The sequence below is a fragment of the Streptomyces sp. NPDC005752 genome, from assembly GCF_040630715.1.
Taxonomy (GTDB): Bacteria; Actinomycetota; Actinomycetes; order Streptomycetales; family Streptomycetaceae; genus Streptomyces.
This window is the reverse complement of sequence record NZ_JBEXYB010000008.1, coordinates 57,672-173,014: the sequence shown is the minus strand read 5'-3', so window position 1 is coordinate 173,014 and position 115,343 is coordinate 57,672. Positions and strand designations below refer to the sequence as shown.

57 protein-coding genes, 1 pseudogene and 1 riboswitch (2 of these 59 cut by a window edge) are annotated in these 115,343 nt (G+C 72.1%); of the genes and pseudogenes, 29 read left to right on the top strand and 29 right to left on the bottom strand.

Going from position 1 to position 115,343, the window contains the following annotated elements:
• The 19 genes and pseudogenes from ABZ441_RS09520 to ABZ441_RS09430 form a co-directional block, all read right to left on the bottom strand.
• On the bottom strand, positions 1 to 202 hold the 5' portion of the coding sequence (locus ABZ441_RS09520) for a hypothetical protein (protein WP_358970136.1). The gene continues 191 nt to the left of window position 1, outside the view; 202 of the gene's 393 nt are visible here — the first part of the coding sequence; it begins with the start codon at positions 200 to 202; its stop codon lies beyond the left edge, outside the window.
• Positions 203 to 436: 234 nt separating this feature from the next.
• Positions 437 to 835, bottom strand: a complete 399-nt coding sequence (locus ABZ441_RS09515; protein WP_358970134.1) for a hypothetical protein — start codon at positions 833 to 835, stop codon at positions 437 to 439.
• A gap of 302 nt (positions 836 to 1,137) precedes the next feature.
• Positions 1,138 to 4,413, bottom strand: a complete 3,276-nt coding sequence (gene fabD / locus ABZ441_RS09510) for an ACP S-malonyltransferase (RefSeq protein WP_358970132.1) — start codon at positions 4,411 to 4,413, stop codon at positions 1,138 to 1,140.
• A 23-nt stretch (positions 4,414 to 4,436) separates the two neighbouring features.
• Positions 4,437 to 22,487 (bottom strand): amino acid adenylation domain-containing protein, encoded by an 18,051-nt coding sequence (locus ABZ441_RS09505; RefSeq protein ID WP_358970130.1) that lies wholly within the window; start codon positions 22,485 to 22,487, stop codon positions 4,437 to 4,439.
• Positions 22,488 to 22,552: 65 nt separating this feature from the next.
• Positions 22,553 to 25,192, bottom strand: coding sequence for a beta-ketoacyl synthase N-terminal-like domain-containing protein (locus ABZ441_RS09500; RefSeq protein ID WP_358970128.1), 2,640 nt, complete (start codon positions 25,190 to 25,192; stop codon positions 22,553 to 22,555).
• Between the two features lie 23 nt (positions 25,193 to 25,215).
• On the bottom strand, positions 25,216 to 26,349 hold the full coding sequence (locus tag ABZ441_RS09495; RefSeq protein ID WP_358970127.1) for an OzmP: 1,134 nt from the start codon (positions 26,347 to 26,349) through the stop codon (positions 25,216 to 25,218).
• A 65-nt stretch (positions 26,350 to 26,414) separates the two neighbouring features.
• Positions 26,415 to 29,882 (bottom strand): amino acid adenylation domain-containing protein, encoded by a 3,468-nt coding sequence (locus ABZ441_RS09490; RefSeq protein ID WP_358970125.1) that lies wholly within the window; start codon positions 29,880 to 29,882, stop codon positions 26,415 to 26,417.
• On the bottom strand, positions 29,879 to 44,527 hold the full coding sequence (locus ABZ441_RS09485; RefSeq protein ID WP_358970124.1) for an SDR family NAD(P)-dependent oxidoreductase: 14,649 nt from the start codon (positions 44,525 to 44,527) through the stop codon (positions 29,879 to 29,881). Before ABZ441_RS09485 ends, ABZ441_RS09490 begins: the two co-directional genes overlap by 4 nt.
• Before the next feature lie 218 nt (positions 44,528 to 44,745).
• A complete protein-coding gene (locus ABZ441_RS09480) occupies positions 44,746 to 45,849 on the bottom strand; it encodes an SIS domain-containing protein (RefSeq protein WP_358970121.1) in 1,104 nt (367 codons plus the stop codon).
• 56 nt (positions 45,850 to 45,905) lie between these two features.
• On the bottom strand, positions 45,906 to 46,652 hold the full coding sequence (locus ABZ441_RS09475; protein ID WP_358970120.1) for an SDR family NAD(P)-dependent oxidoreductase: 747 nt from the start codon (positions 46,650 to 46,652) through the stop codon (positions 45,906 to 45,908).
• A gap of 255 nt (positions 46,653 to 46,907) precedes the next feature.
• Positions 46,908 to 48,587, bottom strand: a complete 1,680-nt coding sequence (locus ABZ441_RS09470) for a cytochrome P450 (protein ID WP_358970118.1) — start codon at positions 48,585 to 48,587, stop codon at positions 46,908 to 46,910.
• Positions 48,587 to 57,607: an amino acid adenylation domain-containing protein gene (locus ABZ441_RS09465; protein WP_358970117.1), complete on the bottom strand. Its 9,021-nt coding sequence runs from the start codon at positions 57,605 to 57,607 to the stop codon at positions 48,587 to 48,589. The genes ABZ441_RS09470 and ABZ441_RS09465 overlap by 1 nt, the downstream gene beginning before the upstream one ends.
• A 15-nt stretch (positions 57,608 to 57,622) precedes the next feature.
• Positions 57,623 to 66,127, bottom strand: coding sequence for an SDR family NAD(P)-dependent oxidoreductase (locus ABZ441_RS09460; RefSeq protein WP_358970116.1), 8,505 nt, complete (start codon positions 66,125 to 66,127; stop codon positions 57,623 to 57,625).
• Positions 66,124 to 66,591 (bottom strand): hypothetical protein, encoded by a 468-nt coding sequence (locus ABZ441_RS09455; RefSeq protein WP_358970114.1) that lies wholly within the window; start codon positions 66,589 to 66,591, stop codon positions 66,124 to 66,126. The genes ABZ441_RS09460 and ABZ441_RS09455 overlap by 4 nt, the downstream gene beginning before the upstream one ends.
• A 1,189-nt stretch (positions 66,592 to 67,780) precedes the next feature.
• Positions 67,781 to 68,143: a deoxyxylulose-5-phosphate synthase gene (locus ABZ441_RS09450; protein WP_358970112.1), complete on the bottom strand. Its 363-nt coding sequence runs from the start codon at positions 68,141 to 68,143 to the stop codon at positions 67,781 to 67,783.
• A 57-nt stretch (positions 68,144 to 68,200) separates the two neighbouring features.
• Positions 68,201 to 69,274 carry a hypothetical protein gene (locus ABZ441_RS09445; RefSeq protein ID WP_358970110.1) on the bottom strand — a complete coding sequence of 358 codons (1,074 nt, stop codon included), beginning with the start codon at positions 69,272 to 69,274 and terminating at the stop codon, positions 68,201 to 68,203.
• A 159-nt stretch (positions 69,275 to 69,433) separates the two neighbouring features.
• A complete protein-coding gene (locus ABZ441_RS09440; protein ID WP_358970108.1) occupies positions 69,434 to 71,074 on the bottom strand; it encodes a hypothetical protein in 1,641 nt (546 codons plus the stop codon).
• A 148-nt stretch (positions 71,075 to 71,222) separates the two neighbouring features.
• A pseudogene (locus ABZ441_RS09435) lies at positions 71,223 to 71,573 on the bottom strand (hypothetical protein); the annotation flags it as partial.
• Between the two features lie 170 nt (positions 71,574 to 71,743).
• Positions 71,744 to 72,694: a LysR family transcriptional regulator gene (locus ABZ441_RS09430; protein WP_358970106.1), complete on the bottom strand. Its 951-nt coding sequence runs from the start codon at positions 72,692 to 72,694 to the stop codon at positions 71,744 to 71,746.
• A gap of 115 nt (positions 72,695 to 72,809) precedes the next feature.
• Here ABZ441_RS09430 and ABZ441_RS09425 point away from each other — a divergent pair, with 115 nt between their 5' ends.
• Both ABZ441_RS09425 and ABZ441_RS09420 read left to right on the top strand, forming a co-directional pair.
• Positions 72,810 to 74,273, top strand: coding sequence for an MFS transporter (locus tag ABZ441_RS09425; protein WP_358970104.1), 1,464 nt, complete (start codon positions 72,810 to 72,812; stop codon positions 74,271 to 74,273).
• A gap of 19 nt (positions 74,274 to 74,292) precedes the next feature.
• Positions 74,293 to 74,835 carry a pyridoxamine 5'-phosphate oxidase family protein gene (locus ABZ441_RS09420; RefSeq protein WP_358970102.1) on the top strand — a complete coding sequence of 181 codons (543 nt, stop codon included), beginning with the start codon at positions 74,293 to 74,295 and terminating at the stop codon, positions 74,833 to 74,835.
• A 124-nt stretch (positions 74,836 to 74,959) separates the two neighbouring features.
• On the opposite strand, the gene ABZ441_RS09415 is transcribed toward ABZ441_RS09420, so the two are convergent.
• Positions 74,960 to 75,715 (bottom strand): DeoR/GlpR family DNA-binding transcription regulator, encoded by a 756-nt coding sequence (locus ABZ441_RS09415; RefSeq protein WP_358970226.1) that lies wholly within the window; start codon positions 75,713 to 75,715, stop codon positions 74,960 to 74,962.
• Between the two features lie 366 nt (positions 75,716 to 76,081).
• On the opposite strand from ABZ441_RS09415, the gene ABZ441_RS09410 reads away from it, so the two are divergent.
• The 8 genes from ABZ441_RS09410 to ABZ441_RS09375 all read left to right on the top strand — a co-directional run bounded on the left by ABZ441_RS09410 (position 76,082) and on the right by ABZ441_RS09375 (position 85,229).
• Positions 76,082 to 77,143: a sugar ABC transporter substrate-binding protein gene (locus ABZ441_RS09410; protein ID WP_358970100.1), complete on the top strand. Its 1,062-nt coding sequence runs from the start codon at positions 76,082 to 76,084 to the stop codon at positions 77,141 to 77,143.
• 109 nt (positions 77,144 to 77,252) lie between these two features.
• Positions 77,253 to 78,032, top strand: a complete 780-nt coding sequence (locus tag ABZ441_RS09405) for an ATP-binding cassette domain-containing protein (RefSeq protein ID WP_358970223.1) — start codon at positions 77,253 to 77,255, stop codon at positions 78,030 to 78,032.
• Positions 78,029 to 79,279 carry a sugar ABC transporter permease gene (locus ABZ441_RS09400; RefSeq protein WP_358970098.1) on the top strand — a complete coding sequence of 417 codons (1,251 nt, stop codon included), beginning with the start codon at positions 78,029 to 78,031 and terminating at the stop codon, positions 79,277 to 79,279. The genes ABZ441_RS09405 and ABZ441_RS09400 overlap by 4 nt, the downstream gene beginning before the upstream one ends.
• A 4-nt stretch (positions 79,280 to 79,283) precedes the next feature.
• Positions 79,284 to 80,795, top strand: a complete 1,512-nt coding sequence (locus ABZ441_RS09395; RefSeq protein WP_358970096.1) for an FGGY-family carbohydrate kinase — start codon at positions 79,284 to 79,286, stop codon at positions 80,793 to 80,795.
• Entirely contained in the window at positions 80,792 to 82,288 is a 1,497-nt protein-coding gene (locus tag ABZ441_RS09390; RefSeq protein ID WP_358970094.1) for an FGGY family carbohydrate kinase, read from the top strand. The genes ABZ441_RS09395 and ABZ441_RS09390 overlap by 4 nt, the downstream gene beginning before the upstream one ends.
• Positions 82,285 to 82,908 (top strand): histidine phosphatase family protein, encoded by a 624-nt coding sequence (locus ABZ441_RS09385; RefSeq protein ID WP_358970092.1) that lies wholly within the window; start codon positions 82,285 to 82,287, stop codon positions 82,906 to 82,908. Before ABZ441_RS09390 ends, ABZ441_RS09385 begins: the two co-directional genes overlap by 4 nt.
• Positions 82,905 to 83,939, top strand: a complete 1,035-nt coding sequence (locus ABZ441_RS09380; protein WP_358970090.1) for a 2-hydroxyacid dehydrogenase — start codon at positions 82,905 to 82,907, stop codon at positions 83,937 to 83,939. The genes ABZ441_RS09385 and ABZ441_RS09380 overlap by 4 nt, the downstream gene beginning before the upstream one ends.
• A gap of 120 nt (positions 83,940 to 84,059) precedes the next feature.
• Entirely contained in the window at positions 84,060 to 85,229 is a 1,170-nt protein-coding gene (locus ABZ441_RS09375; RefSeq protein WP_358970088.1) for a hypothetical protein, read from the top strand.
• A 98-nt stretch (positions 85,230 to 85,327) separates the two neighbouring features.
• Here ABZ441_RS09375 and aztA read toward each other — a convergent pair whose 3' ends face one another.
• Positions 85,328 to 86,029 (bottom strand): zinc ABC transporter ATP-binding protein AztA, encoded by a 702-nt coding sequence (gene aztA / locus ABZ441_RS09370; RefSeq protein WP_358970087.1) that lies wholly within the window; start codon positions 86,027 to 86,029, stop codon positions 85,328 to 85,330.
• A 66-nt stretch (positions 86,030 to 86,095) separates the two neighbouring features.
• Between aztA and aztB the strand changes: the two genes are divergently transcribed.
• From aztB to ABZ441_RS09325, 9 genes are all read left to right on the top strand, one after another.
• Complete coding sequence (gene aztB / locus ABZ441_RS09365; RefSeq protein ID WP_358970085.1) at positions 86,096 to 86,992, top strand: zinc ABC transporter permease AztB; 897 nt, start codon at positions 86,096 to 86,098, stop codon at positions 86,990 to 86,992.
• The gene (locus ABZ441_RS09360; protein ID WP_358970083.1) at positions 86,989 to 88,197 is read left to right on the top strand and encodes a hypothetical protein; all 1,209 of its coding nucleotides are present in this window, start codon (positions 86,989 to 86,991) and stop codon (positions 88,195 to 88,197) included. Before aztB ends, ABZ441_RS09360 begins: the two co-directional genes overlap by 4 nt.
• Entirely contained in the window at positions 88,194 to 89,147 is a 954-nt protein-coding gene (gene aztC / locus ABZ441_RS09355; protein WP_358970081.1) for a zinc ABC transporter substrate-binding protein AztC, read from the top strand. The genes ABZ441_RS09360 and aztC overlap by 4 nt, the downstream gene beginning before the upstream one ends.
• Positions 89,148 to 89,197: 50 nt before the next feature.
• A complete protein-coding gene (aztD, locus tag ABZ441_RS09350; protein ID WP_358970079.1) occupies positions 89,198 to 90,391 on the top strand; it encodes a zinc metallochaperone AztD in 1,194 nt (397 codons plus the stop codon).
• Between the two features lie 162 nt (positions 90,392 to 90,553).
• A riboswitch (cobalamin riboswitch) is annotated at positions 90,554 to 90,759 on the top strand.
• Between the two features lie 29 nt (positions 90,760 to 90,788).
• Positions 90,789 to 91,499 (top strand): energy-coupling factor ABC transporter permease, encoded by a 711-nt coding sequence (locus ABZ441_RS09345; RefSeq protein ID WP_358970078.1) that lies wholly within the window; start codon positions 90,789 to 90,791, stop codon positions 91,497 to 91,499.
• Positions 91,496 to 91,864, top strand: coding sequence for an energy-coupling factor ABC transporter substrate-binding protein (locus tag ABZ441_RS09340; RefSeq protein WP_358970077.1), 369 nt, complete (start codon positions 91,496 to 91,498; stop codon positions 91,862 to 91,864). Before ABZ441_RS09345 ends, ABZ441_RS09340 begins: the two co-directional genes overlap by 4 nt.
• Positions 91,865 to 91,870: 6 nt before the next feature.
• A complete protein-coding gene (gene cbiQ, locus ABZ441_RS09335) occupies positions 91,871 to 92,620 on the top strand; it encodes a cobalt ECF transporter T component CbiQ (RefSeq protein ID WP_358970075.1) in 750 nt (249 codons plus the stop codon).
• Positions 92,617 to 93,462 carry an ATP-binding cassette domain-containing protein gene (locus ABZ441_RS09330; RefSeq protein WP_358970073.1) on the top strand — a complete coding sequence of 282 codons (846 nt, stop codon included), beginning with the start codon at positions 92,617 to 92,619 and terminating at the stop codon, positions 93,460 to 93,462. The genes cbiQ and ABZ441_RS09330 overlap by 4 nt, the downstream gene beginning before the upstream one ends.
• Positions 93,463 to 94,512: 1,050 nt before the next feature.
• Positions 94,513 to 95,997: a SulP family inorganic anion transporter gene (locus tag ABZ441_RS09325; protein WP_358970071.1), complete on the top strand. Its 1,485-nt coding sequence runs from the start codon at positions 94,513 to 94,515 to the stop codon at positions 95,995 to 95,997.
• Positions 95,998 to 96,052: 55 nt separating this feature from the next.
• Here the strand turns inward: ABZ441_RS09325 and ABZ441_RS09320 are convergent, their stop codons facing one another.
• Both ABZ441_RS09320 and ABZ441_RS09315 read right to left on the bottom strand, forming a co-directional pair.
• Positions 96,053 to 97,093, bottom strand: a complete 1,041-nt coding sequence (locus ABZ441_RS09320; RefSeq protein ID WP_358970069.1) for an NAD(P)-dependent alcohol dehydrogenase — start codon at positions 97,091 to 97,093, stop codon at positions 96,053 to 96,055.
• Between the two features lie 191 nt (positions 97,094 to 97,284).
• Complete coding sequence (locus ABZ441_RS09315) at positions 97,285 to 98,226, bottom strand: oxidoreductase (protein WP_358970067.1); 942 nt, start codon at positions 98,224 to 98,226, stop codon at positions 97,285 to 97,287.
• A 256-nt stretch (positions 98,227 to 98,482) separates the two neighbouring features.
• Here ABZ441_RS09315 and ABZ441_RS09310 point away from each other — a divergent pair, with 256 nt between their 5' ends.
• Positions 98,483 to 99,097, top strand: a complete 615-nt coding sequence (locus ABZ441_RS09310; protein ID WP_358970065.1) for a TetR/AcrR family transcriptional regulator — start codon at positions 98,483 to 98,485, stop codon at positions 99,095 to 99,097.
• A gap of 262 nt (positions 99,098 to 99,359) precedes the next feature.
• Here ABZ441_RS09310 and ABZ441_RS09305 read toward each other — a convergent pair whose 3' ends face one another.
• Complete coding sequence (locus ABZ441_RS09305; RefSeq protein ID WP_358970063.1) at positions 99,360 to 101,489, bottom strand: MMPL family transporter; 2,130 nt, start codon at positions 101,487 to 101,489, stop codon at positions 99,360 to 99,362.
• 95 nt (positions 101,490 to 101,584) lie between these two features.
• Complete coding sequence (locus tag ABZ441_RS09300) at positions 101,585 to 102,028, bottom strand: helix-turn-helix domain-containing protein (protein ID WP_358970061.1); 444 nt, start codon at positions 102,026 to 102,028, stop codon at positions 101,585 to 101,587.
• Between the two features lie 207 nt (positions 102,029 to 102,235).
• Here ABZ441_RS09300 and ABZ441_RS09295 point away from each other — a divergent pair, with 207 nt between their 5' ends.
• The 4 genes from ABZ441_RS09295 to ABZ441_RS09280 all read left to right on the top strand — a co-directional run bounded on the left by ABZ441_RS09295 (position 102,236) and on the right by ABZ441_RS09280 (position 106,602).
• Positions 102,236 to 103,213 (top strand): sporulation protein, encoded by a 978-nt coding sequence (locus tag ABZ441_RS09295; RefSeq protein WP_358970220.1) that lies wholly within the window; start codon positions 102,236 to 102,238, stop codon positions 103,211 to 103,213.
• A 130-nt stretch (positions 103,214 to 103,343) separates the two neighbouring features.
• A complete protein-coding gene (locus ABZ441_RS09290) occupies positions 103,344 to 103,583 on the top strand; it encodes a twin-arginine translocase TatA/TatE family subunit (protein ID WP_358970059.1) in 240 nt (79 codons plus the stop codon).
• 131 nt (positions 103,584 to 103,714) lie between these two features.
• Entirely contained in the window at positions 103,715 to 105,226 is a 1,512-nt protein-coding gene (locus ABZ441_RS09285; RefSeq protein ID WP_358970058.1) for an SDR family oxidoreductase, read from the top strand.
• Positions 105,223 to 106,602 (top strand): deoxyribodipyrimidine photo-lyase, encoded by a 1,380-nt coding sequence (locus ABZ441_RS09280; RefSeq protein WP_358970056.1) that lies wholly within the window; start codon positions 105,223 to 105,225, stop codon positions 106,600 to 106,602. Before ABZ441_RS09285 ends, ABZ441_RS09280 begins: the two co-directional genes overlap by 4 nt.
• Positions 106,603 to 106,683: 81 nt before the next feature.
• On the opposite strand, the gene ABZ441_RS09275 is transcribed toward ABZ441_RS09280, so the two are convergent.
• Positions 106,684 to 107,526 (bottom strand): DUF1206 domain-containing protein, encoded by an 843-nt coding sequence (locus ABZ441_RS09275; RefSeq protein WP_358970054.1) that lies wholly within the window; start codon positions 107,524 to 107,526, stop codon positions 106,684 to 106,686.
• Between the two features lie 77 nt (positions 107,527 to 107,603).
• Positions 107,604 to 108,146: a DoxX family membrane protein gene (locus tag ABZ441_RS09270; protein WP_358970052.1), complete on the bottom strand. Its 543-nt coding sequence runs from the start codon at positions 108,144 to 108,146 to the stop codon at positions 107,604 to 107,606.
• Between the two features lie 219 nt (positions 108,147 to 108,365).
• Here ABZ441_RS09270 and ABZ441_RS09265 point away from each other — a divergent pair, with 219 nt between their 5' ends.
• Positions 108,366 to 110,381, top strand: coding sequence for an NADPH-dependent 2,4-dienoyl-CoA reductase (locus ABZ441_RS09265; RefSeq protein ID WP_358970217.1), 2,016 nt, complete (start codon positions 108,366 to 108,368; stop codon positions 110,379 to 110,381).
• A 33-nt stretch (positions 110,382 to 110,414) separates the two neighbouring features.
• Positions 110,415 to 110,981: a helix-turn-helix transcriptional regulator gene (locus ABZ441_RS09260; RefSeq protein WP_358970050.1), complete on the top strand. Its 567-nt coding sequence runs from the start codon at positions 110,415 to 110,417 to the stop codon at positions 110,979 to 110,981.
• Here the strand turns inward: ABZ441_RS09260 and ABZ441_RS09255 are convergent.
• Both ABZ441_RS09255 and ABZ441_RS09250 read right to left on the bottom strand, forming a co-directional pair.
• On the bottom strand, positions 110,978 to 111,946 hold the full coding sequence (locus ABZ441_RS09255) for a DMT family transporter (protein WP_358970048.1): 969 nt from the start codon (positions 111,944 to 111,946) through the stop codon (positions 110,978 to 110,980). The genes ABZ441_RS09260 and ABZ441_RS09255 overlap by 4 nt on opposite strands.
• The gene (locus tag ABZ441_RS09250; protein ID WP_358970046.1) at positions 111,943 to 112,758 is read right to left on the bottom strand and encodes a phosphatase PAP2 family protein; all 816 of its coding nucleotides are present in this window, start codon (positions 112,756 to 112,758) and stop codon (positions 111,943 to 111,945) included. Before ABZ441_RS09250 ends, ABZ441_RS09255 begins: the two co-directional genes overlap by 4 nt.
• Before the next feature lie 163 nt (positions 112,759 to 112,921).
• Between ABZ441_RS09250 and ABZ441_RS09245 the strand changes: the two genes are divergently transcribed.
• The 3 genes from ABZ441_RS09245 to ABZ441_RS09235 all read left to right on the top strand — a co-directional run.
• Positions 112,922 to 113,569, top strand: a complete 648-nt coding sequence (locus tag ABZ441_RS09245) for a TetR/AcrR family transcriptional regulator (protein WP_358970044.1) — start codon at positions 112,922 to 112,924, stop codon at positions 113,567 to 113,569.
• Between the two features lie 202 nt (positions 113,570 to 113,771).
• A complete protein-coding gene (locus ABZ441_RS09240; RefSeq protein ID WP_358970042.1) occupies positions 113,772 to 114,785 on the top strand; it encodes an SPFH domain-containing protein in 1,014 nt (337 codons plus the stop codon).
• On the top strand, positions 114,782 to 115,343 hold the 5' portion of the coding sequence (locus ABZ441_RS09235; protein WP_358970040.1) for a hypothetical protein. The gene runs 338 nt beyond the window's last position; the window shows 562 of its 900 coding nt (coding positions 1-562); it begins with the start codon at positions 114,782 to 114,784; its stop codon lies beyond the right edge, outside the window. The genes ABZ441_RS09240 and ABZ441_RS09235 overlap by 4 nt, the downstream gene beginning before the upstream one ends.

Here is a 115,343-nt window from a genome sequence, read left to right as displayed (position 1 = left end):
CCCATGCCTTGACGAACGCGTTGAGCGCCGACGCGGCGTCATCGCCGCCGGCATCGCCGTACGAGTAAGTCGTGCGGGGCTTGACGGCCGAGCTGACACCGTCCATGTCCGTTCCGGCGTCGTCGAGTTGTTGGGCCTGGCCGGTCATACCCGCCTTGATCTGGTAGCCCACCGCGCGCCTCCCCCGTATGCGTTCGATCATGAGCGCACGCAGGCTAGCACTCACCACCTATAGGAATGTCACACTTTCATCCGCCGCACACAACTCTCCGACAACACCCACCCCACGGCCCGCCTGGACGTCATCCCGGCCGGGCGATCCGCTGCGACTCGCCGTAGGATGCGGCGCGGGATCATTCCGACTCCTTGCCGACCTCGGAACCCGGCCGAGCGAGGGGTGTGGCCCCGGTGGCCGTTCTGCGCGCGGCAGGTCGCGTCAAAGACAGGCACGCGCCGACAGGATCTGCAACGCGCCCGGCTTGACCTTCTGCACGGACCGCACCTGTCCGAGTTCCAGCTCGTCCCGACCCACCGGGTTGGCGTACAAGGCGTCGGTGGGAGCGGGCAGCAGGGTTGCCTCGACGCGATAGCCGAACTCCGGGTCGTCGGGGTCCGCGCGCGGTGTGCTGTCGACCTCAGCCACTGCCGCCACCGCCGACTCCGGCAGGCTGAAGAAGAACCACAGTCGGTCGCCGGGCTCCATGCGGTTACGTCGGCTGAGCCAGAAATCGCACTTCGGGTCATCGTGGGCGAGGCGACGCATGGTCTCCTTGCGGGCCGGCTCCCCGTCGAGGGTGTCCTTGTTCATGTTGAGGACGTAGATCCAGTCCTGCACGAATTCTCCCGTCGCCGCGCTGTCCGCTGTCCGCTGTCCGCTGTCCGCTGTCCGGGAACGAGCCGGCCCTGCCGATCGTGCCGGCCACAGACGCTACCCGCACGAAGTCGCCCCGCTTCGCCGGGTGATGGGAACACCGCCTCTCGCTCCAGCAAGTGGCCTGCTCGTCTCCTCGCGCGGATGGCGGGACGGGCCTGAGCCGGTACCGCCTCATGGATCGGCGGTACCGGCAGTACCGGTTGCGGCTCCGTTCTCCCGGGGCGGCCGGGGCGCCAATGCCGGGTGCCTGGGACGAGCCGCGGTCAGCCGAAGCTGCCCAGGCGTGCGGAGAGGTGGGCAGCGGCGCCGTCCATCAGGGCATCGGCGATGGCCTCCACCTTGCGAGCTCGCCAGGGGTGGAGTTCGGTGTCCGCGACCGCCTGGTTGAAGGCGCCCATCGCGGGGCCGCAGTAGACCAGGTAGTCCACACGTGAGCGCTGGTCACCGGTGACGGCGAGGCGGAAACCGCGTGTGAAGTAGCCGCGGAACACAGCCGCCAGATGCTGCTCGGGGGCACGGCCTGCCGCCGCGGGCGCGGGCGCCTCGCCGCCCAGGTACCGGTCGAGAACCTGGCTCCTGGTCTCGTCGTCCAGCTGGTCGAGCGAGCCGTACCGGCGCCACAGCTCGTGCAGCCGGGACGCCCGGGCCGGGAAGAACAGCCCCCGCTTGAGGTAGCGGGCCTGGACGCCGAGGTCGAACAGCTCGCCCCAGGGTGCGGTGTCCACGTCGTACTCGCGGGCCTCCTGGAGGATGTCCTTCACCTCCGCGCTGGTGGCCGCCTCCACGGAGCACTGGTTGACCGAGCCGGTCAGGACGAAGTCGGCGCCGAGCAGGAACGCGGCCCCGGCGGCCTCGGGCGTGCCGATGCCGCCCGCGCACCCCACGTGCACCCGGTGGCCGCCCGTCGCGGTCGTGTCGCGGAGCCGCAGCACGGCGGGCAGCAGGGTGAGCAGGTCGGCCGTGCTGCTCAGCCAGCCGCCGTTCGCCTCCACGCACAGATCGTCCGCCATCGGCCGCCCGGCCGCCGCGCGGGCCTCCTCCGCGGTGACCTCCCCGGTCTCCAGCAGCCGGGCGACCAGCCGCTCCGGCGGCGGGGCCAGGAACTCGGCGGCCACGTCCGTGCGGGACACCTTGGCGATGATCCGGCCGCCCTTGAGGCGGAAACGGACCAGCGCAGGGGTGATCAGCGGGAAGCCGGACGCCTCGACGAGGTCGATGCCGTGCCGCAGGAGCAGGTCCACCAGTGCGGACTCCTCCTCGGGGGACCCGTGCCGGTACAGCACGTTGACGCCGAAGGAGCCGCCCAGGCCCAGTTCCCCGGTCAGGCCGCGCAGCAGGTCGTCCACCTCGTCGAGGGGCAGCCCGCCGGTCCCCAGGAAGCCGAGCAACCCGGCCTTGGCCGCAGAACTCAGCATCTCGCGGCCCGAGATGCCCCCGTACAGGGCACCGAGCAGGTAGGCGCGCCGCAGACGGTACCGCTCGCGGAAGCCGGCGGCCCCGAGGGTGTCAGCTGTCGGGGCGGCAAGGACCGCGGGTCGTACGGGGGCGGGGGACTGAACGGACGGCAGCGGCTCCTCGAGTCGTTCCGCTCCTGGAGTGGGCAGCCGCTCCTCGCGTCGTTCCCCCGCTCCGTGAGCGGGCAGCGGCTCCGCGTTCTTCCTGATCTTGGCGACCAGATTGGTGAGGACGCGGCCCGGGCCGAGCTCCACGAAATCGAATTCGCCGTAGCCCATCAGCCGACGCACCGTGTCGGTCCAGCGGACCGGGGAGGTGATCTGGGCGGTCAGGGTCGCCGTGACGGCGCCGGGGGTGTACGGCTTCGCGTCCACGTTGGCCAGCACCGGGACGGCCGGGTCCCGCAGGGTGAAACCGTCCAGGAAGCGGGCGAACTCCGCAGCGGTGTCCCGCATGTGGCGGGAGTGGAAGGGCGCGCTGACGTTGAGCCGGACGGCGCGGACACCGACCGCCTCGAAGGCGGCGCGGGCGGCGTCGACGAGTTCGGCCGGGCCGGACAGCACGAACTGGTCGGGGGCGTTGTAGTTGGCCATGTCGAGCTCGTCGATGCCGGAGTCGGCGAGAACCCGCAGCACGGTCGCCTCGTCGCAGCCGACCACCGCGGCCATCCCGCCACCTCCGGCCTCCGCCATCAGTGCGCCGCGCCGCTGCACCAGACGCAACCCGGTCTCGAAGTCGAAGACTCCGGCGGCGAACAGGGCGGCGTACTCGCCGAGGCTGTGGCCGATCAGGCAGTCGGCCGGCTCGGCGTCCTCGGCGAGCCGGTCGAGGTAGGTCAGGACGCTGACGACATAGAGCGCCGGCTGTGTGTACTCGGTACGGCCCAGGCGGCGCTCCGGGTCACGAACGCACAGTTCCTCGATCGAGTAGCCGAGCACGCGGTCGGCGGTTGCGGTCTCCCCCGGGTACCTGGCGAACAGTTCCTTGCCCATCCCGCGCTGCTGAGATCCCTGACCTGGGAAACCGTAGACCTTCATGCCATGTGCCTTCCTTGCCGTCTTCGCTGTCACCGGAGCCGGATGCGGATGAGTGAGGGGGGTGGTGGAGGGGCGGGGAGCCGGTACCGCGAGCGTCCGCGCCTGTTCCAGGTTCCGTGGGTCGTGGCCGAACGGGCTGAGAAGCGGCAGCGAACGGGAACGGTCACCCGCCGGGAGGTTGCCGCGGACGAAGTTGTGAAGGGTGCCCGAGGGGCCCAGGTCGAGGTAGAGGAAGTCGCCGCGGGCTCGCATCGCGGCCATGGACCGCTCGAACTCGATGGGTCTGCGGGCGACCTGCCAGAAGTGGTCGGGCCCGGGACGCCCGACGAGCCGTCCGTCCACGCACGACACCCAGGGGATGCGTGGTGGGGCGAAGGTCACCCCGTCGAAGGCGGCCCGGCACCCGGCGAGGGCGCCGTCCATCAGGCTGGAGTGGTACGCGTACTCGACCGGCACCCGCTGGTGCAGCACGCCGGCCGCGCGGAGGGCGGCCTCGGCCCGGTCCAGGTCCGTGTCGGTGCCCGCGACCACGATGTGGCCGGGGTAGTTGCGGGCGGCGACCTCGCAGCCGGGCAGCGCGGGGATCCGGTCCCGGCCGTCCGGTCGGGTGATGACCGCGAGCAGCCCGCCGCGCGGGCCCGCCGGCAGCGCCTCCGCCTGGCGGACGAGCAGGCCCAGGCACGTCTCGACGTCCATGCTGCCGGAGACGACCGCGGCAGCGTACTCGCCGAGGCTGGAGCCGAGCAGGTAGTCCGGCTCGATACCGACCGCTCGCAGGGTCTCGGCCAGTGCGAGTTCGATCATGACGATCGCCGGGTGGGTGAGCCGTGTGTCGATGAAGGGCTCGTTCCTGCGCCGGGCCGGGTCGAAGATCCGGGCGAGGACCGACTCGCCCAGCAGCCCGGCGGCGACGGCGTCGTACCGCTGCAGGGCCGTGCGGAACACCTCGTCGGATGCGAAGAGTTCCTCGCCCATGCGGTAGTACTGCGAGCCCTGCCCGGAGAACATGAAGACCACCGGCAGGCGCCCGGTGGGCGTGTCGGTCACCGGGGACGTCCCGTGGGACGCGGTCACCGGTACGTGTCCCAGAACAGGCCGGCCGCCGCCGGCCGGGCAGGTGCGCCGGGCGCTTCGGAGGCGGTGCTCCGGATGACGACCGTGCGTTGTGGCGAGGGCTGCGCCAGCGGTGCCCGAGCGGCGCGGTGGCCCTCCGGGGCCGGGGCGAGCAGCAGGTGCGCGTTGGTGCCGCCGTCGGCGAAGCAGTTGAGCGCGGCCCGGTCCGCGCCCGCGGGCCACGGGTGGACCTCCCTCGGGAAGTACATCGCGGAGGCGTCCAGGTCGAAGTGCGGCAGGGGCTGCTGACCGGAGAGGAACGGCACCTGCTGTCGGTGGTGCAGCATCAGGGCCACCTTGATGAACGCGGCTATGCCCTCCGCGGCCAGCGGATGACCGATGTTCGGCTTCACCGATCCGAGCGCGAGCCGCGAGGGGCGGGCCGGGCCGGCGCCGTAGACACTCTCGATCGCCTTCAGTTCGAGCAGGTCGGTGACGGTCGAGCCGGAGGCGTTGGTCTCCACCCAGCCGACGTCCTGCGGCGCGCGGCCGCTGAGCGCCAGCGCCTCGGCCATCACGTCCTTCTGGGCGCGCAGGTTGGGTGTGGCGGGGCCGGCGGTGCGGCCGTCGTTGTTGATCGCGATGCCCTCCAGTACGGCGAGCACCCGGTCACCGTCCGCCTGGGCCCGGGCCAGCGGCTTGAGGACGACGACGCCGACGCCCTCACCGAGCACCAGGCCGGCCGCCCTGCCGTCGAACGCGTGGAACTCCGCTCCCGGGTTGAGCAGTCCGCGCTGCCCGAACACCTGGTGCGCCCGGTCGTCCGCGAGCAGGCTCACACCGGCGACGACGGCCGACTCGACGGAACCGGTACGCAGTGCCTGTACTGCCATGTCCATCGCGACCAGAGCGGAGGAGCACGCCGTGTCCACCACCAGGCTCGGGCCCTGGAAGTCGAAGAACTGGGAGATGTTGGCCGCGAGATAGTTCTGGCCGGTGACCACGACCGGGTTCTTGGCCCGCTCAAGGGCCGCCGGGTCGGGGGTGTGGGTGGCACGGCCGCCGACGTACACGCCGACGCGGCGGCCCTTGAGGTCCGCCGGGTGGTAACCGGCGTGGTGTACGGCCCTGTCGACCTCTTCCAACAGCAGCAGCGCCTGCGGATCCATCGCCTCGACGTCCGGCTGTGACAGCAGGAACCGCTCGGGCGCGAACCGCAGCACTTCCGGCAGCAGCCCTGCGTGGAAACCGAGGGAGCGGCCGAAGCGGGAGTCCGGGACGGGACGCAGAGCCGTACGGCCCTCCCGCAGCAGCTCCCAGTAGGCGTCGGCGGAGTCGGCGTCGGGGAAGCGGCAGGAGAGGCCGATCACCGCGACGGCGCCGGCTCGTGGGTCAGGGGTGTGGGATGTGGTGCCTTGCCGGTCGACGGTGGCGGGTGTGTCGAAGGCCCAGGCGGATGCCGGGGCCGGGGATCCCGACGGGGCCGGGGATCCCGACGGTGCCGCGGATTCCGACGGTCCCGCGGATTCCGACGGTCCCGCGGACCCCGGCCGTGCCTCGGTCCCCGGAGCCGTGGTGCCGAACTCCCCGAGCAGCTCGGTCCGGTGCTCCTCGCCGAGGTACGCCGCGAAGTCGTCCACCGTCGGGTGTTCCAGCAGGGCCGACGGGTCGACCGAGACGTCCAGTCGCCGGGCGACGGTCTGGACGAGCTGGGAGACCATGATCGAGTCCATGCCGTAGTCATGGACCGGAACGTCCCCGGCCAGTTTGGCGCGGTCGAAGCGCAGTTCCGTCGCGAGCTGGTCGAGCAGCCAGGAGGAGACCGCCTCGACGGCAGCACCCACCTCCGCGCCCGCGTCGGCAACCGGTCGCGGTGCGGTGGCCGGTGCGGCAGGCGAGGCCTCCAGGCGCCTTGCCGTCAGCCGCTCGGCACTGAACTCGGCGCCGGAGCGCGGCAGTACGGGCATCACGACCCGGGCGCCGCTCTCCAACGCGCGGTCGAGCAGGGCCAGCCCCTGAGCGTCGGTGAGCGAGGCGAGGCCGGAGGCCTGGTAGGCGGCGCTGCGGGCCTCCCCCATACCGGTGTCCTTCCAGCTCGGCCACTGCACGCTGACCAGGGGCAAGCCGTACGGGCGGGCCTCGGCCACGGCGTCCAGGTAGGCGTTGGCCATCGCGTAGTCGCTCTGGCCGACCGCGAGGGCGGGGACGGCGGCGGCGACCGACGAGTACAGCACGAACAGGCCGAGCGGCTCGTCCCGGAAGCACTCCAGCATGGCGTCCAGCCCGAACACCTTCGGTGCGAGGACCCGTGCGATGCCGGTCTGCGGCTTGCGGACGAACGCCGGATTCCCGAAGTCGGTGAAGCCCGCACTGTGGATCACGCCGCCGATCGGGCCGAGCCGCAGCCTGACGTCGGCGAGGACCTTGGCGAGCGCCTCCTTCTCGTCCAGCGGAACGGCGACGGCCTCGAGTTCGACACCCTGGGCGGCCAGGTCGGCCAGCGGGCGCAGCTTGCGGCCCAGCGGGCCGTCCTCGGCGATGTGCGCCGCCCACTCCGCGCGTGGCGGCAACTCCTCGCGGCCGGTGAGGACCAGCTTGCGCACGCCGTGCCGGGCGACGAAGTGGCACGCGGTGAGCAGCCCGAGGCCACGCGTGCCGCCGGTCACCCACAGCACGTGGTCCGCCGGGAAGCTGAGGCCGGTGCCCGGCGTCCGCGGAGCCTCGGCGAGCGTCGCCAGGTGGCGTACTCCCCCGCGGTAGGCGACCTCGGCGGGCTCGCCGTCGGCGGACAGCTCCTCGGCGACCCAGTGGCACACCTGCTCGTCGGTCACGGCGCGGTCGATCTCCACATGGCGGGAGCGGACGTGGCGGTACTCGCTCTGCAGCATCCGGTACAGGCCCACCCGGGCCGCTCCGCCGAGGGCGGGCGCGCCGCGCGAGACGAGCAGGGCGCGCAGGTCGCGGCGGCCGAGGTCGACCAGGTGCTGGAGCCAGCGCAGCCAGGAGGGCAGCGCGGCGTGTGTGGGCGGCAGCACGGGCCCGGTGCAGCCCGCCAGGTCGACGACGGCGTCGAAGCGGTCCCAGCGGGTGCCGGTGTCGGCGAGTTCGGCGTCGATCAGGTCGGTGGTGAGCACCTCGACGGCCGGCAGCACCGCGGCGAGCCGGGCAGCCAGCGCCTCGGTACCGGGTGCGGCGAGTACGGCGGTCAGGGCGGGCGGCGCCGAACGGGGCGCGGGCGGGGCGGGGTGCCACGTCCGGGCCAGCAACAGTCCTTCGTGGTCACGTCGGGCGGCGGGGGTGTCGGGGCCGGCACCTGACGCGTCGTCGTGCTCGGCGTGCGCGCTCCGGCCGCCACCCGGCAGATCACGCCCGGCGGCGAAGGCGTCACGCCCGGCGCCGAGTGCCGCCAGCTCGGCGTCCGCCGCGGCCAGCCAGACCCGGTCGCCGTCGAAGGGGTAGCCGGGCAGCGCCACCCGGGCGGGCCTGCCGCCGGGGTGCAGGGCGGGCCAGTCCACCCGCTGTCCGCCGGTCCAGGCGGTGGCGTACGCGGCGGGGTCGGCGGGGAGCCGCTCGCCCGCGGCGGGCCGGCGCGGGTCGACCACGCCGGTCCAGCTGTCGGCCGGGGTGGCGCCTGCGGCGAACTCGTCGAGTCGGGCACAGAGTTCGGGCAGGTCGCGGAAGAGCACCGCCAGCCGGTGGGCCATCGCCTCCCGGCCCGTCTGCAGGGTCCAGGCGACCTGCGCGGGGGTCGCGGCTGCGTCCTCGGCGCGCAGGTGACCGGCGAGCCGCCGGGCCTGCGCGGCCAGTCGGGCCGCGTCCCGCGCGGAGAGGACCGCCAGCTGGGGTCCGGCCGGGGCAGCTCCGGCACCGTCACCGTCGCCGACGTACTCCTGCAGGATGATGTGGGCGTTCGTGCCGCCCGCGCCGAAGGAGCTCACGCCCGCAGTCCTCGGCCGTTCCCCGCCGTTCGCGAGGACGCGGCGGGGCCAGGGGGCATGCTCGCGCTGCACCTCGAACGGGATCGCCGTGAAGTCGATGTTCGGGTTGAGGCGGTCCGCGTGCAGGGACGGCACCAGCTCGCCGTGCCGCATCTGGAGCAGCACCTTGGTGATCGCGGCGATGCCGGCGGCCGACTCGGCGTGCCCGATGTTCGACTTGACCGAGCCGATGGGCAGCCGCTCGGGCGGCTCCTCACCGAAGGCCCTCAGCATTCCGGTGATCTCCACCGGGTCGCCGAGTGCGGTGCCGGTGCCGTGTGCCTCCAGGTAGTCGAGATCGGCGGGCGCGAGTCCGCCCCGCTCCAGCGCCGTACGCACGAGGTCGCCCTGGGCCTTGGGGTTGGGGACGCTGTAACCGGCTCCTGCCCCGCCGTGGTTGACGGCGGACGCCTTGACCACGGCGAGGATGCGGTCGCCGTCGGCGCGTGCCGCGTCCAGGCGCTTGAGCAGAACGGCGCCCGATCCCTCGGCGGGCACGTATCCGGTGCCGCCCTCACCGAAGCTGCGGCAGCGCCCGTCCTCGGCGAGGAAGCCGCGCTGGGCGAGCTGAAGGAGCTTCACCGGGTGGCTGGAGATGTTGACCCCGCCGGCCACGGCGACGTCGCAGTCGCCGTTGCGAATGGCGAGGCATGCCTGGTGGATGGTGACCAGTGAGGAGGAGCACATGGTGTCGAGGCCCATGCTGGGGCCGGTGAAGTCGAAGAAGTACGACACACGGTTGGCCACCGAGGCGTACGACGAGGAGGTCGCGAAGCCCTCACCCCGCAGCGCCTCCTGGACGCCGTACAGCTGGTAGTGCCCGTACATCATGCCGACGAACACGCCGGTGCGGGCGCCGCGCAACTGTTCGCGGGTGTATCCGGCGTCCTCCAGCAGATGCCAGACGGTCTCGAGGAACACCCGCTCCTGCGGGTCGGTGTGCTCCGCCTCGATCTGCGACATCCGGAAGAACAGCGGGTCGAAGCGGTCGGCGCCGGGTACGAAGCCGCCCCACTTGCCGTAGGTCTTTCCTGTGGCGGACTTGTCCGGGTCGTAGAACAGGCCGTGGTCCCAACGGTCGGCGGGGACCTCCTCCACGCTGTCCCGGCCGGCGCGCAGGTTGCGCCAGAACTCGGTGACGTCGTCGGCCTGGGGGTAGCGTCCCGCGACGCCGATGATGGCGATGGCGTCGTCCTGCGGGGCGGGGGCGACCGGCTCGGCCGGCGTCGCCGGAAGCACGGTCGCCGTGGGGGCGGCCGGGAACGCGCCGGGGTGGGCCCCGGCCAGGTGCCCGGCGAGGTCGCCCACCGTCACGTACTCGAAGAGCAGGGTCTTCGACAGCGGGCCGAGGTGTTCCTCCAGGCGGCGGATGAGGCTCATGGTGATGAGTGAGTCCACGCCGTACCGGTCGAAGGGCTCGGCGACGGCGATCTCCGCCTCGGGCAGCTTCAGCTCCTCGGCGAGCAGCCGCAGGACGAGTTCCTCGGCGCGCTCGTGCGCTCCGGGCACGGCACTGCCGGACTCGTCCTTGTGCGGCTCGGCTCCTTCGAGGGCCTGGAGGATGCGGTCGGGGTCGCCGGCGGCCAGGAGGAGGCGCGGCGCGGTGTGGGCGAGGGCGCGTGCCAGGGCCTGCAGGGCTGGGGCGGTGCGCAGGGGGCGCATGCCGAGCACGCGCTCCATGTAGGCCTCGGCGTCGGCGTCGACGCGCATTCCGCCGTCGGCCCAGACCGGCCAGGCGGCCGCGAGGGTGCGGCCGTGCCGGGCGCCTTCCCGGCGGCGCCGCTCTCGCTCCTCGGCGAAGTGGTCGAGGAAGGCGTTGGCGAAGGCGTAGTCGCTCTGGCCGGTGTTGCCGAAGGCCGCGGCCGCCGAGGAGAACGCGACGAAGTAGTCCAGCGGTTCGTCCGCGGTCGCCTCGTCGAGCAGCACGGTGCCGTGCACCTTGGCGGAGAGTACGGCGTCGGCGTCCACACGCTGCTTGGTGCGTATGAGCCCGTCCCTGAGAGCGCCGGCCGCGTGCACGACGCCGCTGACCGAGCCGTGCGCCCGGCGGGCCTCTGCCACCAGGTCGCGTACGGCGGCCGGGTCGGTGACGTCGGCGACGACGACCCGGGCGCCGACGGCTTCGGCGCGGGCCCTGGTCCCGGGGCCGGGGGCGGTGCGCGCGGCGAGCACGATCCCGCCGCCGGTGACACCTGCGGCCCGCCGTGCGGCGGCGATGTGCTCGGCGACGAGCAGGCCCAGAGCACCGGTGCCGCCGGTGACGATGTGCGCTCCGGTACCGGTGAACGCGGCGGCCGGCGCGGCCGGGAGGGTCACCTGCCGCCAGGCGCGGCGGGCCCGGCCGTCCGCGTCCGTGCGGACCTCGGGCCCGCCGTCCGTGCCGAGTTCGGCGACGACGGTCTCGGCGAGGGGGCGGCCCGGAGCGAGGGCCAGGACGCCGAGGGCGACCGACGGTTGCTCCAGGCGCACGGTGCGGGCGAAGGCAGCCATCGCCGGCTGGGCGGGCGACGGGGCCGGCTCGGGGTGGACGTACAGGTAGCGCAGCGCGTCGCGGCGCTCGCGCTGCCAGGTCCGCAGGAAGCTCAGGGCAGCGTGGAAGCCGTGCTCCACGGAGTCCCGGGTGGTGCGGTCCTGTCCGGCCAGGTGGACGACGTGGACGGGGCCGTCTCCGGCGGCGCGTACAGCGGCCTCGGCATCGAAGCGGTCGCGGAGCGGGACGCTGCGGACTTCGGCCCCCGTCGCCGTGAGGGCGACGGCCACGTCGGTGGCGTCGGCGGAGGGGGTGGCGAACAGCAGGACCCGTGCGGCTGCGGGGAGTTCGCCGTGCGGAGCGGGCGCGTCCTCCCAGACGGGCTCGAAGGCGTGGACGACGTCGTCGGCGGGCACGACCTGGATCCCGGGCGCGGGCGGTGTGTCCGCGTCCGTCGGGCGCAGCGACCTCAGTGTGAAGGACTCCAGCGCGGCGGCCACCTGCCCGTTCTCGTCGAGCAGGGTGACGTCGAAGGCGAGCGAGCCGCCCGGGGCGGGGCGCCGGGCCGGGGTGGCGTACGCGTAGCCCCGCTCGGGCAGCGGTGCGTACAGCCGGACCGCGCCCAGGGAGAACGGCAGGTACGGTGCCGGGCCCGCCGGGTCCCCGGCACCCTGGACCAGCCGGCCCGCGGTCTGCAGGGCGGCGTCCAGCAGCGAGGGGTGGAAGGAGTACGCACCGGCGTCCGCGCGCTGCGCCTCCGGCAGGCGCAGGGTCGCCAGCGCCTCCCCGGGGCCCTCGGCGATCTCCTCGATGACCCGGAAGGCGGGACCGTAGGCGAAACCGAGCCGGACGAACCCTTCGTAGCAGTCGGCCCCCGGCTGGACGCGGGTGCAGCGGGCGCGTACGTCTGCCAGGGCGATGGGGGCGGGCGGGGAACCGGGGTCGTCGAAGCGCAGGGTGCCGGCGGCGTGTACCGGCGCGTCCTCGGCGGTGCCGCGCACCTCGAAGCTCGCGCGGGAGCGGTCGCCTGTGACACGGACCACCAGCGGGTGCCCGGTACGGCCGGAGGCGAGCCGGACCGGCGCCGCCCACACCAGGTCGTCGACGCCGCGCACCTCGGCTCCCCCGGCGGCGAGTTCGCCCGACAGGCGGCCCATCTCCAGGTAGGCCACGCCGGGCAGCACCAGGTCGCCGCCGACGACGTGGTCGCGCAGGAAGAACTCCTCGCCCGTCAGCGTCTTGGCGAACCGCTGCTCGCCGAAGGTGGAGACGTTGGCGTCCAGGAGGGTGGGGTGCAGACGGGGGCCGGGCTCCGCAAGGCGCTCTACGGGGGCGACCCAGTGCCGGGGGCCTGCGAACGGGTAGGCCGGCAGGTGGACGCGACGCCGGGTGGCGCCCTCGTGCAGGGTCCGCCAGTCGATGTCGGTGCCGTGCAGCCAGGCGGCCGCCACGGCCTGGAGGTCGCGCCGGTCCGGGGAGGCGGGGGCGCCCGTGCGGGCGGCCGTCACCTGGGCGGTGCGTACGGCGGAGGGGCGCCCGGCCAGGTACGCGGTGAGCTCGGCGCGCAGGGCCGCGGTGCCGTCGGCTACGCAGGCGAGCCGGTGCGGCATCGGCTCCCGGCCCGTCTGCAGGGTGTGGGCGAGGTCCGCGGCCGGGACGTCCTGGCGCCCGAGGTAGTCGGCCAGCCGGGCGGCCGAGCGTCGGAGGGCGTCGCCGTCGCGGGCCGAGAGCACGAAGACCTGCTGGGCCGAGGGCTCGTCGCGGATGTCCGGCATGGGTGGTTCCTCCATCACGATGTGCGCGCCCGCCCCGCCGAAGCCGAAGGAGCTGACGCCGCCCCGGCGGGGCAGTTCGGCTCCGTGGGCGTCCCGGGCACGCTGCCAGGGCCGGGCGGTGGCGGCGACCTCGAAGGGGCCGCCGTCGAGTTCCAGGTAGGGGTTCGGCTCGCGGAAGTGCAGGCTGGCCGGGATGGTGCCGTGCCGCATCGACAGGATCACCTTGAAGAGTCCGGCGATACCGGCCGCGGCCTCCAGGTGGCCGATGTTCGTCTTGACCGAGCCGATGGCGCACGGAGCGGATCCGCCGGGTGCGTCCTCCCCCGCCCGCAGCCGCCGGAAGGCGGTGCTCAGGCCCGTGGTCTCGATCGGGTCGCCCAGGGCGGTGCCGGTGCCGTGCGCCTCGATGTAGCCGACGGTGTCCGGGTGGACACCTGCGGCCTGATAGGCCTCCACCAGCAGGTCGGCCTGGGCCTCCGGGTTGGGGGCGGTGAGCGAGGTGGTCCGGCCGCCGTGGTTGAGCGCGGCGGCCTTGATGACGGCGTGTACGGCGTCGCCGTCGTGCTCGGCCCGCTCGTGCGGCTTGAGCAGGACGACGCCTGCGCCCTCGCCGCGCACATAGCCGTCGGCGCGGCTGTCGAAGGCCTTGCAGCGGCCGTCGGGACTGAGCATCTCCCCCTGGCTGAGCGCCTCGTACACGCCCGGGGCCAGGATGAGGCTGACTCCGCCCGCGACGGCCAGGTCGCAGGTGCCGTCGCGCAGGGCGGCGCAGGCCTGGTGGACAGCGGTGAGGGAGCCGGAGCAGGCGGTGTCGACCGCGATGCTGGGGCCCCGCAGGTCGAGCAGGTACGACACCCGGTTCGGGACGATCGACAGGGCGGCGCCGGTGAGGGTGTGGCCCTCGGTGGCGCGTCCGGCGGCCCGCTGCACCTCGTGGTAGTCGGAGTTGGTGACGGCGATGAACACACCGACCCGCTTCCCGGCCAGCTCCGAGGGGCGGTAGCCGGCGTCCTCGACAGCCTGCCAGACCGTTTCGAGCAGCAGTCGCTGCTGCGGGTCCATCAGTTCGGCCTCCCGGGGAGAGATGCCGAAGAACGCGGCGTCGAACCGGTCCACGTCCGGGGCGAAGCCGCCCCAGCGGGAGCGGGAGCGGGGGTGGTCGCGCCAGTTCCAGCGGTCGGCGGGGATCTCACCGACCAGGTCGTCGCCGGCGGCAAGGTGGTCCCAGAACTCCCTGAGGTCCATGGAGCCGGGCAGTCGCCCGGCCATACCGATGACGGCGACCTCACCGCCGGCGGGGGCCACCGGGGTCCCGGCCCCGGCAGGAGCCCCGGACGTCCCGGATCCGGCGACTACTGCCGCGGCCACGGTCCCGGCCGGAGCGTCCCGCTCGGTGTCGAGCGCCTGCGGGGTGTTGCCGAAGTGGGCCGTCAGCGGATTCGCGTGATGCTCCCACAGGTGCTCGGCGAGCGCGTGCAGGGTGCCCCGGCGGTAGAAGAGCGTCGGGTACTCGGTGATGCCGAACACCTTGCGGAGCTCGGCGCTGAGGGCGGTGAAGCTGACGGAGTTCATGCCGGTCTCGCCGAGCGGCGTGTGTGCGCCGATGTCCTCGGGGCGCAGGTCGGTCAGGGCGGCGACCATGTGCGCCAGTTCGGCGACGAGGCCCTCCGTCCGGCCGTCGGCGGCTCCTGCCGGAGCGCCGGGGCCGGGTGCGGCCCCGGTGCCGAAGCGGGCACGCAGGTCGGCCAGGGGCAGCGCGGCCAGCGTGGTGCGGTCGGTCTTCCCGTTCAGGGTGCGCGGGAAGCCGGTCACCCGGACCAGGGCGTCGGGCAACATGTGCTCCGGCAGCCAGGCCGCGAGCTGCTCGCGGTCCGGCTCGGTGGCGCCGTCCTCGAGGACGTAGCAGGCGAGCAGCGTGTGCGAGCCCGCTGCCTGTCCCCGTGCCACGACGACGGCCTCCCGGACGCCGTCGAGCCGGCGCAGGGTCGACTCGACCTCCTCCAGTTCGATCCGGTAGCCACGCACCTTGACCTGGGAGTCGAGCCGGCCGAGGTATTCGATCGTGCCGTCGGCGAGCCGCCGTACGAGGTCGCCGGTGCGGTACATGCGGGCCTCGGCGCGCGCCGCGTACGGATCGGGCAGGAAGCGCTCGGCGGTCAGGTCGGGGCGGCCGAGGTAGCCGTCGGCCACGCCGTCACCGCCGATGTACAACTCCCCAAAGACGCCGGTGGGGACAGGTCTGCGCGCGCTGTCGAGGACGTGGAGCGCGGTGTTGGCGACCGGGGCCCCCAGGGTGACCCGGCCCCCCGGGGCGAGGCGGCTCACCGCCGACCAGATGGTGGTCTCGGTGGGGCCGTAGAGGTTCCACACCTGCCCGTTGCCCGCGAGGAGTGCCTCGGCCAGGTCGGCGGGCAGCGCCTCGCCGCCGCACAGCACCTTGAGCGCGGGGTCGCCCTGCCAGCCGGCGGCCAGCAGCATGCTCCAGGTGGCCGGGGTGGCCTGCATGACGGTGGGGCGGGCCCGTTCGACGGCCTCGCGCAGCCGCAGCCCGTCGCGGGCGTCCTCGGAGGAGAGCAGCTCCACCGTGCCCCCGGTGACCAGCGGCAGGTAGAGCTCCAGGCCGGAGATGTCGAAGCAGACGGTCGTGAGGGCCAGCAGGGTGTCGCCGGGGCCGAAGCCGGGCTCGCGGGCCATCGACCACAGGAAGTTGGTCAGCGCGCGGTGCGGCACCCGGACGCCCTTGGGCCGGCCGGTGGAGCCGGAGGTGTAGATGACGTACGCGGCGTCGGACGGGCCTGCCGGGCCGGGCGAGGGCAGCGCGGGCGGCTGCTCGGTTGTGTCGACGAACAGCCGGGGCACAGACGTGAGGCCGACGGCGGAGGTGGAGTGGGTGAGCAGCAGGTGCAGCCCGGCGTCCTCGGCCATGTAGGCGAGCCGGTCATGTGGGTAGGCGGGGTCGAGCGGTACGTAGGCGGCGCCCGAGGCCTGCACGGCGAGGAGTGCCACCGGCAGGTCCTGGTCTCGCGGGAGCAGCACCCCGACGGTACGGCCGCGGCCCGCTCCGGCGGCGATGAGCCGGGCGGCGAGGGCGTCCGCGCGCTCCATGAGTGTGCGGTAGGTCAGTTCGGTGCCGGCGTGGCGGACTGCGACCGCGTCGGGCCGGTGGTCGGCCTGCCGTCGCACCAGCTCCCCGACCAGGGTCTCGGCCGGGTAGTCGGCGGGGGCGGGCGCGGTGATCCGGGCCCGCTCGTCTCCGGTGAGCAGCTCCAGGTCGGCCACCGGGGTGCCGGGTCCTTCGACGGCGGAGGCGAGGAGGGTGGTGAAGTGGGTGCCGAGGCGGGCGACGGTCTCCTCGTCGAAGAGGTCGGGGTCGTACTTGAGCGTGTAGCGGCAGCCCTGTTCCTGCTCGACGACCTCCAGGGTCAGGTCGAACTCGCCCTCCTGGTGCACGCCTTCGACCGGGCCGAGCACCACGGTGCCGCCGGACGCGTCGCGGCGGGCGGTACGGGCCCAGTTCTGGAAGTAGAACGCGACGTTGAAGGGGGCCCCGGCGCCGGGATCCTCGCGGCGGAGGTCGTCTGCCAGGGTGATCAGCGGATACGCGCTGTGTTCCAGGGCATCCAGCACGGTGCGGTGGACACGGCGTACCAGGCCGCGGAACGCCTCGGCGCCGTCGACGCGTTCGGCCAGGACCACCATGTTCATGAAGTAGCCGAGCGTGTCGTCGAAGCCGCTCGTCCCACGTCCGGCCGTCGGCGTGCCCACGGCGATGTCGGCCTGGTCGCTGTAGCGGTGCAGCACCGTGAACCAGGCCGCGAGGACGACCCCGAACAGCGACGTCTGCTCCGTGCCGGCGAGCGCGCGGGCCCGGTCGGCGACCGGGGCGGGTATGTGTCCGTCCAGGCTCTCCCCGTGGAAGCCCGGCACGGCCGGGCGGGGCCGGTCCAGCGGCAGCGGCACGGTGGTCCTGCGCCCGCGCAGCCGTTCGGTCCAGTACGCGCGCAGCCGTCGGCCCTCGGCGCCGGTGAGCATCTCGCGCTGCCTGTCGGTGAAGTCGGCGTAGCTGCGGGCGGGGCGCTCGGCGGGGAGGACACGGCCGGCGAGGAGCGCGTGGTAGCCGCGCTCCAGCTCACGCAGGAGCACGGCGATGGAGACGCCGTCGAAGACCAGGTGGTGGAAGGTCAGTAGCAGCGCGTTGCGGCCGTCACCCAGGGTGTAGAGGGTGGCGCGGACGAGAGGGCCGGCGGTGAGCTCGAAGGGGCGGCGCAGCTCGGCGCGCATCCGGTCCCGCAGCTCGGCGTCGCTCCTGGCGGTCAGGAAGACCTGCTGGAAGGGGAGTTCGGGCTCGGACTCGATCCGGGCGTACGGCCCCTCCTCGCCGGCGTGGACGGTGGCCCGCAGCTCGGCGTGCCGGTCGATGAGGTCCTGCAGGACGGCCCGCAGGGCGAGCACGTCGAGGCCGCGGTCGAGCCAGAGGGCGAGAGGCAGGTTGTAGGCGTAGGTACCGGGTGCGATCTGTTCGATCACCCAGAGGGAGCGCTGGCCCGCGGACAGGGGGTGGCGGCTCTCCTCGCCCTCGGTGCGCGGGCGCAGGACGCGGGCCGCGGCCTCGGCCGCCGGGGAGGAGGCAGCGGGGACGGCAGTGGCCGGGGCGGGTGCGGCCGGTTGCGGGGCGACCGCACCGGGCGCTTCGGGGAGCGCGGGTCCGGCGGCCACGCCTGCGAGCGAGTTGGCGGCCAGGTGGGCGGTCAGCTCACGGAGGGTCGGCCGCTCGAAGAAGTCGCCGAGCGGTACGGCGACACCGAACTCCTCGTCCACGGCGGCGACGATCTTCATGCCGCTGAGCGAGTCGAAGCCGTAGTCGGCCAACGGGCGGTCGGGGTCGATGCCCTCGTCCAGTTTGAGCACCCGCTCGACGAGGGCGCGCAGGCGCTCGGTGAGGGCGTGGGTGGAGGTGACCGGGATGGAGGTGACCGGGATGGAGGTGGCCGGGCCCGCCGTGGGCTTCGGGGCGCTCAGCAGGACCCCGTCGCTCTCCGCCACCAGGACGGTCTGGCCGAGCGCCGGGTCTCCGGCACCCAGCGCGTGGACCGGGGTGTATCCCTCCTCGTGCAGGAGCCGGGTCCAGCCCTCCGGGGAGGCGAGCGGGGAGTCCGGCATACGCAGGTGTGCGTCCTCGAAGGCCCACCAGCCCTCCAGGACACCACCGCCGATGGTCAGCAGCGGCCGTACGGCGGTCAGTTCGTTGAGGACCAGCCAGCCGCCGGGACGCAGCAGGGCCTTGGCCCTGCGCAGGGTGGCCCGCAGGTCGCTGGTGGCGTGGACGACGTTCGTGGCGACGACGAGGTCGGCGCAGGCCTGCTCGAACCCCTGCTCCGTCAGGCCGCGTTCGAGGTTCAGTACCTGGAAGCGGGCGAAGTCGTAGCGTTCGGCGAACCGTTCCCGGCCGTGTTCCAGGAAACGCGGCGAGATGTCGGTGAAGGTGTACCCGACGCGTCCCGGGTGCGCGGCCAGGGCGGGCAGCACCCGTTCGCTGGTCGCGCCGGTGCCGGCGCCCAGTTCCACGACCTCGACCGTGCGGCCGCGCGGCAGCTGGGGCAGGCGCAGGTCGAGGAAGTCGCGGACCGTGTCGCGGACCACGAGGTTGAAGGAGTCGGTGAGCGGGTTGCCCTTGTAGAAGTTCTGCACCAGCTTCATCGAGGAGCCGGGGAACATGATCTCGGTGGCGCCCACCTCGCCGCGCAGAATGCGCGGGTACGCCTGGAGGAACAGGCGGTTGAGGGTGACGGTCGGCTCGATGTCCGGGTAGGCCGCCGCGATCCTGTCGAACTCCGCCTCCCAGCGGCCCGCGTGCTCGTCGGCGTCGACGGCGCCGACCGCGGGGGTGGTGCCGACCTGGTCCCCGTCGCGGGTCAGGAATCCGGCGTCGGCCAGGATGTTGAGCAGCGCCTCGTGCAGCCGCCGGAAGCGGTCGAGGATGCCGAGACTGCCGCGCAGCGCCTCGGCACCGTGCCGTTCACCCGCGTGCCGGAAGGCTCCCATCCGCTGGTAGACGCCGAGCAGCATGGGCGCGGAGACGGCCTCCAGCTCCTCGTATCCGGTGAGGACGCGGCGGGCGGCCGGGGCGGCGGTACCGGTGCCGAGCCGTCCGGCCGCGGAGGCCAGGGCGGCCGGGTGGCCGTCGCCGAGGACCTCGCCGTCCAGGTCCGGGTCGTGGCCCATGGCTTCCAGGGCCCTGCGCCCGGCGCGGATCGGCATGACCTGCGGCAGCCCGCTGCCGAGGATGCGGTCGACGGCGGCGATGCCCGCGGCGGGGCTGAAGCCCTGGATGCCGAGCCCGGTGAAGATGTCGGCGAGCCCGGGCTCGGCGCCGGATCCGACCATGCCCCAGTAGCCCTGGTTGACGACGGTCACCGGAAACGGCAGCCGGTCGCGCAGGAACAGCGCGTAGGCGTCCTCCGTGGCGGAGGCGCAGATGTAGGCGCCGTTGCCGGCGAAGCTGCCGAAGGAGCCGGCGGAGGAGAAGTAGACCAGGAAGTCCAGGTCCTCGCCCTCGACAGCGGCGGCGAGCGCGGCGGCGCCCTCAGTCTTGACCCGGGTGGCGGCGGTGAAGGTCTCCTCGTCGAGATCGGCGAGGGCGTGGTTGTCGAACACCATCGCGGCGTGCACGACTCCGTGCAGGGCGCCGAAGCGGCGGTGCGCCTCGGCGACGGCGGCGGCGAGGTCGGCGGTGGCGCAGGCGTCGCCGCGGACGTGGGCGACGTCGCCGCCGAGGGCGCGGATCCGCTCGGCGGCGGCGCGCTGTTCGGTGCCGAGGTCGCCGCGGCTGAACCACACCAGCCGGGCCCGGTGGCGCTCGGCGAGGTGGCGGCTGAGTTCCTGTGCGATGCCGCCGGTGCCGCCGACGAGCAGGTAGACGCCGCCGTCCCTGAAGACGGGGCCGGACGCGGGGAGGGTGACGCGGCCGAGGCGGCGGACGTAGCGGATCCCGCCGCGCAGGACGACGGTGCGGCCGGTGGCGTCGGCGGGCGCAGCCAGGATCGCGTCGGTCAGGGTGTCGGTCGCGTCCTCGTCCGCGAGGTCGGCGGAGGCGAAGTCCAGGGCGCCGACCTGGAGCTCGGGGCGCTCCTTGGCCACCACCTGGAGCAGGCCGTGCATGCCCGCGGCGAAGGGGTTGGCTGCGGTGCCGCCCGCGACCGGGTGGACGTCGCTGGTCACCACGAGGACGCGTGCGGCGCTGGTCGAGCGGACCAGACGGAACAGGGAGAGGGAGCCCGTGCGCAGTTGCTCGGCGGCCTTGTCGGCGCCCAGGCCCTCGGCGATTCCGGCGCCGACGCCGCCGAGGTGGAGCACCAGGTCGGCGCCGTCGGCCTGCCCCAGCCAGGCGGACGGGGGAAGTCGGTCGATGCGGACCGACTCCACTCGGCTCTCGGGGACGCGAGCCGTGACCGCCTCGCCGAGCCAGGCGGAAGCCTCGGTCACCAGGACGAGGACGCGGCCCATGCGCGGGGCCGGTCCGGGGGTCTGTGCGTCCTCGCGCACCCACACAGGACGGTAGAAGTCCGGGAGTTGCTCCGCGGCGGCGTCTTCGGACCCGGTCGGCCGTGTGGGGGCGACACGGGCCGGGGGCTCGGGAATCCAGTAGCGCCTGCGGGCGAAGGGGTAGGTCGGCAGCTCGGTCCGGCGGGCCGCGGCGGGGGTGACGCGGTACCAGTCGACGTCCGCGCCGGACAGCCAGTGTCCGGCCACCGCCGCCAGGTCCCGGCGGGTCAGGGCCGTCTCGAGGGCGTCGCCCTCGGCGCCGGCGAGGACGACCCGGGCCCGGGCGGCCCGGCCGGTGCCGATCCGGGCGTCGGCCGTGCCCTCGGCGTACGCCTCCAGCAGCGCGGCCGCCTCGGCGACCGAGCTGGCGGCCAGGGCAAGCCGGAACTCGTGGTGAGTGCGGCCGGACTGAAGAGTGCGGGCGATGTCGGCGAGGCGGGTGGGGCCTTGGGCCGGGCGGGTGGTTCCCCGGACGGCGGCGTCGGCCCGCGGGCCGGCCTCGCCCGGGGCATCCGGGGCATCCGGGGCTCCCGAGGCGTTGCCGGCCGGCCCGTGGGCGCCCTCGCTCCCGGCGATCGTCTGCGCCATCGCGCCCAGCGTCCGTGCGGTGGTCACCGCCGCGGGCAGGGTGTCGCCCCGCTCCGCCGTCAGCGACGCCTCGAGGCGGGCGCGTTCGGGGACGCCGAAGCCGCAGTCGGCGAGGTCGGTGCCGAGGTCCAGGTACTCGACGGCCACGCCGACGGTTTTGGCGGCCACGCGCAGGCACAGCCGCTGGGCGTCGCCCAGGGCGTCCCGGCCCACGCCCGCGGGTTCCGCACCCGCGGCGCCGCGCAGGAACGCGGCGAGGTCGGCGGCGTACGCGCGCAGCCGGTCCTGGCTCTTGGCGGACAGGACGAGGAGCTGGTCGGTGTCGGGGGCGACGGGCTCGGCCGGTGGTGTGCGGTACTCCTCCACGACCAGGCAGGCGTTGGCGCCGCCGCCGCCGAAGGAGCTGACGACCGCGCGCAGCGGAAGGTCGCCGTCACCCGCCGCCGGCACCCAGGGCTTGAGGGTCTGCTGCACCTCGAAGGGCGTGGTGGTGAAGTCGATGCCGGGGTTGAGCCGGGCGGCGTTCAGCGAGGGCGCCAGCGTGCGGTGGCGCAGTTGGAACAGCACCTTGGTCAGGCCCGCGACGCCGGCCGCCGACTCCAGGTGGCCGATGTTTGACTTCACCGAGCCGACGGAGACCGTCGGCCCTCCGGCCCGCTGGGACGGGTCGACGCGCCCGCCGAAGGCTTCCACGAGCCCGGCGATCTCGACGGGGTCGCCGAGCGGGGTGCCGGTGCCGTGGGCCTCCACGTATCCGACGGTTGCCGGGTCGGCCTGGGCGCGGTGCAGGGCGGCGCGGATCACCTCGGCCTGCGCGGCCGCGCTCGGCACGGTGTAACCGCCGGTCTTGCCACCGGCGTTGATGGCGGATCCACGGATCACGCCGAGGATGCGGTCGCCGTCGGCGATCGCGTCCTTCAGGGGCCGCAGCAGTACGGCGCCCACGCCCTCGCCGTCGACGAACCCGTCGGCGTCGGCGCCGAAGCTCCTGAGCCGGTCACCGTGCGAGATCATCCCGCGGTCGGCCAGCATGCGCAGGTGCATGGGGTGCAGGATCAGGTTGACACCGCCGGCGATCGCGGTGTGGCACTCCCCCGACCTGATGCTCTCGCAGGCCAGGTGGATCGCGGTGAGTGAGGCCGAGCAGGCGGTGTCGACGGCGAGGCTGGGGCCGGTGAAGTCGAAGACGTAGGAGACCCGGTTGGCGATCGACCAGTGGTTGGAGTGCGCGTCGGTGCGGACGCCGAGGGCGTTGGCCTCGCCGCCCATCCACTCGTAGTTGTTGTTCATGACGCCGGCGAAGACACCGACCGGGCCCCGGGACGCCAGTTCGGCGGCGGGGTGGCCGGCGTCGTCCAGGACGGCCGCCGCGGTCTGCAGGAACAGCCGCTCCTGCGGGTCCATCGCCTCGGCGTCGGCCGGCGATATCTGGAAGAAGAGCGGGTCGAACTTGTCGACGTCGTCGATGAATCCGGCCCACTTGCTGTAACTGCCGCGCACTCCCGCCGGGTCGTGGTGTGCGTCGGCGTCCCAGCGGTCGGCGGGCACCTCCCGGATGCAGTGCCGTCCCGCGGCCAGGTTGTCCCACAGCTCGGCGGGCGTCCCGGCCAGCGGGTAGCGGCCGGCGACGCCCACGATCGCCACGCCGTCGCTCGCCGGGGCCGGGGCGGAGGCCCGGGCCAGCAGGCTCAGCAGCAGCTTTCGCTTGTCGTCCACAGTTGCTCTCTCTCACTGGTCTTCCGTCGGCCGCACGGGCCGGGGTGTCGCTGCCCGGGAGGGGATCAGGCCTGGCCGGTGTGGCGGGCGGCCGCACGCTGGGCTCGCCGGGAGGTGCGCGGGGCCGGGACGGCGCCGCCGGGGGCCGTGCCGGGGGCGAGGCCCATCAGCTCGGCGAGGTTGTCCACGAAGGACCGGATGGTGGGGAACTCGACGAAGGAGGCGGCCGGGACCTCGAAGCCCAGTTCCTCTCCGAGCTTGGCGACGACCTCGATGAGCACGAGGGAGTCCAGACCGAGGTCGAAGAGGTTGGTGTCGAGGACGGCCAGGTGCCGGCCGCCGAGGACCTTGCCGATCGCGTCCGCGGTGTAGTCCCGGATCAGTTCGACGTTGTGCTGCGGGTCGGCCGGATCGAAGCGGGCGATCAGCCGGTCGCCGGCCGGTGCCGCCTCGGTCCGCGCGCTGTGGTCGCCGGGCTCCACCCAGTGCCGCCGTCGCTCGAAGCGGTGGGTGGGCAGGGGCACCCGGTGGACGTCCCGGCCGGTGTGCACCGCGGCGAAGTCGAGGTCGGCGCCGAGCGCCCACTGTTCGGCGGCGACGGTCAGCAGGTGGGTGAGGCCGCCGGGTCCGTCGTCCGGTGCGGTGAGGTGGACCGCGTGCCGGCCGGTGCCGTCGAGCAGGGCGTCCAGGGAGGCCGTCGCGTCGGCGCGGGCGGTCCATGCGGCGGGGTCGCGGCCCTCGTCCTCGGTCATCCAGCGGCCGGTGCGCGGTGACACGACGGGCAGCCGGGGCGGGGTCACGCGGTGGGGACCGCTGCCGCGGGCCAGAGCGAGGGCGTCGGCGAGCGGGAGGGCCTCGGCGAGGGCTGCGGCCGTGGCGAGACCCGTGCCGGTGGCGGCGAGGCCGGCCGGAGCGAGACCCCAGGCGTTGAGGGCGGCGGCGAGGGCGTACTCGTGGCAGCAGGCGGCGACCGTACCGTCCTCGGCGAGGAGTGCCTCGGCCTCGCCGGGGCGCTCGACGGCGGCGGCGCAGGCGTCGGCGGCGTCCCGGTAGGCGGGTACCGACGCGTACAGCTCGGCCGAGTCTGCCGGGTCGGCGCCGGTGCCGGTCAGGACGAGCACGGGGGCGCTCGGCTCGCGTCCGGTCACGCCGCGGCGTACGCGCTCCTCGTCGCCGAGGGCGAGGGCCATGGCGGCGGACCGGGTGCTGCCGGCGACCAGGGCAAGCCGGTGGGTGTGGGCCCGGCGGCCGAGACCGAGGGTCTGGGCGACGGCGGCCGGGTCGAGGCCGGGGTGGGCCCGCAGATGACGGGCGAGAGCGGTGGCGGCCTGTTCGAGGGCGTCCTCGGAGCGGGCGGAGAGGACCAGCAGTTCCGGCCGGCTCTCGTTCGGGGCCTGATCGCGGGCCGGGCCCTCCTGGAGGATTACATGGGCGTTTGTACCACCGATGCCGAAGGAGCTGACGCCGGCGCGCAGCGGTCCCGTCTCGCTCGTCCACTCGGTCTTCGCCGTGTTGACGAAGAACGGGCCGGCGGCGAAGTCGATGTCCGGGTTGGGCTCGGTGAAGTGCAGGCTGGGCACGAGGGTGCGGTGCTCCAGCATCAGGGCGGTCTTGATCAGACCCGCCATTCCGGCGGCCGTGTCCAGGTGCCCGATGTTGGTCTTCACCGAGCCCAGCGCGCAGTGTCCGGTACGGTCCGTGCCGTCGCGGAAGGCCTCGGTGAGCGCGGCGACCTCGATGGGGTCACCGAGCGGAGTGCCGGTGCCGTGCGCCTCGACGTAGCCGATGGTCTCCGGGTCGACGTCGGCGACGTCCTGTGCGTCGGCCACGACGGCGGCCTGCCCGGAGACGCTGGGCGCGGTGTAACCGGTCTTGGCGGAGCCGTCGTTGTTGATGGCGGAGCCCTTGATGACGGCGTGGATCCAGTCGCCGTCGGCGAGGGCCTCCTTCAGCCGCTTGAGGACGACGGCTCCGGCGCCGCTGCCGATCACGGTGCCGCGGGCCTCGGCGTCGAAGGCGCGGCAGTGGCCGTCGGGCGAGAAGATCATGCCTTCCTGGTACTGGTAGCCCCGGTCCGGCGGGCTGAGGTGGACCGCCCCGACCAGGGCCATGTCGCACTCGCCGCCGAGCAGGGCCAGGCAGGCGGTGTGCACGGCGACCAGCGAGGTGGAACAGGCCGTGTTGACGCTGATGCTGGGCCCCGTCAGGTTGAGTTTGTACGACACCCGGGTGGCGAGGAAGTCCTTGTCGTTGGCGAGCATCAGCCGGTAGTGGTCCACCGAGGACGCGGCCCGGTAGCGCTCGCCCAGGTTGTGCAGCAGATAGGTGTTCATGCCGGATCCGGCGTAGACGCCGATGGGGGCGTCGGTGCGCTCGGGGTCGTAGCCGGCCCGCTCCAGGGCCTCCAAGGCGCACTCCAGGAAGATCCGGTGCTGCGGGTCGAGGATCTCGGCCTCGTCCTGGGTGAACTGGAACAGCCCGGAGTCGAACAGGTCGGTGCCCGGGATGGTCTGGGCGGCCTTCACGTAGCGCGGGTCCGCCAGCTGGGCGGCGGGCACACCGGCGGCGAGAAGTTCCTCGTCGGTGTACCGGGTCAGCGTCTCGCGTCCTTCGCTCAGGACGTCCCAGAAGCGGTCGACGGAGTCGGCGCCCGGGAAGCGGCAGGCCATGCCGATGATGGCGACGTCGGAGTCGGAAATCGTCATGTGCTTGTTCTCCTGTTCGGGTTTCAGCTCAGCCGTATGCCGAGGTCGTCGGCGACGGATCGCATGTCGAGAAAACTGCGGGCGACGAAGCGGGCGGCGTCCTCGGAGGCGTCCATGCGCTGGAAGAGGTCGATGAGGCTGCGCTCGTGCTCGTCGCGGTCGCCCTCCCCCGCCGCGATCTCCTTGACGACCCTGCCGAGCCGGCCCTCGACGTCGGCGAGGTCGAGCGAGCGCGGGAACTTGATGCTGAAGGTGTTGCGGTCGTAGGAGGCGTTGCGCTTGACGGAACGCACGTGGCTGGCCGCGTTGAGCTTGTAGAACATGCAGTCGAAGTTCGAGAACGAGTAGTAGTTCAACAGCGGGAAGAGCGTGCAGTGCGTCTCCATCGGCGACGACTCGTACAGTCCCTTGGCGCGCAGTTCCTCGACGATGCGGTCGGGGTCGTACTCGTGCCGCATGGCGATGAACGGAAAGACGATCTTCGGGAGGTTCTCGTCGTCGTCGAAGAGGAGCTCCTCCAGCTGCCCGCCGAAGAGCGTGTCGACGAGCCGCTCGCCGAACGTCTTGTAGAAGTCGCGCACGATCTTGCGGACGTCGGACTCCATGGTGAGGATCTGCTGCGGGTCGGCGCACAGCGCGATGTAGGGAATCTTCTGCCGGTAGGCCATGAGGATCGCGCGCAGGACGAAGAAGGTGCGGCAGGAGACGCAGGGCAGCTTCTCGTCGAGGTACTTGCCGGGCTTCTTCGGCGCGGGACGGTTGAACACCTCGCGCATCATCAGCTTGATGTTGTCGTCGTCGGCGTCCAGGACGAACGTCGCGGGGATCTTCTCCCGGGCCAGCGCGATGTTCTGGGCGGCGTGCACGCTCTCGAAGGGGACGTCGAAGGTGAAGGCCAGCACCCGCTTGCCGTACTCGTTGACGAACTTGTCCAGCATGTACGTGCTGTCCTTGCCGCCGCTGTACATGAACAGGCAGTCGTACTCGCCGGTGCCGGACGGCGCCTGCTGGAACTGGGTGAACACCTCACTGGTGTAGCGGTAGTTGACGAGCAGGTCCTCGGCGAAGTCCAGGTTGCACAGGTTGCACACCCCTTGGTCGTCGAGCACCACTCCCGGATGGACGGCCTTGAGTGAACAGACCTGACAAGTGGACACGGAACCCCCTGGCGGAACGGACGGATCGGGCTGAGCGGTGGGTGCGGCGAAGTCGTGCGGGCCGGTCATGAGCGCCGCCCCCTGCGGTCGCGGCGGCGGGCCAGCGCCTCCGTGTCCCGGGAGCGCCGGGGCCGGGGCGCGGAGGGCTCGGCGGGGCGGCCGGCGTGGGCGGCGTGGGCGGCCATCGCCCGTACGGTCGGATGGCCGAACATGTCGAGGCGGGTGACCTGGAGGCCGAGGCGCTCGCGCAGGGTCGCCACCACGGACGTCAGGCGCAGCGAATCGCCGCCGACATCGAAGAAGTTGTCCTCGGCACCGACCCACTCCAGACCGAGTGCCTGGCACCAGACCTCGGCGATGCGCCGCTCCAGGTCGGTGCGGACGGCCGCCGCACCGCCGGCGACACGGACGAGGTCCGGCTTCGGCAGGGCCTTGCGGTCGACCTTGCCGTTCGGGGTGAGCGGCAGCCGGGGCAGGACGACGAGGGCCGAGGGGACCATGTAGGCGGGCAGGCGCTCGCCCAGGGAGGATCGCAGCGCGGCGGTGTCCGGAGTGCCCGCCGGGCCGGCCAGGTAGCCGGCCAGGCGGCGTTCGCCGGGCCGGTCCTCGCGGACGACGGCGACTGCGGCGGTGACGCCGGGCAGCCGCAGCAGGGCGGACTCCACCTCGCCGAGTTCGATGCGGTAGCCGTTGAGCTTGAACTGGCCGTCGATCCGCTCCAGGTACTCCAGGCGGCCGTCGGGCAGGTGCCGTACCAGGTCGCCGGTGCGGTAGGCGCGGCCGGTGCCGCCGCCGGGGGCGGCGACGAAACGTTCGGCGGTCAGCTCGGGCCGGCCGAGGTAGCCGTCGGCGACGCCGTCGCCGGAGAGGTACAGCTCCCCGGGGATACCGGGCGGCACCGGTGTACCGCGCTCGTCGAGGACATGGCAGCGGGTGTTGCCGATGGGCCGGCCGATGGTGGCCGCCTCGCCGGGCAGCACCCGGTCCACGGTGGACCAGATGGTCGTCTCGGTCGGGCCGTACATGTTGTACAACGCGCCGACGCGGGGCGCGAGCCGGCCGGCCAGCTCGGGGGGCAGCGGTTCGCCTCCGCACAGGGCGCGCAGCGCCGGATCGCCGTTCCAGCCGGCGGCGAGCAGCATCTGCCAGGTGGTCGGGGTGGCTTGCAGGACCGTGGGCGCGGAACGTTCCACGCGTTCGCGCAGGACGACACCGTCGGCCGCCTCCGCGGCGGAGAGGATCTCCACGGTGCCGCCCCGCACCAGCGGCAGGTACAGCTCCAGGACCGCGATGTCGAAGCACACGGTGGTCAGCGCGAGCAGCGAGTCCCGGGAGCCGAAGCCCGGCCTGCGGGCCATCGTCCACAGGAAGTTGACCAGAGCACGGTGACCGACCTGGACGCCCTTGGGCAGGCCGGTGGAACCGGAGGTGTAGATCACGTAGGCGGGCGTGTCCGGTTCGGAGCGGTCGAGCGGGGCCGCCGGAGGCCCGGCGGCGAGCGCCATGGCAGCCGGGACCGGGGTGACCGGGAACTCCGCCAGGGTGCCGCCCAGCGTCTCGTCGGTGACGACCAGTCGGGTGCCGGAGTCCTCGAGCATGTGGCCGATCCGGGCGGGCGGGTAGATCGGGTCGATCGGCACGTAGGCGGCGCCGGTGCGCAGGACGGCGAGCAGGCTGATCAGCAGTTCGGGCGAGCGCTCCAGGTAGACGCCGACGAGTGTGCCGGGGCCGGCGCCGAGACCTGCGAGGTGGCGGGCCAGCCGGTCGGCGGCCTCGTCGAGTTCGCCGTAGCCGAGGGCGCGGTCCTGGAAGCGGACGGCGACGGCGTCCGGTGCGGCGCAGGCGATGTCGGTGACCAGCCGGGTCACGGTCTCCTCGCGCGGGTACTCCTCGGCGGTGTCGTTCCACCGGCCGAGCAGCAGTTCCCGCTCCTCGGGTGCGAGCAGGTCGGCGGTACCGAGCGGGCGGTGGGGGTCGGCGGCGAGGGTGGTGAGGAAGGCGGCGAAGTGCCCGGCGAGCCAGCGCTCGTGGTCCGCGGTCAGTCCGGCGCCCACGTGGAAGCCGACGGTTCCGTCGGCGTCGATGCGGACGGTCAGCGGCCGGTCAACCGGTCCGGCCGTGCCGCCGGGCAGTACGACGGCGACGGGCAGCCCGGTGCGGGCGGCGCCGGTCAGGTCCGGGTGGCGCAGGGGCACGTCACGCCGGTACGGCGTGCGATCCGGGAGTTCGTCGAGTGCGGTGCCGATCAGCTCGGTCAGGCCTGGCAGGGTCAGGTCGAGCAGTCTCTCCGGGACGTGCAGGGGCACGTCGGGCGCCAGGATGCGGGAGGCGGCCGGGGAGTCCGCTCGCGGGACGGACACGGCGACGTGTCGCTCGTCGCCCCGGGTGAGCCGGGCGAGAAAGGCCAGGGCGGCCGCGAGAGCCGGCCGCTCGGGATCCGTTCCCCGATCGCGCAGGGCCTCGGGCAGCGTGACCGGGCCCGCCGGGCGCGCCACCGGGTTCAGCGGGCCGAACCTCGGCGGGAGCACCGGAAGCAGCGAACGCAGGGTGCGCAGCCAGCGGCGCTCCTGGCGGTGGGCGGAGCGGGCGGCTTCCGCGAGTTCGGCGACGGCCGCGTCGGGCAGGTGCGGGAAGCGGGTGCCGAGCTCCCGGGCCAGGGCCAGGAGGTCGAGCCGCTCCCCGGACAGGGCGGCGACGTCGGTGAGGCGGACGTCCCGGTCGCCGGTGGCCACGGTGAGGGCGTCGGGGGCGGCGTCGACGACGGTACCGGGTTCGGCGGTGGAGGCACGGTCGGTGACCTCCACGCCGCGGACGGCCAGCAGGTCGTCTCCGCAGGCCAGCAGCGCCGTGCCGAAGTCGTTGCGGCGGCGGCCGAACGCGGTGGCACGCACCAGCGCGTCCAGTTCGGCGGCGGGCAGGTGCCAGTCGAACACACCGCCCCGGGGCAGGCCGTCGTACCGGCCGTGATAGGTGCGCAGGCCCAGGTCCTGTGGCGTGCGGACGGCCGTGCCGGCGGCCAGTTCGTCGACGAGTTCGGCGAAGGACTCGACGCCCGCCTCGAAGCAGGCGACATCGAGGTCGTGCACCGTGGCCGCCGGGTCGACGGGCACCGTGCGCTGCTTGAGCACGTCGCCGGTGTCGGCCTCCAGGTTCATCACGTGCCAGGTGACGCCGTGCTGCTTGTCGCCGTCGAGGATGGCCCAGCTGGTGACGAACAGACCCGCGTGCCTGGGCAGCGGACCGTCGTGGAAGTTGACGGGCAGCCGGGTGGGCAGGGCGAGCACCTCCGCCGGGAGCATCCGGAGGTTGGCGATGCTGAACAGGTAGTCGAAGCGCAGCGGGGCCAGGCGTTCGGCGAGGTCCGTGCCGAACGGTACGGCGGTCAGGCCCTCCCCCTCGGCCCAGTCGAGCAGCTCGGCGGAGGGGGAGACCACAGCGGCCACCGTGTGTCCGCGGGCCACGAGCAGCCTCGTGCACTCGACGAGGAGGGTCTCCTCGCCGATCACGACGCAACTGAACGGCTCGGCAGTCATCGTCCGTCTCCTTCGGACTCTCCACGCTGGGAGAGCAGTTCGGCCAGCAGCTCGTCGACGGCCGCGTCGGACAGGCCCGCGACCAGGCGTTCGGCACCGTCGGCCGGGGCGGGTTCGGGCGCTGCGGGGGTGGTGGGCCCGGGGGTGGTGGCGGGGACATCGGGGATTCTGGGGCTGTGCGCTTCGGCGCCGAAGTGCCCGGCCAGCTGCCGGATGGTGATCCGCTCGAACAGCAGGCTCGCCGGCTGGGGACCGTAGACCGCCTCCAGTGCGCGGGTCACCTCCAGGACGACCAGTGAGTCCACACCGTAGTTCTCGAAGGTGAGGTCGGGGTCGAGCCGGCCGGGGGGCATCTCCAGGACGCGGGCGAAGACGTCCGTCACCTGGCGCAGGGTGTCGTCCGGGAAGGCCGGGGAGGCCGGGGAGACAGGGGCGGCCGGGGCCACCCGGGAAGCGGGCGCGGGGACCGGGACCGAGGTCCGCCTCCGCTCGCGCTCGGCTGCCGGGGCCCGTACCTCGCCGGGCACCACGCCGTCGCTGACGGCGGCGATGACGCTCTGGAAGGCCGGTCCGGCCTCCGTCGTCGGGGCGGCCACGCTGATGTCCGTGAAGCCGCACGCGGCCAGCGCGTCCCGCCACTGGCGCTCGCCGGCCAGCGGGGAACGGGGCATGCGCTGCTCGGGGTCCGAGAACAGCCACCAGCCGGCCGTCAGGCCGAAGACGAGGGCCAGCTGGTGCCGCGCCCGGGTGCCCTCCACCAGGAGCAGGGCGCCGCCTCGCCCCAGCAGGCGCTTGGTCCAGGTCAGTGTGTCGGACAGCCGCCGGGTGGCGTGCAGGACGTTGGTGGCGAGTACCACGTCGTGGGCGCCGGGGGTCAGGCCCTGCCCGGCCGGGTCGGCCTCGATGTCCAGCACCTCGAAGCGGGTGAAGGGGTACTGCTCGCCGAAGCGGTTCCTGGCCTTGCGGACGAAGGCCGGTGAGACGTCGGTGAAGACGTACTCGATCCCGTCGGCGTGGGGGGCGAGGGCGGCGAGCACGGTCGCCGTGGTGCCGCCCGTACCGGCGCCGATCTCCAGGATCCGCACCGGCGTGGTGGCGTCGGCGGCCCGGCGTGCCTCGACCCGCTCGACCACGAGCCGCGCCACCTCCCTGTTGCAGCGGTCGGTGACCGGGTCACCCCGGTAGACGGCGGCCACGCGCTCGGCGGAGCCGTCGGGGAAGAGGACCTCGATGGCGGGACGGCGGCCGGTGAGCACGTCGGGCAGCGCGGTCAGGCAGTCATGGAGGAGCGTGACGACCGGCGCGAGGGACGGGTGACGCTCCGCCAACAGCACGGCCTTGGCTCCGAGTTCCTCCTCGGACGCGACTCTGCGGCCCGTCGGACGCAGGCGGCCGCCGTCCGTGACGGTCAGCCAGTCCGCCTCGGCCAGCATCTCCAGCTGCGCCTGGAACAGCGCGGCGTGTTCGGACACCACGCCCAGACGGGCGGCGAGTTCCTCGCCGGGGGCCTCGCCCGCGCCGAACAGACCCGCCCGGTCGAGGACCGAGGCCAGCAGGCTCAGCGCCAGCTCCTCCGCCTCGGCGACCGCACGCTGGTGGTCGGCCAGTTCGCGGTCGGCGCCGGGCGCACCCGGGAAGCGGACCTCGGGCAACGGGTCCGGCGCCCTGCCCGGCAGCACGCTCAGGGTGCGGTCGGGGTCGATGCCGAGGTTGTCCAGGATGGGCCGGTCGGCGTCCAGTGCGAACACCTGGGGCAGTCCGGCCGCGAGGGTCCGCTCGACGACGGTCATGCCCTGCTCGGCGCTCAGAGCCCGGATGCCGGCGGCGCCGAACCGGCGCAGTACCCGCTCCCGCTCCGGGTCGCCGCCCGCGTGCCAGTAGCCCAGGTTGAGGACTTGTACCGGGAAGGGCAGGGTACGGGCTGCGTGCAGGGCACAGGCGTCGGCGAAGGTACAGCCGGCGGCGTAGCCGGCCTGGCCGTGGTTGCCCTCGAAGGCCACACCCGACGAGTAGAAGAGCGCGAAGTCCAGCGGCACGCCCCGCACCGCGTGCAGCAGACTCCAGGTGGAGTCGCTCTTGGACTCCAGCGCGGTCCGCAGCCCGTCCTCCGGCAGCTCCTTCAGCACCTGGTTGACCAGCACCATAGCGGCGTTGATCACCCCGTGGAGGGCGCCGAACTCCCGGACGGCGGTTTCGACGGCCTCCTCCAGGGCGTCCGGGTCGGTCGCGTCGAGGGCGAGGTAGCGGACCTCGGCGCCCGCCTTCTCGAGCTCCGCGACGGTCTGGCGCCGGGTCGCGTCGAGCGGGGAGCGGCCGATCAGGACCAGCTTCGCTCCGTAGGCGCGGGCCAGGTACCGGCAGGTGTCCCGGCCTACGGCGCCGAGCCCGCCGACGACCAGGTAGACACCGCCCTGGCGGAACCGGGGCTTGGCGGCGGGAAGTTCGACCCGCTCGAGGGTGCGCACCCGGCGGACGCCCGCTCGCAGCGACACCGGCACGGGCCGGGCCGGGAACGGCTCGGCCACGATCGCGTCGGCCGCCTGGGCGGCCTCCGCCGTGCGCACGTCGACGAGCGCCACGCGCAGTGCGGGGAACTCCTTGGCCGCGACGGCGGCCAGGCCGGCGGTTCCGGCGGCCCACGGCGAGGAGTCGTCGCCCGCCTCGAGCGGGTGGACGTCCGTGGTGACGACCTTCAGGCGCATCTCCCGTTCCAGCAGGCCGTGCCGGCCCAGCGCCCGTACCAGGCGGTACAGGGCGACCGGGCCCCGGTCGGTCAGGGCGTGCAGCTCGGCGCGGCCGACGGGCTCGCGCCCGGGGGCTGTGGCGAGGAAGTAGACCAGGTCAGGTGCGCCGGCCCCGTTCAGGACGCCGTCGAGGTCGGCGTCCGTGAGGCCCCCCGGGCCGACCGGAAGCCGGCGTACGTCGGCGCCGCGATGGGCGTCGGCGATGCGGACGGCGGGTTCGGCGTCCAGCCGCTCCCCGACCAGCAGCACGCGGTGGGAGGCCTGAGCGCGCTCCTCGGCCGGCCGGGCGGTCCATACCGGACGGTGCACGACCACCGTGGACGGCTTGGCCTCGCGGTAGCTCAGGCCCTCGAAGCGGACCCGTACCGCGCCGGTGTCGTCGCAGAGGAGCACCTCGCAGCGGTCGGTTCCGGTCTCCCGGACGTAGGACCAGCCGGTCGTGGGGACGGCGCCGAACACCTCGACACGGTCGGCCGCGAACGGCAGCATCGGCCGGGCGTTCTCGCCCCGGCGGCGGACCAGCAGGGCGGCGACGGTGTGCAGGGCGGCGTCCAGGACGCCCGGGTGCAGGGCGTGCGCCATGTCGTCGCCGGTGGACTCGCCGATCCTGCCGAGCACCTCGTCCCGGCCGGTCCACACCTGCCGGACGCGGCGGAAGAAAGGCCCGTACGGCAGTCCCTGCCCGGTCAGTGCCCGGTAGAAGGGTTCCTCGCCCGGGCCTTCCTCCAGGCGGGCGCGCAGCGCGGTGACGTCGAGGGGCGCGGGTGCGGCCTGGGCGGCGGCGAGGCGGCCGCAGGAGCGTACGGCGTCGTCGGCGCCGCGGACCTCGTAGCGGTCGCCGTCCTGGACCACCGCCACGTTCTCCTCGGCCCCGCTCAGGGCCAGCGGGACGATCCAGCGGACGTCCAGGCAGGCCCGTCCGGCCAGTCCCCCGATCGCCTCGGCGACCAGGTTCAGGTGGCCCACGCCGGGCAGGATGGGACGCCCGTCGACGACGTGGTCGCGCAGCACCGGCTCGTCGGCGGCGAGCCGGCGCTCGAAGCGGCGCGGGCCCTGCGCCGTGGCGGGAGCAGGCGTGAGGTCGAGCCAGTGGCGTACCCGCTCGAAGGGGTACGTCGGCAGGGGCACCCGGCGGCGCTCGGCGGGGCGCAGGCGGTGCAGCAGGTCCCAGTCGACACTGACGCCCGAGACCCACAGCCGGCCCAGCAGGTCGTCGGCGCCGGCCGCGATCTGCGTGGCGAGGAAGTCCTCGCCACCGTTGCCGTCGGTCAGCAGGCCCGCCAGCGGCGGGTGCTGCTCGACCCGGCCCCGGTGCAGCCACTGGCCGCCCTCACCCCGGCCGACGGCCGCGAGCTTGCCGGCCGCGTCCGCGAGGTCGGCAGCCGTGAACGCCAGCCGCGCGGCGAGGGGTTCGCGACCCACGCGCAGGGTGTGGGCGACATCGGCCAGCCTCGGGGAACCCGGCTCGGCGAGGGCGCGGCTCAGATCGGCCGCGCGGGCGCGCAACCGGTCCTCGTCGCGGGCGGACAGCACGATCAGCTCCGCCTGCTCCGGCCCGTCCTGGACGGGCCGGGGGGCCACGTACTCCTCCAGGACGACGTGTGCGTTGGTGCCGCCCGCCCCGAACGAGCTGACTGCGGCGCGGCGCGGCAGTGGGCGGCCGTCGCCGTCGTACGCGCGCGGCCAGGGTGCCGTCTCACGCTGCACGGTGAAGGGCGAGTTCGCGAAGTCGATGACCGGGTTGAGCTCCTCGGCGTGCAGCGTGGGCAGCAGTACGCCGTGACGCAGCTGCAGGACTGCCTTGGTGAGGCCGGCGATCCCGGCGGCGCCCTCCAGGTGGCCGATCGCGGACTTCACCGAGCCGAGTGCGCAGAATCCCGTGTCGCCGGTGTGCCGGGCGAAGGCCTGGGCCAGCGCGGTGTGCTCGATCGGGTCGCCCAGGGCCGTGCCGGTGCCGTGCGCCTCGACACAGCCGATGCTGCGCGCGTCGATCCCCGCACCGTCCAGCGCCTGTTCGACCAGCGCCTGCTGCGCCTGCGGACTGGGCACGGTGTAGCCGCTCGTCCGGCCTCCGTGGTTCACGGCGCCGGCGCGGATCACGGCATGCACGGTGTCACCGTCGCGGACCGCGTCCGACAGCCGCTTGAGCACCACCGCTCCGACGCCCTCACCGGGTACGTACCCGGTGCCGCCCGCGCCGAAGGCCCGGCAGCGGCCGTCTTCGGACAGCATGGTCTTGCGGCTGAGGTGCACGTACTTGTCGGGGTGTACGGCGACGTTGACCCCGCCGGCGATGGCGTACGAGCACTCGCCGCGGCGGATGCTCTCGCAAGCCTGGTGCACGGCGACGAGGGAGGCGGAGCAGGCGGTGTCGATCACGACGCTCGGGCCGCGGAAGTCGCCGAAGTAGGAGACCTGGTTGGCGATGGCGGAACGGTTGGCCAGTACGACCTGGTGGTTGCCGCGGGCCGATTCGGCGGCGGCGAGGATCGCGTAGTCGTCCCACATGACGCCCACGAACACGCCTACGTCATGCCCCTGGCCGCCGTAGCGGGGCGCCGGTATCCGGGACGGCGGGTAGCCGGCGTCCTCCAGCGCCGACCAGGCCGTCTGCAGGAAGAGCCGCTCCTGCGGGTCCATCGTGCGGGCCTGCTTGGGCGCGATCTGGAAGAACAGCGAGTCGAAGGAGTCCACGTCCGACAGGAAGCCGCCCCACCGGCCGTAGCTGCGACCCGGTGCGGCAGGGTCCGCGTCGAACAGGGCGTCGGCGTCCCAGCGGTCCGCGGGAACCTCGGTGACGCAGTCCCGGCCTTCCGCGAGGTTGCGCCAGAACTCCTCCAGAGTGTCCGCCTGGGGGTAGCGGCCGCTGATCCCGATGACGGCGATCGGCTCGTCGGTGTCCCGGCGGGCGGGCGGGTTGTGCGGGCCCGGGGCGGACACCGCCGCGGGAGCGGCGTCCTGCCGCGACGGCTGTTCCTCCTGACGCTGCGGCTCGGTCCCGCCGGGGAACAGACGGGTGACGGCGTCGCCCTGCTCGGCGAGGATGTGGCCGGCCAGCTCGTCGACCGTCCGGAACTCGAAGAACACGGTGCCGCGCAGGCCGGGGAAGTCTTTGCCAAGAAGCGAGTTGGACTCCATGACCAGCACCGAGTCCAGGCCGTAGTCGTCCAGTGGGACGCGGCTGTCGAGACGCCCTGCGGGCAGCTTGAGCACTCCCGCGAGGACGTCGCGCAGGTGCTCCACCAACCGGTCCCGGAGCCGGCCGTCGGGGGCGGCGACGGGCCGGGGCGGGGCAGGCGTACCCGTCAGGGCGGCGTCGAGGGCCGCCGGGTCGCCCCAGGCGGGTACGAGCCACGAGGAGCCGGGGGCGAAGGAGCGGGCGAGGAGGTCGAGACCCGCTTGTGCGGTCAGCGCCCGCATCCCGCTGCGGCGGGTGTACGCGGCCAGTTCGTCCTCACGGACCAGCCCGTCGACCCCGCCCACCGCCCAGAGCGGCCAGGCCAGGGAGAGACTGCGGCCGTGCCCCTCGCCCCGCCGCGTCCGGTGGTCGCGGAGCACCGTGTAGAGATCGGCGAAGCGGTTGGCGGTGGCGTAGCCGGCCGCTCCGAAGTCACCGATGAGGGAGGAGACGGAGGAGAAGACCACGAAGAGGTCGAGGGGGTCCTCGCGGGTCAGCCGGTCCAGGTGGACCAGGCCGTGGGTCTTGGCGCCGAGCAGCCGGGCGAAGCGCTCCCGGTCGCCGTCGGCGCGGCCCTCGTCGGCGACGCCCGCCAGGTGGAACACGCCGTGCGGGGCGCCGAACCGGTCCCGGGCGGCGGCCAGCGCCGCGCCGAGTTCGTCGGCCCGGGCCACGTCGGCGCGCAGCGCGAGCACCTCGGCGCCGAGGCCGGTCAGCGTGCGGTGCCAGGCGCGGGTCCGCTCGTCGGGCTCGGAACGGCCGATCAGCACCAGCTTGGCGGCGTGGTCGCGGGCGAGATGCTCGGCGAGGACACGCCCGATGGCACCGGCGCCGCCGGTCACGACGTACACGCCTCCGTCCCGCAGGGGCACGTCGGACGGGGCGGCCGGGGCGGCGAGTGTGCGCAGGGCACGGACCTGCCGCTCGCCGGAGGCCGTACGGCGGACCTCGAGGCCTGCGGCGCGGGGCGCGGCGCGCAGTTCCACCGCCACGGCCCGGGCGGCCTCGGTGACCGGCGCCGCGGTGTCGATGCCGAGGGTGAGCAGTTCCAGTCGGGGTGCGACCGGCCCCGTGGAGCGGGCGAACCCGGCCAGCGCGGCCCACTCGGGCCGGTCCTCACCGGCATCCTGCGTGTGCAGCACCAGGCACCGCACCCGGCCGGACAGCACGCCGGTGCGGGCCGCGTCGAGCACGTCCAGGACGGGGGCGCAGGCGCGGTCGAGCCGGTCCGCGGGCGAGCCGCCGTCGGCGTCGTCGAGGACGACGGCGATGTCGAGCCCGTCCTCGTCAGCGAGGGAGGTGAGTTGGCCGGTGTCGTCGCCGACGGCGAGGACACGCCGCCACGCACCGGTCGCCGCCAGCGCGGACTCCAGCTCCGGGCGGCGGCCGAGCAGGACGAGGGTCCCGGCGGCGTCCGCCGCTTCGGGGTCGGCGGCGGCGTGCCAGTACGGCTCGTAGAGGCGGGGTACGCCGGAGGCGGGGTCAGACTCGGACCGTGCGGTGGGCGTACGGTCGGCGAGCTCTGCCTGGGCGTCGGCCGCGGGACCCACGGGCTCCACCGGGGCGTCGGCCGCGGGACCCACGGGCTCCACCGGGGCGTCGGCCGCAAGGCCCCCCTGGCTGCCGGGCAGCCGGCCCGCGAAGTCCCGCACGGAGGCGAGGACGCGACCCTGGTCGTCGTAGACGCGCAGTTCGAAGCGGCGCACCCCCGCCGACTCGCCGGACAGCCGGGCGTGTGCGTGACAGATCTCGGGCAGCGCGGCGAAGGAGTCCAGGGCTCCGAGGCTGAAGGGGACGGCGAGTTCACCGGGGCGCGGCGCGGTGGTCCGGCCGGTCCAGTGGCAGGCCCGCAGGGCGCCGTCGAGGAGCGCCGGGGGCATTCGGGTGCCCGGGGCGGCACCGGTCCTGGACAGCCGGACCAGCGCCTCCCCGGGGCCGACCCGGATCTCGTCGATGACCTGGAAGGAGGCGCCGTACGCGAACCCGGCGGCCGCGTACTCGGTGTACGTGGTGGGGCCGTCGCGTACGACGGAGAGTCGGGCGCGCAGCGCGGCCAGATCCTCGGCCGCCTCAGGGGCGGCGGGGGCCGGGACCGCCCTGCCGCGGGCATGGGTGGTGCGGCCGGCACCGGTCCCGCTGTACACCTCGAAGGCCAGCCCGGTTCCGTCCGGGCGGAAGGAGACGTACAGCTCCGTCTCCCCGTCGCCGAGTTCGACGGCTCGGCCCCACACGACCTCACGCAGGGCGTGCCGGGTGCCGGGCTCGGCGAGCTCGGCGGCGGCGCGGACGAACTCCAGCGTCGCCGCGCCCGCGAGCAGCGGCCGGCCCTCGATCACGTGGTCGCGCAGCAGCGGGTCGTGTGCGCGCAGCGTCTTGCGGAAGCGGACCTCCGTGACCGTGGACTCGTTGGCGTCGACCAGTGGATGCGGGGCGGCCGGGCCCAGGTCGGGGTCGAGCGGGATCCAGTAACGCTCCGCGGCGAACGGGTACAGCGGGGCGGACACCCGGCGCGGGGCGGGCCCCGGCCGGCCGGCGTGCCAGGCCGCCCAGTCCACGTCGGCGCCGCCCAGCCAGCGGCCGGCCGGCCCGGCCAGGGGCCCCGTGTCCGACAGGTCGGGGGCCGGGCCGCCGTCGGCGAACCGGCTGAGCGCGTCGGCGAGTTCGCCACCGTCGGTGACCGCAACCGCGAACCGGGCGTCGAAGGACTCGCGGCCCACCTGCATGGTGAAGCACAGATCGGCGAGCGGCACGCGCTCGGTCCTGACGAAGCGGGCGGCCGACTCGGCGTAGGCGCGCAGCCGTTCCTCGTCGCGGGCGGAGAGCAGGAACAGCACGGGTTCGTCGGTGCGCTGCTCGCCCGCCGGTACATCGGTGGCCCGGTCCGGATTCGGGGACTCCTCCAGGACGAGGTGCGCGTTGGCGCCGCCCGCGCCGAAGGAGCTGAGGCCGGCCCGGCGCGGCCCGTCCGCGTCGGGCCATGCGGACAACTCGCGCTGGACCCGGAACGGGGAACGCCCGAAGTCGATGTTGGGGTTCAGTTCGGCCGAGTGCAGCGAGGGCACAAGGGTGCGGTGCCGGAACTGCAGCAGCACCTTGGTGAGTCCGGCGATGCCGGCCGCGGACTCCAGGTGCCCGATGTTGGACTTGACCGAGCCGATCGCCCAGGGGCCGGCGGCAGGCCCTGCGGACCGGTAACCGTGGGTGAGGCCGGTCAGCTCGATCGGGTCGCCCAGGGCGGTGCCGGTGCCGTGCGCCTCGACGTAGCCGATGTCCTGCGGGGTCACGCCGGCCCGTTCCATGGCGGTGGTGATCGCCTGCTGCTGGGCGCGCGGACTGGGCACGCTGTACCCGTTGGTCCGGGCGCCGTGGTTGACGGCGCTGCCGAGGATCAGGCCGTGGATGCGGTCCCCGTCGGCCAGCGCCCTGCGGTAGGGCTTGAGCAGGACGGCGCCGACGCCCTCACCGGGCACGTAACCGTCGCCGCCCGCGCCGAAGGCCCGGCAGCGGCCGTCGGAGGCGAGGAAGCGCCCCTGGCTGAGGAAGGCGAACTTGTACGGGTGGACGGAGACGTTGACTCCCCCGGCGATGGCCAGTTCGCTCTCGCCCCGGCGCAGGCTCTCGCAGGCCAGGTGGATCGCGGTGAGCGAGGAGGAGCACATGGTGTCCAGCGCCATGCTCGGACCGGACAGGTCCAGGGCGTGACTGACGCGGTTGGCGATGGTGGCGAAGGACGAGCCGGTGAGTGGCCGCCCGCCGCGCAGCGCGTCCAGAGCACCGTGGAACTGGTATTCGCCGTACATCACGCCGGCGTAGACACCGACGGGCCGGCCGGCCACGTCGGAGCGGCGGTAACCGGCGTCCTCCAGGACGTGCCAGGCGTTCTGCAGGAAGAGCCGCTCCTGGGGGTCCATCAGTTCGGCCTGGCGCGGGGAGATGCCGAAGAAGAGCGGATCGAAGCGGTCGACGTCGCGCAGGAATCCGCCCCACCGGGTGTGGGCGAGGCCGGGCGCGGCCGGGTCCGGGTCGTACCAGCGGCGGCTGTCCCAGCGCTCTGCGGGGATCTCGGTGATGGCGTCGCGGCCCTCGGCCAGGACGGTCCAGAGCTCGCCGAGGTCGTCGGCGGCCGGGTAGCGGCCGGCCAGGCCGATGACGGCGATGGCGTCGGTGTCGTCCTCGGCGGGTACGGCGACGTCGGTTCGTGCGGTACGGCGCGGGGCGCGCGTCGGGCGGGGGTCGGGGTGGTCTGCCGTGGGCGTGACCGGTGCGGCCGCCGGTGTGCCGCCGGTCAGTTCGCCCGCGTGGTGCTCGGCGAAGTAGCCGGCGAGTTCACCCAGGTCGGAGTACTCGAAGAAAAGGGTCTTGGACAGCGCGTCGAAGTGCCGGTCCAGCTCGCGGTTGAGCTTGGTGATCACCAGCGAGTCGATGCCGAGCCGGTCGAACGTGGCGTCCTCGGCCAGCTCGGCCGGTTCCAGACCGGTCTCGGCGGCGATCAAGTCGCGCAGCAGTCGCAGGGCCTCGTCGCGCGGGCCGCCGCCCTCGGTCGGCGCGGTGGCCGGGGCGCTCCGGACCGCCCGGGCGACGGGCGCGGTGAGGGCGGTGGTGATGGTGCGGAGGTCTCCGTGGGCGGCGACGAGCGCGCCGGGGGTGCCGAGGGCCTGCTCGAACAGGTCGAGGCCGGCCTGTGTGGGCAGTACGCCGAAGCCGGTGCGGGCGGCGATGTCCGCGGAGTCCTCGGTGCTCTGGCGCATTCCGCCGTCGGCCCACATGGGCCAGGCGACCGCGGTCAGCCGGCCGTGCCGTTCGGCGTAGGCCTCCAGGTAGGCGTTGGCGTACGCGTAGTCGCTCTGGCCGGGGTTGCCGATGTGGGCGGCGATGGAGGAGAAGGCGACGAAGAAGTCCAGCGGGTCGTCGGCGGTGGCCGTGTCCAGGGCTCGCAGTCCGGTGGCCTTGGGGGCGAGGACGGCGGCGAAGTCCTCGGCGGACTTGGTCAGGGCGAAACCGTCGCGCAGCACGCCGGCGGCGTGGACGACACCGTTGAGTGGCCCGAACTCCTCGCGGACCGAAGCCAGTCGGGCGGTCAGCGCTTCCGGGTCTGACACATCGACGCTTCGGTAGACGAGGCGCTCGTCCAGGTCGGCGGGCCGCTCGCTGCGGCCCAGCAGGACCACGCGGGCGTCGGCCCGGGAGAGCAGCCGCCCCGCGACGGCGCGGCCCAGTCCGCCGGCGCCGCCCGTCACGACGTACACGCCTCCGTCGCGGACCGCTGCCGGGTCGGCGGCCGGGGCAGGCTCGGCCTGCGGGATCCGGCGGCCCTGCGAGGTGTGGGCCACCTCGGGGTCGCGGCCGTGGCCGGCCAGTTCGCCGGCGAGCGCGTCGGCCTCGGACACGCCCTCGGCAAGACCGACGGCCTGCACTTCGAGCAGCGGGTTCTCCGCGCGGACGGTCCGGGCGAAGGCGGCGAGTGCGGTGCGCTCGGGGCGTGGGCCGTCGGTGTCGTGGCGGTGCAGCAGCAGGACGCGCACGGGTGCGGCGGGACGTGCGGCGAGGAGTGTGCGGACGACGTGCAGCGCCTGCTCGGGGGCCGGTTCGTCGACCAGGACGACAGCCGGCTCGGTGGCCGGGTCGAGGTCGCGGGTGACCGTGCCGATGCCCAGGGCGGTGAGGTGGGCGGCGAGCTGTGCGCCCCGCGCCGGGTCGGCGGTGACGACGGCGGCCGTGTCGCCGAGGGGTGCGCCGGTGGGCTCGGCGGGCGCGGCGGACCAGCGGCGGACCAGCAGGGCCGACTCGGTGGCTTCGCCGAGGACGCGCACGGCGAGGTCGTGCAGGCGGGCCAGGACCTGTCCGTGGGTGTCCACGACGGTGAGGTCGGCGTGTGCGGTCCGCTTCCCCAGTCGGCCGACGACGACATGGACGTGGCAGGGCCCGGTGACGGGGGCGTGCACGTCGAGTTCGCCCAGCGCCAGCGGCAGGAAGCCGTCGGCCGTCTCGCCGTAGGTGCGGGCCAGCAGCACGACCAGGGCGTGCAGGGCGCCGTCCAGGAGGGCGGGGTTGAGCACGACGCCGTCGAGCGAGGCACCGTCGGGCAGTTCGAGGGTGCCGAGGGCCTCCCCGTCACCGAGCCTGACCTCGGTGAGGGCGCGCATGCGGGGGCCGTAGTCCAGGCCGCGCGTGTGCAGGATGTCGTAGCAGTCGGTGTGGGTGACCAGTTCGGCGCAGCGGGCGGCGACGGCGGTCGGATCAACCGGCACCGGACGCTCGACGGATCCCGGGTGGATCTCGCCGGCCGCGACCACGTGCTCGTCGGAGGTGAGTTCGAACCCGACGGTATCGCGCTCGCGCCACAGTTCGACCAGCGCGGTGCGCGGCCCGGCGGCGTAGGTGAGCAGTTGCTCGAACGAGACCCCGCGCAGCCGGACCGGTCCGCCGAGGGAGAGTTCGCCGGCCGCGCGGGCCAGTTCCAGCTGTCCGGCGGCGGGCAGGACGGGCTCGGCGTCGACACGGTGGTCGGCGAGGTAGAACTCGTTGCCGGTGCGGGAGCTGCGGTAGGCGAGGGTGTCCAGGGTGGAGACGTTCTCGTCCAGCATGGGGTGCGGGCCGGGGCCGGTGACCCGGTCGGCGGGTGCGTCGGTGCCGGGGCCGGTGAGCCAGCAGCGGCGGCCCTCGAAGGGGTACGTCGGCAGCGGGACGCGGCCACGCTCCTCGCCCTCGAACCAGGCCGCCCAGTCCACGTCGGCCCCGGCCTGCCAGGCGCGGGCCACACCGTCCCAGGGGCCGTCGGTCACACCGAGGGCGACACCGCGCACCTCGTCGTGGGCACCGCGCACCGGGATGCGTGCGTGGGTGGCGCGCTGTTCCGGGCCGTCGTCGGTCAGCGCGTCCCCGAGCCGCAGCGCCCCGGTCACGCAGGCGGCGGCCCGGGCGGCGAGCCCGTCGCCGTGCACCGCGACCGGGGTGAGGCCCTGGTCGAGCCACAGCTTGCCAAGCGCGTACTGCAGGGCGAACGCCTGCCCCCGCTCGCCCAGTCGGTCGGCACCCGCGGCCAGTGCGGCCCCGTGGTGTCCGGCGAAGGCGGGCTCGGCGGCGGCCCACCGGCCGGCCAGGCCCGCCGCGTCCGGGACGTCCTCGGCGAAGACGAAGGAGACCTCGCCGGTCCCGGACCGCTCGGGGACCGGAGCCGTGCGCAGCGCCCGGGCGAGGGCGACCCGGTCGGAGCCGGTCACTGCGAGCCGGTACTCGTGCGCGCGGCGGCCCACGGCCAGCGTGTAGGCGATGTCGGCGAGCGCGGCCGTGTCGTCGCCGTCGAGGTGCGCGGCCAGGTTCCCGGCGGCCGTGGTCAGCGCGGTCGCTGTGCGGGCGGACACCACCAGCAACTGACGGGCGCGGTGCGCGTCACCGGGGCCGGGGGCGGGCGGGGCCTCTTCGAGGACCGCGTGCGCGTTGGTGCCGCCGATACCGAAGGAGCTGACGCCCGCGCGCAGCGGGCCCTCCCCTGTCCAGGGAGCGGTGCCGGTGCTCACCTTGAAGGGGCCGGCCGCGAAGTCGATGGCAGGGTTGGGGGTGGTGTGGTTGATGGTCGGCACCAGCGTCCGGTGCTTCATCATCAGTACCGTCTTGATCACGCCTGCCACACCGGCAGCCGCGTCCAGGTGGCCGATGTTGGACTTCACCGAGCCGATGGCGCAGTACCCGGTGTCGGGGCCGGAGTCGCGGAACGCCCGGGTGAGCGCCGAGACCTCGACCGGGTCGCCGAGACGGGTGGCCGTGCCGTGCGCCTCGACGTATCCGATGCTGCGGGGGTCGACGCCGGAGACGGTGTGCGCCTCGCGGATGACGGCGGTTTGGCCTGCGGCGCCGGGCGCGGCGAAGCTCACCTTGGCGGAGCCGTCGTTGTTGGTGGCCGTGCCCTTGATGACGGCGTGGACGGTGTCCCGGTCCGCGATGGCGTCCCGCAGGAGTTTGAGGACCACGACGCCGACGCCGTTGCCGAGAACGGTGCCGCTGGCGTCCGCGTCGAAGGTGCGCACGTGCCCGTCCCGGGACAGGATCGCGCCCTCCTCGTACAGGTACCCCTTGGCCTGCGGCAGTTTCACGGTGACACCGCCGGCCAGTGCCATGTCGCACTCGCCGTTGATCAGGCCCTGGCATGCCAGGTGGAGGGCGACGAGGGAGGTGGAGCAGGCGGTCTGGACGGCGTAGCTGGGTCCTTTGAGGTCGAGTTTGTACGACAGGCGGGTGGCCAGGAAGTCCTTGTCGTTCCCGACCATCACCGCGAAGTGTCCGGAGGTGGTGGTCTGGTCGACGTGGGGCAGGACCTGCTGCTGGAGGTAGGTGTTGATGGCCGCGCCGGCGTAGACGCTGATCAGCCCGTCGTGGCGGGCGGGGTCGTAGCCGGCGTGCTCCAGGGCGGCGTGACCGGCCGTCAGCAGGATGCGGTGCTGCGGGTCGGTGATCGCGGCCTCGGCGGGGGTGAACTCGAAGTACCCGGTGTCGAACAGGTCTGCGTCCGGGATGGTCCCGTGGGCGGGAACGTACTCCGGGTCGTCCAGCAGCCGGGCGGGCACCCCCGCTTCCGCCAGTTCCTCGCGGCTGAAGCGGGTGATGCCCTCGCGGCCCTCGCTCAGCAGGCGCCAGAAGGAGTCCAGGTCGTCGGCGCCGGGGAAGCGCCCGGCCATGCCGATGATGGCGACGTCCGTGTCGGCGACCGCCGGAACCGGGTTGTTCACTGACCCAACACTCCTTCTTTGCCTGAGCTCACTCGGGGAGGAGACGGTGCTCCGGCCCGTGACGGACTAGGGGCTTTCGTTCGGATCGGGGAGCGGGACCTGGAGCCGTGCGTCGCAAGGCGGGGACGGGAGCCCCCGCGGAGCGTCGGCGACCGACGACAACGCTGCGAGGTGCGGTGCCAGGTCCCGCGAGCCGAGCATGATCCGAACGAGAGGCCCTAGCGGGCAGCCACTTCCGCGAGGATGGTGTCGCCGTGGTACCAGGGGTTTCCGGCGGCCTCGGAGATGAGGTTGCGGGACTGCGTCTCGTGTGCGCGGCCGAGAGCCAGCGTGAAGTGCTGGACGAACTCCAGGGCGGTGAAGTACTTCCGCATGAAGGTGGGTTCGGTCATGGGGATCTCGATGACCTCGATGTTCCGGTTCTCCGGGCGGTCGCTCGTGAGCAGACCCATCAGGTTCTTCCGCTTCCCCTGCGTGTACTCGTCGTCGTCCGCGTCGGTGAAGACCAGCACACTGTGCTTGCGCGTCGGGTCCGACAGGGTCGCCACCTCGCTGTGGCAGAACTCGTGGAAGTAGTTGCGGGTGGCCGGCACCATGGCGATCTCGTTGAGGTGCATCTTGGCCAGCTTGAGCAGGCTCTCGTGCCACACCGGTGAGGCGATCATGATGATGTTGGCGTCGCGGCTCCGCTGGGCCGCCGTGCGCGCCAGCTCACGGTGGGCGTCGCTGAAGTCGTGGGCCAGGTTGCCCGGGAGCGCCCGCACCTCGTCGCCGAAGTCCTGCGCGACGAGGCCCAGTCGGTGGAAGACGTCCAGCAGGATCGCGAAGTACTGCCCCACGTGGAACAGGGGGTACTCGCGGTCGGGCTCGCTCAGTTCCCAGCGGAGGATCGACACGCCGGCCTGCCGGCCCAGCTCGGCCAGACGCCCGCCGGAGGTGAGCAGGACCATCCGGTCGTGGGCGCGCGTGAGCGCGTGGAAGGCTCGGGCGGGCTCCATGGAGTGACCGCTGTAGGAACTCAGGATGATCAGCGTCCGGTCGTCGTCGATGACGGAGGACGGCAGCAGGTAGGCGTGGTCGTAGTCGTTGAAGACGTGGAACTCGACCTCGGTGCCCGTCGAGATGAAGAACGCTCGGACCACGTCGGAGACGATCGCCGAGCATCCCATGCCGGTGAAGACCACCCGCTTGAAGTGACCTGCGGCTATACGAGCGCGCAGGCTGTCGGACAGCTCGTCCAGCGAGTATTCATCGGACTTCGTGAAGCCCTTCCGGTAATTCTCGGAGAGGAATTCCTCGTACCGGTCCATTCGAGTACGCATGTACACAGCCTCTTCTCAGAAAGTTGGGGAATGCCTTCTCGCACACGTCACGGTTGTCACCACATGAACTGCCCGCCGTCCACGATCAGCTTCTGACCGGTGACGTACGAAGATTTCTCCCCGATCAGGAATTCGAGAGCGTCGGCCATCATGTCGACGTTCCCGATACGGCGCTGGGGGATCTCGTCGAGCAACTTGTCGCGCCAGCTCGGCTCGTCCGTCCGGAATCGCGTACGCATCTCCTCGGTGTCAATCATCCCGGGAATGAGCGAGTTGACGCGGATGGTCGGAGCGAGCTCCATCGCGAGGCACTTCGTGAAGTGCAGAAGCCCCGCCTTGCTGGCGCAGTAGTTCAGCCCGTCGAGCCGCGGGCGGATGCCCGTGGTGGCCGCGACGTTCACCACCGACCCACCGCCCGCCTCGAGCATCTTCGGCGCGAGCATCCGCGTGAGATAGAACGGCGCGGACAGGTTGGCCGCGATCACCTGGTCCCAGTCGTCGAACGACATGTCGAGGAAGGGACCGTCGATGTTCCGCCCGGCGTTGTTGACGAGCACCCTCGGCGCCCCGTACTCCGCGAGGAGCTCTTCCGCCACGGTGGCCACAGCCTCCCGGTCCGCCAGGTCGGCCTGCAGGGCCCGGAAGGAGTCGCCGAACTCGCGCTCGGCCGCGGCGGCGGACTCCTTGTCGCCCCGGTAGAGCGCCACGACCCGGTACCCCAACGACACCAGGCGCCCGCTCAGTCCGAGCCCGATGCCTTTGGTGCCGCCGGTCACGACCGCGAATTCCTTGTGCACCCTCATGTCTCCTGTACGCATCGATGGACTCACCGGAAGAAGAAACTCATCTGATCCTGCAACGAGCCCAGGAAGAATCAATTCGGGGATGTTGACAGGGGCAGGAAGACCGACCGGGCGTCAACTGACCGGCGGAGGCTGCCTGCAGTGAATGCGGCACCCATTTCGGAGACCTCGCCCACCCTAGCTCCATTGCATTCGCTCCAGCAAGGCCGAATTCCGGGCGGCACATCACACGGGAAATGAGTGCCGCCCGTGCGGTCACGTTCGCGGCGTCAGTCTGCAGCGGACCTGACTGGTGGGTCGCAGGGTGATTCCGGTGTTCAGCGGAATGTCGGTGTCGACGGCGGTGAACGAGTAGTTCTGGAGCAGCACGCTCAGTGTGAGCGTGGCGTTCAGCATCGCCAGGTGCTGGCCGATGCACGCCCGCGGCCCACCGCCGAACGGGAACCACGCGTAGCGGGGGCGCGCGGCCTCGCGCTCCGGCAGGAACCTGTCCGGGTCGAACGTGCCGGGGTCCTCCCAGATGTCGGGGCGGCGCTGGACGACGCCGGAGCTGACCACCACATCGGCGCCGGCCGGAATGGTGTACGAGCCGACCTGCACGTCCTCGGTGGTGATGCGGCCCTGGGCCGGAGCGGCGGGGTGGAGCCGGAGCGTTTCCTTGAGGACCTGTGTCAGGTAGGGAAGCTTCTCCAGATCCTCGGCGACGGGCTCACGACCACCCAGCACGCGGTCGACCTCCTCGTGCGCACGTGCCTGCACCTCGGGGTGACAGGCGAGGAGGTGCAGGGTGAGGCCCAGCGTGGTGGCGGTGGACTCGTGGCCGGTGACGAGGAAGACGAGGACCTGGTTCCGGGTCTCCTCCGCGCTGATCGGGTTGCCGTCGTCGTCGCGCGCCCTCGCCAGCAGGCTGAGCATGTCGTTCCGGCCGGCCGGAGCGGTCGAGTCCTCCGTGCGGCGGGTGGAGATGATCTCGTCGCACACCTCGTACAGCTCACGGTGCGCCTTGGCGGCGCGCAGATTGCCCGGTGTGGGTATCTTCCGGGACAGGTTCACCGGGGCGAAGGCCCGCTTGACCGCATAGGCGTTGATCAGCGGGAAGTTGCGCTGAACCGTGGGAACCATCGCGTCCACGTCGCTCTTCCGGCCGAAGAGGATGCGGGAGATCGTCCGCAGCGTGTGCCCGGTCATCTCCTCCGCGACGTCGACGGTCGCGTCCGGTGCGGTCCGCCACCGCTCGACGAGGCTGCCGGTCTCCTGAGTGATCTCCGAGCCGTACTCGTTCACCTGACGAGGTGTGAACAAGGACTGGAGCATGCGGCGCTGGCGCAGGTACTCGTCCCCCATGCTGGTGAGCAGTCCGTTGCCGAACGACTGCCGCAGCTCCCCGAGGAACCGGTTCTCCTTGCTGAACGTCTGCGCCGAGGACGCCAGCACCTGCTGAGCGCCGTCCGCCGAGAACACACCGTAGAACTCCGCCCTCATTCCCGGCGGGCCCACCGTGAACCGGACCACGTCACCGTGGTCGTTCAGTGCTTTGAGGTAGGTCCCCAGCGTGTCCTTCTGGAGGTCCATCAGCGATCCGAACAGCGGGTGTCCGGCCATGGTGGGGGGCTTCGAAACCGTCGGAGTGCTCGCGGTCATGGTGCTGTCTCTCCTTCTGTTGCTTCCCTGCGGGGCCGCGTCCTGCAGGCCTGACGCGTCGGGTGATGCGGGTGCCGGCCGTGCCGGCCGGTGCTCGACCGGGCATGCGCTCGTCGGAAGCGGATCCGTCCAGGCCGTCGCGATGAACTCCAGGCAGTCCGGCCGCTTCGCGGGTCCGAAGGCCACGGTCCAGCCGGCGGGGACGTCGACGGCGGAAGGCCACAGCGAGTGCTGCCGCCGGTCGTCGACGAGGGCGAGGTAGTCGGTGTCCGGTCTGTCGAAGGGGTTGGTCATCAGGGCGTCCTCGGTGAGTCCGGCGTCGCCTCCGCGGCGGCGCGCAGGTGGGCCACGTCCGATCGCGGGGACGCCACGATCCCGGCGAGCAACCGCTCGTAGGCGCGTGCCATACGCCCGGCGGTCCGCGCGGAGAAGAGGTCGGCGCTGTACTCCAGGTAGCCCCTCAGCCCCGACGCGGCCTCCTCCACGACGAGGTTGAGGTCGTACCTGGTGGTGGTCGTCGCGGTACGGATGGGCAGCACCTCGAGGTCTGTCCCGTCGGCGCCGGCACCACCGGGCGCGGCGGCGGGCAGCAGGTTGAACATCACCTGGAACAGCGGGGAGCAGCCCGGCTCCGGGGTGGGCACCAGGGATCGGGCCAGATCGGGGAAGGGCAGGTCCTTGTGTTCGTGCGCCTCGGTGGTGACGCGTCGAGTCCGCGCCAAAAGGTCGGGAAAGGACCGGTCGGCGGGCACATCGATACGGATCGTCAGCAGATTGACGAAATAGCCGACTACGCGCTCCAGTTCGCTCCGCGGACGGTTCGACACCGCGGTACCGACGGCCAGTTCGCTGCCGTCCACGTGACCGCCCAGCAGCACGGCGAACGCCGACAGCAGGGTCATGTAGAGCGTGGCCCCCTGCTCCCGGCTCAACCGGCGCAGTTCTTCCAGCAGTTCGGCGGAGATCTGAAGATCCACCGACGAGCCCTGATACGTCTTGACCGGGCATCGCTCGTAGTCGGTGCGCAGCGGCATACACGCCGGCAGCCCGGCCAGTTGCCGCCTCCAGTAACTCTCCTGGCGGGAGAGTTCCGAGGCGTCGGTCGTGTGCGACTGCCAGCGGGCGAACCCGGCGTACGACAGCGGAAGTTCGGGCAGTCCCGGCGCCTTGCCCAGGACGAGCGCACGGTACAGCTCGAGCAGCTCGGCCAGCACGACGTTCACGGACCAGCCGTCGAAGACGCCCCATGGCCGGGTCAGCAGCCCGATGTGCTGGTCGTCGGACACGGTGAGCAGGTGTGCGCGGATCGCGTACGGGTCCTCCGGCGCGAAGGGGCGCAGCCGTTCGGCACGCAGCCACTCCGTGACCGCCTCGGCCTCGACGACCGCCGGCCGTACCGCAAAGCCGTCGGCGGGATGGACGCTCTGGGTCACGGTGCCGTCCTGCCGGGCATAGCTCGTACGCAGGATCTCGTGCCGTTCCACCAGTTCTCCCACGGCGCGAGCGTAGGCCTCGCGATCCAGGGAGCCGTTGATCCGGAAGGCCAGCTGGACGTTGTCGTGCGCCGTTCCCAGGTGTGCGGGCCGGTCGAGGAACCACAGGTCGCGTTGTTGGAGCGAGATGGGTGCCGGCCCCCGCTCCCCGTCCCCTGCCCGGTCGGCCGGGTCCGACGGTGCGTTTTCCCGCTCCGCCGGCTGTTCCAGGACGGCGGACATCTCTTCGATGCTGGCCCCGCTGAAGATCAGCTGCAGTGGCAGTTCGGCGCCGGTCTCCTTCCTGATCCGCAGGGTGAGGCGGGTCGCGAGCAAGGAGTGTCCGCCGAGATCGAAGAAGTTGTCCTGGATTCCGACCTGGGTGAGACCGAGGACGTCGGCGACGATGCGGCACAGCACGCGCTGTGCCTCGGTCCGCGGGGCGACGTACCGCTCCTTGGTCAGGTCGGCCTCGTCCGGGTCCGGCAGGTCCCGTTTGTCGACCTTGCCGTTCCGTGTGACCGGCAGCTCGTCGAGGATCACGAACACGCCGGGCACCATGTAGTGCGGCAGCCGCGCGGAGAGGTGCTCCCTGAGGGCGCGTGCCAGCGACTGCCCTCTCTCGCCGAGTTGTGGATGATTGGTCGCGGCGGGTGCCCGGTAGGGCTCACGTGCCCTCACGCGGGGCAGTTCACCTCGGCCGAGCACCAGGTCGAGGCCGTCGAGCCGGTCCTGCGCCCAGGTGGCCGCCACCTGGAAGCCCAGCCCCTCGGCGTGCCGGAGAACGGCTTCGAGCTCCGCGACCTCGTCCGCGGTCCGCGATCGGGGCGCGAGCGGCTCGGCCGCTCGGGGATGCGGCCTTCGCCCGAGCTCGGCGCCGAGGCGTACGGCGTCGGTGACGCGGGGGTTGGTCAAGCCGCTCACCCCGAACCGGTCGGGGACTTCGCCGCCGTCCAGGAGGGCGCGCAGCTCCGAAGGGGAGGCGGCTTCCAGCCATGGCAGGGAGGCCGCGGATGCGACGTCCTTCCGCAGGATCACGTCGTAGCGGTAGGCGGGTCGCTCGCGCTCTCCCTCGCGCCCGATGACGATGTCGACCGCTCCCAGCTCCGTGAAACGCTCCGGCAGCCGCGCGAAGTACGTCGGGCTGACGAGCAGTTCCCGCTCCTCGCGCCGGCTTCGCCGCACGTGACCGGCAAGCTCGTCGACGGTGGTGCCGGCCTCCGCGCGGTCCCACTCGGCCTCGCAGAGCTGGGCGGTGAAGAGATCCAGGTTCCGGACATCGCCGACGAGGATGCTGCCGCCGTCCGCCAGGAGCGGGACCAGGACGGCGAGCGCCTTCTCCAGGTACTCCTCGTTCGGGAAGTGCCGCACCACCGAGTTGAGCACGATCGTGTCGAACTCCCCGCCGGGCAGGAGCTCCGCGACGGACAGCGCGTCTCCCTGGGTCAGGGTGACGTGCGACCATCCTCGGCGCGCCACGTCGCGGCGCGCCGCTTCGAGAGCCGCGGAGGACGGGTCGAGCGCGTGCACGGAAGCGCAGTCCTCGGCGTAGCGCAGGAGCAGCTCTCCCCCGCCGCAGCCGATCTCCAATACCCGCTCGGGGCGTATGCGCTCGAGGTGCCGGGCCGCGGCCTCGGCGGCTTCCCGGCGGGTCGACGCGTCGCCGGACGCGGACCGGTCGTCGGAGTGCTGCCGCCGGTGTTCGAGGTGCGCCGCGTTCTCCTCCTGGTCAGCGGTGTGCAGCCACTGGATGGTCGGGCTCACGTAGGCGGCGAGCGTGCGGGCGGCGCCGCTCCCCTGCGGGACGACCACGGCACGGTGTACCGAAGGATGCTTGAGCAGGACGTTCGCGACTTCGCCGGGTTCCACGCGGAAGCCGCGCACCTTGACCTGGTCGTCGACGCGGCCGAGGTAGTCGAGGGTGCCCTCCGCACGCCATCTCACCAGGTCTCCGGTGCGGTACATGCGTGTTCCGGAGTCGAACGGACTGGCCACGAACCGCTCGGCGGTCAGATCCGGCCGGTTCAGATAGCCGCAGGCCATGCCGTCGCCGGAGGCGTACAGCTCCCCCGGCACTCCGAGCGGCACCTGTCGCAGCGCCTCGTCCAGTACGTACACCCGGGTGTTCCACACCGGAGGACCGATGGGCACGGCCCTCGCTCCGGACTCGGCGCGGTAGCGGCAGGCGGTGATGGGACCACCCTCGGTGGGCCCGTACAGGTTGTGCAGTTCGGTGTCCGGCAGCACGCGTGCGAACCGTTCGGCGAGCTCGACCGGGAGCGCCTCGCCCGCGGTCTCGACGCGGCGCAGACCGGTGCACAGTTGCGCGGTCGGTTCCGACAGGAACTCGGCCAGCATGGACGGGACGAAGTGGAGGTCGGTGACCCGCTCCTCGCGGATCAGCCGTGCGAGGTACTCCGGGTCCTTCTGCCCGTCGGGACGGGCGATCACCACGGCCGCGCCCACCTGGAGCGGCCAGAACAGTTCGGGCACCGAGACGTCGAAGCCCACCGACGTCTTCAGCAGCATCCGGTCGTCGCCGCTCATGCCGTAGTGGCTCTGCTTCCACGCTGTCCAGTTCAGGCCCGCACGATGCGGGATCACCACGCCCTTCGGCCTGCCCGTGGAACCCGAGGTGTAGAGCACGTACGCGGCGTCGTCCCTGCCCACCTCGACGCGGGGGTCGTCGTCCCGGCCGCCGGAGGTGTCCGGCAGTTCCTCCAGGACGAGCAGCGGCACACTGTCGGCGAGCACCTGCTCCACGCGCTCGTCCGGGAGGTCGGTCTCCAGGGGGAGGTACGCCGCTCCGGTCTTCACCACGGCGTTGACGGCGACCACCAGGTCGAACGAGCGCGGCATCCGGATCGCGACCCGCTGCCCGGGCCCGGCGCCCCGCTCGATCAGCCAGTGTGCGAGCCGGTTGGCACGGGCGTTCAGTTCCGCGTACGAGAGGGTGCGGCCCTCGTGGACCAGCGCGGTGCGGTCCGGGGTACGCGCCACCTGCGCCTCGAACGCGGCGGGCAGTGTCTCGTGCGGGAGGGGCGTCGCGGTGTCGTTCCACTCGGTCAGGCGCTGCCGGTCGCTCGCCGGCAGTACGTTGACGTCCAGTGCGGCGGTTCCGGCCCCGTCGTCGGTCGCCAGGGCATCGAGAAGGCTGGTCAACGCCGTTTCGAGGCAGTCGGCCACCGCCTCGCAGGTGACCGTCTCCTCGACCTGGACGTCCAGCGAGAGTTCGGTGCCGAAGTCGTCGAGCGACACCGTCACGGGGTAGTTGATGGCGTCCACGGCCGCGAGAAAGCGCACCCCGTGGTCGTCGATGCGCGGCAGCGACTCGTCGTGTTCCGCCTCGAAGTGACGGAAGTTGACCACGGCGCTGAACAGCGGGGCGTCGCCGTCCAGGCCGCTGCACCGCTGGACCAGGCTCAGGGGGCTCTGCTCCCGTGCGATCAGCTCGCGCAGTCCGGTGTCGACGTCCGCGATCAGGTCACGCACGGTGCGGTCGGCGAGCCGGGTGCGCAGCGGAAGCGTGTTGATGAAGTTGCCGAGCATGCGCTCCACCCCGGGCACGCCCTGCAGGCGCCCGGACATCACGGCGCCGAACACCACGTCGTCGCGCCCGCTGGTGGCAGCGACGAAGCAGGCCCACGCCGCGTGGAAGAGACAGGCCGGACTCACCTGCAGACGCCGGGCCTGGGCGCGCAGGTCGCGTGCGAGGGGCTCGGGCAGCGTTCGGCGCAGTCGGCCGACCCGCCGGCCGTTGCCGTGCACGTCGACGAGGCCGAACGGCGCCGTGGGTTCCGTGACGTCCCCGAGGACTGCCCGGAAGTACGCCGTCGTGTCGTCCGCAGTGTTCCTGGCCAGGGTGTGGGAGACGAAGTCGCGGTAGGGCGCCGGGGCGGGCAGCAGATCGACGCGGCCCGCCATGTGTGCGGCCAGCTCCTGCAGGATCAGGCGCAGGGAGGTGGCGTCCTCGATGAGGTGGTGGGCGGTCAGGAGCAGGTGGCGCCGCTGCGACTGCGGCTCCTCGGCGACGACCAGGCGCAGCAGCGGCGCACTGTCGAGGTGCATGCGTTCCTGTCGTGCGAGCAGTTCCCTCGCCTGCTCCTCGGGGTCCCGGCCGTCGGCGAGCACGGTCCGTTCCACGGGGAGCCTCGCGGCCCGGTGCACGACCTGGACCGGTTCGGGCAGGCCGGCGGTGAGAACGGCGGTGCGCAGCACGTCGTGACGGTCGACGATGCGCTGCAGCGCGTCGACGAACCGGGCACACGCCTGCTCGTCGTCGGCCCGGTAGAGGGTGGAGACGAGATACGGGTCGTTGTCCGGGTCCATCAGATGGTGGAAGAGGATGCCCTCCTGCGTGGGCAGCAGGGGGTAGACGTCCTGGATGCCGGCGGCCCCGCCGGGCACGGCGGCCACGACGGTGTCGATCTGCTCCTGTGTCAGGTCGATCAGCGGAAGCAGGTCGGGGGTGAGGCGCTCACAGCCCTCCGGGATCAGGCCGGCCGGAACGGTGTGCGCGGGCGCCGCCCCGGTCGCGTCGATGCGCGTCGCCAGATCGGCCAGCGTGGGCGCGGTGAAGACGTCCTGGACGGTGACGTGCAGGCCGCTGTCCTGCAGCCGGGCCACCAGCACGGTGATCATCAGGGAGTGGCCGCCGAGGGCGAAGAAGTTGTCCTCGGCGCTGATCCGGTCGGCGTCGAAGCCGAGCAGGTCGGCGCAGATGCCGGCCAGGTGCCGTTCGGTGTCGGTGACGGGTGCGACGAAGGTGCGCTGGGCGAAGGCGTCGATGCCGGGGGCGGGCAGGGCTCGGCGGTCGAGTTTGCCGTGAGCGGTCACCGGCAGGGCCGCGAGTTCGACGTACGCGCTCGGCACCATGTACTCGGGCAGGGCGCCCTCGAGGTGCCGGACCAGGTCGCCGCGGTGGTCGGAGAGGACCTGTCCGGGTTCGGATACCACGTAGGCGACCAGGCGGGGGCTGCCGGGCCGGTCCTCGCGGACCAGGACGGCCGAGGAGCGGACGGAGGGGTGCTCCGTGAGCCGGTGCTCGATCTCGCCCGGCTCGATGCGGAATCCGCGCACCTTGACCTGGTCGTCGACACGGCCGAGGAACTCCAGGCCGCCGTCGGGCAGTCGGCGCACCAGGTCGCCGGTGCGGTACATGCGGGCGTCGGGGGAGGCGTCGAACGGGTTGGGCACGAACCGTTCGCGGGTCAGCTCGGGCTGGTGCAGGTAGCCGCGTGCGAGCCCCGCACCGGCGATGAACAGCTCGCCGACGCAGCCGACGCCCTGCGGCGCGTGGGCCTCGTCGAGCACGTGCAGCTGGATGTTCTGGATCGGCCGCCCGATGGGGACGCTGCGAAGCGTGTCATCGGCGGGGACGGTCCAGTGGCTGACGTCGACGGCCGCCTCGGTGGGTCCGTACAGGTTGTGCAGCGGCGCGGTGTGCAGTTCGTAGTGGCGCGCGCAGAGGTCCGGGGGAAGCGCCTCGCCGCTGCAGAACACCTGCCGTACGGTCGTGCACCGCGCCCAGCCCGGCCCCTCGACGATGCTGCGCAGCATGGACGGCACGAAGTGCAGGGTGGTCACTCCGAACGCGCGGACGGCGGAGGTCAGGTAGGCCGGGTCGCGGTGACCGCCGGGCGCGGCGATCGCGAGGCGGGCGCCGGAGAGCAGCGGCCAGAAGAACTCCCAGACGGACACGTCGAAGCTGTAGGGGGTCTTCTGCAGGACGACGTCGTCCTCGGTGAGCGGGTACTCGTTCTGCATCCACTCGATGCGGTTCACCGCGGCCCGGTGCTCGATCATCACGCCCTTGGGGCGGCCCGTGGAACCGGAGGTGTGGATCACGTATGCCAGGTGCCCTGCGTGTACGCCGCTCACGGCCGTGGCGACGTCCGCGTCCAGGGGCTGGAGTACGTCCGCGCCGGACCGGTCGCGCAGGGTGCCGTCCGGGTGCAGGACCAGCAGGTGCTCGACGTCGTGCAGTGGTTCGGCGTCCAGGTGTGGCTGGGTGAGGACCACGGCGACCCCGGAGTGGTCGACGAGGTCGGCGCGGCGGGCCGCCGGGTAGGTCGGCTCGATCGGCATGTAGGCGCCGCCGGCCTTCAGGGCGCCCAGGATGCCCGCGACCATCTCGACGGAGCGCTCGGCGTGCAGACCGACCAGCGTGTCGGGCCCGGCACCGTGCCGGCGCAGTCCGCGGGCGATCCGGTCGGCCCAGGCGTCGAGTTCGGCGTACGTCCACGAGCGGTCGGTGGTGACCAGGGCGGTGCGCTCGGGGTGGCGGGCCACCCGCTCCTCGAAGAGTTCGTGCAGGCACCGGTCGTCGGTGAAGGGCCGCTCGGTGTCGTTGAACACCTCGACCACCTGGCGACGCTCCTCGGCGTCGATCATGGCGAGCCGGGACACGGGCAGCGCCGGATCGTCGGCGACGGCGGCGAGCAGCCGGGTGTAGTGACCGATGAAGCGCCGGATGGTCTCGCGGTCGTACAGGTCGGGGTTGTACTCGACGGTGCCGACCAGGCCGTCGGGGGTTTCGCGCAGGTCGAGCGTCAGGTCGAACTTGGTGAAGCTGAGATCGAAGTCGACCGGGGAGACCTCGACACCGCCGAGGGTGACGTCACGTCGGGTCTGCGCCTCCTGGAGGACGAACAACGTCTGGAAGACGGGCGAATGGGCGAGGCTGCGCTCGGTGTCCAGGGCCTCCACGACGGCCTCGAAGGGGACTTCCTGATGGTCGTAGGCCTCCAGTGCGGTCTTCTTCACCTGGGCCAGCAGATCGCGGAAGTCCGGGTCGCCGGCGAGATCCGCGCGCATCACCAGGGTGTTGGCGAAGAAGCCGACGAGGTCCTCGACCTCGCGTCGACCGCGGTTGGCGACGACCGTGCCGACGGCGATGTCCGTCCGGCGGGTGTAGCGGTTGAGGACGACGGTGTAGGCGGCCAGCAGGGTCATGTAGAGCGTGGCTTCATGGACCTTGGCCACGTCACGCAGGGGGCTCAGCAGCTCCGCCGGGCAGGTGAAGTTCTCACGGGCCCCCGTGTAGGTCTTCACGCGCGGGCGTTCCCGGTCGGCGGGCAGCGTCAGCCGTGGGTCGACCCCGGCCAGCTGACGCTTCCAGTACGCCGTCTGCCGGTCCTGCAGGTCGCCGGCGAGCCGCTCACGCTGCCAGTGCGCGTAGTCCGCGTACTGCACGGGCAGCGGCTCGAGCGGATCGGGGCGGCCCGCGCGGAACGCCTCGTACAGGGCGACCAGGTCGCGGAAGAACACGCCGACCGACCAGCCGTCGGACACGCTGTGGTGCGTGGTGACGAGGAGGTGGTGCTCCCGGTCCGACTGCCGCAGCAGCCTGACCCGGATCAGCGGCCCGCGCTCCAGGTCGAACGGGGCCGCGGCCTCGTCGCGACAGATCGCGGCGAGCCGCTCCGGGTCGGTCAGTTCCTCCTCGGCGACCGTGAAGTCGCTGCCGTCACCGATGACCTGACGGGGTACCCCGCTGTCGTCGGCGAACCGGGTGCGCAGCACCTCGTGTCGCCGGACGATCGCCGCCAGGGCGCGCAGCAGCGCGGGGCGGTCGAGGGTGCCGCGCAGGCGCATCGCCATCGGGATGTTGTAGGCAGCGCTGGTGCCGTCCAGCTGGGCGAGGAACCAGAGCCGCTGCTGGGTGAAGGACAGCGGCACGGGCGTGCCGTCGGTCCGGGGCAGCCGGGGGATGGTCTCGAGCGCGGAGAGGTCGACGCCCTGCTTGCGCAGCAGCGCGATCAGTGCGCGCTGCCGCTTCTCCGGCAGGGAGCGGATCTTCCGGATGAGTTCAAGGCCGGTGTCCTGACTGGTGGTGCCCATCGTCGTCCCCCTGCCTCAGTTCTCGGTGTCCAGTGCGTCCAGTTCCTCGTCGCTCATGTGCTCGACGAGGGTGATGCCTTCGAGGATCAGATCCAGCTCGGCCGTGCTCGTGTCCCCGGCCACGAGGAGCCGTTCCCGCAGTTCTCGGGCCATGTCGGAAAGGCGCGGTGCGGCGAAGACCGCTTCGACCGGCAGCTCGACCCCCGCCCGCTCCTTGAGGAGGTTGATCAACCGCGTGGCCAGCAGCGAGTTGCCGCCGACCGAGAAGAAGTCGGTCCGTGCGGTAAGCGTGGCCGGGTCGACCTGAAGGACGTCGGCCCAGGCCTGACCCACGGTCTGCTCGGCGTCGGTGACAGCGCCGACGGTCGGCACGGGCTCCTGTGCCCTCGTTTCCGGTGCGGCCGCCTGCGGGTCACGTCCGACCCAGTGGCTGCCCGCCCGGAACGCCGTGGCAGGCAGGGGCACCATCCGGCGCCGACCCGTGTGCAGCGCGTTCCACGGCACCCGGACACCGCACACCCACAGGGCGGCCAGTTCCTCCAGGGACCGGTCCTCGGCGAGCCCGGCGAGGAAGTCCTCGCCCCGGGTGCCGGACAGGGCGGAGGCCCAGGGCCCGGGGTCGTCGTCGGTGTTGCCCCGGTAGACGGGCACGGTCGTGGGGGTGCCGGCCATGTGTCCGGCGAGCGCCTGTGCCAGTTCGGCGCGGTCGGCGGCGACCACGGCCAGCCGCTCGGTCAGCGGCTCGCGGCCCAGCTGCGTGGTGTACGCGATGTCCGCGAGGCCCACGGTGGAGTCGGTGCCGTCCTCGTCGGGCAGGTCCGTCAGGTGGTCGAGCAGTCGCAGTACCGCCGCGGACAGGCGTTCCTCGCTCCGGGCGGAGAGCACGACGATCTGCGGCGCGGTGTCCGGGGTCGCGGTCCGGACCTCGGCAGCGGCCGGCGGTTCCTCCACGACGATGCTGACGTGGCTGCCGCCCGCCGCCACGCAGTTGATGAGGGCACGGCGGGGCCGGGGCGCGCCGGCGGTGTCCGTTCCGTCGTGTGGCTCCCAGTCGGTCAGCCGGTCGCACAGTTCGAGCGGCGAACCGGCCAGGTCCAGGCGGGGGTTGGCGGTTCCGACATCGACGAGCGGTGCGATCCGGCCGTGCTGGAGCTGCAGGACGACCTTGGTGAGCTGGGCGATGCCGGAGGCCGCCTCGGGATGGCCGAGGTTCGACTTCACGGCGCCGACCCGCACCGGGGTGGTCGCGTCGGCGAACACCTCGCGCAGGGCGCTCAGTTCGACCTCGTCGGAGAACGCGGTGCCGTTGGCGGCGGACTCGACGTAGCTGATGGAGCCGGGTTCGGCACCGGCCCGCTCCAGCGCCCTGCGCATGGCCGCGACCTGGGTGCGGTGGCTGGGCGTCATGAAGCCGTTGGAGCGGCCTCCGTGCAGCGAGGACGTGCTCTTGAGGACCGCGAGGACGGTGTCGCCGTCGCGCAGCGCCGCGTCCAGCGGCTTGAGCAGCACGGCGCCGACCGCCTCGGCCGGCAGGTAACCGTCCCCGTCACGGAAGCTGCGCGCGCCCGGGTGGCTACCGAGCAGCTGCATCTCCGAGAGCGCGACGTACTTGTCCTCGTGCACGGTCAGGTTGACCCCTCCCGCGACGGCCAGCTCGCACTCGCCGCGCAGCAGGTCGGCGCAGGCGAGGTGGACGGCCATCGCCGAGGAGGTGCACATGCTGTCCACGGCGAGGCTCGGTCCTTCGAGGCCGAAGAAGTGCGACACGCGGTTGGCTATGAGGTTGTAGGAGGCCGCCGAGGTGAGCGCCGCGAGCACCGGTTCGGAGGCGTCCGCCCGGTACATCTGGTACGCGGCTCCGACGTACACGCCGACGCGTCGGTCGTAGCGGCGCTCGATCACCTCCTGGGTGATGCCGCCCTGTTCGAGCAGGTGCCACACGGTCTCGAGGAACATCCGCTGCTGCGGGTCCATCGCGGCGGCCTCGCGGGGCGAGATACCGAAGTGGAGCGGGTCGAAGCGGTCGATGCCGTCGAGGAAGGCGCCGTACCGGGCGTCTCCGTCGGTCTTCCACCGGTCGGCGGGGACCTCGGTGACGCAGTCCCGGCCCTCGCGCAGCGCCGCCCAGAACGCGTCCACGTCATCGGCCTGCGGGTAGCGTCCGCCGATCCCGATGACGGCGATGTCCTGGCCCGCCGGGGGCGGGACCGGGGCGGGGGCGGTGGCGTCCCGCCGGGCCGTCCCGGGTGCGGTGGTCTGCGGCCGAGGAGCCTCGGGCGCCGTCTCGCCGACAAGTGCGCGCAGCGCTTGCGCGTTCTCGTCCGCGAGGTACTGGGCCAGCCCGCGCACCGTCCGCACCTCGAAGAGCAGCGTGCGCGACAGCGGCCCGAAGGTGTCCTCCAGCGGCTCGACCATGGTCACGGCGAGCACCGAGTCCATGCCGTACCGCTCCAGCGGGGTGTCGGGGTCGAGGCGCTCGGGCCCGAGTTTGAGGGCGGAGGCCAGCACGCGCCGGAGGTGGGTCACGGCACGGTCCACGACGGACCGTCCGGATCCGCTGCCCGCGACCGTGCCGGTTGCCAGGGCTTCCGGTGCGTGGACCGCTGCGGTCCGCGGCGACGCGGCCGGCGACGCCTGCTCCCCGGTGTGCTCCGTCAGCCGGGTCAGCAGCGCCTCACGGTCGCCCGCCACCACGAGCAGTCTGCCCTCCGTGACACCGCCCGCGGCTCCGTCCAGGGCCTGGTACAGGGCGGCCAGACCACGTTCCGTGTCGAGGGGGGCGAGGCCCAGCGTGCCCAGCTGCTCGCGGACGGGGCCCTCGGCGCCCATGCCGCCGTCGTCCCACAGCGGCCAGTTGACGGACACGGTGCGGCCGTTGCGCCGCCCTTCGCTCACGAGTCGGTCGCGCTGTCCGGCGTAGGCGTCCATGAAGGCGTTGGCGGCGGCGTAGTCGCTCTGGCCCGGATTGCCGAAGGCACCGGCCAGGGACGAGAAGCAGAGGAACCACTCCAGTGGCTGCTCCCGGGTGAGCTCGTCCAGGTTGACCAGACCGGAGACCTTGGGAGCGAGGACCCGGTCGAGCTCCCCGGAGCTCTTGCGGACCACGAAGTTGTCCTCGATGACTCCGGCGGCGTGCAGCACGCCGGTCAGCGGGCCGTGGTCCGCGGTCACCCGCGCCACCAGGGCGCCGACCGCGTCCCGGTCGGCCACGTCGACGGTCTCGTAGCGGACGGTCAGGCCCGCGCTGCGCAGGGCGTCCAGTGCGGCGCGCCGCTCGTCGGTCAGCGGGGAGCGCCCGGTGAGGACCACCGCGGCGTGCGCGCCCGAGGTGGCTATGTCCCGCGCGACGTGCAGACCGAGTCCGCCCATGCCTCCGGTGATCAGGTAGACGCCGTCATTGCGCCAGGGCGCGGCGGCCGGGCGGGCACCGGTGACCTCGGTGAGGCGGCGGACCTGGCGGTGGCCGTCGCGGTGGTGGCGTACCTCGGGCTCCGGGACGGTGGTGGCCTCGGACACGAGGCGCGCCGCGACGGTGGCGGGCGAGGCGCCGTCCAGGCACTCCAGGTACTGGGTGTGCAGCTTGGGGTTCTCCAGGTGGACCGTGCGCAGCAGCGCGGCCAGGCCCTGGAAACACGCCAGCCGGTCGCTGTCGCCGACGGCGGCCACCTGGAGGAGGGTGGGCCGGCGCACGCCCTGCTCCAGCAGCCGCCGGGCCGACGTGAACACCTGCCGCACGGCGTCGGTGTACTGCCGGTCCAAGGGGCCGTCGGTGAGTTCGAGGACGGTGCACTCGGTCCCGGCGGGCAGGGCGGCCCGCAGGGTGTCGCCGTCTCCGTCGGCGGTGAGGCCGAGGACCAGGACGTGCCGTTCCGGGAAGTCGCCCGCGGAGCCGGCCGTGGTCTGCTGCTCGGTCCACCCGGGTCGCAGGAGCACCACGTCGGTGCCGTCGGTGGCCGGGGAGCCGGTGGGTGGTGCGGGCCGGTGTGGTGCGCCCTGCGTGTCGAGGTCGAACCAGCAGCGTTCGCGGGCGAAGGGGTAGCCGGGCAGGCTGATGCGGCGTACGGGGGTGTCGGCGGGCCAGGTGTCCTCCCAGCGCACCTCGGCTCCGTCGGCCCACCGGGCCAGCAGGTCCTCGTACGAACCCTGCCGTGTCCAGGCGTTCAGGGCGGCGTGCGTCGCCGTGGCGTCGGCGGGACGGTCCGGCCGGGCGGTCCCCCGGTGCCAGGGGCCTGCCGGGGCGGGGGCGGTGGCGGTGGCGGTGGCGAAGGACGCCAGCCGCTCGCGGGCCTCGGCGAGGCTGCCGACGGCGAAGGCGAGGCGTTCCTCGAGAGCCATGCGTCCGGTCTGCAGGGTCCAGGCGATCGCGGGCAGGTCGGCGTCGGCCGCCTCGCCGAGCCTGGCGTGCAGACGGCGGGCCTGTTCGACGAGTTGGGCCTCGCTCTTCGCGGAGAGCACGAGCAACGCGGGGCGGCCGTCGGCCGGGGCCTCGGCCGGGAGGGCCGGCGGCTGGTACTCGGTGACGACGACGTGGGCGTTGGAGCCGCCGCCGCCGAAGCTGGACACTCCGGCCGTCCGAGGCAGCGTGCGCCCCTCCAGCACGGGGCGCCGCCACGGTTCCAGGGTCCGCTGGACACTCAGCGGGGTGCGCTCGAAGTCGATGTGCGGGTTGAGGCTCGCGGAGTGCAGGCTCGGCACGAGTTCGCCGTGACGCATCTGGAGCAGCACCTTGGTGAGGGCGGCGATGCCGGCAGCGGACTCCAGATGCCCGATGTTGGACTTCACGGAGCCGATGGCGAGCCGCTCGGGTGCGCCGCCCGCGAGGCCGAAGGCCTTTTCCAGGCCGCTGACTTCGATCGGGTCACCCAGGGAGGTACCGGTGCCGTGGGCCTCCAGGTAGCTCAGGGCGCGCGGGTCGACGCCGGCGACGGTGAGTGCCTCGGCGATGACCTTGCCCTGGGCGACCGGGGTGGGCACCGAGTACCCGGAAGTGCGTCCGCCGTGGTTGACGGCGGTGCCCTTGATCACCGCGTGGATCTGGTCGCCGTCGGCGATGGCGCGCTCCAGCGGTTTCAGGAGGACGGCGCCGACGCCCTCACCGGGTACGTAGCCGTCGCCGCCCTCGCCGAAGCTCCGGCACCGGCCGTCGCTGGAGAGGAACTTGCGCTGCCCGAGTACGAGGTGCTTGTTGGGGTGCGGGGTGAGGTTGACGCCGCCCGCGAGGGCGGTGTCGCACTGACCGCTGCGGATGGCCTCGCAGGCCAGGTGGAGGGCGGTCAGGGAGGAGGAGCACATGGTGTCCACGGCCATGCTCGGGCCGTGGAAGTCGTAGAAGTACGACACCCGGTTGGCGACCGTGGACGCGCTGCCCCACAGGGCGTCGGGCCTGCCGCGCTCCTGCGCCTGGGCGCCCAGGAGCTGGTACTCCTGGTACATCACGCCGACGAACACGCCCACCTTCGCGCCGCGCGAGAGCCGGTCGGGTGTGTATCCGGCGTCCTCCAGGGTGTGGTGGGCGCATTGCAGGAACAGCCGCTCCTGCGGGTCCAGGTAGTCGGCCTCCAGCAGCGATATGTGGAAGAACAGCGGATCGAACCGGTCGATGTCGTTGAGGAATCCGCCCCAGCCGCCGGCGCCGGCCTCGGCGTACCGGCCGTGGTCCCAGCGGCCGGTGGGAACCTCGCGCACGCAGTCGCGTCCCGCACGCAGGTTCTGCCAGAACTCCTCAAGGGTGTCCGCATCGGGGTAGCGGCCGCTCACGCCGATGACCGCGACGTCGCCGGAGCGCACGGCTTCCGGTTCGGCCGGTCTCTCGACGGCGGGCAGCGGGCGGCTGGACAGGCCGGTGAGTTCCGCGCACACGCGGCCCTGTTCGTCCGTCACGGTGACGTCCAGCCGGGCCGAGGCCCGGTCGGTGCCGCTCCCCGGCTGATGCCGGATCCACGCGTACGCCCGGGCGGGCGAGGCGGCGAGGGCCTCGGCGCGGGTGAGGGCGAACGGCAGGGCGAGGGTCGCCGAGCCGCCGTCGTCCAGCCACAGTCCGATGGTGCTCTGAAGGGCGCCGTCGAGGATGCTCGGGTGCAGCAGGCCGCCGGGCAGGGGTTCGGCCGCCTCCGGCAGGCGCAGCTCGGCCAGGACCTGGCGGCGGCCCTCCGCGTCCCTGCCGGTGCGCAGCTCGGTCAGCGACCGCTGCGACGGGCCGTACTCCAGGCCGAGGCTGCCGTAGAGGCCGTAGACGTGCTCACCGGTGTACGTCGACCCGGCGCATGCGGCCCGCAGTTCGGAGAGGGACAGGGTGCGCCGGGTGGAGTTCTCGGCGAGGCTCGCCCGTCCCTGGCCGCACAGGGTGGTGACGCCGTCGGCGCCGACGGCGAGGATGTCGTACGCGCAGCCCTCCCCGCCGGTACGCACGCGCACGCGCAGCGTCAGCCCGTCGGGGCCGTACACCGCGGCACGGAGCCACACCACGTCGGTCAGCCTGACCGCGGCGGCATCCTCCCGGCCCAGCGCCCGGGCGACCGCCACGCGCGCCATCTCCAGGTGCGCGACCCCCGGCAGCACCAGGCCGCCGCGGACCTGATGATCACGCAGACAGGGCTCCGAACCGTCGAAGCGGGTCTCGTACGTCGTCTCGTTCGCCGGGCCGCCGGGCACGGTCCGCCCGAGCAGCGGGTGGGCCTGCGGGGCGGGCACGCCGGGCGAGTCGTCCTGGGCAGCGGGCGTGTTCCGGACGCCGTGGGCGCCGACGAGGTGGGACGCCATGGCCTGCAGCGTGCGGTGCTCGCCGAACACGCCCGGGGTCAGGGCCAGCCCGTACCGCTCGTTCACCCGCCCGGCGAGCCGCGCGCGCCCACCCAGGTCCAGTCCGAACTCGCTGAGTTCGGCGTCGGGGTGCACGTCGGCGGGCTCCACGCCGAGCAGGGCCGCCACGTCTTCGGTGAGAGCGGTGCGTACGAGGGAGAGGGCGTCGGGAGTGTCCGGGGCGGGCGGAGCCGGGGCGTTCTCGACCCGAGCCTCGGCGGGAGCCTGCGTGGGCACGACCGGTGCCGGCGCGACGGCACCGGCAGGCAGCTGAGGCTCCAGCCACGCCGCGAGCTCCGCGATCGTCCGATACTCGAACATCACCGTCGGCGACAGCTCCACCGACAGCCGCCCCTCCAACTCCCCCACCAGAGCCAGCAGATCCGCCGACCCCAAACCCAACTCGTAATAACCCAGACCCTCATCCACCACATCCGCAGACATACCCAGCCGAGAACCCACCAGCTCCCGCAGCACAGCCGAAACGACCAGGGAATCCACCACCGGAACGACAGCGGAAGGCAGCACCGCGGACGACGCGGCGGGAGCCTGCGTGGGCACGGCCGGTGCCGGCGCGACGGCACCGGCAGGCAGCTGAGGCTCCAGCCACGCCGCGAGCTCCGCGATCGTCCGATACTCGAACATCACCGTCGGCGACAGCTCCACCGACAGCCGCCCCTCCAACTCCCCCACCAGAGCCAGCAGATCCGCCGACCCCAAACCCAACTCGTAATAACCCAGACCCTCATCCACCACATCCGCAGACATACCCAGCCGAGAACCCACCAGCTCCCGCAGCACAGCCGAAACGACCAGGGAATCCACCACCGGAACGACAGCCGAGGGCAGCACCGCGGACGACGCGGCGGGAGCGCCGCCGCGGACGTCGAGCGCGCCCACGGCCCTTATGCGTTTGGCGACGAACTGCCCCACTTCGGCAACCTTCTGGCCGCCCTCGTCGTAGAACTCCACCACCAGACGTATGAGTTCGTCGTCGCGGCGAACGGAGTCGGCGGGCACCCGCACGTAGCAACGGCCGCCGAGCGACCCGGCCGCACGGAACCGGTCGAACATCAGCGGGAGGTAGAGGCCCGGGCCGTCGTTGTCCCCGTGCAGCATGCCCAGGGCGACACCGCCGCCCAGGAGCCCGGCTTCGAAGAGGGCGGGGTGGAAGAGGAACGCGCCGGTGGAGGACTGGTGTTCAGGCGCGAGTTCCAGCTCAGCGATCCAGTCGCCGGGACGGTGGTGGACCGCGCCGCCGAGCTTCATCAGACCTGAGTGGAAGAGCTCGTACTCCCGACACCAGGTGTAGATCTCGTCCATGGTGGTGCGTCGGGTCACCCCTTGGACGGGTAGCGGGAGCCGCTCCGTGAAGGCGACGGGGTCGCGGTGGTGCGCGGTGACGACGGCGTGGAGGACGTCGTCGGTGTCCTGGGCGCGACGGCTGCGTACCTCGACGCGCCACCCCCCGCCGGCCGCGGGACGCCCCTCGACGGTGGTCAGGACGGCCTCACCGGGGCCGGCGACGAGCGGCGCGAGGATGGTGAGGTTGCGCAACTCCACCTCGGGCATCGGGTGTCCGTGCCGGGCGAGTACCTGGAGCACCAGGTCCACGTAGCCGACACCGGGCAGCAGGCTGCGGCCGTACACGACGTGCCCGTGCAACAGGGGGTTGTCGGCGGTGACGGTGAAGGATTCGGTGAACGTGGGCGAGGCGGTCATCGGTTTTCCGTCCCAAGAGAGGCGCGCGAGGGTGCCCGGGTGTGCGATGCGCGAGCCGGGGATTCGTTCACGGGCAGGTGGAGAGCGACGGCTGTCGGAACGGCCCCGTCGCGGCTCGTCCGGCGCCCCGCGAGCCGGGGTGTCGGACGTCCGGCGGGAAGGGGTGCACCGTCACGGGCGTCGAATCCGGCGGAATGGAGCCGTCGGGCCCGCGCCACCGCGGCCGAACGGCATCCGGGGCGGTGCGTCGTACTGCCGACCGCTTCGGCCGTCCGACGCGGAGCTGTGTACCGCCCGGGCGATGGGAGAAAGGGGGAAATACCCAGGTCACCGTGCGCGGTGCGCCCACAGATGCGCACCGGCGAGACTTCTCGTCGGCGCCCTGATGCGGCATCGGCGCAGGTCGCGCGTTCCTCGGCGAAGAAATGAAAGTCCACGTCGCCGTCGAATGCCTCCGCGGACATCACGTCAGCAGGAAGCGAATCCTCGATCACTGTTCCCCCGTGCCCCGTTCTCCAGCCGTTCACCGAATGGTCAGCGATAAGCGCTCGCCGAAATCAGCGAAATTTACGGTCCAGTTCACGGTCGAGCTCAATTCGGCCGAGCATGTGCGAACGCACGCGTCGTCCCCCCGTTGGTCGCTTGCGTCTTTTCGTTGCGAAATGGGCTCACACAGGTGGCGCCATGGCCAGCCGGAGGCTGTGCGGCCGCGCATCGATCCGGTTTCCCGTGATTAAGGAAGCAGGACGCACCCAGGACGGCCACGCCGGAATGCCGATGCCCGGAGTCAGTGACCGCAGAATGGACCAGAGAAAGACAATCACCGAGATGCTGCCCCCCAGTCCATGCGGCATGAGGTTTCCTCACCCGCCCCCCGTTCGAATCCACAGCTTAGATTGACTGATTAGGGCCGTCAACCGCCTCCCGAAGATCACGCAACTCGACACTTATGTCCGGTACCGCGCAACTGTCGGCCCACACCCGGGGAAAGGGGAAAGCGGAATTCACCCATACCGCTGTCACGCCTGACAAGGCAGGTCCTTCGGCAGCAAGCGGACCCTGGCGTGCGCGCCGGTGGTCACGCATCGGGCGGCCGGACCGGCGGGCCTGCGGCCGACCCGACGACCATGCGGCGGACTGAGCAGTCGGCGACGTCCCACTGACCCGATCTGATCGGATCAAGACCCTTCGGATGTCCGCACCCCCTCGACTCTCGTCGGCCCCAGCAGCGGCCCGAATCCAACCGTGGGAAGCACCTGGCCCTGCTCTCGCTACGCCGTGGGGCAGATCGGGGGGTCCGGCTGTCTGATGATCCGTTCGGGCACGGCCACCACGCAGGCCGGCTGTCCGGCCTGAGCGGCGAAGCCGGACGGTGGCCGGGGTTCGGCCGTCGGCCTTGCCGAGGGGCGCGGAAGCATGGGCGAGGCGGCCCGGGACGGCGGACTGAGCGAGAGCGCGCCGCGGTTGCGCGACCGTGCCGGGGTGCTGACCGTCGCCTGGGTGGACGCGACCGCGGCTACCGCCGGTACGAGCCGGAGCGCCGGGAAGAGGCCCGACCTTCTCGGTCCTCCTGCCGGTCCGGCCGGAGGACTGACCTCCGTGACCGGTCCGGCTGGAGGGCCGACCTCCGTGAGGGGTCAAGCTCGCCCTCCTCTACGTCCGCCCGTCTCGGCCCCGCGGCGGGGAGAAGGGCACGGCGTACCGTACGAGTGACCTCGCGAAGGGCTCGCCACAGCGCTGGGCGTACGCCATCCGCTCGCGGACCTCCCGCAGGGTGCGGGGGCGGTATCCAGGTCCGCCGCAGCAGCTCTTGTGGAAGCGGACGCCCGCGTGCAGCAGTACGGACAGCGTCCGCCAAGCGGCGGTGTCCCGGCGGCGGGGGGCCGCGAACGCGGAGCCCACGTGGATCAGCGGCTGCGCGCAGCGCGGGCAGATCCGTTGCCTGTCCCTGTCGTAGGGCTGCTTGTACGAGGCCCGGCAGGGCAAGCAGACATAGGAGGTCTTTCCGTGAGCCATGTCGCCACGGTAGGCGGCGCTGGTGGCGATATCGAGTGGATTACGGCGGGGTGAGTGTCAGCAGGTCAAGTCACCCGACGAAGTGGGCTGGTCGGCCCCTGTGGAGAGCGAGATCTGCTTGACCTTGCCGGTGTAGTCACCCACGGCTCCGTCCTCGGTCGATCCGTCGGAGTAGTAGAGGGCCGATGCCCAGGATTCCGGGTCCTGCCCCAGGCCGTCCATCAGTTCTCTCATCGTCGCCGTACGGAAGTTGGTGTTCAGGCAGCCGCCATCCATGTACGACCAGTCCGGGTTGGTGCCCCGCGTGGGCTCCGTCGCCGACGCGTCGGGCGGAAGCAGCTCGAGCGCCGCCCGCCGCGCCCGGCTCTCGTCGACCGGCGACGAGAACACGACGTCCAGGTTGATGAGGTGTTCCTTCAGCGCCGTGGCTGGCGGGACGGTGGCGCAGACGACCTCGTCCTTCGCGAGGCGGTAGGCCACGGCGTCACCGAGGGGCATCCCTGTCTGTGCCGCGCACGCCTTGGACCACGGGATGCGCGGATAGCGTCCGTCCCACCAGGTCAGCGGCGAGGCGAGTCCCCGACCGCCGAGGTCGTCCTCGGACGGCCCGCCGAGGGTCTGCTCGGGAAGGGGGGCCTCCTCGTGCGGTGCGACATGGAGGCAGAACTCCGTCCGCAGGAAGTCAGCCATCGCGGCGGCCTGCTCCTCCGTCGCGCCGTTCGCCTCGTCCGCGTAGCGGAGGCCTTCCCACGTCCGGTAGCCGACGGCCACATTGCGGCAGGCGGTGACCTGGACGACCGCGAGTCCGCGGCGGTCCTCCAGACTGGTCTCGACGCCTTCACCGAGGCCGTAGTTGTTGGCGTCCGCGACGTCGCCGAGTTGGTCGACCAACTCGTCGTCGACACCCGCGGCGGCGAGGGCATCCTCGAGCGAGGTGTCGTCCCCGGTCGCCTCATCCGTCGGCGCGGCTTCGGTGTTCGTCCCGTCGGCGGGTGCGGCCGGCTCCGTCACGTCCTCGGTGACTGCGGAGGTGTGCGCAGTAGTCGGTTCGGTGTCACTGCCGCAGCCGCCGACGGCGAGCGCGGTGGCAACGAGCAGGGCGGTGCCGGCGGCACGGCGATGGCGGGGCATGGGGCGACTCCGTTTGCGGTGAACGAGCTGGGACCGTCGGCTGGTTACTGGAAGAGACGCCCCTCCGCGCGCCACTGACGCGGACGGCGGCACGACTTCACGTCTGCGAGCGGGTAGCGCCGAAGGGCTTGAGGACGGCAATCTTGGCCGGACCGGTGCTCACCTCGGCTTCCGCGCTCCAGCCTCGTCGGCTCCGGGCAGGGGGCGGGCACCCTGCAACGGGTTCTTCGTCTTCTTCCCCCGCTGTGCCCCCTTCGCTCGCGCCGACTGCTTCGCGGCCGCGGCTGCCGTCCTCTTCGCGTCCGCCGTCTCCTTCGCGCGCCGGCGCTGCCTGGGTTTCCGCGCCGGTGTGTCCGCTCGGCTGTCGAGCCAGCGGCGGGTGGTGACCATCTCGGCGACCAACTGGGTGCGTTGCGGTTCCGGAAGCCTCGTCAGTGCCTCCTCCGCCCGTGCGACGAGCGTCGCGGCATACCTGGGCCTGGGTCCGCGTCTCTGCCGTGCGCTGCGCAGAGCGTGCCGAATCTCCGTGTCACGGAGCAGGGGAACGCCCTTCAGCCCCTCCGGCTTCGGCCGGGCCGCGGAAGGTCGGACCAGGCCGCCCTGGACATGGACGATGGTCCGGTGCTGTACGGGTTCCGCACCCTGTGCGGCGAGCCGGCCGTCAACGGTCAGCAGCAGACGCGGAGGGGCCGTACGGGACGGTACCCCGTGCACGGCGAACGCCCGGTCCGCCTCACGTCGGCACCATCGCCCGAGTACCTCCGCCGTCGCGGGAACGCCGCAACCGGCAGCGGCGACCACATCCCCCACGTAGGACGGCGGGCCGCCTTCCCCGGCCCGGATGAGCGCCGACAGCAGCAAGCCCTCCTCACCGCCGACGGTCTCCTCCATGGCGACCAGCAGTGCGACACGGTCCGGCACGGCCAGCCCGAGCAGATCGCTGCCGGCGGTTCGTGCGAGCGCCTCCCACGTGGGCCGGGTACGGAACCTCGCCGCGCTCACCAGCGCCTCGTACAGCGCGATCACCTGTTCCTCGCGGGACCTCCCCACAAGCGCCGCGCCGCGCCCGGCTCCCGAATCGGCGGCCGAACCTGTTGTCGAACACCGGTACGGCCCCGCTCCCGGGACCCGGAGCCCCGTGGAAGCCATCGCACAGGCGTCGAGGGAAACCCACTCGGAGCTTCGCCGGGGGTGCTCCGCCCTGAGACGGATACGCCGTACCGCACCGTGTGTCTCGAAGCGGAAGCGAAGCAGGTATCCGTACTCGTCGTACAGCTCCTCCATCGTCTCCGGATGGGCTGCGCCCGGACCGAAGACCCAGTCGAGGGTGGCCGATTCGCCGGAGAGTCTCCGACGGGCCTGGTGCCACTCGTGGTGTGCGAGCCTGCTGAACTGGAAGCGCACATGCTGTCTGTCCGCGCCCACCCGGAAGTCGACGGCATCCCCGGGACCGGTTCCCAGGTCGCGTGAAGCGGCACGTGCCTTCAGCCTGTTACGTCCGGCCCAGGCGGCGAGGTCGTCCTTGATGAAGAGGTGGTCCGCGTCGGCCGCGCCGGTGACCGCACGGTGGCAGGAGGTGTGGGGCCGGTGAGCGAAGTGGCAGACCTTGTCGCGGTACAGACGGTCCGACAGTTCATGGCCGCAACCGCCCAACTGCGTGCCGCACCAGTAGGTGTAGGCGGGGTGGCGTCGTCGCCAACGGGTCAGTTCGTCGGCGTCCGCCGGAAGGATGATCGCGCGTCCGGAGTTCCGGCTCCCGATCACCGCGGTCTGTACGAGTCTGCCGTCCGAGCCGTTCATGCGTCCCCCGGGCCACGCGCGCCTGCCGGGAGGGCAGGCAGCGGGTGACCAGCCCTCAGTATGAGATTCATGCACTCAGTTCACAAGAGCTGGCCGCCGGTTTCGAGTATGGGGCCGCAGCAGGGTGGCCGACGGTACGCCCGTCCTGTCAGTCGGCAGGAGCGTATGGACGCCTTCCGCGGCGGTGGGCGATCTCCCCCAGGAGGATGTCGACGGCGACGAACACGGCGAGCGGGATACCGAGGAGCGGCACGAAGTAGCCGACGACCGCGACACCGGCCATCAGCGGTACGAGCACATGGGGCGGGACCTTCTGCCAGGCGCCGCGCGGCATGGGACGCCCGAAGGCCGAACCGCCTCCGCGCCGCCACCACATCCGGTAGCCGAGCAGGATCAGCAGGATCTGGATCTGGCTCACGACGTAGGCGGAGGAGGCGTCGGCCGGCGGCACGATCTCCACCGGGTTCGAAAGGCGCGCACCGCGAGCAGCATCGAGGACGGCCTGCCTCCATGACCGCTCATCTTCCCATCGGGAGGCGCAGTTGGGCACCGAGGGGTGTCCCTGTCGTCACCGATCCCGGACGGGGCGAGAGCCGTGATCAGCGCCGGGGCCCGTCGGAACCGGTTCGGCCGGGAGCGTCGTCCTTCCGAGGCTGATGCTCGGCGGGGTCAGTCGGGTACTGCTCTCCTCGGGTCGGCAGGAGCCATGTCCCGTGCGATCTCGCGTGCTGTGCGACCGAAGAGTTCTATCGCCCGGTTGCCGCCGCCGGACCGCCACATCAGGCCGTATCCGAGGGGCCTGTCCCCCACCACCGGGACGTAGGAGATCCCTGGTCGGCCGTGGTAGAGGGCGACGTGGGCACCTGCCAGGAGAGCCCCGCCACCGCCCGCGACGAGCATCAACGCCTCCTGGAAGTTGGTGACGGCCGGGCCCTGCTCGATCGGCCTGCCGCTGGGCGTGCGCGTCGGCAGTTGGTGCTCCAGCCAGTACGCCGGAATGTCTCCCGCGATCGTCAGCAACGCCACACCTGCCAGGTCCTCGAGCGTCACCGTGTCCCGTCCCGCCAGGGGATGTCCGGCGGCGACGGCCAGAACCCGGTCCTCGGCCAGGAGCGTCGGCCCGCGGGTCAAGTCGTCCTCGTGCACCGGGAAGTCCGTCAGCTGAAGGTCGAAATCGCCTCTCCGCAGCATTCCGTACGGGTCGGAGAGTGGCACTTCGCACACCTCGACGGCGAGTTCCGGATGCGTGCTGCGCAGCCTCTCGGTCGCCTTCATCACCATCTCTCCGGCCAGGGGCGTCGAGAAGCCGACGTGCAGCACTCCCTCGATGCCACGCGCCGACGCGACGGCACGCGCCAGGGCGCTCTCGATGCCGCGGTAGTGGGGTTCGAGGTCGTCGCGGAGGCGACCGCCCAGGACGGTGAGCGCCACGCTTCGGCTCGTGCGCGTGAAGAGGGGCGCGCCCACGCGACGCTCCAGCTTCTGGATGAGCTGGCTCACCCGGGCACGGGAGAGGCGCAGGCGGGTGGCGGTTCGGCCGAAGTGCAGTTCCTCGGTGAGTACGAGAAAGCATTCGAGTTCGTTCTGGTCCATGTACGTCTCCGGAATCGCGTAGGACATGGATCGGTAAGTCTGGCTGTACGAACGTTGCGATGATCGCTGTTGTTCCCGTCCGGGGCGTGGAGAAGGCTTGAGGCATCACCAACACCCGACACTCCGGAAGGGGTTCTTCGTCATGAGTGCCTTGAGTACTTCGAGCGGGCTGGACGCGCGCAAGTGGGGCGTCCTGCTCGTGCTGTGCGGCGCGATTTTCCTGGAGGGCATCGACGTCGCCATGCTCAACGTGGCGCTGCCGTCGATCCGCGCCGACCTCGGACTGTCCACCGGTGACCTGCAGTGGGTCATGAGCGCCTACGTACTCGGTTACGGCGGCTTCATGCTCCTCGGCGGAAGGGCGGCCGACCTGTTCGGACGCCGTCAGATGTTCGTCTTCTGGCTCACCGTCTTCCTGCTGTTCTCCGGGCTCGGCGGATTCGCCACCGAAGGATGGATGCTGATCGTCGCGCGGTTCGTCACGGGCGTCGCCGCGGCCTTCATGACCCCGGCGGGTCTCTCCATCATCACTACGGGTTTCGCCGAGGGTCCGGAGCGGAACAAGGCGTTGCTCCTCTACTCCGGCACCGCCGCGGGGGGCTTCACGGTCGGACTGGTCGCCGGCGGGTTGCTCACCGCGATCGGCTGGCGCTGGGTCTTCTTCGCCCCGGTCGTTCTGTCCTTCCTCATCCTGGTCGCCGCCCTCGCCTTCGTCCCCAAGTCGCAGCGGCCGGAAAGGACCGGCAAGCGTGTCGACGCCGCCGGCGCGCTCACCGTCACCGCTGCCCTCGTGCTGATCGTCCTGGGCGTGGAGCGTGCGGCGCACGCCGGCATCACCGCCAGTGTCGGAACCCTGCTCGCCGGGCTGGCCTTCCTGGTGGCCTTCGTCGTCATCGAGCGGCGCTCGGCCGAGCCCTTGGTACGCCTGGGCATCTTCCGCAGCGGCTCCCTGGTCCGGGCGAACCTTTCGGCGATGCTGTTCGCCGCCGGGTTCTTCGGCTTCCAGTTCCTGGTGGTGCTGTACCTCCAGGAACTGCGCGGCTGGTCGACGCTGCAGACGAGCTTCGCGATGCTGGTCATCGGGGTCGACGCGATCCTCTCACCGACCCTCACCCCGCGCCTGGTCAACCGCTTCGGCAACGCCAGGGTGATCTTCGGGGGTCTCCTGCTGGCGGTTCTCTCCTACGGGTTGTTCCTCCCGCTGGGAGCGGACTGGAGTTACGCGGCGATGTTCCCGGGCCTGATCATCCTCGGCCTCGCCTTCTCCCTGGCGTACGGCCCTCTCACCATCGTGGCCACGGAAGGAATCGCCGAGGAGGAGCAGGGGCTCGCGGGTGGTCTCCTCTACACGGCCTTCCAGTTCGGAGCCGCCCTCGGACTCTCCGCGGTGACCGCCGTCAGCGTGGCCGCCACACACGCGGAGACCTCAGACGCACTGCTGGACGGTTACCGGGCCGGTCTGATCGTGCCGTTCGCGGCGGCGGTGCTCGCCGCTGTCATCAGCGCCTTCGGCCTGCGCTCCCGGCGGGGTGCCCCGTCGTCCGCCACGGTTCGAGCCGCGCTGGACACCGCCGCAGAGCGAGCCGACGCCCCCGCCTCCCGCTGATCCTCGAAAGGACAGACCCATGACCGACACCGTCAGTTCGTTCTCCGAGATCCAGGACTCCTTCCTCGCCTACGTCAGCGACATCAAGTACGCGACCATGGTCACCGTCGACCGTCAGCACCGCCCGCGCGCTCGTGTGCTGCTGCCCGTGTGGGAGATCGTCGACGGCGAACCGGTCGGCTGGCTCGCCGCCTACCGGACCCCGGTCAAGAGCGCGCACCTTGCGGACAACCCCCACACGACGTACGCGTACTGGAATCCCCGTCAGAACGCGGTCTTCGTGGACAGCGTCTCCACCTGGGCCGACGACGAGGAGTCCAAGGTCCACGCGTGGGACCTGTACAAGCGGGGCGGACCGCCGGGGCTGGGGTACGACCCGGTTCACTACTGGCGTGGCGGCCCCGGGGATCCCGACTACCACGTGCTGCGGATCGATCCGTGGCGTATACAGCTCGTCCGCGGTTCCGATCTGCGCAGCACACTGTGGCGGAAGCAGGATCCCGCCCGAGCGGTCACCTCGTCCGCCGCCCCGGGCGACTCGGCCGGAACGGCCGTTCGCTGAGATCCTCCTGAGGAGGACGGGTCCCCCGCGGCAAGGGGGTACCCGTCCTCCTCACGTGCTGTTACCCGGGGGACTGTGGCCGGTGCAGGCACGGCTCATGCTCACGGCCACCGCTGTGACGGGCTCACGTCGCACGGGATGCGGGCGGGCGGGCCACGAGAACCTCGACGCCGTCGGCCTGGAGCGCGTCGAGGTCGAAGGCAGGGATGCCGGAATCGACGATGACGAGGTCGAACGCGGCCACGGGAGCCAGCTGGTAGAGGCCGCGGCGGCGGAACTTCGTATGGTCGACCAGGAGGATCTTGCGCGCACAGGCGTCCATCAGGGCCCGCTTCACCGCCACCGTCTCCTGCGACTGGTGGTAGCAGTGGCCACGGGTGATGGCGGTCGTGGAGGCGAAGAGCGTGTCGGCGCTGAGACTGGTCACGGCGTCGACGGTGCGCAGGCCGAGGAAGGCGTCGTAAGCGGGGTAGTAGGTGCCTCCCAGCGAGATGAGCTCGATGCCCGGGCTGCCGGCCAGCGTCTGGGTGACGGGTCCGAAGTTGGTGATGACGGTCAACGGGGCGTGCCGGTCCAGGAGACGGGTGAGCGCCAGCGCCGTCGTGCTGTCGTCGATGACGACCGCCTGCCCGGGCTTGACCAGGGGCAGGGCGGCGCGTGCGATGGCCTCCTTCTCCGCCGTCATGGCGCGGGCACGGTGGCGGACGTCGCCGTGGAAGGCGGTCGAGGGCTGAGCTGTCGCGCCGCCGCGTACTTTTCTCAGCCAGCCCCGGTCCTGCAGGTGGTCGAGGTCCCGGCGGATCGTCATGGCGGTCACGCCCAGTTCGTCGGCCAGCTGATCGATGCGGACGAACCCCCGTTCCACCACGCGGCCCTTGATCCGCTCCCGCCGTTCGCGGGGCTTGCTGCCGCTGAGGTCGGCCGGGCGCCGGTCATCTGCTCCCACGGAAGCTCCTGTTCATTTTCTGTGAAGTGAACATCCCCCCTGACCGGCCCCTCGCCTCGTTGGTCACCCCCTCCGGAGAGGCCGCCTGTACACCTGCTGCCGCCGCCGCCCGCTTCGGGGCGACGGCGGCCGGCCGGACACAGCGTCCCGCCCCGCCGAGCCCGCCGACCCGCCGAACGAACATCGAAGGCCGGAGAACGAGCACAGCAATTGTTCAATTACTGCGGTCCGTTGACACAAATGAAACATCTGAGTTTCCTGAGCGTTGCCTTCACAGTGTCCATGAGCAGGGAGTGGAACATGAGAAGACCGGCACGTCTTGCTCTCCTAGGGATCCTCGCCATGGGCACCCTCGTCTCGTGCGCGGAGGAACCCGGCACGAGTGACTCCGGTGGCGGCGTGGGCAAGGTCGCTTTCCTGATGCCCGACCTCGCCTCCACCCGGTACGAGCAGTACGACGCCCCACTCTTCAAGAAGCGCATGCGTGCGCTCTGCCAGGAGTGCGGGGTCATCTACCAGAACGCCGACAGCGACGCGTCGCTGCAGCAGCAGCAGGCCAATTCCGCGATGGCGCAGGGCGCCAAGGTCATCGTGCTGGACCCGGTCGACTCCGACTCGGCGTCCACCATCGTGCAGACGGCGCATTCCCAGGGCGTCAAGGTGATCGCCTACGACCGCCCGGTATCCAGGAAGCCCGCGGACTTCTACGTCTCGTTCGACAACGAGGCGATCGGCGAGTCCATCGGCCGGTCGCTGGTCGAGCACCTCGAGAAGACGGGGGCGAAGGGCGGACTGCTCCAGGTGAACGGTTCCCCGACCGACGCCGCCGCCGGACTGATCAAGAAGGGCATCCACAAGGCCGTCGACGACAGCGGATTCGATCTGCTCGCCGAGTACGACACCCCGGACTGGTCACCGGAGAAGGCGCAGCAGTGGGTGAGCGGGCAGATCGCCCAGTACCCCGGCGGGATCGCCGGTGTGGTGGCCGCCAACGACGGCACCGGGGGCGGCGCGATCGCGGCCTTCAAGGGCGCCGAGGTGAAGGTCCCTCCGGTCACCGGTAACGACGCCGAACTGGCGGCGGTGCAGCGCGTCGTTTCTGGCGACCAGTACAACACCATCGACAAGCCCATCAAGACGGTCGCGGAGGCGGCCGCGGAGGCGGCGCATCAGCTGATGGAGGGTGAGACGCCGAAGGCCGACTCGACACTCTTCGACACGCCTTCCCAGCTGTTCGAACCGACGGTGGTGACGCGGGAGAACCTCAAGGAGGTCGTCTTCGGCCCTGACGGGGTGCTCGAGGCCGAGGACGTCTGTACCCGTGTGTACGCCGACGACTGCCGGCGTCTGGGCATCGAGTAGCGGCCGTCCTTCACCAGTGTGAGAGAGGGGACCCATGACGAGCTCCGCGATCCCCGGGACGGCTTCCGGTACGCCCCCTGGAAAGGGCTCTGGAGCCGACGGGACCGGCGTGCTGTCTCTGCGGGGGGTGAGCAAGCAGTTCGGTGCGGTCGCCGCGCTCAGCGGAATCGACCTCGACGTCGCGGCCGGTGAGGTGGTGGCCGTGGTCGGGGACAACGGCGCGGGCAAGTCCACCCTCGTCAAGATCCTGTCGGGGGTGTACGCCCCCGACGGGGGGACGATCTCCTTCCACGGCGGGGAGGTCTCGTTCGACTCTCCGAGCGCCGCGCACGCCCTGGGCATCGCGACGGTCTACCAGGACCTGGCGCTGTGCGAGAACCTCGACGTCAAGGCGAACCTCTTCCTGGGGCAGGAGCTTCGGCCCTGGATGCTGGACGACGTCGCCATGGAGAAGCGGTCCTGGGAGCTGCTGCGTGAGCTGCGGGCCAGGATTCCCACGCTCGACGTGCCGGTGGCCGCCCTCTCGGGGGGCCAGCGGCAGACGGTGGCGATCGCCCGGGCGCTGCTCGGACGGCCCGAGGTCGTCCTGCTCGACGAGCCGACGGCCGCACTCGGTGTCGCGCAGACCGCCGAGGTCCTCAACCTCATCGAGCGGCTGAGGAGCAGAGGGCTCGGCGTCGTCATGATCAGCCACAACATGGAGGACGTCCGGGCGGTCGCGGACCGGGTGGCGGTGCTCCGGCTCGGCCGCAACAACGGTGTGTTCGACGCCCGGGAGGTTTCCTCCGAAGAGGTCGTCGCCGCGATCACCGGCGCCGCCGACAACGCCGTTTCGCAGCGTGCAACGCGCCGTGCGGCCGTCTCTCGGGAAGAGGAGGAACAGGCGTGACGTCTCTCGGTTCTCCGGTGGCGGCGGCCACCGACCGGCAGGACGGGCCTCCGGCGGCACGGCACGGCTTCCGCGACAGCCTGCGCGGTACGGTCCGCCGGGCACGGGACGGCGACCTGGGCATGCTGCCGGTCGTCGCCGGTGTCGTGGTGATCTGGACGATCTTCCAGTCGCTGAACCGGACCTTCCTGTCCAGCACCAACCTGGTGAACCTGGCCTTCGACATGGTGCCCCTGGGGGTGATCGCGCTCGGCATCGTCTGCGTCCTGCTGGTCGGCCAGATCGACCTGTCGGTCGGCTCCGTCAGCGGCGTGGCGGCGGCGGTCACCGGTGTGGTGATGGTCCGTCACGAGCAGTCGGTGTGGCTGGCGATCCTGGTGGCGGCAGGTGTCGGCGCGATGGTCGGCTGGCTCTACGGGCAGGTGCTCAACCGCTTCGGTGTCCCCAGCTTCGTGGTCACCCTGGGCGGACTGCTGGCCTTCCTCGGCACCCAGCTCTGGCTCCTGCGGGGCCAGAACGCCATCAACCTGCCCTACGACTCCGGCCTGGTGAAGTTCGCGCAGGTGTGGTTCGTCCCCGACATGTCGGCCTACGCCCTCATGCTCCTCGCGGCCGGGGGTTACCTCGCCGTCGGCCTGACCCGCGCTCGCAGTCGCCGCCGTGCCGGGCTGCCGTCCGTCGCGCCGACGTGGCTGGCGGCGCAGTCCCTCGCCCTCGCGGTGGCGCTGCTCTTCGCGGTGTACTACCTGAACCGGACCCGTGGCGTGCCGTGGATGTTCGTGCTCTTCGTCGCCCTGGTCCTGGCCCTGCACTACGTCCTCACCCGGACCGGGTTCGGCCGGTCGCTGTACGCGGTGGGCGGCAACGCGGAGGCGGCCCGCAGGGCCGGCATCGACGTACGCGCCAGGTACACCGCGGCGTTCGTCATGTGTTCCACACTCGCCGCGACCGGCGGGGTCCTGGCCGCCGCCCGTCTCGCCGCGGCGAATCAGAGCACCGGTACCTCGGACGTGAACCTCAACGCCATCGCCGCCGCGGTGATCGGCGGCACCAGTCTCTTCGGCGGCCGTGGTTCGGCCTTCGCCGCCCTGCTCGGCGTCGTCGTCATCCAGTCGATCTCCAGCGGGCTCACCCTGCTCAATCTCGATTCCTCGTACCGATTCGTCATCACGGGCTGCGTGCTGCTGGTCGCCGTGGCCCTGGACTCCGCCGCCCGCCGTTCGCGGCAGGCACACGGAAGGGGCTGAGGGTATGACGTCGCTGGCCATCGATGCCGGCACCACCACGGTCAAGGTGGTCGGATACGGCCCGGACGGCCGGGAGCTGACCGTCAGTCACCGGCCGACCGAGGTGCTGCGGCCCGGACCGGGCCGGGCGGAGCAGGACATGGATCACGTCTGGCACGCGGTCGCGTCCGCCACCCGCGAAGTCGTGGACGCGCTGCCCGAGCCGCCGGAGCTGGTGGCCGTCACCGGGCAGGGCGACGGAGCGTGGCTCGTCGACGACCGGATGCGGCCCACCGGGCCCGCCGTGCTGTGGAACGACGGCCGGGCCGCCGACCTCGTCACCGGGTGGGAGCGCGACGGCACTCTGGAACGCGCCTTCAGGATCTGCGGCTCCCGGTTGTCCACCGGCATGCCCAACGCCGTACTGGCCTGGATGCGGGAGCACGACCCGGACCGGACGCGCCGCTCCCGCCACCTGCTGACCTGCGGCGGCTGGCTCTTCCTGAAGCTCACCGGGGAGGCGGCCGTGGACGAGTCCGAGGCGTCGGCGCCCTTCCTGGACATCGGACGACGCACGTGGTCCGAGGAGTTGTTCGAGCTGTACGGCGTGGAGTGGGCCCGTGACCTGCTGCCCCCGCTCCGGGACGACGACCACCGGGTGACCTCGCTCAGCACCACCGCCACCGCCGAGACGGGGCTGCCAGCGGGCATCCCGGTGGTTCTGGCTCCCTACGACATCTGTGCCACCGCCATCGGCTCCGGTGCGGTCAGCGCCGGCCGGGCCTGCACCGTGCTCGGCACCACACTGTCCACCGAGATCGTCACCGACTCCGCCCGCTGTGTGCTCACCGACGAACCGGTGGGCATCACCGTCACCCTGGGCGTCCCCGGACACTATCTGCGTGCCTTCCCCACCATGAGCGGCGGCGACATGCTGCACTGGGGCGCACGGCTCCTCGGGCTCACCTCGGCCACCGACCTGATGGCTCTGGCCGAGCGCGGCGCCGAGAACACGGCCGGAGTGCGGTTCCTGCCCTACGTCTCCTCCGCCGGGGAACGCGCCCCGTTCTTCGACCCGGGAGCCCGCGGTTCCCTGTCCGGTCTGTCCCTGGACAGCGGACGGGAGGATGTGGCCCGCGCGGTGGTGGAGGGCGTCACCATGGCCGTCCGGGACTGCCTCGCGGCCTCCGCGGCCGCCCCTGAGCTGTTGACCCTCAGCGGTGGCGGTGCCCGGAGCTCGTACTGGACACAGCTGATCGCGGATGTCGTCGGCCTGCCGGTGGCGATCCCGGCGGACACGGAGACCGGGGCCCGCGGCGCCTGGCTGACCGGCATGGTCGCTACCGGCCGCGAGCCGGACTTCGTCACCGCGGCGGGACGGCACGTCCGGATCTCCGCCACCTGTGACCCGGACCCCGCCAAGGGCCCGGCCGTGGTCGACCGTTACGCGGAGTTCCTGCGGCTGCGGGAGCTGCACCGGCCGATCTGGGCCCTGGGGCGCGGTGGTGGGGGCCTCGCCGAAGGTGTCGGCCCATGACCGGCGTGGTTGCGGACGTGTGGCTGGGAATCGACCTGGGCACCCAGGGAGTCCGCGCGGCCGCCGTGACCTCGGACGGCCGGCTGCTCGGCACGGGGTCGTCCCCACTGACGAGTCACCGGCGCGGCGAACGCCATGAACAGGACCCGGAGCAGTGGTGGCGTGCGGTCTGTTCGGCTGTCGGGCAGGCCTGCGCCGCGGGTGCGGATCCGCGCCGTGTCCGAGCCGTGGCCGTCGACGCGACCTCGGGCACCCTGACCCTGACCGACCGGCACGGCCGGTGCGTCGCCCCCGGCCTCATGTACGACGACGGCCGCGCCACCGTGGAGGCGGAGCAGGTCAACGCGCTCGGCGAACAGCAGTGGGCCAAGGCCGGCTACCGGCGGATGCAGCGGTCCTGGGGGCTTCCCAAGCTCCGCTGGCTGCTCGACCGGTACCCGCACGCCGTGGCCGACGGCTGGCGTCTCGCCCACCAGAACGACGTGATCAACCGCAGGCTCGTCGGGCACGAGGTGCCCACCGACACCAGCAACGCCCTCAAATCCGGGGCGGACGCCGCGACGGTGACCTGGCCGGAGCAGGTGTTCGCCACGCTCGGGATCCCCACGGAGATCCTGCCCGGCCTGGTGATGCCCGGCACGGTGATCGGGGAGGTGTGCGCCGGTGCGGCGGCGGAGTGCGGGCTCGTCCCCGGCATTCCCGTGGTCGCTGGGATGACCGACGGCTGTGCCGCTCAGCTCGGCTCCGGGGCGACCGCGGTCGGCAGCTGGAACTCGGTCCTGGGCACCACGCTCGTCCTCAAGGGCGTCACCGAGGACCTGCTGCACGACCCGAACGGTGTCGTCTACTCCCACCGGTCACCCTCCGGCCACTGGCTGCCCGGCGGCGCCTCCAGTACCGGTGCGGCCTTGGTCGCCCGGGAGTTCGAGGACGCCTGCCTGGACCGGCTGACCGAAGAGGCGATGCCCCTGCTGCCCACCGGACTGCTCCGGTATCCACTGGGCTCGCCCGGGGAGCGGTTCCCGTTCGTCGCCCCGGACGCCGTCGCGTTCAGCAGCCGGGAACCGGCGGGCCCTGCCGAGGACTTCGCCGCGCTGATGCAGGGCGTCGCGTACCTCGAACGCCTCTGCTTCGACTACCTGGACCTGCTCGGCGCCCCCACCGGCGGAGCGGTCGCCCTCACCGGCGGAGCAACCCGAAACCCGGTGTGGAACCAACTGCGGGCCGACGTGCTTCGCCGGCCGCTGACCCTGCCCCGCCATGCCCAGCCCGCGCTGGGCATGGCCGTACTCGCCGCCTCCGCCTGCGGAGATCCGGGCGGTCTGGACCGTGCCGCAGCCGCGATGGTGCGGCCCGGTCATGTCCTGGAGCCGCGGGACGAGAACCGGTCCGCCCACGACGAGGGCTACGCCCGGCTCCTCGACCTGCTGGTGCGGCGCGGCTGGCTGCCCGAGACCGTCTCGGCCCACGCACGGGAAAGGACCGCGCCATGAGCCTTCATGTCTTCCTCGTCCGGCACGGGGAAAGCGTCTGGCACGAGGAGAACCGCTACGCCGGGGTCACCGACATCGATCTCTCCGAGCACGGCCACGCCCAGGCCGAGCGGCTCGCTTCCTGGGCGGAGCGGGCGGACCTCACGGCGGTGTGGTCCTCCCCCATGCGACGCTGCCGTCAGACGGCGGAGGGGAGCGCGGCCCGCGCGGGCCTGCCACTGGCGGTCGATCCCCGCCTGCGTGAGGTCGATTTCGGCATCGCCGAGGGGATGACCCGCGCCGAGATGCGGGAGCGCCTGCCCGGCACGCTCAAGGCCTTCGAGGCCGACCCGGTGGGCAGCCACTTCCCGGAGGGAGAGGACCCCGTCGCCGCCGCCGAACGGTACGCCGGTTTCCTCGCGGGTCTGCCGGCCGGTCACCAGGAGGGCCGCGTGCTCGTCGTGGCCCACTCCACGGCGATCCGGCTCACCCTCTGCCGACTGCTCGGTGTGCCGCTGCGGGACTACCGCCGCGTCTTCCCCCATCTGGCCAACTGCGCGTTGAACGAACTGATCCTTCGTGACGGCACACCCTCGCTGCTGGCACTGAACCAGCACGTGACCCCAGGAGTACCGGAGTGACCACGATTCTCGCGGCCGGCGACCACTTCGTCCGCAACACGCTGTTCGCCGACAGCCTCCGGCCGGTCGCGCCCGGAGCGACCTTCCGTGAACTCACCCTGCCCTGGCCCGTCGAGCCCTTCGGACCGGTGGCCGAGGTCCACGAGGCCTCCGGTACCGAGGACCAGCTCATCGAGGCCCTGGACGGTGCGGACATCTGCGTCACCCAGATGGCACCGCTGACGGAACGGGTGCTCGACGCGAGCCCCGGGCTCCGCCTGTTCTGCGTCGGCCGGGGAGGCCCGGTCAACGCCAATCTCGCGGCGGCGACCCGGCACGGCGTCGCGGTCACCTTCGCCCCCGGCCGCAACGCCACCGCCACCGCCGAGCACACGGTCGCCCTGATGCTGGCGGCGACCCGTCGGGTCCCCGCCACCCACCAGGACCTGACCGCGGGTGTCTGGCGGGGCGACTACTACCGCTACGACAGGGTCGGCCCTGAACTGGAGGGCAGCACGGTCGGCGTCGTGGGATACGGCGCGATCGGCTCGCGGGTGGCCCGCATGGTCCGCGGTTTCGGTGCCCGTGTCCTGGTCGCCGATCCGTACGTCAGCGAGGCGGACCTGGGCACGGCGGAGCTGGTGGACCTCCCCGAACTGATGCGCCGCGCCTCCTTCGTCACCGTGCACGCCCGGGCCACCCCGAAGACCGAGGGGCTGCTCTCCCGCGAGCTGATCGCTCTCATGCCTCCCGGCGGCGTTCTCGTCAACTGCGCTCGCGGCTCCCTGCTCGACTACGAGGCCGTCTGCGACGCCTTGGACGAGGGCCGCCTCTTCGGCGCCGCCTTCGACGTCTTCCCCGAGGAGCCCCTTCCGGCCGGCTCCCGGCTGCGGCGTACCCCAGGCGTCGTGATGACCCCGCACCTGGCCGGGGCCAGCAAGCAGACCGCCCACAACGCGTCCGCTCTCGTGGCCGATGAGGTCGCCCGGTTCCTGTCGGGCCGCGCCCCGGCCCACTGCGCGAACCCGGAGGTGCTGCGGACCTGGCGCTGACCGTCGCAGCAAGCGTTCTCCCGGCCAGGGCACCACCACCGGTGCGCCCCGTGCTCGCCCTTCGGGCGTCGCGGGACGCCCGGTGGAGCACGACCCCCGACCTCGTGGAAAGGAAATCGCGTGCGCGCCGAGCTCCGGACGTTCCGAACCCTTGTCGTCGCCGGAATCAGTGTCCCGGCCTTCCTCCTTGCCGCCTCCTCCCCCGGCAGCGCCGCCGAGGGTGACCGCGGCGGACACCAGCCCGGGCTGCCGTCCCAGGTGTACGGCGGCGCCTGGCCGACCAGCCATCTGCAAGGGGTGACCGTCGACCGCAAACGAGGTTTCGTCTACTGGTCGTTCACCCAGAAGCTGGTCAAGACCGACCTGGGCGGCAAGGTCGTCGGGACCGTCGAGGGCCTCACCGGCCATCTCGGTGACATCGACGTCGACGACCGGGACGGCAGGGTCTACGGATCGCTCGAGTACAAGGCGGCGGAGTCGTTCTACATCGCCGTCTTCGACGGCCGCGAGATCGACCGGGTGGGGATGAGCGCCGAGCGGGACGGCGTCATGACCGCGGTCCATCTCGACGAGGTGGCCGCGGACTTCACCGCTGACATGGACGGCGACGGCGTCTTCGACGGTGACACCGCGGACACCCAGGACCACCGCTACGGATGCAGCGGCATCGACGGGGTGTCGTTCGGTCCCGCCTTCGGCAAGCGGGGCGGCAGGCAGACGCTGAAGGTCGCGTACGGCGTGTACTCCAACACCGGTCGGACCGACAACGACCACCAGGTGATCCTGGAGTACGACATCAGATCCTGGGACAGGTACGCGCGGCCGCTCTCCCAGGACGCCCCGCACCACAGCGGCCCCGGGCACCACGACGGCAAGTTCTTCGTCCACACCGGCAACACCACCTACGGCGTGCAGAACCTCCAGTACGACCCGTACACGAGGAACTGGATCATGGCGGTCTACAAGGGCAGGAAGGAGGGCTTCCCCAACTACTCCTTCTTCACCGTCGACGGCTCCGCCCCGCCGGTGCGCGGCGAGATCAGGGGCCAGGCCACGCCGGAGACCGGCCGTCTCCTCACCCTCCGCGACGCGGGCCTGCGCGACGACGCGACCGGCATCCGCGGCTGGGAGTTCCACGGCAGCTACGGGTTCGACGCGTTGGGCGGCGGACGTTACTACGTGGCCGAGGGGCGGGCCGTGCAGAAGGACGGCGTCATCGCGCAGGAGGGTGAGATCCGCCTGCACCGCTGGACGGGCGAGACGCCCGGGCCGTTCACCCCCGTCGGCTGACGGCCGCCGGGCCGGGCCGTCTCCCTTCCCGACCACTGACGGACACGTTCGACGAGGCCACCACCCGACCCGGACGGCGCGATCGCCGCTCCCGCGCCTCACACCCGCCGGGGCAGGCGCCAGACCTCGTCGATCGCGTCTGAGGTCAGCACCTCGCGGGGATCCCCCTCCGCCCACAGCCGGCCCTCCTGGAGCAGCAGGACGTGGCCGGCTGACCTGGCCACCTCGAGATCATGGGTCGCCTGCACGACCGTCACCCCCTCCTCCGTCACCTCGGCAAGTACGTCGGCGATGAGCCGCTCAGCCTTCGCGTCGAGGCCGGTGGTGGGCTCATCGAGTACGAGCAGGTCCGCCTCCTGCGCCAACCCCTGGGCGACGAGGGCACGCTGGCGCTGGCCACCCGACAGTTCCCCCAGTTGCCGGTGGGCCAGTGAGCTGATGCCGAGTCGGCCCATACTCGTCTCCACCACGTCCAGGTCCTTCGGCGTGAGCCGCCGCCACAGCCCGCGCCGCCCCCACCTCCCCATCGCCACCGCGTCCCGCACGGTCAGCGGCAGCACATCGGCCGCCCTGCTGCGCTGCGTCACGAACGCCGCGCGCATGTCGGTCCGGCGCTCCACCTCGCCTGCTGTTACCTGGATCACTCCGGCGATCACCCCGAGGAGTGTGGACTTGCCCGAGCCGTTCGGACCGACCACCGCGGTTGTGGTGAAAGCCGGTATCCGCAAGGTGAGTTGATCAAGTACCGCACGGTTCGCGTAACCGGCCGACACACCGTCGAGCCTTACCTGTCTCTGCATCTCCCGAGCCTCTTCCCGCCGCGCTTCGTTGTAGTGATAATCATTTTCATTGTAGTGTCCTGCCGCATGGAATGGTTGATGGGCCCCTTCGAGGTGGCCTTTGTCCAACGGGCCCTGTGGGGCGGCACGCTCGTGTCGCTGATCTGTGCCCTGGCGGGCACGTGGGTCGTCCTTCGCGGCATGGCCTTCTTCGGGGACGCGATGTCGCACGGCATGCTCCCCGGGATCGCGCTCGCCTCGCTGCTGGGGGGCAACCTGCTCGTCGGCGCCGCCGTGAGCGCGGCCGTCATGGCGCTCGGGGTCAGCGTCGTCGGACGGTCACCCCGACTGTCGCAGGACACGAGCATCGGTCTGCTCTTCGTGGGGATGCTGTCGCTGGGCGTGATCATCGTGTCGCGCTCGCAGTCCTTCGCGGTCGACCTGACCGGGTTCCTCTTCGGTGATGTGCTCGCCGTGCGTCCGGCCGACCTGGCCTACCTCGGGGGCGCGCTGGTCATCGCGCTGGTGATCTCCGTGCTCGGCTACCGGCCGTTCGTCGCGCTGGCCTTCGACGAGCGCAAGGCGCACACACTGGGGCTCCGGCCACGCCTCGCTCACGCGGCTCTGCTGGCCCTGCTCACCCTGGCCATCGTCGCGTCGTTCCACGTGGTGGGGACGCTGCTGGTCTTCGGCCTGCTGATCGCGCCGCCCGCGGCCATGCTGCCGTGGGCCCGGCGCATCCCGGTGATCATGATCGGCGCCGGCTGCCTGGGAGCGAGCGCGACGTTCATCGGTCTGCTGCTCTCGTGGCACCTCCACACGGCTGCAGGAGCAAGCATCGCGGCGACGGCCGTCGTCCAGTTCCTGCTCTCCACCGCCGCCTCCGGCCTGCGCAACCGGTGGCCGCGGTCCGCTCCGGCCGCACCCTCCGCCCCGACGACCCACCGAACGCACACGGAAATGGAATACGGACGTCAGTCATGACACCCAGGAAGATCCGAACCGCCACAGCACTCTCCTGCGCCGCCCTTGCCTGCTCCGGTCTGCTCGTCGGCTGCCAGGAAGGCAGCGAGACACGGACACCGGCGAAGACCTCGGCGAAACCCCACGGGTACGTCGAGGGAGCCGAGGAAGCCTCCGAGCAGCAGTCCCGGCTCGTACTCGCCGACGCGGGCACGGGTGCGGTCGAGGTCCTGGACCTGATCACCGAGGACATCACCTCACTGAAGCGCGGTGACGGCGTACAAGCTCTGCGCACCGACGGCCGGTTCGCCTATGTGAGCGGCGCCGGGGGAACCCACGTCGTCGACGCGGGCGCCTGGACGGTGGATCACGGCGACCACGTCCACTACTACCGCGCCGCCGTCCGCGACGTGGGTCTCCTCACGGAGACGGACGCCGCCCACATCCACAGCGATCAGGCGGTCACCGCGGTGTCCGCGCCGAAGAGCGGAACCCGGCTGTTCGACCGCAAGGAGCTCGAGGCCGGCACCGTCCCGCGCGGCGGCGAGCTCACCGGCGCGGGAAGCGGGCCGGTCGTCCCCTACAAGGAACACATGCTGGTCACTGGGGCAGGATCCGGGGAGGACGCCGTCGAGGTCCGCGACCGGGACGGCACCCGGGTCACCACGCCGGCGGAGCGGTGCGCCCAGGTGCGCGGCGAGGCCGTGACCCGCCGAGGCGTGGTCTTCGGATGTGCCGACGGGGCGCTGCTGGTCAGCGAGGACAGGGGCACGTTCCACGCACAAAAGATCCCGTACGACACCGCGGTGAAGGCTTCCGAGCGGGCCGTCGACTTCCGTCACCGGGCGAACAGCACCACGCTCGCCGCCTTGTCCGGGGACGACGCCGTCCGGGTCCTCGATGTGACCGACCGCTCCTGGACACGCATCGAGACCGGTCCGGTCGTGGCCGCCAACACCGCCGGAGAGGGTTCTCCGCTGCTCGCGCTCGGCAGGGACGGAGTCCTCACCGCCTACGACATCGCCACCGGGAAGAGCATCGCCCGTAAGGAACTCCTGTCCGAGGGAACGGAGTCCGCCTCGATAGAGGTCGACACCACCCGCGCCTACGTCAACGACGCCGCCGCCAGGAAGGTCTACGAGATCGACTACGACGACGGGCTCAGGCTCGCCCGGACCTTTCCGCTCGGCTTCGCCCCGACGTACATGGTGGAGACCGGCCGATGAGCACCGGATCCGCGACCGTGCGCAGCCGCCGGACACCCGCGCGCCTTCTGCTCGCCTGCCTGGCCGGCGTCCTGCTCCTGGGGGTGGCCGGTTGCGCGGGAGGCGAGCAGAGCCGCCCCTCGGTGGTCGTCACCACGAACATCCTCGGCGACATCACCCGCAACATCGTCGGTGACGAGGCCGAGGTCACCGTGCTGATGCAGGCCGGGGCCGACCCGCACTCCTTCGGAGTCTCGGCTCCGCAGGCGGCGGCCATCGAGCAGGCCGATCTGGTCGTCCACAACGGCCTGGGCCTGGAGGAGAACGTCCTTCGCCATGTGGAGGCCGCGAAGGAGGCGGGCGTCTCCGTCCTGGCGGTCGGGGACGCCGTCGATCCGATCACCTATACGGCGGGCGAGTCCGCCGGCGAGCCCGACCCGCACTTCTGGACCGATCCCGAACGGGTCCGCAGGGCCGTCGGACTGATCTCGGATCAGGTCGCCGAGCACGTGGGGGGCGTCGACAAGGCCGCCGTCGAGAAGAACGCGTCCGCCTACGGGGCGGAGATCGACGAACTGACCACGTGGATGCGAGAACGGTTCGACCAAATCCCTTCCGACCGACGCCGGTTGGTCACCAATCACCATGTCTTCGGATATCTCGCCCAGCGTTTCGGATTCCGGGTCGTGGGCGCGGTGATCCCGAGCGGCACCACGCTCGCCTCACCGAGCGCATCGGATCTCAAGTCCCTGGCCGACACGATCGAGACGACGGGGGTGAAGGCGATCTTCGCCGACTCGTCGCAACCGGACCGACTGGCCCGGGTGCTCGGACGTGAGAGCGGCGTCGAGGTGGACGTCGTGCCGCTGTTCTCCGAATCCCTCACCGAGAAGGGAGAGGGGGCGGCCACCTACCTGGAAATGATGCGCGCCAACACCCGGTCCATAGCCATGGGACTGGGCACCGAATAGCCACGCTGTCGCCGGTCATGAGCGACAGCTCTGGAGAGGGAACACACGAAGTGAAGCATGTAGCACGCCCGAGGAACGCGGCTGCCGCCGCCCTGCTCGCCGCCTCCGTAGCGCTCACCGCCTGCGGTGGTGACGGTGGGAAGCCCGCCGCGAAGGCGGCGGACAACTCGTCCGGTTCACCGGCCGCCCAGGTCGTGAACCCGATCGTCACCACGTACGACGGAGGCCTCTACGTACTCGACGGCACGACACTGAAGCTCGCCGAGGACATACCGCTGGAGGGGTTCAACCGGGTCAACCCCGCGGGCAGCGACCGCCATGTGATGGTTTCCACCTCGACCGGTTTCCGGGTCCTCGACGCAGCGGGCCGGAAGCTCACCGACGTCGAGTTCGAAGGCGGCAAGCCGGGCCACGTCGTCCGTCACGCCGGCAGGACCGTCCTCTTCGCCGACGGCACGGGCGAGGTCACGGTCTTCGACCCGGAGGACCTCGGCGACACCGCGCCGAAGGCCGAGACGTACACCTCCGCCGCGCCGCACCACGGTGTCGCCATCCAGCTCGCCGACGGCAGGCTGGTGACGACCCTCGGCACGGAGGAGAAGCGCGTCGGCATCGCGGTACTGGACGAGGACCGCAAGGAGATCACCCGCAGCGAGGAGTGCCCGGGCGTCCACGGGGAGGCGACCGCCAAGGACGAGGCGGTCGTCATCGGCTGCGAGGACGGAGTCCTGATCTACAAGGACGGCGCCGTCAAGAAGGTGAACAGCCCCACCGAGTACGGCAGGATCGGCAACCAGGCCGGCTCCGACGAGTCGCCCGTCGTCCTCGGCGACTACAAGAAGGACAAGGACGCCGAGCTGGAACGCCCGGAACAGATCTCGCTCATCGACACCGGGACGGGCAAGATGCGGCTCGTCGACATCGGGACGAGCTACACCTTCCGCTCGCTGGCACGCGGTGCGCACGGTGAGGCGCTGGTCCTGGGCACCGACGGCCGCATCCATGTCATCGACCCCGCCACGGGCAAGGTGACCAGGAAGATCTCCGTCCTCGGTTCGTGGCGGGAACCGCTGGACTGGCAGCAGCCCCGCCCGGCGCTGTTCGTGCGCGACCACACGGCATACGTCTCGGACCCGGAGAACAAGAAGCTGGTCGCCGTCGACATCGAGTCGGGCCGGCAACTGGCCTCGACCGAACTGCCCGAGGCTCCCAACGAGCTGAGCGGTGTCGTCGAGCAGCACTGATCCCCCTCCCGAGGTGCAGGAGCGCGTTCCCGCAGGGCGGCAGCGCGCTCCTCCCCCTCGCGCTTCCGAGCCCGCCACCACCTGGATCACCACCCGGACCGTCGCAGGTCATCGCGTACACGGCCGCCCGCGGGGGCGTGTCCACCCGGGCCTCCCCCGGCTTGTCATCACCACCCGCCTGGCACTACTGTCGCCACGCCTTGGTGAACGGGAAATCGGTGTGATGCCGGTGCGGCCCTCGCCACTGTGATCGGGAAGTCCGGCTCCGGCCCTCGCGGGCAGCCACTGGGTCCTTGTGACCCGGGAAGGCGGAGTTCGGGCGGTGTTACCCGTAAGCCAGGAGACCGGCCAAGGCACTTCAACCATCCACGAGGTGCTGGAGAGGGTCTGCTGAGCCATGCACATAGCCGAGGGTTTTCTGCCTCCGGCGCACGCGATCGCCTGGGGTGTCGCGTCCGCGCCGTTCGTCGTCCACGGAGTCCGGTCGCTCACGCGTGAAGTCAGGGAGAACCCTGAGAGCACGTTGCTCCTGGGGGCTTCCGGGGCCTTCACGTTCGTACTTTCCGCCTTGAAGATCCCCTCCGTCACGGGAAGTTGTTCGCATCCCACGGGTACGGGGCTGGGAGCCATCCTGTTCCGCCCGCCGATCATGGCGGTACTGGGCACCATCACCCTGCTCTTCCAGGCGCTGCTGCTCGCCCACGGCGGCCTGACCACGCTCGGCGCCAACGTCTTCTCGATGGCGATCGTCGGGCCCTGGGCGGGGTACGCGGTCTACAAGGCGCTGCGCCGTTACGACGTGCCGCTGATGGTGGCGGTGTTCTTCGCAGCGTTCGTCGCCGACCTGTCCACGTACTGCGTCACCAGCGTGCAGCTGGCGCTCGCCTTCCCGGACCCGAGCAGCGGGTTCCTGGGCGCGCTCGGCAAGTTCGGCTCCATCTTCGCGCTCACCCAGATCCCGCTCGCGGTGAGCGAGGGGCTTCTGACCGTGCTGGTGATGCGGCTCCTCGTGCAGTCCAGCAAGGGGGAGCTGACCCGGCTCGGGGTGTTCCTCAGCGGCAGGCGCACCCCGACCAGGACGGCCGAGACCGAGGCGGTTGCCAAATGAACAAGAACACGAAGATCAACGCCCTTCTCCTGCTCGTCGTGGCCGCGCTGGCCGTCCTGCCCCTGGCCCTCGGCCTCGGCGACGGCCAGGAGGAGCCCTTCGCGGGCGCCGACGCGCAGGCGGAGACCGCGATCACCGAGATCGCCCCCGCGTACGAACCCTGGTTCTCCCCGCTGTACGAACCGCCTTCCGGTGAGGTCGAGTCGGCACTGTTCGCCCTCCAGGCAGCGCTCGGCGCGGGTGTCCTCGCCTACTACTTCGGCGTGCGGCGCGGACGCCGTCAGGGCGAACTGCGGGCGGCCGCCCGGCAGGACGGCGGGGGCACCGGGCCCGGTGCCGGGGAGTCCGCGGCCCGGAGGAACTGAGCGCACGTGCTGCAGATCGATGCGGCGGCGCACAGCAGTCGCTGGCGCCGCCGCCATCCCGTGGACAAAGCCGTGCTCGGACTGGGATTCACGGTTCTCGCCATATCGCTGCCGCCCTGGCCCGGCGCGCCCCTGATCCTGGTCGCCGCCCTGGCCGTGCTGCTGGGGCCGGCGGGCGTGACCGCCCGCCATCTGTGGCGGGCGTACCGGGTGCCCCTGGGGTTCTGCGTCACCGGGGCCGCCACACTGCTCGTCGAGGTCGGCGGGCCCGGGGGGCTCGTCGGCCTGGCCCCAGGGGGGCCGGCACGCGCCGTTGAGTTGCTGCTGCGCACCTCGGCCGCGTCGCTCGGCGTCCTGCTGTTCGCCTTCACCACCCCCGTGTCCGACCTCCTGCCCCGCCTGGTCAGGGCAGGAGTGCCCGCGGCAGTGGTGGACGTGGCCCTGGTGACCTACCGCATGAGCTTCCTGCTCCTCGACTCGGTTCGCCGGATCAGGGAGGCCCAGGCCGCCCGGCTCGGGCACACCACACGGGCCGCGGCCTGGCGGTCCCTGGCCGGGCTCGGAGCCACCGCGTTCATCAGGGCCTTCGACCGCGCGGCGCGGCTCCAGCAGGGGCTGGCGGGGCGGGGCTACGACGGAACCCTGCGCGTCCTGGTGCCCGAGGCCCGCGTCTCCGTCCGGTTCGTGGCCGTGAGCGTCACGCTGCTCATGGCCCTCACCGCACTGACCTTCGCCCTGGAAAGGCCGCTGTCATGAGCGAATCCGTGCTGCTCGCCCTGCGGGGAGCGTCCTTCGCGTACGAGGACGGCCCCGCTGTGCTCAGCGGTCTCGACTTCGAGGCGCGCGAAGGACGTGCTCTCGCCCTGCTCGGTCGCAACGGCAGCGGCAAGACCACGCTGATGCGGCTCCTCAGCGGCGGACTGCGCCCGCGCGAGGGGCAGTTGGCTGTCGAGGGTCGCCCCGTCACGTACGACCGCAAGGGGCTGACCCGGCTGCGCACCACCGTCCAGCTGGTGGTACAGGACCCCGACGACCAGCTGTTCGCCGCGTCCGTCTCCCAGGACGTGTCGTTCGGACCTCTGAATCTGGGCCTGCCCGACACCGAGGTGCGCGCGCGGGTGGACGAGGCGCTCGCCGCCCTCGACATCACCGCCCTGGCGGACCGGCCCACCCACCTCCTCTCCTACGGGCAGCGGAAGCGCGCCGCGATCGCCGGGGCGGTCGCCATGCGGCCCCGGGTGCTGATCCTCGACGAGCCGACCGCCGGGCTCGATCCGGACGGTCAGGAACGGCTGCTCGCCACGCTCGGCACCCTCCGCGACAGCGGCACCACCGTCATGATGGCCACTCACGACGTCGATCTCGCCCTGCGCTGGGCCGACGACGCCGCCCTCCTCACCCCGGCCGGTGTCCGCGCCGGGCCCGCGCCGACGATGCTGGGACGCACGGATCTCCTGCGGGAGGCCGGGCTGCGGTTGCCGTGGGGCATCGCGACCAGTCATATGCTGCGCACGCACGGCCTGTTGGGCGAGACAGCCCCCGGCCCCCGCACCGCCGAGGAACTCGCGGCGGGCTTCGGCCCGCCGGCCGATGCCTGAGGGCCGCCGCCCCGCGACGAGGACCGGTCGCGCGAGTGAGCGGGCGCGCAGGGGCTCCACGATCGCGAAGCCGGGCGTTGATCCGACAATCGGAGTACTACGCCTCGGCCGCAATTCCCGCCGGCTAACAGTTAGCCCATAGGCCGAACCGTTGTACGAATATGACGGGCGGAACTTCACCGGCATATGCATGAGCCACACAGTCGCGGATGATCTCAAATAGTGAGAACCGATCGTGTGACACATCCCCAGGCCACAGGGTTCCGGGGATTGTTTCGACTCGTTGGGCATCGACTTTCGGACTCTTCACAAAGGGTTAACTCCATATGCCCTTCGGCCTGTTAGCGTCCCTAAGGAAGGATGCGTTCCGGAAGGAGGCGAAGGGTGCGCGCAGCGGCGGTCAGGTTCGTGCTCGCGTTCCTGATGGGTTTCCTTCTGGCCCCGTTCTCGGGCACGTCGCCGGCCGAAGCACACGCGTCCGCCCCGGAAGTGCGAGCGACCGGTCTCCCGGATGCGACCGTCGGCGAGACCCACCGTGCGTACGCCACATGCGGCGCCCCCGATCGCGGGGGTGAGTCGAACGGCCTTCTGCGCCATCGTGACCGGCACCGATCGGCGACCCTGACCACTCCCGCGACACCGTCGCGCGCCGCCGTGACGGGTGAAACCGACGGGATGCTCACACCGGCGGCCGTCGCCGCGATGGGCAACGCGCATCGCATCTCCAGATCCTCGATCGCACATTCCTCCCCCGGGCTCCAGGTGTTCCGCTGCTGAGCTGACCCGAGGCGCTCGTCGCACCTGCCCCTGCCCGTCCACAGTCCTGCGGGTCTCGGACCGGAGGGGTAGTGCCGGCCTGCCTTCCGGTCCCCCAGTTCTCGCACGCACACCGACGCGCCGGGCCTCGGCGCGCCAAGGAGGAACCACTGGCATGCAGTCAACCGTCGAACTTTCCGCGGCCGAAGTCCTACACGTCAGCGACAGCGCCGCCTGGGCACCCCCGCCCAGCGACGTCCGCTCGGCCCCCTTCCGCACGGGATGAGGGCCGCCATGGGCCGTCTCGCCACGTTGCCCCACCTGCGGCAGGATTTCGCCGCGTCACTCGTCGTCTTCCTGGTCGCGCTGCCGCTGTGCGTCGGCGTCGCCGTCGCGTCGGGAGTCCCGGCGGAACTGGGTCTGATCACTGGCATCGTGGGTGGTCTCGTCACCGGCTTCATGCGCGGCAGCAGCCTCCAGGTGTCGGGGCCGGCCGCCGGTCTCACCGTTCTCGTCTTCGAGGCCGTCCAGTCCTTCGGGCTGCCCGCGCTCGGGGTGATCGTGCTGACGGCGGGACTGCTGCAGTTGGCCATGGGCGCCCTGCGGCTGGGCCGCTGGTTCAGGGCCATCTCCGTCTCCGTCGTCGAGGGCATGCTCGCCGGCATCGGTCTCGTCCTCATCGCGGGCCAGCTGTACGCGGCCGCAGGCATCGAGGCACCGCTCTCCGGTACGGGCAAGATGGCCGGCATCCCGGGGCTGCTCGCCGACGCCGTGTCCAGCCCGGCGGCTCTCGCCTCCCTCGCGGTCGCCGCCGGGACCATCGCTCTGGTCGTCGGGTGGAACAGGATGCCGAAGCGGGTGCGGGCCGTCCCCGGCGCACTCGCCGCGGTCGTGCTGGCCACCCTGGCCTCGCTGGCGTTCGACCTGCCCGTCGCAACCGTTCAGGTCCAGGGGCTGCTCGATGCCGTCCAGATGCCCGCCCTGTCCGAGTTCGGCGGGCTGGCGAGCTTGAGTCTGCTGGGAACCGTGGCGGCGTTCACGCTGATCGCCTCCGCCGAGAGCCTGTTCAGCGCGGCCGCGGTGGACCGGCTGCACGACGGGCCGCGCACCCAGTACGACAAGGAGCTGATGGCCCAGGGGACGGGTAACACCGTGTGCGGCATTCTCGGCGCGCTGCCGATGACCGCGGTCATCGTGCGCAGCTCGGCCAATGTCCAGGCGGGCGCGCGGACCAAGGCCTCCCGGGTGCTGCACGGCGTGTGGCTGCTCCTGTTCGCGGCCCTGCTTCCGTCGGCCCTGGGTCTCATTCCTCTGCCGGCCCTCGCCGGCATCCTCATCCACGCAGGATGCAAGCTCATCCCTCTGCGCTCTCTCGTCGCCCTGTGGCGCGAGCACCGCGGCGAGGCGCTGATCCTGGTCGTCACGGCCCTGGCGATCGTGACGGTGAACATGTTCGAGGGTGTTCTGACCGGTCTCGCCCTGTCGGTAGCCAAGGCCGCCTGGGACGCCTCCCACATCAGGCTGGAGGTCGTCGACAGCAGCGCCGACGGAGTGCGGGCACGGCTGTCGGGTAATGCGACCTTCCTGCGGCTGCCGAAGATACTCGACAGTCTGGAGGCCCTGCCCAAGGACCGCCCCATCGCCCTGGATCTCTCCGGACTGCACCATCTCGACCACGCCTGCCGCACGGCACTGGAGAACTGGGCGGAACGGCACAGCTCCTCCGGTACCGAGCCCGTGCAGCTGACCCGGACGGACGTGATGACCACCGCGCCCTGACGGCACGGACGACTCGCCGGATGCCTCCAGCAGGTGTCCGGCGAGTCGCCGGTGGTCAGCCGTTGGGCAGGATGACCGCGCGGCCGTTGATCCTGCCGGCGTGCAGCCGCTCGTAGGCGAGCGGGGCCTCTTCGATGGAGTACGTCTCGACGTGCACGTCGACGGCACCGGCGTGGGCGAGCTCGATGACCTCGGCGAGTTCCCCGCGCGAGCCCCAGTACGGCGCGGTGACCGACGTGGAGAACGGCAGGACACCGAATCCGACGGGCAGCAGACCGCCGCCGATACCGACGATGGTGACGTCGCTGTCGATCGAGGCTGCCTCACCTGCCGTCTTGACGGTCGGCTCGGCGCCGACGAAGTCGAAGACGACTTTGGCGCCGATACCACCGGTCAGTTCGCGGACCTTGGCTGCCGCGTCCTTGTCGGACAGCACCGCCTCGTGCGCGCCGACGGCCCGGGCGAGTGCCAGCTTCTCCTCGGTGACGTCGAGGGCGATGACCCGTACGGCGGTCATGGCGCGCAGGAGCTGGATGGCCACGTGACCGAGGCCGCCGGTGCCGATGACCACAGCGGTGGCGCCGGGCAGCAGCTTCGGCAGCGAGCGCTTTATCGCGTGGTACGGGGTGAGGCCCGCATCCGTGAGCGAGACCGTCCTGACCGGGTCGAGGTCGCCGATGGGGGTCAGGTGACGGGCGTCGTCGACGATCATGTACTCGGCCATGGCGCCCGGGTTGCCCAGTCCCGGTGGGTTGATGCCGAGGTCCGCGGCGCGCAGACAGTAGTTCTCCCTGCCCTCCGCACAGTTCACGCAGGTGCCGCAGCCCCAGGGGCCGTAGACGGCCACCGCGTCCCCGACGGTGACACCCACCGTCCCTTCGCCGAGTGCGGCGACAGTACCGACACCCTCGTGCCCGAGGGTGAGCGGCAGTCGGTAGGGAAACCCTTCGGCGGGCCAGCTCATCACGGCGATGTCCGAGTGGCAGACACCGGCTGCGCCGACCTTCAGCAGGATCTGGCCGGGGCCCGCCACGGGCTCCGCGATCTCGACGACCTCGGGGGCGGCGCCGATGGTGCGGTACTGGACGGCTTTCATGGCTCTCCTTCGTTCTCCGGACTTCCTTTGTGACCCCCGTGGTGGCGGTGCGCCACTCGGGGGATCCGGAGACGCAGAGGCGTGCGCCGTCCACCAGGTGGCGGGACCGCACTCGACGCGCCCGCGGGTGCCGAGGATCGCCGGAGAGGCCGGGAGCGGCGCCCGCGGCCAGGAAGACCGGTAGTAGCCGCTCATCTCCGAGAAGCGGGTTCCGCGGGCAACGAGTACCGCACGCCTGTGAGCCGTTCCGAGAGCACCCACAGCTGACGGGCCGTGGCGGAGTCCCGGACGGCGCGTTCCCGGCTGCGCAGCACCGGCTCGCCACGGAGCTGGAACAGCCCGTCGGGTGCGACGTAGCTCCCCCCTGGCAGGTCGGGGGTGGTTGCTGCGTAGAGAGAGGTCCTGGCCCCGTCGACGGTGGGACGGAAAGCGATGCGCAGGAGCAGGCGCGTGAGGATCCCGTACACGCGGCCCCGTGCACCGTTGGCGCCGCCCGTGAGCACGTTGGAGCGTGTGAGTCCGGGGGCGACAGCCATGCTGCGCAGCCTCAGCCCGGCAGCATCGGCCCGTCGCTGCAGTTCCATGGCGAAGTAGAGATTGGCCCGCTTGGACTGCACGTAGGCGAACGCCGCTCGATAGCGGCGCTCAGCGTTGAGGTTGGTCATGTCGAACCGGGCGAATCGCTGGCCCTCGCTGCTGACCGTGACCACGCACGGGTGGGCGGCGGCCAGCAGGTGAGGCATGAGCAGGCCGGTGAGCGCGAACGTGCCGAGGTGGTTGACGCCGAACTGGGACTCGAAGCCGTCGACGGTCCGGGAGAACGGAACCATGGCCACGCCTGCGTTGTTGACCAGGAGGTCGAGCCGGTCGTGACTCCAGCTCTCGGCGAATCCACGGATGGATTTCGAGTCGGCGAGATCGAGCATACGCACTTCGGCGTGAGCGCCGGGGACTTCGGTCCGCAGCCGCTCGACTGCCGCCCGCCCCCGCTCGTGACTGCGGCAGGCAAGGACGACATGCGCGCCGCGGCGGGCCAGTTCACGAGCGGTGACATATCCGATGCCGCTGTTGGCGCCGGTGACGACCGCCAGCCGTCCCGACTGGTCAGGGATGGAATCCAACGACCAGCTCACGCGCGGACCTGTCTGCGGCGGGCTCGCGGAGCGATGGCCGACCGGGTGAGGGCTGTATTCGGCGCCGTACGCGACTGTGTCGTCATGGTCGCGCAGTGAGGCTCGGGCGGCTGCCCGGGAGTCACGGGGCATAGGGGCCTCGATCCGTGGGTCAGGAGTGCCTGCGGTCCCCGTCGAGCGCGACCGCATTGCAACTCGAAGTTGCGATAAGCTGATCCTGTCGCATGCACCACCATCAACGCAACCAGGAGTTGCAATGGAGACTGTCGGGTCGTCCTCCTCGCGTGCCCCCGCTGTCGGACGAGGTACCAAGATGCGCGCCGCCGTGCTGGCGGCCACCGTCACCGAGCTCACGAGGACCGGGTACGCGGCACTCACCGTGGACGGCGTCGCCAGGCGGGCCGGCGTACACAAGACGACGATCTACCGGAACTGGAAGGACTCCGACGGCCTTGTGGCCGACGCGCTGGTCGGTCACTTCTCCGCAGACATCCCGATCCCCGACACTGGGGCGGTGGAGAGCGACCTGCGCGCGCTGGCCCGCTCCCTCGTCGCCACCATGACCACGCGAGCAGGCCGAGCCCTGCTCGCCACCGTCCTCTCGGACGCCGTACGCATCCCGCGGCTCGCCGAAGTCAAGCACGCGCTCTTCGTCGACCGGTTCCGGCGTGCGGAACCCGTGGTCACGCGAGCCGTCGAGCGCGGCGAACTACCCGCGGAGACCGATCCGGCCGAACTCCTCAAGGCCCTCGCCGCGCCGATCTACTTCCGGCTCGTGTTCACCGGCGAGGAGGTCGGCGAGGCGACCGCAGACGGGGCAGTGCGCGTCGCCCTCGCCGCCGCGTACGCCCGCGCTTTCCCGGCAGCCTGACCACGGCCCCGGGGGCGGCATCGGCCTGTCGTTCCTTCATGCAACCGGGCGGGGACGGCACCGCGCCGGACGCACGCCGTACGGGGTCGGCACGGCGCTGTGCACCCGCTGCGCGCGAGGCGGCGGAACAGGTGCCGACGCTGCTCGCCCGTTCGGCACTCGGCGCACGCGTCGTGGAAGAGATCATGACTGCGGCGCGTCAGCCGCGCGGCGGGCGTGAGGCCCGCGCGGCTGACGCGCCGCAGTCCGACAGTTCCTCCGGCTAGGACAGGGAATCCGCCCCTTGCGGCGTCTCCTTGCGGTCGCGGCTCAGCGCACCCGGCCACCAGGCTTTGCGTCCGATGTCCATGACCAGGGCGGGCACCAGGAGCGAGCGCACGACGAGCGTGTCCAGCAGGACGCCGAAGGCGACGATGAACGCGATCTGGACCAGGAAGGCGAGCGGGATCACTCCGAGGGCCGCGAAGGTGGCCGCCAGGACGACGCCCGCCGAGGTGATGACCCCGCCCGTGGTGGTGAGTCCGCGCAGTACGCCCTGCCGGGTTCCGTGGATCAGGGACTCCTCGCGGACCCGGGACATCAGGAAGATGTTGTAGTCGACGCCCAGGGCGACCAGGAAGACGAATCCGTACAGCGGCACGGAGGAGTCCGTACCGCTGAAGCCGAGGACGTGCTCGAAGACCAGCGACGAGATGCCCAGGGTGGCAAGGAAGTTGAGCGCCACCGTGGCCACGAGGAGGAGCGGCATCAGCAACGAGCGGAGGAGGCCGATCAGGATGACGAGGATGATGACCAGCACCACCGGCACGATGATGTTGCGGTCGTGCTCGGCGGTCTTCTGGGTGTCGTACTGCTGTGCGGTGTAGCCGCCCACCAGCGCTTCCGCGTCCGGTACGGCGTGGACCGCGTCGCGCAGCCGGGTGACCGTCTCCTTGGCCGCGTCACTGTCCGCCGCGGCCTCCAGGGTGGCGTCGATGCGCACCCGGCCGTCCACGACGAGGGGCTCTCCGCCGCCGGGGCGTCCGGACTCCGTCATCACGGAGACGCTCGCGACCCCGGGGACCTTCTCGGCCGCGGCGACCACCTGGGCCGACCGGTCCGCGCCGGCGATCACGACGGCGGGGTTGCCCGATCCGCCGGGGAAGTGCCGGCCCAGGGACTCCTGAGCCGTGACGGACGGGGCGTCGTTGACGAAGGTCTCCTGGAGGGGCACACCCTTGCTGTTCAGCGTCGGCATGAAGGCCGCGCAGGCCAGAAGGCCGATCAGTGTGACGGCCCAGACCTTGCGCGGGGAGCGGTCGACCAGAGCCGCGACCCGCGACCAGATGCCCGTGGAACCGGACTCGGGCTCGGTGCGGCCCTTCTTCGGGCCGGACGGCCAGTACGCGGCCCTGCCGAGGAGGACCAGGACGGCGGGCAGGAAGGTGAGAGCGCTCAGGACGGAGCACACGATGCCGATGGCACCGACGGGTCCGAGAGCGCGGTTGTTGGTCAGGTCGCTGAGCAGGAGGGCGAGCAGCCCGAGGGCCACGGTGGCGGCGCTGGCCGTGATCGGCCCGGCGGACTCACGCAGCGCCGCGCGCATCGCGGTCCACCGGTCGGGCCGCCGTACGAGCTCCTCGCGGAACCGTGCGGTGAGCAGCAGCGCGTAGTCCGTGGCGGCTCCGATCACCAGGATCGACAGGATGCCCTGGACCTGACCGTCGACGCGGACGATGTCGTGGTCCGCCAGTACGTAGACGATCGCGCAGGAGACGCCGAGCGCGAAGACGGCGCCGATGATGATGATCAGAGGCAGCAGGACGCTGCGGTAGACCAGGAGCAGGATGACGAGCACGGTCACCAGCGCGACACCGAGCAGCAGCCCGTCGATTCCGGCGAAGGCGTCCGACAGGTCGGCCTGGGAGGCAGCCGGACCGGCCAGCCCGACCACCGTGCCCGGGACGTCTTCCGCCGCGCTCCGGACCTGCGCGAGGACGTCGGGAAGTTCGTCCCCGAGGTCGGGCCTCAGCTGGACGACGCCCTGCAGCGCCTTGCGGTCCTCGGACAGCAGCGCGGGACTCACCTTGCCGGTCACCCCCGGCCCGCCCTCGACCGACGCGAGGGCGGCGGTAGCCGCCTTCTGCTGCTCAGGACCGACCTCCCCGCCGTCCTCGTCCGAGGTCCAGACCACCACGGCGGGCACGGTCTCCTGCCGGCTGAACGCCTCCTGGGCTTCGACGACCCTGGTGGACTCGGCGCTCTGCGGCAGGAACGCGGCCTGGTCGTTGGTCGCTACCTCCCCGAGTTTCCCCGCGTACGAGCCGAACGCGCCGCCGACGACGAGCCAGGCGAGTACGAGGAACACGGGGACAAGAATCAGCCGGCGAACCGGCTTCGATGCGGTGGACATGGGACTCCTGGGTCGGCCACTATCTCTCAACCATGATGTATCTCAATCATTGAGATTACATGGCCGATGAGGCACCCACGCACCGGCCCGGCGTTTCAGCGCCTGGGAACCTGCATACCTTCGAGCTGACCGTTCATCCGCGCGAGGAAGCGCAGCGCGGCCTCCAGCTCCTGGGGACCGGCCATGTCGCGCGCGCCGGCCGCCGCCTCCGCGAGCGGCATGAAGAACGAACGCGCGGCCGCCCTGGCGCCGGACTCGTAGTACAGGTGCACGACGCGGCGGTCGGAGCTCTCCCGCGCACGCCTGATGTGCCCCGCGCGTTCGAGCCGGTCGAGGCACGCGGTCACCGCACCGGAGGTCAGGCCGAGATGATCCCGCAGCCGTCCCGGAGTGAGCGGGGTCTCCGAGTCCAGGATGGCTCCGAGTGCCTGCACGTCCGTGGCATGCAGGCCCTGCGCGTGCGCGAAAGCATGAACCAGCCGGTTGATCTCGCCGTTCATCCGGCGCAGCTCCACGGCGAGGGCCTGGAGCTCCGACATCCCGGTCGCATCCGCACCAGAAACGTCGCGAGGGTTGTCTGCTCTGTCCACCGCCCCATACTAGGGCGCCTGCGACGACAGGCCGGCCCCCTCCCCCGACCTGCGCCGAGTCCGCTTGCGCGGCCCATCTCGCACCTATACTTCTACAGTTGTGTAGAACCCGGCTGAACGCGTTCTCCGCGTACGGAAGAAGGAGTGAACGCCACGATGGTGTTCAAGAAGCTGCTCGGTTCCCTCGGCGTGGGCGGCCCCACCGTGGACACGGTGCTGCAGCCCGGCCCGGCCGTTCCCGGCGGCGGGCTGAGCGGCGAGGTCCGGCTCAAGGGCGGCAACACCGATGCGACGATCGAGCACATCACCCTGGAGCTCGTCGCACGCGTCGAGGCGGAACACGAGGACGGCGAGGCCGAGGGGGGCGTCGTCTTCGAGCGCTTCACCGTCGGCGGCGGCTTCGTGCTCGGCGAGGGCGAGGAGCGCAGCGTCCCGTTCGGCGTGACGCTCCCGTGGGAGACCCCTGTCACCGAGCTCTACGGCCAGGACCTCGGCATCGTCCTGGGGGTGCGCACGGAGCTCTCGGTAGCGGGCGCCCGGGACAAGGGGGATCTCGATCGCCTCACGGTGGGCCCCCTGCCCGCCCAGGAGGCCGTTCTCGAAGCACTCGGACAGCTCGGCTTCGGCTTCCGGTCCGCCGACCTGGAGCTCGGACACATCGGCGGCAGCGGCCAGCGACTGCCCTTCTACCAGGAGATCGAGCTCTCTCCCTCCGCGCGGTACGCGGACCGGGTCAACGAGGTCGAGGTGACGTTCCTGGCCGGACCCGAAGGCCTGGATGTCGTACTGGAGGCCGACAAGCGGGGAGGCCTCTTCTCCGAAGGCGGCGACGCCCTCGGCCGTTTCACCGTCGGCCATCACGAGGTGCAGGGCCGCGACTGGGTCACCGAGGTGGACGGCCGGATCCAGGCGCTGATCGAAGCACGCACCCCGCACCGGGCCCATGAGGGGTACGGACACGACGACGGACACCCGCAGCACCATGCCGGTCCGGGGATGGGCACCGTGGTCGCGGCCGGCGCGGCAGGGGTTGCCGTGGGCGTCGTGGGCGGAATGGTCGCCGCCGAAGTCGTCGACGAGGTGGGCGACTTCTTCGAGGGCGACGACGAGGAAGAGGAGAGCGACGAGGGCTGAGCGGGCCGGAACACACCCTGCCACCACCTTCTACAGTGCTGTAGATTTGATGTGCCGCTGCGGCAGGGAAGGCCCCGGGGGGCGCCGACCGGGAGAGCGCCGCACACTCACCAGGGAGAAGACAGCCGTCATGTTCGGAATCAGCGAGATCGCGATCTTTCTCGTCATCGTCGTCCTGGTGTTCGGCGCCAGGAAGCTCCCTGAACTCGCCCGCTCCCTGGGCAAGTCGGCTCGGATCCTGAAGAGCGAGGCGCGGGCCCTGAAGGCCGACGGCGTCTCCCCCACCGTCCCGTCGGAGCCGCGCGCCGACGGGACGGACGCCCCCCAGGTCATCAGGGGCACGGCCACGGAGAAGCCCGGCCCTCACTGAGTCCGTACCCACCCCGCCCACCCCGCCACCCGCAGGGGTGGGCTTCGGCGTGTCCCGGCCCCGTCGGCAAGCGGAATCCCCCGTACGGGGTACACGGTGGACGGAGTAAACACGAGCCGGATCGAGGGGTCATGGACAGCAAGGACGACAACGACGGGCTGCGGTGTCTGGTGACGGGCGCTACGGGGTACATCGGAGGGCGCCTCGTACCCGAGCTCCTGGAGGCCGGCCACCGGGTGCGCTGCCTGGCGCGGACCCCGGAGAAGCTGCGGGACTACCCGTGGGCTGCCGAGGCCGAGGTGGCCAAGGGTGACGTCACCGACGCCGAGTCCGTGGGCGCCGCGATGCGCGACGTCGACGTCGCCTACTACCTGGTCCACGCACTGGCAGCCGGTCCGGGCTTCGAGAGGACCGACCGGGAGGCGGCACGGATCTTCGGCGAGCAGGCGAAGGCCGCCGGGGTCCGGCGCATCGTCTATCTGGGCGGGCTCACCCCCGCCGACGTTCCCGAGCACGAGCTGTCCCCGCATCTGCGCTCGCGCGCCGAGGTCGGGAACATCCTGCTCGACTCGGGCGTCCCGACGACCGCGCTGCGTGCCGCGGTCATCATCGGTTCGGGTTCGGCGTCCTTCGAGATGCTGCGCTATCTCACCGAGCGACTGCCCGTCATGGTCACCCCCAGCTGGGTTTCGACACGGATCCAGCCGATCGCCGTCCGGGACGTCTTGCGCTACCTCGTGGGCAGTGCGCGGATGCCGTCCGAGGTGAACCGCACCTTCGACATCGGCGGCCCCGACGTCATGACGTACCGCGACATGATGCAGAAGTACGCAGCGGTGGCCGGGCTCCCCCACCGGCTGATCCTGCCGGTGCCGATGCTGTCGCCGGGGCTGTCCAGCCACTGGGTCGGGCTGGTCACACCGGTACCGGCGTCGATCGCGCGCCCGCTCGCGGAGTCCCTGCGCTACGAGGTGGTGTGCCACGAGCACGACATCGCGGACCACGTCCCGGACGGGCCCGGGCGGCCCTTCTCCTTCGACACGGCCCTCTCGCTCGCACTGCAGAGGGTGCGTGAGGCGAGGGTGAGCACCCGGTGGTCCTCCGCCTCCACTCCCGGCATTCCCAGCGATCCGCTCCCCACCGACCCGGACTGGGCGGGCGGGAGCCTGTACACGGATGTGCGCGAGCTCGACGTGGACGCACCGTCCGACGCCCTGTGGCGGGTCGTCGAAGGCATCGGCGGTGACCACGGCTGGTACTCGTTCCCGCTGGCCTGGGCGGTCAGGGGTTGGCTGGACCGGCTGGTCGGCGGTGTGGGTCTCCGCCGGGGCAGGCGCGACGCCCAGCGGCTGAGGGTCGGGGACTCGCTGGACTTCTGGCGGGTCGAGGAGATCGAACCCGGCAGGCTGCTCCGGCTGCGCGCGGAGATGCGCCTGCCCGGCCTGGCCTGGCTGGAGATGTACGCGGAGGAGGGGAAGGACGGGCGATCGCGTTACCGGCAGCGCGCCATCTTCCATCCGTCCGGGCTGCTCGGCCACGCGTACTGGCTGGGCGTGTCGCCCTTCCACGCGCTGGTCTTCGGCGGCATGGCGCGCAACATCGCACAGGCGGCGGTCCGGGGGACGGCGGGTGGTCGGCGATGACCGTGGCGATCGTGCTCTTCACTTCGGACCTGCGGCTGCACGACCATCCGCCGTTGCACGCGGCGCTCGCCTCGGCGGACGAGGTGGTGCCCCTCTTCGTCCTCGACGAGGGTGTGGAGGTCGCCGGATTCGGCGCCCCGAACCGGCGCGCGTTCCTGGCCGACTGCCTCCGGGACCTGGACGCGGGGCTGCGCGAGCGCGGCGGGCGCCTGATCGTCCGTCAGGGCGATGTGGCCCGTGAGGTCGGCGGACTCGTCGGGGAGACGGGGGCCGACGCGGTCCACATGGCGGCCGGAGTCAGTGGTTACGCGCAGCGCCGGGAGGAGCGGCTGCGCGAGACGCTCGAGCGCGTGGGCTGCCGGCTGAGCGTGCACGACGCGGTGATCACCACGCTCGCGCCCGGTGCGGTGGTCCCCTCCGGAGCCGGGCGGGACCACTTCGCCGTCTTCACCCCGTACTTCCGGAGGTGGTCCGAGGAGGGGCTGCGCTCCCCGTTCCCGGCCCCTCGCAGCGTGCGCGTGCCGGAGGGCACGGCGTCGGCGGCGCTGCCGACGCGGGCCGGCCTGCACGGTCTGTCGCCGGGCCTGGCCGAGGGCGGGGAGACCGAGGGGCGCAGGCTGTCCGCCGCGTGGCGCCGCAGCGGGCTCGCGTCGTACGAGGAGCTCCACGACGACATGGCGGGCGACGCGACCTCGCGGCTCTCGCCGCACCTCCACTTCGGCACGCTCTCCCCCACCGAGCTGGTCCACCGTGCCCGCGCAGCGGGCGGGCCGGGTGCGGAGGCCTTCGTGCGGCAGTTGTGCTGGCGGGACTTCCACCACCAGGTCCTGGCCGCCCGCCCGGATGCCTCGCGCTCCGACTACCGGCCACGGCAGGACCGTTGGCGCACGGGGAGGGCGGCGGAGGAGGAGACGGCCGCCTGGAAGGAAGGCCGCACAGGCTACCCGGTGATCGACGCCGCGATGCGCCAGCTGCTCCACGAGGGCTGGATGCACAACCGGGCACGGCTGCTGACCGCGAGCTTCCTCGCCAAGACGCTGTACGTGGACTGGCGGGCCGGGGCGCGTCACTTCCTGGACCTGCTCGTCGACGGGGACATCGCCAACAACCAGCTCAACTGGCAGTGGGTCGCCGGTACGGGCACGGACAGCCGGCCCAACCGGGTGCTCAACCCGGTGACCCAGGCCAAGCGGTACGACCCGGACGGTGCGTACGTACGCCGCTGGGTTCCCGAGCTCGCGGAGATCTCCGGGGCAGCTGTACACGAACCGTGGAAGCTGCCGGAACAGGAGCGCGCCCGCTACGACTACCCGGAGCCCGTCGTCCCGCTGCCCGAAGGGCTGGCCAGGTTCAAGCGGGCGCGAGGGCTCGACTGAGCCCGGGAGGACGACTGCGGCGGAGACGAGCGGGTCGAACCCCGCTCCGGCCCGGACCTGGACGGCCGGGCCGGCTTCGGCTCAGACCTTGCGGTACCGGGCGTTGGCCCAGGAGAAGAGGCCGAAGGCTGCCAGTCCGAGGGCTATGAATGCGAGCAGCCAGGGCCCCGCGGGCGTCTCGGTGAACGAGCGCAGGGTGTCGTCCATGCCCTTGGCGCGGCCCGGCTCGTGCTGGACGGCCGCCGCCACGGCGAACCCACCGGCGGTGGCGAAGACCGCGCCCCGCACCGTGCCTCCGAAGACGCCCACGACATCGACTGCCTGACGGGTCTTCTTCGTCATCTCGGACATCTTCATGTGCTTGTGATACTTACGTGCCAGGGCCCGGTAGGCCATCCAGAGGCCCGCGCCCGCCACCGCGGCGCCCGCGGCCCCCACGATCCACTGGCCGCCGGTCCATTCGAGGGCCCGTGCGGTGACGTCGTCGGTCTGCTGGTCGCTCGATCCACCGCCGCTCCCCTTGTCGCCGGCCGCGTACGAGAGCACGGAGTAGGAGACGAAGGCGTAGAAGAGGAAGCGGCCGGCCGCCATGGCCCGCTTGCTCGCCTTCTCGCCGTCGGGGCCGGCCTGGCCGAAGAGCGCCTCGGACAGCCGCCACAGGGCCATACCGGCCAGCGCCAGGCCCAGTACCCACAGCAGGATGCTCCCGAAGGGCTTCTCGGCTATCTCCGCGATGGCGCCACCGCGGTCGGCCTGCTTCCCGCCTCCGTCGGAGAACGCGATGCGGAGAGCCAGCAGTCCCACCAGCAGATAGATCACTCCGCGCGCCACGAACCCGGCGCGGGCCCCCACATCAATGGCTCGGCTGCGCGCGGCTCTTCTGGCCTGGCCGCGTGCGTTCATCGACAGTGCGTTCGCATTCATGCACTGCCGGATGCCCCCGAAACGGCGATCAATGCGAAGACCCGGGACGAGCGGGCCCGGCGCACTCCGACGAGGGCCTACGCGCCGTCTTCCCCGGGCTCACCGCCGTCCGGCGCCGCCCGCCCCTTGGCCCGTCGGCCGACGACCGCCGCGGCCGCCAGGGCGCTGCCCGCGAACGCGAGGGCGACGACCCACGGCCGGTCGAGGACGTGCCCGGTGACATGGTCCAGGGAGTAGCGGCCGGCACCCGTCACCCCGATCGCTGCGGCGGTGAAGCCCAGGAAGGCCGGGTATTCGTAGCCGCCGGCGGTCGCGAAGAAGCCCGCCGGAGCGTGCACGGCGACAGCGCCCGCCATCGTGCCCGCGGCGGCGGCACCTGCCGCGGGGGTGGCGAGTCCGAGGGCGAGCAGGATCCCGCCGCCCGCCTCGCCGATGCCGGCGGCCAGGGCACTGTGCTTCGGCGGGTCGAAGCCCATGGCCTCCATCGCCGCGGTGGTTCCCTCGATGCCCCCGCCGCCGAACCACCCGCCCAGTTTCTGGCTGCCGTGGGCCGCCAGGACGGCTCCCGTGCCGACCCTGAGCACGAGCAGTCCTAGGTCACGTCGGTTGATGCAGGTCATGGGGTTCTCCCGTGGATGAGGCGGAACGAGGAGGAGCGGCGACGGTGTCGAGCCGTACGGAACCACTGTCGTCCGGGCCGGGCGGCGGGGTCCGGTGGTGTTGGGCCATCCGTGGTCCGCCCCTTGGGGGGACTGCGACGAAAGCCATTGTGCAACTAGTTGCATAAAGTCGGGCGAGTGGTCTACAACTGGCTCGACGACACCTGCGAGGAGACCCGGATGAGCCCGTACCCCACTCTGCTGAGCCCGCTCGACCTCGGATTCACGACGCTCCCGAACCGGGTGATGATGGGGTCGATGCACATCGGACTCGAGGAGGTCGAGCGCGGATTCGAGCGGATGGCCGCCTTCTACGCGGCCCGTGCGCGCGGCGGGGTGGGGCTCATGGTCACCGGGGGGATCGCACCCAGCGAGCGTGCGTGCTCCTTCCCGGGCGGCGCCAAGATGACGACCGGGGCGGAGGCGGAACAGCACGCCGAGGTGACTGCGGCGGTGCACGCGGCGGGCGGCAGGATCGCGATGCAGATCCTGCACTTCGGGCGCTACGCCCACCACCCCGACCTGGTCGCGCCGAGCGCGCTCAAGGCGCCCATCAGCGGCTTCACCCCGCACGCGCTCAGCGACGACGAGGTCGAGGAGACCATCGAGGACTTCGTCCGGGCTGCCGGGCTGGCACAGCGCGCGGGTTACGACGGTGTCGAGATCATGGGCTCGGAGGGCTACCTGATCAACGAGTTCATCGTCGCGGCGACCAACCATCGTGAGGACCGCTGGGGCGGCTCGTACGAGAACCGCATCCGCTTCCCCGTCGAGATCGTGCGCCGGGTCCGTGAGCGGGTCGGCCCCGACTTCATCCTGATCTACCGGCTGTCCATGCTGGACCTGGTACCCGGTGGTTCCACGCTGGAGGAGGTCGTCCGTCTCGCCCGCGAGATCGAGGCGGCCGGCGCGACGATCATCAACACAGGCATCGGCTGGCACGAGGCGCGCATCCCGACCATCGCGACCTCCGTGCCGCGCGGCGCCTTCACCTGGGTGACGGAGAAGGTGCGGGGAGCGGTCTCCGTACCGCTGGTGACCAGCAACCGCATCAACACCCCCGAGTTGGCCGAGGAGCTCCTCGCCTCGGGACGTGCGGACATGGTGTCGATGGCGAGGCCCTTCCTCGCCGACCCCGACTTCGTCGCCAAGGCCGCCGAGGGACGTGCCGACGCGATCAACACGTGCATCGGCTGCAACCAGGCATGCCTGGACCACATCTTCAGCCTGCAGATCACCTCCTGCCTGGTGAATCCGCGTGCCTGCCACGAGACCGAACTGGTGCTCTCGCCGACCCGCGTCCGCAAGCGCGTCGCCGTGGTCGGGGCCGGGCCCGCAGGGCTGGCGTGCGCTGTCACGGCCTCCGAGCGCGGGCACGCGGTGACGTTGTTCGACGCGGCCGACGAGATCGGCGGTCAGCTGAACGTCGCGCGACGGGTTCCGGGCAAGGAGGAGTTCAACGAGACGCTGCGCTACTTCCGCACCCGGCTCGCCGAGGAAGGGGTCGAGCTCCGGCTCGGCACCCGAGCCACGTCCGGGGATCTCGACGGTTTCGACGAGGTGGTCCTGGCCACCGGAGTCGAGCCCCGCTCCCCCGCGATCCCCGGCGTCGGGCACCCCCGGGTGGTCAGCTATCTCGACGTCCTGCGCGGCGACGCCCAGGCCGGGGACCGGGTGGCGATCGTGGGCGCGGGCGGCATCGGCTTCGACGTCGCCGAATTCCTGACGGACGGGGGCGACGGGGCGAGTCTCGACCCGGAGGTCTTCTTCCGGCAGTGGGGCGTGGACACCGCGTACGCGGACCGGGGCGGGCTGCGCACCCCCGAGCGCCCGAAGCCGCCGCGCACGGTGTACCTGGTGCAGCGCAAGGCGACCAAGGTGGGGGCGGGGCTGGGCAAGACCACCGGCTGGATCCACCGCACCGAACTGCGTCACCGCGGCGTGACGATGATCGCGGGCGCGTCCTACGACCTGATCGACGACGAAGGCCTGCACCTCACCGTGGACGGCGAGCAGCACCTGTTGCCGGTCGACACCGTGGTGCTGTGCGCGGGTCAGGAACCGCGACGCGAGCTGTACGAGGAGCTGCGCGCCGCGGGTCGCCCGGTGCATCTCATCGGCGGCGCCGACGTGGCCGCCGAGCTGGACGCCAAGCGCGCGATCCGCCAGGGCACGGAACTGGCCGCGGAGTTGTGAGCACCAGGTCCTGCCGTCTCTAGGATGCAGTCCATGTCACTTCCGCACGCGATCCTCACCGCCCTTCTCGAGAAGCCGTCGTCGGGTCTCGAACTGACGCGCAGGTTCGACCGGTCGATCGGCTACTTCTGGCCGTCCACGCATCAGCAGATCTACCGCGAACTGGGCAAGCTGGAACAGGCCGGTCACATCCGGGCCCTGCCCACGGCTCAGCCGGCCCGTGGGCAGAAGAAGGAGTACGAGGTGCTGGCGGCGGGCCGCGACGAGCTGGCGGTCTGGGTGTCTCTCGCCGAGGACCCGCGCCCCGTCCGTGACGCGCTGCTGCTGAGGATGCGGGCGGCGGCCGTGGTCGGCGCCCCGGGACTGGCCGGGGAACTGCGCAGGCACCTGGTGCTGCATCAGGAGCAGCTGGCGGAGTACCTGCGGATCGAGGAGCGGGACTTCCCCCCGGAGCGGACCTCGGAGGAGGACCGGCTGCGCCGTCTGGTGCTGCGCGGGGGCATCGACCTGGAGACGTTCTGGACGAGCTGGCTCACCAGGGCTGTCGACGACCTGGAGGGTTCGGGGGCGGGGAGTGACGTCGGGCCCGGGGTGTCCTAGCCGGGACCGGACCGGCTCCCGACCGGTTCCGGGCGCGGTGTCCGTGGCTCGGGGGCACGTGGGGTGGTCAGGGAATGACTGCCGATGACGACCCTGGACGGGGGCCCGGCGACGACGGGCAGTGAAGCGGGGACGGCAGTGTTCCGTGCCTGTGCCCGGCTGAGCAGGATCACACCCCGCACGGCGGCCGCGGCTCCGGCGAGCGCGGGGATCAGCCCCGGCATCCCGCCCTGGAGGCGCTCGCCGAGCAGGACCAGGCCGATCGCGGCGGCGGCGACGGGGTTGGCGAGCGTGACCACGGCGAGCGGTGCGCCGAGGCCGCCGCGGTAGGCGGTCTGGGAGAGCATCAGGCCGCCCAGGGCGAAGAAGGACACGAGCACCGCCACGGTCACCAGCCGCCAGCTCAGCAGCGGCCCCGTGTGGTCGGTCGCGGAGACCGTCAGGGTCTGGGTGAGGGCGGAGGCCACCCCCGACGTGATGCCCGAGGCCGCGGCGTGCCGGAGTCCGGGCCTCGCGCCCGGCCGGCCGAGCAGTGCGACGAGCGCCATGGTGACCGCGCCGACGCTCAGGGCCTCGGGCAGGCTCAGCGTGTCGTGAGGCGCGGCGCCGCCCGCGGCCAGCAGCAGCGCGGCGAGGCCCATGAGCGTGAGGAACGTGCCGCGCCACTCCATGCGGCTGACCCTGCGACCCGCCGAGCGGGCCCCGAGCGGGACGGCGGCGACGAGGGTGAGCGCGCCGAGCGGCTGGACCAGGGTGAGCGGCCCGTACTTCAGCGCGGCGACGTGCAGCAGTGCGCCGCCGGCGTTCAGGCCGACGGCCGCCCACCAGGCTCGGCGGCCCAGCAGGCGCAGCGCTCCGGCGGAGGGGTCGGTCCGCCCGGCGAGCCGGGCCTGCGCGACCGCGGCGGCCGCGTAGGCGCCGGCGGAGACGAGGGAGAGCGCGACGGCCATGAGCGTGGCGTTCATCGCCGCGCTCCCGACCGTGCGTACGCGGGCGTCACGTAGCTCCTGGCGGGGACGACCTCGGCCCGGGGCAGGTGCGTACGCACGGGTGCGGGCGGCAGCCCGAGCGCGGCGTAGGCCACGGCGAGCAGGGCGGCGACCACGACCGCGTCGAGCCAGTAGTGGTTGGCGGTGCCCACGACGACGATCAGGGTGAGCAGCGGGTGCAGCAGCCACAGCAGCCGCCACCGGGAACGTGTGGCGACGATCAGGCCGACTGCGACCGCCAGGGCCCAGCCGACGTGCAGTGAGGGCATGGCCGCGAACTGGTTGGCCATCGAGTCGGTCGCGGGGCTGCCTCCGTACACCGCGGGTCCGTAGACCTGCCCGGTGTCGACGAGGCCCGCGGCCCGCAGCATCCGCGGCGGGGCGAGCGGGAAGAGCAGGTGCAGGGCGAGCGCGGCACCGGTCAGCGCGGCCAGGACGCGGCGTGACCGGACGTAGTGGCGCGGACGGCGCCGGTACAGCCAGACCAGGAAGGCGAGCGTGGCCGGGAAGTGCACGGTGGCGTAGTAGGTGTTCGCCGCCTGGACGAGTGTGTGGCTGTGCAGCAGTACGCCCTGTACGGCGCCTTCACCGGGGAGCCCCACGGCTCGTTCGAGGTTCCATATGTGTCCGGCGTTGCGGTAGGCCTCCTCGACATGCCCGTTCGCGGCCTGCCGGCCGAGCTTGTAGACGAGGAAGAGTCCGGCTACGAGAAGCAGCTCGCGGACGAGGGGCGGTCGGGCTGAGGTGTCCGGCTCCCGCTCCGCAGGCTCGCTGCGGGTGTGCATCACCCGTACCCCTTTACTGATGGTGCGCTGTTACGACGTCGGCGTGGCCAGTCCATGCCGTATCGATACGCCAGTGTACCGATACGGAGGCGTATCGGTACACGCGCGTATCGGTACACTGGCGTATCGAGGGTCCCCAGCCGCAGAGTCGCAGAGAGGGAAGCAGATGCCGTCGCCCGGTTCCGCCCAGGAGTCAGCACCCGCGTCACGCCGGTCGAAGATCACACCGGAGCGGGCACAGGAGCTCTACACCGCCGTGCTGGACCTGCTCCGGGAGAGCGGCTACGACGCGCTGACCATGGAGGGCGTCGCCTCGCGCACCCGGTGCGGCAAGTCGACGCTCTACCGCCAGTGGGGCTCGAAGCCGGAGCTGGTCGTGGCCGCGCTGCACGGCACCCGCCAGACTCTTTTCTCGGACATCGACACCGGCAGCCTGCGTGACGATCTGCACGGGGTGGCCGACGCGGTGGACGCGGCATCCGGACAGGACACCGCACTGATGCACGCGCTCAGTCACGCCGCGCTGCAGAATCCCGACCTGCTCTGCGCACTGCGTTCGACGCTGATCGCACCGGCCATCGCCGCGATCGACACGATGGTCGAGCGCGCCGTCCGGCGCGGCGAGATCGACCCGGACAACCCCGCCACGGACTACGTGGCCGCCCAGGTGCTCGGCATCATGCGCGCACGACCACTACTGGAGGGGCGGTACGCCGACGACGGCTTCCTCACCCGCTTCGTCGATCACGCCGTGCTCCCGGCACTCGGGCTCCCAGCCCTCCCGCCGCCCCCACCGGGGAACGGGGCCTCCTGAACGTGGGCCGTCGCCCGAGCGGATGACGACGGCCCACCGCGCGCCGCACCGTGGGGACGGGGTCGGCGCACACCGGCCGGCCGGTGGTTTCCGAGGAGACCACCGGCCGGCCTTTTCGCTTCCACCACCCATTCTCGTCCCATTGACGACAAGAGTCGGGTTGCGTTATCGTCGCCATGACGAGAAAGAGGGGGTTCCCGATATGGCCGACATCACCAGGCGCTTCGGCTGGCGGCACCTGCGCTCCGCTCCCACCACGCACATTCGCCACCACAAGCGCGGCAGGCTCGCCCACGAGGGCGTGGGGCTGAGCTTCTGGTACCGCTCGCTGTCCGCGGCGCTCTCCGAGGTGCCGGTCGACGACCGGGAGCTGGCGATGGCGTTCCACGCCCGCACAGCCGACTTCCAGGACGTCACTGTGCAGGCCACGGTGACGTACCGGATCAGCGACCCGGCCGAGGCCGCAGCCCGGCTCGACTTCTCGGTGCACCCCGACACCGGGGTCTGGCGGGCCGCGCCCCTGGAGCAGATCGCCACCCTGCTCACCGAGACCGCACAGCAGCACACCCTGGACGTCCTGGCCCGCACCCCCCTCGCCACAGCCCTGGTGGACGGCGTCGCGACCGTACGGGAACGGGTCGCCGGCGGGCTCGCGGCCGAGCCCAGGCTGCCCGCCACCGGCATCGACGTGGTGGCCGTGCGCGTCGTCGCCATCCGCCCCGAGGCCGAGGTCGAGCGCGCCCTGCGCACCCCGGCCAGGGAGCAGATCCAGCAGGAGGCCGACCGGTCGGTGTACGAGCGCCGGGCAGTGGCGGTCGAGCGTGAACGCACCATCGCCGAGAACGAGCTCGCCAGCAAGATCGAGCTCGCGCGACGCGAGGAGCAGCTGGTCGACCAGCGCGGCACCAACGCCCGCCGCGAGGCGGAGGAGAAGTCGGCGGCCGACGAGGTGCGTGCGGCTGCCGAGGCCTCCCGCACGGTGCGCCTGTCCCGGGCGGAGGCGGAGGCCGCCCGTGACGTCGGGGCGGCACGGGCCGAAGCACAGGCGGCCTGGCTGCGGGCGCACGCGGATGTCGACCCCGGCACGCTGCACGCCCTGGCCGCGACGCGGCTGGCCGAGAACCTGCCCCGCATCGACAGCCTCACCCTGTCCCCCGACGTCCTGACGGGCCTGCTCGCCAGGCTCGGCAGGCCGGAGCCGGAGGCGCGGGCGTGAGTCTGGCCCCTCGTGCGGTGCTGGTGCACCGCACGACCGAGTACGAGGAGCTCCTGGCACGGCACGGGACCCACGGGCAGGCCGCGTTCGTGCTCGCGGGGCGCGGCCGGTCCATCGAGGAGGTGGCGGACCGGCACCGGCGTAACGAAGAGGCACTCACGGAGGTGGCCGCGGCCGTGCCGCTGCGGTGGCGCCGCACCCGGGTGGAGCGGGCGGACCTCGACCGCTTCCTGTTCGGGCCCGAGGACGTGGTCGTCGTGGTCGGGCAGGACGGACTGGTCGCCAACACCGCGAAGTACCTGACCGGACAGCCGGTCGTGGGCATCGACACGGACCCGGGCCGCAATCCCGGGATCCTCGTACGCCACCGGGTCCGTGACGCGGCGGCCCTGTGCCGGGCCGCCGCGTCACCCGGCGGGCCGGTTGACGCCCTCACGATGACCGAGGCGGTCGCCGACGACACACAGCGGCTGCTCGCCCTCAACGAGATCTACCTGGGATCGCCCGGCCACCAGACCGCCCGCTACCGCATCGGCCCCGACGGCGCCACTTCCACCG

Coding starts and splice junctions, on each gene's coding strand:
- ABZ441_RS09500 (WP_358970128.1), bottom strand. CDS start 25,192: ATGACGATTTCCGACTCCGACGTCGCCATCATCGGCATGGCCTGCCGC.
- ABZ441_RS09490 (WP_358970125.1), bottom strand. CDS start 29,882: ATGACTGCCGAGCCGTTCAGTTGCGTCGTGATCGGCGAGGAGACCCTC.
- ABZ441_RS09480 (WP_358970121.1), bottom strand. CDS start 45,849: ATGCGTACTCGAATGGACCGGTACGAGGAATTCCTCTCCGAGAATTAC.
- ABZ441_RS09475 (WP_358970120.1), bottom strand. CDS start 46,652: ATGAGGGTGCACAAGGAATTCGCGGTCGTGACCGGCGGCACCAAAGGC.
- ABZ441_RS09470 (WP_358970118.1), bottom strand. CDS start 48,587: ATGACCAACCCCTTCGACAGACCGGACACCGACTACCTCGCCCTCGTC.
- ABZ441_RS09465 (WP_358970117.1), bottom strand. CDS start 57,607: ATGGGCACCACCAGTCAGGACACCGGCCTTGAACTCATCCGGAAGATC.
- ABZ441_RS09460 (WP_358970116.1), bottom strand. CDS start 66,127: ATGACCGCCTCGCCCACGTTCACCGAATCCTTCACCGTCACCGCCGAC.
- ABZ441_RS09455 (WP_358970114.1), bottom strand. CDS start 66,591: ATGTCCGCGGAGGCATTCGACGGCGACGTGGACTTTCATTTCTTCGCC.
- ABZ441_RS09450 (WP_358970112.1), bottom strand. CDS start 68,143: ATGGCTCACGGAAAGACCTCCTATGTCTGCTTGCCCTGCCGGGCCTCG.
- ABZ441_RS09445 (WP_358970110.1), bottom strand. CDS start 69,274: ATGCCCCGCCATCGCCGTGCCGCCGGCACCGCCCTGCTCGTTGCCACC.
- ABZ441_RS09440 (WP_358970108.1), bottom strand. CDS start 71,074: ATGAACGGCTCGGACGGCAGACTCGTACAGACCGCGGTGATCGGGAGC.
- ABZ441_RS09430 (WP_358970106.1), bottom strand. CDS start 72,694: ATGTCCTACGCGATTCCGGAGACGTACATGGACCAGAACGAACTCGAA.
- ABZ441_RS09425 (WP_358970104.1), top strand. CDS start 72,810: ATGAGTGCCTTGAGTACTTCGAGCGGGCTGGACGCGCGCAAGTGGGGC.
- ABZ441_RS09420 (WP_358970102.1), top strand. CDS start 74,293: ATGACCGACACCGTCAGTTCGTTCTCCGAGATCCAGGACTCCTTCCTC.
- ABZ441_RS09410 (WP_358970100.1), top strand. CDS start 76,082: ATGAGAAGACCGGCACGTCTTGCTCTCCTAGGGATCCTCGCCATGGGC.
- ABZ441_RS09395 (WP_358970096.1), top strand. CDS start 79,284: ATGACGTCGCTGGCCATCGATGCCGGCACCACCACGGTCAAGGTGGTC.
- ABZ441_RS09390 (WP_358970094.1), top strand. CDS start 80,792: ATGACCGGCGTGGTTGCGGACGTGTGGCTGGGAATCGACCTGGGCACC.
- ABZ441_RS09385 (WP_358970092.1), top strand. CDS start 82,285: ATGAGCCTTCATGTCTTCCTCGTCCGGCACGGGGAAAGCGTCTGGCAC.
- aztA (WP_358970087.1), bottom strand. CDS start 86,029: ATGCAGAGACAGGTAAGGCTCGACGGTGTGTCGGCCGGTTACGCGAAC.
- aztB (WP_358970085.1), top strand. CDS start 86,096: ATGGAATGGTTGATGGGCCCCTTCGAGGTGGCCTTTGTCCAACGGGCC.
- ABZ441_RS09360 (WP_358970083.1), top strand. CDS start 86,989: ATGACACCCAGGAAGATCCGAACCGCCACAGCACTCTCCTGCGCCGCC.
- aztC (WP_358970081.1), top strand. CDS start 88,194: ATGAGCACCGGATCCGCGACCGTGCGCAGCCGCCGGACACCCGCGCGC.
- ABZ441_RS09345 (WP_358970078.1), top strand. CDS start 90,789: ATGCACATAGCCGAGGGTTTTCTGCCTCCGGCGCACGCGATCGCCTGG.
- ABZ441_RS09340 (WP_358970077.1), top strand. CDS start 91,496: ATGAACAAGAACACGAAGATCAACGCCCTTCTCCTGCTCGTCGTGGCC.
- ABZ441_RS09330 (WP_358970073.1), top strand. CDS start 92,617: ATGAGCGAATCCGTGCTGCTCGCCCTGCGGGGAGCGTCCTTCGCGTAC.
- ABZ441_RS09325 (WP_358970071.1), top strand. CDS start 94,513: ATGGGCCGTCTCGCCACGTTGCCCCACCTGCGGCAGGATTTCGCCGCG.
- ABZ441_RS09320 (WP_358970069.1), bottom strand. CDS start 97,093: ATGAAAGCCGTCCAGTACCGCACCATCGGCGCCGCCCCCGAGGTCGTC.
- ABZ441_RS09310 (WP_358970065.1), top strand. CDS start 98,483: ATGGAGACTGTCGGGTCGTCCTCCTCGCGTGCCCCCGCTGTCGGACGA.
- ABZ441_RS09305 (WP_358970063.1), bottom strand. CDS start 101,489: ATGTCCACCGCATCGAAGCCGGTTCGCCGGCTGATTCTTGTCCCCGTG.
- ABZ441_RS09300 (WP_358970061.1), bottom strand. CDS start 102,028: ATGTCGGAGCTCCAGGCCCTCGCCGTGGAGCTGCGCCGGATGAACGGC.
- ABZ441_RS09295 (WP_358970220.1), top strand. CDS start 102,236: ATGGTGTTCAAGAAGCTGCTCGGTTCCCTCGGCGTGGGCGGCCCCACC.
- ABZ441_RS09290 (WP_358970059.1), top strand. CDS start 103,344: ATGTTCGGAATCAGCGAGATCGCGATCTTTCTCGTCATCGTCGTCCTG.
- ABZ441_RS09285 (WP_358970058.1), top strand. CDS start 103,715: ATGGACAGCAAGGACGACAACGACGGGCTGCGGTGTCTGGTGACGGGC.
- ABZ441_RS09280 (WP_358970056.1), top strand. CDS start 105,223: ATGACCGTGGCGATCGTGCTCTTCACTTCGGACCTGCGGCTGCACGAC.
- ABZ441_RS09275 (WP_358970054.1), bottom strand. CDS start 107,526: ATGAATGCGAACGCACTGTCGATGAACGCACGCGGCCAGGCCAGAAGA.
- ABZ441_RS09270 (WP_358970052.1), bottom strand. CDS start 108,146: ATGACCTGCATCAACCGACGTGACCTAGGACTGCTCGTGCTCAGGGTC.
- ABZ441_RS09265 (WP_358970217.1), top strand. CDS start 108,366: ATGAGCCCGTACCCCACTCTGCTGAGCCCGCTCGACCTCGGATTCACG.
- ABZ441_RS09260 (WP_358970050.1), top strand. CDS start 110,415: ATGTCACTTCCGCACGCGATCCTCACCGCCCTTCTCGAGAAGCCGTCG.
- ABZ441_RS09255 (WP_358970048.1), bottom strand. CDS start 111,946: ATGAACGCCACGCTCATGGCCGTCGCGCTCTCCCTCGTCTCCGCCGGC.
- ABZ441_RS09245 (WP_358970044.1), top strand. CDS start 112,922: ATGCCGTCGCCCGGTTCCGCCCAGGAGTCAGCACCCGCGTCACGCCGG.
- ABZ441_RS09240 (WP_358970042.1), top strand. CDS start 113,772: ATGGCCGACATCACCAGGCGCTTCGGCTGGCGGCACCTGCGCTCCGCT.